The sequence below is a fragment of the Streptomyces sp. NPDC021212 genome (assembly GCF_044332925.1).
In the GTDB taxonomy this organism is placed as follows: domain Bacteria; phylum Actinomycetota; class Actinomycetes; order Streptomycetales; family Streptomycetaceae; genus Streptomyces.
Window position 1 is genome coordinate 151,701 of record NZ_JBIRPZ010000005.1, and the last position, 115,343, is coordinate 267,043.

Consider the following 115,343-nt stretch of genomic DNA (forward strand, 5'->3'; position numbering starts at 1 on the left):
CCGCTGGGGCTGGAGAAGGTGACGGTGGCGCCGCTGACCGGGACGCCGTTGCACAGCACGAGCGCCTGGAGGGTGGTGGGCTGACCCGCCGTGACCGCACCGGCCGGAGGCAGGAGCAGGACCGTGCACAGGCTCGTGGTGACCGGGACGAAGACGCACGCGGGGCAGGTCCCGGCAGCGGCTACGAAGGTGGCCGTCACCGACTGCCCCGACGTCAGCAGCACCCCGAGGTCGACCGGGGTCACGACGCCGTTGATCACGGGCGTCGATACCGTGCCCCCGCCGGGCAGGGTGTACTGGATCGTGCCGTTGATCGAGGCGGTGTCGCCGCCGCAGGTGAGGGTGGTGCTGGCCTGTGTGGTCGTGCCCACGGTGGTCAGGGTGGTCGAGATCGACCCGGCGGGTGCGGGGGTGATGGTGATCGGAACGACCTCGGTACCGGTGACCGTGACGCCGCTGGTGTACACCACGGTGACGGTCTGGGAGCCGGACCCCACGGCGGTGAAGGTGACCGGAGGGGTGGTTCCGTCAGCGGCGACGGTCGCGGACTGGGTCTGGCCGTCGTAGGTGAAGGTGGCGGTGTTTCCGGCGCTGACGCCCGCCGGGATGGAGGTGACCTGGGCCGTGAACGTGGTACACGCCACGGGCGTGGGGGGAGTGAAAGCAACGGGCATGGTGCAGCCCCTTCGAGTCGGTGTGGCGCGGGGCTGCCACTCGCTGCCGGGGTGCCCAAGGGAACGGACCGGAGAACGTGAAACGATCTCTGTCCTGACCCCGACAGGGAGATGGGCACCCCGCAGTCGGTAGGACCAGTACAGCCACGTCCGGGACGGTTCACCACACTGAGTGCGGAAACCCACCCCTTTGGCTCAGAGAATGTTTGAAACGGCGGCTCACGATGAATGCTCTTGAGTCACCCCTGGCCTACGGCCAGGAAACGCAAACGGTGCCGACCGAGACTCGGCCAGCACCGCTTGCGTGTGGAGTGATTGTGTCCGAGGGGGTATCTGGACCAATACCCCACGGTTCACGCCCCTCACGACGGTGTTGGCTCCGGCATAGCGGCCGATTCGACACGCAAGGCGGTCTCCAGAGCACGGCTTTCACTGCCCAGCCCCTAGTAGTGCTTGGTCAGGTTTACTCGCCGGTGGCGTCTGCGCGGGCTGCTGCTGGACGGGCGGCGCAAGTCGGTGGAACCGGTGGCCGCCCGCCTGGGCGAGGACGGTAACCGGCAGGCCCTGGCGAACCTCATCACCACCAGTACACGCGGCTCGGACCCGCGGGACTCAAGGTCAGCCGACTCGTCCTCGGCACGATGTTCACGCGGGTCCGGCACCTCGGCCAACCGTTCCGGCAGGCCCGGGACCTCCTCGGGACCGGCCTGCGGATTCTCGCGCAGTTGGTCAAGGGCAGACGGGATTCAGAGATGGTGCGTCGGCAGGCACGGTCTTCCACTTGGATCACGCGGGTAGAGAACTCCATGATCTTGGAAGCCATGCCTGTCACGTTCCCGGAGCACCACTGAGCCGGCAGTTCGCCACGAACCGGGCATCACGCGACTACCCCGAAGCCCTGAGCCCATGAGGCCGGGGCCTTCTGATGGCAGGAGGCCCCGGCCTCTGTTGTAAACCCGGGGGTCAGGGGCGGTCGGCTGGGTGAGCGAGATCGTAGGGGCGCGGGTAGGGGCGCGGGTAGGGGCCGGGCTGGTAGGCGATGTAGCGGGCCGGGGTCGTGGGGTCGGCGGCCGCGGCGCGGTTGTTGAGGGCGGTGGGGTCGGTGTCGGGCCAGTGGCCGGTGGTGATGCGGTCTTCCAGGGTGTTGAGGGCGCCGAGGCGTTCGGCCGGGCTGAAGGCGCAGTGGCCGGGGTTGTCGACGTAAGGCCTGGCGCAGCAGGGCACCGGAGCCGGCTGCGGTCACGGTGCGGTGGTAGGCGTTCTCGACCTGCACCGGCAGAGTCGGATCGCCGATGGTGTGGATGTCCATCTGGGGCTTGGTCAGCTTGCCGGTGAGGGCGCTGGTGGTGCTGGTCTCGGCCAGGGCAGCGGGGTTCTCACTGATCCGGGGGGGGCGTGATTGAGGGTGGTGAGGTCGCCGGTCAGGGACAGGCCGGAGGGCTTGTAGAGCTCGCCCACTTCCTTGGCCACGGAGGACTTCGCCAGCAGCGCGGCGAAGTGCACCCCGGTGGCCCAGGAGGGGTTTCCGCCCGCTCGGGCCTCGGCGTCCTGCCGACGTATGAAGGTGCGCTGCAGGAAGCCCAGGACCGCCGAGTACTGGTTGGCCTCCTGGGTGGCCCAGTCGGTGGGTGCGGGGCGGGACTGGTTCGCGGAGTTCCACACCGGGATGTTGTGCAGGGCTGCGGCGAGGGCGATCCGGGCCCGGCCTTCGGGGGTCGACTGCGCCTCGGTGACAGCGGCGCTCAAGGCGCTGGCGGCATCAGCGGCGGCCTGCGGGGAGGGCGGAGCAAGGGTGAGCGGGACAGGGGTGGGCTGCGACATCGGAGCCTCCGAGGGCCGGCGAGCTCGTCACCGAGCAGGACATGGTGCTCGCCCTGCCGCCCGGCAGCCTCCCGCCACCGGGCGGCGTCGTCCGCGTACCCGACCTGCTCGACCTCGAAATGGTCACCGGCGTCCGCGACATGGTGGTCGACATGCTGGCCGGGGCGGGCGTCGACAGCGCCACCGCGTTCACACCCGCCGTCGAGACCGAGTTGCGCGGATCCTCCCTCTACCTCGTCCTCGCCGGCGCCGCGGTCCTTCCCCTCACACTCGCCGAACTCGGGCGAGCCGGGGGAGTCGTCATCGTTCCCTTCGACCCACCCCAGAGCCGCCACTCGTACGTCCTGCGCCGCGCGGCAACCCTGTCCCCGGCAGCGCAGGCGCTGCACAGCCTGCTGCGCCGTGGGGACAACCGCAGCGCAGGGGCGGTGTGATCGCAAGAGCCGGAGCGACACCATGACAACCAGATCACCGCCGCGCACTGTCCGGGCTCCTCGGCCTGGTGACCGACATTCGACGGCCGGATCGCCCTGGAGGCCAGGCGGCTGCTCGCGCACACCGACGAGCCGGTGGCGACCATCGCGCGCCGCCTCGGCTTCCCCGAGCCCACCAACTTCGGCAAGTTCTTCACCGTCACACCGGTACGCCCCCGGCGCGTTCCGGCTCGCCCACCAGGGCCGGTAGCCGAGTCGGACCCGCCGTTCGGCCGGTGAGGCATGATCGGTCGGCGGATGGAAGCAGCTACGGGAAGGGGCGTCAGGACCGTGGACGAGCATGCGGAGATCTCGACGTCGAGCGACGCCGCGAACAACGCGCTGATCCTGGCCTTCGGGCGCTTGCAGGGGGCCGCGAACCGGCTGGAGTACATCCTGGGGCGGGCTCTGGAGGTGGAGTGCGGTATCAGCCATCTGATGTTCGAGGTGCTGCTCATCCTGGGCAGGGCGGGGGAGCCGGGGCTGTCGATGCGGGCCGTCGCCCAGGAGCAGGTCCTCACGACAGGTGGCGCCACGCGTCTGGTGGACCGTATGGAGGCGGTCGGCCTGGTCGAACGCGTCGAGGATCCTGGTGACCGGCGCGGGCGGCTGGTGCGCCTGACGCCGCTCGGCGAGGAGACCACGGTCTCCGCGTCCCGGGTCCATGTCGAGAACATCAGGCGCTACTTCCTGGCGCCCCTCCCGGTGGAGGACCGGCACCGGTTCGCCGAAGACCTTCGCATCCTGAGCCACACGGCACGGGACACACTGCCCCGGCTTCCCTGAGGGTCGTGGGCCGTCCCGTAGGAGCCCCTCCCCGCATGCGTCGCCGCACCGACCGGCGACGACCTCCAAGCCGCGCGGCACGTCATTGACCTGCGCCCTCGCGTCATGGGCCACGTCAACCTGGCTGTCGGCCCGCTCCCGGCGATCTCCCCCGCGCGGACAGCGACCCCAAGGCGAGATGCGTTCGGATGGTCACAAGCTTGGTCACTCCTTGACTCCAGGCTCCTGCTGGATTCATGAGCTGTGCCGACCCGTGGACGAGGATGAATCGCCTGACAGTCGGCTTAGGAATATCTGACTAGTCAGATACTGTTGTGCTCGGTGAACCGCTCGCACCAGGCGAGTACCCCCCGATGCCGAGGTTCTCGATGCAGCTCGTCTACGCCTTCGACGCCTACTGCGGCTGGTCGCACGGGTTCTCCCCCACCCTGCGCGAGGCCGTCTCCCGCCACCCGGACATACCGGTGGAAGTCATCTCCGGCGGCCTGTTCACCGGCTCGCGCCGGGTCCCGATCCGCGAGTTCGGCTACGTTCAGGGAGCCAACGCCCGGATCGCCGAGCTCACCGGCGCCGAGTTCGGCGAGGTATACGACCGACTGATCGCCGACGGCTCGTTCGTGATGGACTCCGAGGCCGCCGCGCGCGGCGTCGCCGCCCTGCGCCGGGTGGCCCCCGACCGGGCGGCCGAGCTGGCCGGCGCCCTCCAGCGGGCCTTCTACGTCGACGGCCTCAGCCTGTCCGAGTCCGCCACGTACCGGAAGATCGCCGAAGAGGCGGGCTTTGACGCCGACGCTGTCGTTTCCGCCTTCGAGTCCCCCGAGGCGTACGACGCGGCGGCGGACGACTTCCGCCGCTGCGCCGAGCTGGGCGTCACCGGCTTCCCCACCCTGCTCGCCGTCGACGGTGGCCGCGTCGCCGTCCTGGCCCGCGGCCACGCCACCGCCGACGAAGTCGACCGGCGACTCGCCGCCCTCTCCTGACTGTGCAATCCCCATCCCCGCAAGGAGCACCAACCATGAGCAGCACCCTCTCCTTCACGATCTTCGACCTGAACTTCCCGGCCGGATCCAGGAACAAGACGGCCACCCTCGTCACCGGCGAGAGCGAGGCCCTGCTGGTGGACGCGGCCTTCACCCGCGCCGACGGCCACCGCCTGGCCGCGGAGATCCTCGACTCCGGCAAGACGCTGACCACCGTCTTCGTCTCGCACGGCGACCCCGACTTCTACTTCGGCGCCGAGGTGATCGCCGACGCCTTCCCCGAGGCGAGGTTCGTCGCCACCCCGATCGTCATCGAGCACATCAAGCACTCCTACGAGGGCAAGCTCAAGGCGTGGGAGGCCCTCGGCCCGAACCTGCCCACGCGCCTGGTCGACCTGGAGCCGCTGACCGGCGACCTCACCCTGGAGGGCCACCGCTTCGAGCTCAGGGGCGGCCCGGCCGGCCTGCCCGACCGCCACTACCTGTGGCAGGCCGAGCACCGTGCCCTGCTCGGCGGTGTCCTTCTCTTCCAGCAGGAGCACGTCTGGGTCGCCGACACCCCCACCCCCGGCGACCGCGCCGCCTGGATCGACCTGCTCGACGAGATGGCCGCCCTCGACCCGGAACTGGTCGTCCCCGGTCACCGCCTCCCCGGCACCGCGGCCGACGGCTCCGCCATCACCGCCACCCGCGACTACCTGATCGCCTTCGAGGAGGAGCTGGGCAAGGCCGCCGACGGTGCCGCGCTGAACGACGCCCTGGTCAAGCGCTTCCCGGACAACGGCATGCTGATCGCCGCCCAGATCGGCTCGAAGGTCGCCAAGGGCGAGATGAAGTGGGGCTGACCATGAGCGAGTTCGCCTCGTCGACGGCTCCCGCCGACGTCGTCCGCCGCCAGTACCTGGCCTCGGCCGCCGGCGACCTGGACGCCCTGCGCGCCACCCTCGCCCCCGACGTGGAGTGGACGGAGATGGCCGGCTTCCCGCTGGCCGGGACCTATCGCACGCCCGAGGGCGTCACCTCGAACGTCATGGAGCAGCTCGGCAAGGAGTGGGACGGGTGGGCCGCCCACGACGACACCTACGTCGTCGACGGCGAGAACGTCATCGTCCTCGCCCGTTACACCGCGACCAACAAGGCCACGGGCAAGCCGATCGACGTCCGGGTCGCGCACCACTTCGTCGTACGGGGCGGACTCATCGTCCGCTTCGAACAGTTCGTCGACACGGCGCTCGTCCGCGACGCCATGAACGACTGACCCTCCCACTACTTGAGGACAGCTCAGATGAACCCCACTGTCGTTCTCGTGCACGGAGCGATGCACACCCCGTGGATCTTCGAACCCCTGCGTGAGCGGCTCAGCGCCCGCGGCATCGCCTCCCTAGCCGTCCAACTGCCCAGCAGCGGGCCCGACAGCGCGGCCACCCAGGGGCTGGTCGAGGACGTCAAGGTGGTGCGCGCCGCTGTCGCGGCTGTCGACGGACCTGTGGTGCTCGCCGCGCACTCCTACGGCGGAGTGCCGGCGACCTGGGCTGCCGCCGAATCGGGCCAGGTCGCGGAGCTCGTCTACATCGCCGCCTTCGCCCTGGAAGCGGGCACCTCGATGATGGAGTGGATGGGCGGCGACTTCCCGCCCACCTGGAACCACTCGCCCGACGGCCTGGCCGTCAAGGCGGGAGACGCCGAGGAGTCCATCTTCAGCGGTGTCGACCCCACCCTGACAGCCGAGGCCGTCGAACGCCTCAACTGGCAGGGCATGCGCGCCTTCACCGAGAAGCTGGGTGCTGCGCCGACCGACGTTCCCCTGACGTACGTCGTGGCCACCGAGGATCCGGCACTGCCGCCCGCGGTACAGGAACAGTGGGCCGCGCGTGCCGCACACAGTGTTCGTGTTCCCTCCGGACACTCCCCGCACCTGTCCCATACCGACGAGGTAGCCGACGCTCTCGCCAAGGCCGTCGCGCGGGCCTCGTCCAACAGGTCCTAGCTGTATTGATCACGAGCGTTGTTGACACGCGCAGGGCTTGATCATGGCGAAGACCTCCGGCGTGGTGGAGCTGTCTAGGACTGCACCGCACGGAGGTCTTCGTGTCCCACCGTAATGCCCGGCTGACCGTTCACGGCAGGCGGCTTCTCGTCGAACGTGTCGGCGCATGTCGCCCCGTTGCGCATGTCGCGGCGGAGATGGGCGTTTCGCGGGCCCACCTCTCACAAGTGAGTCCGCCGCTGGCGCACAGAGGGCGAGCCGGGCCTGCACGATCGCTCCAGCCAGCCGCGGACGACACCCCATCGCACGCCCGCGATGGTGGAGGCCCGCATGTGTCGGCTGCGTCAGGCCCGCAAGCTCGGCCCGGCCCGCATCGGTCCCCTTCTGGGCCTCCACACGTACAACCACGAGACAGAGCCCCTGCGGCGTGCCCTGGCCGAGTGCGACCGCAAGCTCGCCCGGCATCGCGCCGCCCTCGAAGCCGGAGCCAACCCCACACTCGTGGCCACGTGGAGCCGGGAAGTCCAAGCCGAGAGCGCCACGAGCGCCGCCAAACTGGCACAGGCCGAGAACCAGTCGGAGGCCCACCCATGGATGAGCCCAGAGGAGATCCGCGGCCTGGTCGACACCCTCGGCGGGCTCCTGTCCGTGCTGCGCCGGGCCGACCCCGCGGACAAGGCCGAGGTCAACCGGCAACTTGGGCTGCATCTGACCTACGACCATGAAACGCAAACGGTGCTGGCCGAGACTCGGCCAGCACCGGTGGGCGTACTGTATGTGTCCGAGGGGGGACTTGAACCCCCACGCCCGATAAAGGGCACTAGCACCTCAAGCTAGCGCGTCTGCCATTCCGCCACCCGGACCAGGTGTCTGCCGTCCGGCCCGCGGCCGTTCCGACGTGGAAAACCATAGCAAACATCAGAGCGTGCTCGATCACGCGGACGACGGCGCCCGGCGGCCCGCCGGGTGTCCGCCGCGGTGCCCGTCGCGGTGCCCGTTGCGGTGGCCGTCGCTGTGACGGGAGCATGACGGGGGTATTGCGGCCTTGGGCTGCGGCGTCGGGAGGGGCAGGATGGCTGGATAGCCCCGTGGCGGGCCGGTCCGGGTGGGCGCGGTCCGGGGGCAGGGAACGATGAGGAGGCAGCGTGAGTGAGTCGCAAGCGGGCGGGACGAAAGCCGGAACGGTCAGCGGCGAGGACGAGGTCGTCGATCTGTGCCGTGATCTGATCCGGATCGATACCAGCAATTACGGCCCCGACCACTCCGGCCCGGGCGAGCGGGCCGCTGCCGAGTACGTCGCCGAGAAGCTCGCCGAGGTGGGGCTCGAACCGCAGATCTTCGAATCGCGCAAGGGCCGGGCCTCGACGGTGGCCCGCATCGAGGGCGAGGACCCGTCCCGCCCCGCGCTGCTCATCCACGGCCACACCGACGTCGTACCGGCCAATGCCGAGGACTGGACCCATCACCCCTTCTCCGGCGAGATCGCCGACGGCTGCGTCTGGGGCCGGGGCGCGGTGGACATGAAGGACATGGACGCCATGACGCTCGCCGTCGTACGGGAGCGGCTGCGTACCGGCCGCAAGCCCCCGCGCGACATCGTGCTCGCCTTCCTCGCCGACGAGGAGGCCGGCGGGGTGTTCGGGGCGCGGCACCTGGTCAACGAGCACCCGGAGCTGTTCGAGGGCGTGACGGAGGCGATCGGCGAGGTCGGCGGCTTCTCCTTCAACGTCAACGAGGACCTGCGGCTGTACCTCATCGAGACCGCCCAGAAGGGCATGCACTGGATGCGGCTCACGGTGGACGGCACCGCGGGCCACGGCTCGATGACCAACAACGACAACGCCATCACCGAACTGTCGGAGGCGGTCGGGCGGCTCGGGCGGCACAAGTTCCCGATCCGGGTGACCAAGACCGTACGGTCCTTCCTGGACGAGCTGTCCGACGCGCTCGGCACCCCGCTCGACCCGGAGAACATGGACGAGACGCTGGCCAAGCTCGGCGGGATCGCGAAACTCATCGGGGCGACGCTGCAGAACACCGCCGCGCCGACCATGCTCGGCGCCGGCTACAAGGTCAACGTGATCCCGGGGCAGGCGACGGCCCATGTGGACGGCCGCTTCCTGCCGGGGCTGGAGGACGAGTTCCTGGCCGACCTCGACCGCATCCTCGGCCCGCGGGTCAAGCGCGAGGACGTGCACGCGGACAAGGCCCTGGAGACGAGCTTCGACGGGGCGCTGGTCGACGCCATGCAGACCGCGCTGAAGGCCGAGGACCCGATCGCGCGCGCCGTGCCGTACTGCCTCTCCGGCGGTACGGACGCCAAGTCCTTCGACGACCTCGGCATCCGCTGCTTCGGCTTCGCGCCGCTGCAGCTGCCCCCGGAGCTGGACTTCGCCGGGATGTTCCACGGCGTGGACGAGCGGGTTCCGGTGGACGGGCTGAAGTTCGGCGTGCGGGTCCTCGACCGGTTCCTCGACGCGTGCTGAGCCCTGCCCGGATGGCCTAATCGATCACACATACCGAATGCATCACAAAGGGTGAATGCTGTCGTAGCTTGATAGCTTGATTGCTCCCTCCTCGTTACATGGGGTGTGCGGCCCGTGACCGGGCCGCGATGCCGAAGAGGGGGCGGGACGAAGAACCCCGGCCTTCGGCGACTACCGCATCGATCACGTGACGTTGAGTCACGGTCCACCGGAACGTGATCCCGGCGGGCCCGGAGTGTGCGCCACGCCACTCCGGGGCCGACCGGGCATGGGGGTGCGGGCGACACCGCCCGCACGCGTTCCGGCCGGGCCACAGGCAGGGGAGCGAAGAGTTATGCGACAGGTTGCGAAAAAGGGCCTGATCACCGTAGCGGCGGCGAGCGGCGTTCTGGCCGTGACCGGGGGCTACGCACACGCCGATTCGGGGGCGAACGGCAGCGCCGGGTCCTCGCCCGGGGTCGTGTCGGGCAACAACATCCAGGTGCCGGTGCATGTGCCGGTGCACCTGTGCGGAAACACCGTGAACGTCCTCGGGTTCCTCAACGACGCCCGGTGCGGCAGCGGCGCGCAGCAGGGATCCGGCAGCTCGGGCAGCTCCGGTAACTCCGGCAGTTCGTCTTCCAGCGGCTCCCAGGCGGGGGACTCCTCCGCCCAGGGCAGCAGCCAGAACTCGCCGGGGATCGGCTCCGGCAACAACGTCCAGGTTCCGGTGCACGTCCCGGTCAATGTGTGCGGGAACGGCATCGGTGTGATCGCTGCCGGGAACAGCAGCGGGGGCGACTGCGGCATGGTCGAAGCCGTACCGGGCAAGCCCGGCAACCCGGGGAACCCCGGCAACCCTGGTAACCCGGGGAACCCTGGTAACCCCGGCAACCCGGGAAACCCCGGGAACCCCGGCACCCCGGGGAATCCCGGCACCCCCGGGAACCCTGGCACCCCGGGCAACCCCGGTAACCCGGGTCAGCCCGGTACCCCCGGCAACCAGGGCCAGCCGAACAAGCCGGGAGATGACACCCCCGGCGACAACGGTGGCAAGGGCAACCACGGGAACGGGCACGGCCAGGCCGGATCGCACGGCGCCGACCCGGCCGCGAACCTCGGCGGTTCCCACCTCACCGGCAGCGAGCAGCTCGCCCACACCGGTGCCGGATCGATGGAACTGGCCATTCCGGCTGCCGCGGGCATGCTGCTCGCGGGCACGGTGCTCTACCGCCGGGCGCGCGTCGCCCGGCGCTGACCCCGCATAGCCTGTCCACACCGTCTGACCTGGTCCGATCCGGTCGGACCGCAGCGGGCCCCGCCTCGTGCGGGGCCCGCTGCGCGTCACCAGGTGGCGCGGAGCTGGCGGATGATGCGACGCCGCAGCCGTACTCTTCGGCTGCCGTCGGGGTTGAGTCTCAGTCGATCCAACTCCCAGTGTCCGTATTCGGCATGGTCGGTGAGCAGGCGGGTAGTGGCGTTGCGGGACACCCCGCGTGGCACATACACATCGCAGAATTCGTATTCCGGCATCGCATCTATTGTGCGGGAACTGCCCTGGTACGGATAGCGTCTGCACTATGTCTGATGCTGCGCAGCCATCCGCTGCCGAGGTACGCGCCGCCGCCGAAGCGGTGAAAGTCGCACTGGACCGTCACCTCGACGCCGTCGAACGCCGGTCGGGGGAAGGCGACCCGGCCGTCTACGCCGCATTCAACGAACTGGCGGCGGCAGCCGAGGCCTACGACGAAATGCTCTACGACGCCTACGACGAAGTCACGCCCTTCGAGATCCCGGGCGACGACAGCCTGCCCGCCTATGCGGGGCCGGACGAACCCAGTGCGCTCAGCGTGCTGATCCGCCGGGACTACGCGGTGGTCGAACCGCAGCGGCTGCTGTCGCAGGCACAGCGCATCGTCGACCTGGATCCGGACCTCGATACCGGGGGTGGCCGCCTGGGCGGCGGGACGGCCGGCGCCGGTGAGAGCGTCCATGCCGCACTCGGAGTGGTGTTCGGCGAGTTCGAACCGGACGAGATCGCCTCCCGGCACAAGGAATTCGGCCTGGAGGAGGGCGACTCGACCCTCTGGGTCTCGGCCCTCGAAGAGTCCGCCGAACCGGGCGAGTGGCTGTCCGCGCCGTTCGACCAGGCCGATCCGGAACAGATCGTGTGCCGTTTCGACGTCAGCTCGGTCTTCGACGAGGAGCTGGACGACGAGGACGAGGACGAGGACGATCTCGAGGTGCTGGGCCCGGGGAGCTGAACCCGGCCGAACGCCGCACCCCGGGCCCTCCGGCCGCGCACCCCCGCGGCCCGAGGGCCCGTATCGCCCGTGCCGCCCGTCACCCCGTGGGCGGCGCCTGGGTCCGGAGCAGGGACCGCAGACGGGTGGTGCGGTCCTTGAACGGGATCTCCGCGACCGCCCGTGGCAGCGCGGCCTCCACGCCGTGCACCACGGAAAGATGCCGCTCACCCCGGCCGAAGGCGGTGTAGATCCAGGCCCGGGTCAGCCCGGCGCCCGCGTCCCCCGGCAGCACCACGACCGCCGCGGGCCAGCGCATTCCGGCCGCCTGATGTGCGGTGAGGGCCCAGCCGTGCCGCACCAGGTCGCCGACCTGCTCACGGGGCACCACCACCGGCGCACCCGCGCAGTCCAGCCGCAGCCCCTCGGCGTCCGCCGACACCACGGTGCCCGGGAGGGCACGGCCCGGCGCCGGGGTGTAGGCGACGCGGTCGCCGGGGTCGAAACCGGCGAACCGGCCGGGGCCGGGGTTCAGCCGCTCCTTCAGCGCGGCGTTGAGGGCACGCGTCCCGGCCGCGCCACCATGGCCCGGCGTGATCACCTGCGTCTGCTCCGACGCCACGCCGATCGCGCGCGGCACCGAATCCGCGACCAGCTGCACGGTGCGGTGCACGGCCTCGCCCGCGTCGCGCACGGGGACGATCACGACCTCCTTGCCCGGCGCCTCCACCTGGTTCAGCTCCCCGATGCCGATGCCCGAGACCAGCTCGCCGATCGGCCCCGGGTCGGGCGTACGGGAGACCACCTGCGGGCAACGGCGGGCCGCCAGCAGATCCGCGAACACCCGGCCTGGCCCGGCCGACCACAGCACGCCCGGGTCCCCGCTCAGCACCAGCCGGGCGCCGTCCGGCAGGGACTCGACGAGCACGGCCGCCGCCTCCACGTCCAGCTGGGGCGCGTCCAGCACGGCGATCAGGTCGAGCGCCAGCGCGCCGTCCTCGTCGCGCCCAGGGCCCTCGCCGCCGGAGAGCAGCCCGGCGACGGTGACGGCCGCGTCGGCGCCGACCTCCGCGGCCAGCCGCCGCCTGCCGTCCTCGCTGTGCGCGGCGGCGCACACCCGCAGACCCATGGACCGCGCGGCGGCGACCAGCGCCGCCGGTTCGGCGCGGGCCGCCTCGCCGCCGCTGTGCGTGACCAGGCCGTGCGCGGCGACGGTACGGATCAGCTCCGCGGCGGAGGGGGACGGGGCGGCGCTCGCGGCCGCCTCCCAGTCCGGCTCGTCCTTGTGCGCATCGGCGAACGTGGTGATCAGCCGGGCGAACCCGTCGGCCAGGCTCTCCTCCGCGAGCGCGTAACGGTCGAGCCCCAGCAGCACCCGCACCGGCTGCTCGGCGTCCTCGTCGTCGGACGGCGCGGGCCGGGCGCCCGCGGGCACCTCCAGGGCGTCCTGGAAGACCAGCACCCCGCCGCCCGCGATCGCCGCCCGCAGCGCCTCGTCCGGGTCGGGTACGGACACCTTGGCGAGCGCGGCGCGCAGCGCGGAGGACTCCAGCGCGGTGTGCCCTTCGAGCGCGGCGCGCTCCAGCAGCCAGCCGGTGAGCGCCTGCGAACGGCGCTTGTCGTCCGGCCCGCACTCCGGCCCCAGCAGGGCGCGGGCGAACCCGTCGGCCTGATCGGGGCGCACCCCGGGCACGGCGAGCAACTGCCAGGGGTCCTCGCGCAGCGCCTCGGCGGCGCGCTCGCCGAGCGTCTCGGCGACCGCCACGGCCAGCGCCTCGGGCGCCCCGCCCGCCGCCAGTACCTCCCGGACTCCGGCGACCCCGGCCGCCGCGGGACGCGCCGGTTGCGGAACGGGGGCCGGGGCGGCCGCGGCACGGGCCGCTTCGGGCGCGGGGGCGGGTCGTGGCCGGGCGGGCGCCGGACGGGGCTCGTTGAAGAACGAGGCCGCCGACCGCTCGCCACTCTCGACGGCCCGCACGGCGGCAGCCAACGCCTCGGCCGCGGCGGACCGCCCGCCCTTGCCGCCACCGCCCGCCGATGGCTGCCCGGGGGAGTCCCCCGCAGTCGAGCCCCCTGGCGCGGCGGCGCCGGTCCCCGTCGGCTCGGTGCGCGCGTCGGTCCCGGTGGCCTCGGGATCCGCCCCGGCGGCGGCACTCCCGGCGTCGGGCTGTGCGGCCTCTGCCGCGGTGCGCTCCGCAGGCGGCTGCCCGGAGGTGTCCGCCGCCGGGCCCTCCGCCCCGGCGGCGCCGGGGACCGTTGCCTCGGCGCGTGCGTCGGTCCCGCTGGCGTCGGCCGGAGCCGAACCCCACGGCGCGTCGGCGGAGTCTGACGCGCCGTCGGCGGCGTCGGACGCGTCGGCGGGTGTGGGTGCCGCCCCGCCGGGGGCGGGGGTGCCCGCACCCGCAGGCGTCGGGGCGTCGGTGGGCGCGGCGTGGTCCGCGCTCGCCCCGGTGGCCTCCTCGGGCGGGGGGTCGCCGGCGAGGTGGTCGGTCGTCACAGCGTGCTCCAGTCCTGATCGGGATAGCGGTGCACGGGCGTCGACACATCGTCGAGCGCCTGGCAGATCTCGTCCGGAAGATTAAGGGCTTCCACCGACAGCGCAGCGCGCAACTGCTGGGCGTTGCGCGCGCCCACGATGGGCGCGGTCACGCCCGGGCGGTCGCGCACCCAGGCGAGGGCGACATGCAGGGCGCTGGTGGCCAGGCCGTCGGCGGCTATGGCGACGGCGTCGACGATCCGGCTCGCCTCCTCGTCGAGGTACGGGGCGACGAAGGCGGCGAGTTCGGAGGCGCCGCGGGAGTCGGCGGGCGTCATGTGGCGGTACTTTCCGGTCAGTACGCCACGACCCAGCGGCGAGGAGGGCAGCAGCCCGATGCCGAGGTCGAGGGCGGCGGGCAGCACCTCGCGCTCGATGCCGCGCTGGAGCAGCGAGTACTCCATCTGGGTGCTGGCGAGCCGGGTGTGGGCACCGGACGAGGCCAGCTGCCAGGTGGCGGCCTTGGCGAGCTGCCAGCCGCAGAAGTTGGACACGCCGACATACCGCGCCCGCCCGCTGCTGACCGCTATGTCGAGCGCCTGCAGGGTCTCCTCGAGCGGGGTGACGGGGTCGAAGGCGTGCACCTGCCACAGGTCGACGTGGTCCGTGCCGAGCCGCTCCAGCGAGGCGTCCAGGGCCGCCAGGAGATGGCCGCGGGAGCCGTCGAAGCGGCGGTCCGGGTCCGGGACGCTGCCCGCCTTGGTGGCGATCTGCAGATCGCGCCGCGGCACCAGCCCCTCCAGCAGCCGCCCGAGCAGATATTCCGCCTCCCCGTCCGCGTACACGTCGGCGGTGTCGACCAGCGTCCCGCCCGCCTCCCAGAACGCCTTGAGCTGGTCCGCCGCTTCGTGTTCGCCGGTGTCCCGCCCCCAAGTGAGCGTGCCGAGGCCGAGCCGGGATACGCGCAGGCCGGTGCGGCCCAGGTGCCTTAGCTCCATGTACATCGCTCCATGAACATCGAGATTACTGGCCGGAAAGCTGACCGTGTCAGCCTGTGGATAACCCACCCCTGACGTACCGGGGGTCCGCGCGCTAGAGTCCCCGGAACAGCGACGTTACTGATCAGTAAGGGGTGCGGTATGGGTATGCGGCTCGGAATCAACCTCGGCTACTGGGGTGCCGGGATGGACGCGGACAACCTCGCGGTCGCACGCGAGGCCGACCGCCTCGGCTACTCGGTCTGCTGGGCCGCGGAGGCGTACGGATCGGATGCGGCCACCGTGCTCTCGTGGGTGGCCGCGCAGACCGAGCACATCGACGTCGGCTCCGCCATCTTCCAGATCCCGGCCCGGACGCCCGCGATGACGGCGATGACCGCCGCCACCCTCGACTCCCTCTCCGGCGGCCGGTTCCGCCTCGGCCTCGGCGTCTCGGGGCCGCAGGTCTCGGAGGGCTGGTACGGCGTGCGGTTCGACAAGCCGCTCGCCCGCACCCGTGAGTACGTGGAGATCATCCGCAAGGCGATGTCGCGCGAGCGGCTGACCCACGAGGGCGAGAACTGGACCCTCCCGCTGCCCGGCGGCCCCGGCAAGCCCCTCAAGCTCACCGTGCACCCGGTGCGCGAGTACATCCCGCTCTACATCGCGGCCATCGGCCCGAAGAACCTGGAGCAGACCGGCGAGATCGCCGACGGCGCGCTGGTCATCTTCTTCGCCCCCGAGCACGCCGAGGCGACCACCCTCGGCTCGCTGCGGGCGGGCCGCGAGAAGGCGGGCAAGACCCTCGACGGCTTCGACCTGGTGCCCACCGTCCCGCTCGCGGTGGGCGAGGACGTCCGCGCGCTCGCCGACCAGTTCCGTCCGTACACCGCGCTCTACGTGGGCGGCATGGGCAGCGCCAAGCAGAACTTCTACAACAAGCTCGCGCAGCGCATGGGGTACGAGAAGGAGGCCGCCGAGATCCAGGAGAAGTACCTGGCCGGGGACAAGGAGGGCGCTGCCGCGGCCATCCCCCACGAGCTGATCGACTCCACCACGCTGCTCGGCCCGGTCGAGCGCATCGCCGACCGTATGAAGGCGTACGCGGAGGCCGGTGTCACCACCCTGTCGCTCACCCCCGCGGGATTCACGCTGGAGGAGCGGGTGGCCGGGCTGCGGGCCGGTGTCGAGGCGATGGAGCGCGCGGGGCTCGCGTAACCGCCGGACAGCGGGCGCGCAGCGGACGTTTCCGCGGCCGTGGTGGGGGCTCGGGGGTCTTCCCCGCCACGGCCGTCACCGAGCACAACGCCTCCGGTGCCGCGGGGTTACGCGTCCGGCGGGACCCTCCGTATTCGCTCGTGATTCCCTCGTACGGACGAGCCTGGCGCCCCACCTGTTGCCACTTCCGATGCCCGGCATTTCACTTTTTTCACGGAGGTGGCCACAGTGCTCTCGGTGAAAAGCGTCTTCCAGGAGATCCTCGGGAACGACGAGTCGTTCCGGCTGTTCTGCTCCATCGCGGCCAGCGGCGAGGCGCAGGGGGGCTGGGAGAACGGCCGGATCGCCGCGCTCGTGCCCGAGAGCCAACGCGCCCTCGCACCCAAGATCACCCGCCACGGCGCGGACGAGGACAAGCACGGCCGGATCTTCAACGCCCTGCTCCGCAAGCGCGGCCTGGAGCCGGTGGAGGTGCCGCGCACGACGGACTACACGATGCTGCTGGAGGCCCGCGGCGTCGGCCTCGCCCACGAGAAGCTGCGCCGCGACGAGCCGCTCACCGAGCACGACATCGTCGTCTACCTCGCCCACAGCCGGGTCACCGAGCAGCGCGCCGCCGCGCAGATGGCCATGTTGCGCGGTTGCTTCGGCGACCATCCCGAGATCGGCCGGGCGGTCACGATGATCGCCAAGGACGAGGAGAACCATCTCGCCTATTGCCACGAGGAGTTGCTGCGGCTGGCCGCCGCCGGGTACGGCCGGACCATCCAGCGGGCGCTGCGGGAGTGCGCGCTCGTCGAAATGGAGGTCCACCGGTGCGTCAGCCTCGCCGTGATGACGCAGATGGGGCGCATTCTCGGCTGGCCGAAGTGGAAGTCCGCGGTGCTGACGGCGGGCATCAAGGCCGGGTACGGGTACGAGCGGCTGGGCGGCTGGCGCCGCATGGTGACGCTGCGGATGCCCGAGCGGCGGGACGCGCTGGGGGGTGCGGAAACGGCCACCCCCGAGGCGCCCGAGTTCGCCTGAGCCGCGTCCGTACGGATACAAAGTGCAGCTACGGGATAGGGCTGCGTACGGCCCGTTCAGAGCCAGCCGCGGCGCTTGAACATGCGGTACAGCAGCGCGATCACGCCCGCCATCAGCCCCACCGCGGCCGGATAGCCCCACGGCTGGCGCAGCTCCCACATGTGCCTGAAGTTCATGCCGTAGATACCGGCGATCAGCGTCGGCACCGCCGCCATCGCCGCCCACGCCGAGATCTTCCGCATGTCGTCGTTCTGCCGCACGCCCATCTGCGCGAGATGGGCCGAGAGGATGTCCGACAGCAGCCGGTCCAGGCCCTCCACATGCTCGTTCACCCGGGTCAGATGGTCGCTGACGTCGCGGAAGAACGGCCGCGACCCCTCGTGGACGAACGGCACCCCGGCACCCGCGAGCCGGGTCATCGGCTCCGCCAACGGGCCCGTGGCGCGGCGGAATTCGAGCACCTCGCGCTTGAAGGCGTAGATCCGGCCCGCCGTGTTCTGGCCCCCGCCGCCGTCCGGGGCGAAGACCTCGGTCTCCAGCTCGTCCAGGTCCTCGTGGAGGGCGTCCGCGACGTCCAGGTAGTGGTCCACGACCGCGTCGGCGACCGCGTACATGACCGCCGTCGGCCCGTGCTGGAGCACATCGGGGGTGTTCTCCAGCCGCTCGCGCACCGTGCTCAGCGGGTTGGCCTCGCCGTGCCGTACGGTCACCACGAAGGAGTCACCGACGAACACCATCAGCTCACCGGCGGTGACGGTGCCCGCCTTCTCCTCGTACCGCACCGGCTTGAGCACGAGGAACAGCGAGTCGTCATAGATCTCCAGCTTGGGCCGCTGGTGCGCGGTCAGCGCGTCCTCCACGGCCAGCGGGTGCAGTCCGAACTCGCTGGTGACCAGCTCGAACTCCTTCTCCGTCGGCTCGTGCAGCCCGATCCAGAGGAAGGAGTCCCCGGCCAGCCGCGCCTGGTCGAGGGCGTCGGAGAAGTCGGCGGGTCCCTCGGTGCGGCACCCGTCCTGGTAGATGGCACAATCCACGATCACGCGGGGCATTGTGCCTCGCCCGGGTAAGAAGCGCACAGGTGGGGGAAGCGCACGAGACGGGCCGTACCCTCCCTGAGCGGGCCCGGAGGGGTCGTAGGGTGGCAAGCATGCCCACGCTGATCCTCGTCCGGCACGGCCGGTCCACCGCGAACACGGCCGGCGTCCTCGCGGGCTGGACGTCCGGTGTCGCCCTCGACGAGCGCGGCGCCGCGCAGGCCGCGCAGCTGCCGGGGCGGCTCGCCCGGCTGCCGCTCGCCGCCGCCGTCACCAGCCCGCTCCAGCGCTGCCAGGAGACCCTGGCCCCGCTGCTCGCCGCCCGCCCCGAACTGCCGTCGCACACCGAGGAGCGGATCGGGGAGTGCCACTACGGCGACTGGTCGGGCCGCAAACTCGCCGAGCTGGCCGATGAACCGCTGATGAACATCGTCCAGCAGCACCCGTCCGCCGCCGCCTTCCCCGGGGGCGAGTCCATGCGCGCCATGCAGGCCCGCGCGGTCGACGCGGTGCGCGACTGGAACGCCCGGATCCAGGAGGAGCACGGCGCCGACGCGATCTATCTGATGTGCTCGCACGGCGACGTCATCAAGGCGATCGTCGCGGACGCGCTCGGCCTCCATCTCGACCTCTTCCAGCGCATCTCGGTCGAGCCCTGCTCGGTCACCGCGATCCGCTACACCCCTACCCGGCCCTTCGTCGTACGGGTGGGGGACACCGGTGACTTCGCGGGGCTCGCGCCCCGGGAGGACGCCCCCGCCGAGCGTGGCGGGGACGCGGCGGTGGGCGGTGACGCGGGGGCGCCATGATCTCCGAGCGCAGTAGGGTGGTCCCGCGGCGCGGTCGCGCCGCGGCAGCCGCGACCTCAGTAGTCAACCAGCCGACCAGTCGACGCAAATGGAGCAGGACGTTGTCCCGTCAGGTGTTCCTCTATGACCCGCCGGACCGATTCGTCGCCGGTACGGTCGGGCTGCCTGGCCGCCGTACCTTTTTCCTGCAGGCGTCCGCGGGTGGCCGGACCACCAGCGTGGCACTGGAGAAGACCCAGGTCGCGGCGCTTGCCGAGCGGATAGACGAGTTGCTCGACGAGGTGGTGCGGCGCACCGGTGGCAACGCCCCGGTACCGGCCGTCGCCCCCTCCGATCTCAGCGACACCGCGCCGCTCGACGCCCCTGTGGAAGAGGAGTTCCGCGTCGGCACCATGGCGCTCGCCTGGGACGGCGAGGAACAGCGCATGATCGTGGAGGCGCAGGCGCTCGTCGAGCTGGAGGCTGAGTCCGAGGAGGACCTCGCCGAGGCCGAGGAGCGGCTGCTCCAGGACGATGTGAACGGCCCGCCCATGCTGCGGGTGCGGCTCACCGGCACCCAGGCGCGCGCCTTCGCCAAGCGGGCTCTGGACGTCGTCAACGCCGGCCGGCCGCCCTGCCCGCTGTGCAGCCTGCCGCTCGACCCGGAAGGACACGTATGTCCGCGCCAGAACGGATACCGCCGCGAAGCCTGACGCCCCCGGAGCCGTCCGAACTGCTGGCCCTGGGCGAGCTGACGGTGCGCGGCCGGGTCCGGGAGGCGTCCAACGCGGTGCTGTACTGCACGGTCGAGTACGAGGGCCACAGCGCCCCGTGCGTCTACAAGCCGGTGGCCGGGGAGCGGCCGCTGTGGGACTTCCCGGACGGCACGCTCGCCCAGCGCGAGGTCGCGGCGTACGAGATCTCCGAGGCGACCGGCTGGGGCCTGGTCCCGCCCACCGTGCTGCGCGACGGGCCGTACGGGCAGGGCATGTGCCAGCTGTGGGTCGAGGTGGCCGACGGCGACGGCTCCGCCGACTCCGATGACGGAGACGGGACCGAGCTGCTCGCGCTCGTCGAGGGCGACGAGCCGGGCCCCGGCTGGAAGGCGGTCGGCTTCGCGGAGGTCGGCGAGGGCCGCACCGCGCTGCTGGTGCACGCCGACGACGTACGGCTGCGGCGGCTGGCCGTACTCGACGCGGTGATCAACAACGGCGACCGCAAGGGCGGTCATCTGCTGCCCGCCGCGGGCGGCCGGCTCTATGCGATTGATCACGGTGTGACCTTCAACGCCGAGGACAAGCTGCGCACCCTGCTGTGGGGATGGGCCGGGGAGCCGCTGCCGGACGACGCGCTGGAGGTGCTGCGCCGGCTGGCGGACCAGCTCGCCGACGACGGCCCGCTCCGCGCCCGGCTGGCGAAGCTGATCACGGGTGCCGAGATCGAGGCCCTGCGGGCCCGGGTGGCGGCGCTGCTCCGGACCGGGACGCACCCCGAGCCCAGCGGCCAGTGGCCCGCCATTCCGTGGCCGCCGGTCTGAGCCGACGGCTTACGGAGCGGCTACGGAGCAGCTCACGGCCGACTGCGCAAGACCGTCCATCCGGCCAACAAACGGTCAGCAGGCCCGGTCCGGTTCGTATCCGGAACTGGCATCCGGTTACGCTCATTGCATGTATGCCTGGCCCGCTTCCGAGGTTCCCGCCCTGCCTGGCAGTGGCCGCGACCTGAGGATCCACGACACCGCGACCGGGGGACCGATCACCCTCACCCCCGGCCCCGTCGCCCGCATCTACGTCTGCGGCATCACGCCGTACGACGCGACCCACATGGGTCATGCGGCGACCTACAACGCGTTCGACCTCGTTCAGCGCGTGTGGCTCGACACCAAGCGCCAGGTCCATTACGTCCAGAACGTCACCGACATCGACGATCCGCTGCTGGAGCGGGCCGTGGCGAACGGCGACGACTGGACGGTCCTCGCCGAGCGCGAGACCGCCCTCTTCCGCGAGGACATGACGGCCCTGCGGATGCTGCCCCCGCGCCACTACATCGGTGCCGTCGAGTCCATACCGGGGATCGTGCCGCTCGTGGAGCGGCTGCGGGACGCGGGCGCGGCGTACGAGGTCGAGGGCGACATCTACTTCTCCGTGGAGTCGGACCCCGCCTTCGGCTCGGTCAGCCGCCTCGACGCCGAGGCCATGCGGCTGCTGTCCGCCGAGCGCGGCGGCGACCCGGAGCGCCCGGGCAAGAAGAACCCGCTGGACCCGATGTTGTGGGTGGCCGCCCGTGAGGGCGAGCCGAGTTGGGACGGCGGCTCGCTCGGCCCCGGCCGGCCCGGCTGGCACATCGAGTGCGTGGCCATCGCCCTCGACCACCTCGGCATGGGTTTCGACGTCCAGGGCGGCGGCTCCGATCTCGCCTTCCCGCACCACGAGATGGGCGCCTCGCACGCCCAGGTCCTCACCGGCGAGCGGCCGTTCGCGCAGTCGTACGTGCACGCCGGGATGGTCGCGCTGGACGGCGAGAAGATGTCCAAGTCCAAGGGCAACCTGGTCTTCGTCTCCGCGCTGCGGCGCGACGGTGTCGACCCGGCCGCCATCCGGCTCGCCCTGCTGGCCCACCACTACCGCTCCGACTGGGAGTGGACCGACGGCGTCCTGCGGGACGCCGAGGCCCGCCTCGCCCGCTGGCGCGCCGCCGTCTCCCGGCCGGACGGCCCGTCGGCGGACGCGCTGGTGGAGGAGATGCGGGAGGCCCTGGCGAACGACCTCGACTCCCCGACGGCCCTCGCGGCCGTCGACCGCTGGGCCGCCGCGCAGTCGGAGTCCGGCGGCACGGACGAGGGAGCCCCGGGCCTGGTGTCCCGAGCGGTGGACGCCCTCCTGGGCGTAGCCCTGTAGTCCACTCCGTCCCGGGGATTCCGCCCCCGTACCAGGCCCGGGAGGCTCCCCTCCTGGGCCGGGTACGGGGGTTTCGGCTGTGGGCCCCGGACCCGGGTGGCGTCGCCCCGGGCTTGGGCTGCTGGGCCCCGCACCGGGACCCTGCCGGGGGTCGCCGCGGGCTGGGCCCCCGGTCCGCCGGGGCTCCGTGCCCGAGCCCCCGCTCCCGGGCTGCGCCCCTGGGCCGGGCTCCGGACCCGATCCCCGGGGTGCCGTCTCCGGGGGGCGCCCGGCCGCGCGAACTACCGGATCACCTCGGCGAGGGCCACAGCCCACTCGGCGGCCGACACGTTCCGGGCGGGGACGACCAGGGGGCTCAGCCCTGGTCGTCCGGGCGGTCCTCCGCGTCGCTGCTCTCGCCGGCTTCGGCGTCCTCGGCGGTGTCGTCGGCCTCGTCGCCGCCCTCGTCGTCCTTCGCGGACGGCTTCCGGGGGCGTGGGTGGCCGCTTCCCGGGTCCCGTAGGTACGGGGTGCCGGTCTCGCGGCCTTCGGCCATTCCGCCGGTGCCCGTCTCCGTCGCATGACCGCCCGGCGCGCCCGGTGAGCCGTCCCGGCGCCGCAGGTAGCGCTCGAATTCGCGCGCGATCGCCTCGCCCGACGCCTCCGGCAGCTCCGCCGTGTCCCGGGCCTCCTCCAGCGACTGGACGTACTCGGCGACCTCGCTGTCCTCCGAGGCGAGTTGGTCCACGCCCAGCTGCCAGGCGCGCGCGTCCTCGGTCAGCTCGCCGAGCGGGATGCGGACGCCGATCAGGTCCTCGAGGCGGTTCAGCAGGGCCAGGGTCGCCTTCGGGTTCGGCGGCTGGGAGACGTAGTGCGGGACGGCCGCCCACAGGCTCACCGCGGGGACACCGGCGTGGGTGCAGGCCTCCTGGAGGATGCCGACGATGCCCGTCGGCCCCTCGTAACGGGTCTCCTCGAGGTCGAGGCTGCGGGCCAGGTCCGGATCGGAGGTGACACCGCTGACCGGCACCGGCCGGGTGTGCGGGGTGTCGCCGAGCAGTGCCCCGAGGACGACGACCATCTCGACGCCCAACTCATGGGCGTAGCCGAGGATCTCGTTGCAGAACGACCGCCACCGCATGCTCGGCTCGATCCCGCGGACCAGCACCAGGTCGCGGGTCTTGTCGCCGCTCTCCGCGCGGACCACGGAGAGCCGGGTGGTCGGCCAGGTGATCTTGCGGACCCCGTTGTCCAGCGCGACGGTGGGCCGGTTCACCTGGAAGTCGTAGTAGTCCTCGGCGTCGAGAGAGGCGAAGACCTCGCCCTTCCACTCCCGGTCCAGGTGCCCGACCGCGGTGGAGGCGGCGTCTCCGGCGTCGTTCCAGCCCTCGAAGGCACAGATCATGACCGGGTCGATCAGCTCGGGAACCCCCTCAAGCTCGATCACCCAGCGCCTCCTTCCGACCGGGGCGGACGGGTTGGTACCGCCTCCGGTTGCAGTTCGTTTGCGTGCGCCCCAAGCCTACGGCTTCGAGGGGCCCCCGCCGCAGCCCCCGTACAGCAACCCCAGGTGATTCATCCGATCTGTGTCCCGAAAGTTTCGGCACACCTCTGGACGAGACCCCCAAGTCAGCGCTATACATCGGATCACCGCTAAAGGTCCGATGTCCTATCGCGCGTCGTTCAGGGAGCCCCCATTGAGTTTGCGCCCGACCGTCACTGAGCTCGAGGTCCATGACATCCGGTTTCCCACCTCGGAGCAGCTCGACGGCTCGGACGCGATGAATCCGGACCCCGACTACTCCGCTGCCTATGTAGTGCTCCATACGGACGCCGATGACACCACCGGGGCCGAAGGTCACGGCTTCGTCTTCACCATCGGCCGCGGCAACGACGTGACCGCCGCCGCCATCGACTCCCTGCGCCCCCAGGTCGTCGGCCGTCCCGCCCCGCTCACCGCTTCCGGCCTCGGTGATCTCTACCGCGACCTCACCCATGACTCCCAGCTGCGCTGGCTCGGCCCGGAGAAGGGCGTCATGCACATGGCGGCCGGCGCGGTGGTGAACGCCGCCTGGGACCTCGCCGCCCGGCAGGCCGGGAAGCCGCTGTGGCAGTTCCTGGCCGACATGCCGCCCGAGGAGCTGGCCGACCTCGTCGACTACCGCTACCTCAGCGACGCCCTCACCCGCGACGAGGCGCTGGAGATCCTTCGCGCCGCCGAGCCCGGCCGCGCCGAGCGCGCCGCGCTGCTGCGCGAGCGCGGCTACCCCGCCTACACCACCTCGGCGGGCTGGATCGGCTACTCCGACGAGAAAATGATCAAGCTGGCACAGGAGGCGGTCGCCGACGGCTTCGATCAGATCAAGCTCAAGGTCGGCAGCGACCTCGACGAGGACCTCAGACGGATGCGGCTCGCCCGCGAGGCGGTCGGCCCGGACATCCGGATAGCCGTCGACGCCAACCAGCGCTGGGACGTCCCGGAGGCGCTGCGCTGGATGCGCGCCCTGGCGCCGTACGACCCGCACTGGATCGAGGAGCCGACCAGCCCGGACGACGTCCTCGGCCACGCCGCCATCCGCGCCGGACAGCCGGTCAGGGTCGCCACCGGTGAGCACGTCGCCAACCGCGTCGTCTTCAAACAGCTGCTTCAGGCCGAAGCCGTCGACTTCGTGCAGATCGACGCGGCGCGCGTGGCCGGGGTCAACGAGAACCTGGCGATCCTGCTGCTCGCCGCCAAGCACGGGGTTCCGGTCTGCCCGCACGCGGGCGGGGTCGGGCTGTGCGAACTGGTCCAGCATCTGGCCATGTTCGACTTCGTGGCCGTCTCGGGCAGCTGGGACGACCGGGTCATCGAGTACGTCGACCACCTCCACGAACACTTCGCCGATCCGGCGGTCGTCGAGGCGGGCCGGTACCGCGCACCGGCCGCCCCTGGCTTCTCCGCCCGGATGCTCCCCGAGTCGATCGCCGCCTACCGCTACCCCGACGGGCCCGAATGGCAGGCCCGCAACGCCGCACCGCAGCACACCGCACCGCAGCACACCGCACCACGCACCGCCGTACCGCAGTCCGCACGACAGCAGGAGGAGACCTCGTGAGCCCCACCGGCGACTTCGAAGGACTGGCCGCGCTCGTCACCGGCGGCGCCTCGGGCATCGGCGCCGCCATCGCCGCCACGCTGCGCGACCGGGGTGCGCGGGTCGCCGTGCTGGACCGGGACCCCTCGGGCGCCCCGGACGGCACCCTGCCGGTCAAGACCGACGTCACCTCCGACGAGGGAGTACGGACCGCGGTGGAGGCGGTGGTGGCCGAATTCGGCGCCCTGCACACCGTCGTCGGCAACGCGGGCATCGGCGCGATCGGCACCGTCGAGGACAACTCCGACGAGGAGTGGCACCGGCTGCTGGACGTCAACGTGCTGGGCCTGGTCCGTACCGCGCGGGCCGCGCTGCCGCACCTGCGCGCCGCCGCGGCGAGGCGGCCCGGCGCCGTCTCCATCACCCACACCTGCTCGATCGCCGCCACCGCCGGGCTTCCGCAGCGCGCCGCGTACAGCGCCAGCAAGGGCGCGGTGCTGTCGCTCACCCTCGCCATGGCCGCCGACCACGTACGCGAGGGCATCCGCGTCAACTGCGTCAACCCCGGCACCGTCGACACCCCATGGGTGGGGCGGCTGCTCGGCCAGGCCGCCGATCCGGCGGCCGAGCGCGCCGCCCTGGAGGCCCGTCAGCCGACCGGGCGGCTGGTGTCCGCCGAGGAGGTCGCCGCGGCCGTCGCGTATCTGGCGAGCCCCGCCGCCGCGGCCGTCACCGGCACCACGCTGGCCGTCGACGGAGGGATGCAGGGGCTGCGCCTGCGCCCCGCCACCTGACCGGCACCACGCACGTCGCACCACTCGACCAAGGACGGGACTCGATGACGAGACTCCGCACGACCGGAGCCGCGGCCTGCGCCGTGCTGCTCGCCGTCGCCGGGCTGGCCGGCTGCAACCGTGAGAGCAACGGCGCCGGGGGCGGCAAGGTCGGTATCGACATGCCGCGCACCGACACCGACTTCTGGAACTCCTACCAGCAGTACTTAGAGAAGGGCATCGACAAGGGCACGGTCTCCGCGCTCCCCCTGTCCAACTCGCAGAACGACATCTCCAAGCTCGTCTCCAACGTCCAGGCGTTCACCGACCAGGGCGCCAAGGCGGTCGTCATGGCCCCCCAGGACACCGGGGCCATCGCCTCCACCCTGGAGCAGCTGGAGGAGAAGAAGATCCCCGTCATCAGCGTGGACACCCGCCCCGACTCCGGCAAGATCTACATGGTCGTGCGGGCCGACAACCGGGCGTACGGCACCAAGGCGTGCGAATACCTCGGCCGGCAGCTCGGCGGCAAGGGCCGGATCGCCGAACTCCAGGGCGACCTCAGCTCCATCAACGGCCGGGACCGGTCGCAGGCATTCGCCTCGTGCATGAAGAAGAAGTACCCCGGCATCAAGGTGCACGAGCTGCCCACCGACTGGAAGGGCGACGTCGCCTCCGCGAAGCTGCAGAGCCTGCTGGCCCAGCACCACAAGATCGACGGCATCTACATGCAGGCCGGCGGCGCCTTCCTCCAGTCCACCCTGGCGCTGCTGGAGCAGAAGAAGCTGCTCAAGCCCGCGGGCTCGGCGGGGCACATCACCATCATCTCCAACGACGGCATACCGGAGGAGCTGGACGCGATCCGCTCCGGGAAGATCGACGCGACCCTGTCCCAGCCCGCCGACCTCTACGCCCAGTGGGCCCTGAACTACGCCAAGGCGGCGCTGAACGGCGAGAAGTTCAAGCCCGGACCGACCAACCACGGCTCGCAGATCGTCAAGATCCAGAACGGCCTGGAGGACCAGCTCCCGGCGCCACTGGTCACCAAGAAGAACGTCGACGACCCGAAGCTGTGGGCCAACCAGCTCGAAAAGAAGTAGCGATGGCAGAGGCAGCACAGCCCACCGTGGTCCGGGCGCGGGGCATCGTCAAACGCTTCGGACCGACCGTAGCCCTGGACCACGCCCGGCTGGCCGTGCGCCCCGGGGAGGCGCACGCCCTCGTCGGACGCAACGGGGCGGGCAAGTCCACGCTGGTGTCCGTCCTCACCGGCATGGAGCGCCCGGACGAGGGCGAGGTGACCTTCTCCGGCGAACCCGCCCCCGGCTACGGCGACACCGCGGCCTGGCAGCGCCGGGTCGCCTGCGTCTACCAGAAGTCGATGGTGGTCCCGCACCTGACGGTCGCCGAGAACCTCTACCTGGGCCGCTTCCAGGGCACCGGGCGCATCCGGTGGCGTGCGCTGCACGACGACGCCCGGGCGCTGCTGGGGGAGTACGGGGTGGACGTGGACCCCCGGACCCGGGCGAAGGACCTCGGCGTCGAGCAGCGGCAGTTCGTGGAGATCGCCCGCGCCCTGTCCTTCGGCGCCCGGCTGATCATCCTCGACGAGCCCACCGCACAGCTCGACGCGGGCGGCATCGACCGGCTCTTCACCAAGCTGCTCGAACTGCGCGCGCGGGGCGTCGCCTTCCTGTTCATCTCGCACCACTTGCAGGAGGTCTACGACCTCTGCGACACCGTCACCGTCTTCCGCGACGCCCGGCACGTGCTGACCGCCCCGGTCGCCGGGCTTCCCAAGGAGGACCTGGTCGCGGCCATGACCGGCGACGGCGAACGCGCCCCCGAGGGCGACTCCCGGGCCGCCGTCCACGCCCCCGTCACCGTGCGGAAGGCCGACCCGGCCGGCGAGCCGGTGCTGCGCACCGAAGGGCTCACCCTGGAGGACGCGTTCGCGCCCCTGGACCTGGTGGTGCGGCCGGGCGAGGTGCTGGGCCTGGCCGGGGCGACCGCCAGCGGCAACACGGCGATCGGCGAGACCCTGGTGGGCCTGCGGCAACCGAGCGGTGGCCGGGTCTGCGTACGGGGCAGACCGGTGCGCCCCGGCAGCGTGCCGCACGCCATCGACGCGGGCATCGGCTACGTCCCGGAGGACCGCCACGACCAGGGTCTGGTGCTGGGCCGCAGCGTCGCCGAGAACGCCACGCTGACCGTCACCGACCAGCTCGGGCCGTACGGCACGGTGCTGCCGTCCCGGACCCGCGCGTTCGCCCAGCGCATGATCACCTCGCTCGACATCAAGACCTCGGGACCCTCACAGCCCGTCTCGGGCCTGTCCGGCGGCAATCAGCAGAAGGTCGTCATCGCCCGCGCGCTGGCGCGCGAGCCGAGCGTGCTGGTCGCGATCCGGCCGACCGCCGGGGTGGACGTGAAGTCCAAGGACGCCCTGCTCGGCGTCGTACGGGATGTCGCGGCGGCCGGAAGCGGCGCGCTGATCGTCTCCGACGAGCTGGACGACCTCCGGGTCTGCGACCGGGTCCTGGCCTTCTTCCACGGACGGGTCGTCGCGGAGTTCGGCAGCGACTGGAGCGACCGCCGGCTGGTAGCCGCGATGGAGGGCATCACGGAACCGGGCACGGAGCGCACAACAGAGAGCACGGCCGGGGGAACCGAAGACCGCACGGGAGGACCACAGACATGATCGGTACCGCACGGCAGCAGCCCGCCGAGGCGGTGGCGGACGGTCCGGCGGGGGCCCGAGGCCGTCCGCGGATCGACATCGCGCGCTGGCGCGATCTCTCCCTGGTCCCGGTGATCTTCGTCCTGGGCGTGATCGGCTTCATCGTCTCGCCCGCCTTCCTCACCGAGGACAACCTGATCGGCGTCGTCCAGCAGTCCACCGAGCTGGGGCTGCTGGTGCTGGGCGAGGCGCTGATCCTGATCAGCGGCCGGATGGACCTCTCCCTGGAGTCCACCATCGCCGTGGCGCCCGTGATCGCCCTCTGGCTGGTGCTGCCGTCCCACGGCGCGCGCTTCGTAGGGCTCGGGCTGCTGCCCGTATGGACCGCCATTCCGCTGTGCCTCGCGGTCGGCGCCCTGATCGGCGCGGCCAACGGCTTCCTGATGCTCAAGCTGCGCGTCAACGGCTTCATCGCCACGCTGGGCATGCTCACCATGCTGCGCGGGCTCCAGGTCGGCATCGCCGAGGGCCAGTCCATCGTCAACGTCCCCGAGTCGTTCCGCTACCTCGGCAAGGCCGACTGGCTGGGCGCGCCCGCCGCCGTGTGGCTCTGCCTGGGCCTGTACGCGATCGGCGGCCTCGCCCTGGGCTATCTGCGGCACGGCCGGTCCCTGTACGCGATCGGCGGCAACCCCGAGGCGGCGCGCGCCGCCGGCATCCGCGTCGACCGCATCACCTGGATCGTGCTCAGCGCCGGCGGCGTGCTCGCCGCCTTCGCCGGAATCCTCTACACCGGCCACTACGGCTCGGTCGCCGCGTCCCAGGGCAACGGCTGGATCTTCCAGGTGTTCGCCGCCGCGGTCATCGGCGGCATCAGCCTCAAGGGCGGCCGCGGCACGCTTTTCGGAGCCCTCACGGGTGTGCTTACGCTGCAATTAGTCGTCAATGTGATGACCCTCGGTGGCGTTCCGCCACTGTGGAACCAGTTCATCAACGGCTCCATCATCATCGTCGCGCTGATCATCTCCCGTTACGCGAGCGGCGAGAAGCAGGACTGACACCAGGACACAGGAACACAGGAACACAGGAACAGAGGCGAGGAACCATGGCGCAGGTACCGCGCGGGCCGCGTGAACTGGGGCGCTCGGGCGTCCACGTACCACCCCTCGGACTCGGCTGCGCCCCGCTGGCCAATCTGTACGCCGCGGTGCCCGAGGAACGCGCCCTGGCGACCGTCCACACCGCCCTGGAACTCGGCTGCACCTATCTGGACACCGCGCCGCACTACGGCGTCGGGCTGTCCGAGGAGCGGCTGGGGCGCGCGCTCGTCGGCCGCGACCGCGGCTCGTACACGCTCTCCACCAAGGTGGGGCGGCGGCTGCGGGACCGGGCGCCCGGCGAACCCGCCCAGCCGGACGGGTTCGCGGACACCCCCGACCGCGTCCGCGAGTGGGACTTCGGCCGGGACGGCATCCGCGCCTCCCTGGAGTCCTCCCTGGAACGCCTCGGGGTCGACGCCCTCGACATCGTCTACGTCCACGACCCGGAGAACCACATCCGCGAGGTGTACGAGACGGCCTTCCCGGCGCTCGCCGAACTCCGCGACCAGAAGCTCGTCCGGGCCATCGGCTTCGGCATGAACTACAGCGACATCCTCGCCCGCTTCGTCGCCGACCTCGACGTGGACGTCGTCCTGTGCGCCGGGCGCTGGACCCTGCTGGAGCGCACCGCCTACGACGACCTGCTGCCGGTGTGCGAGCGGCGCGGTACCTCCGTCGTGGTCGGCGGCGTCTACAACTCCGGGCTGCTCGCCGACCCCCGCCCCGGCGCGCGCTACAACTACGAGGCGGCGCCGCCCGAGATCGTCGAGCGGGCCCGGCGGCTCGCCGCCGCCTGCGCCGAGTTCGGGGTGCCGCTGCGGGCCGCCGCCCTCCGCTTCCCCTTCGGCCACCCGGCCGTGGCTGCCGCCGTCGTCGGCGCCGCCGGTCCGGACGAAGTGCGGGACAACGCCGAGATGTTCGGCCACGACATCCCCGACGAGCTGTGGCACGCGCTGGTCGAGCGCGGCCTGCTCGCCGACGACATCCCGCTGCCGATCTGACGGCCCGATCCCGAGGAACTTCCGTGCCGCTGAGCCGCATCGACGCCCACCACCACCTGTGGGACCTGTCCCGCAGGCCGCAGCCGTGGATGGACGGCCCCTGGGCCGACCCCATCGCCCGCACCGTCACCACCGCTGACCTGCTGCCGCATCTGGACGCCCACGGAATCGGCGCCACCGTCGTCGTCCAGTCCAGCTCCTCGTACGACGAGACGCGGGAACTCCTCACCCTGGCGGGCGCCTCGGACCGGATCGCGGGCGTCGTCGGCTGGGCCGACCTCACTGACCCCGAACTGCCCGCGGTGCTCGCCGCCCTGGCCGCGGGCCCGGGTGGGGACCGGCTGGTGGGACTGCGGCACCAGGTGCAGGACGAGCCGGACCCGGAGTGGCTGGGGCGCGCCGACGTACGCCGCGGCCTCGCCGCCGCTGCCGACGCGGACCTCGTCTACGACCTGCTGGTCACCCCGCGCGAACTGCCCGCCGCGATCGCCGCGGTGCGGGAGCTGCCGGGGGTGCGCTTCGTCCTCGACCACGCGGCGAAGCCGCCCGTCGCGAGCGGCGACCGCACCCCGTGGGCCGGCCTCCTGACGGAACTGGCCGCCCTGCCGAACGTCGACTGCAAGCTGTCCGGGCTGGTGACCGAGGCTGACTGGGTGGCCTGGAAGCCGGAGCAGGTGCTGCCGTACGCCCGGCACGTACTGGAGGCGTTCGGCCCGGAGCGGGTGCTGTTCGGGTCGGACTGGCCGGTGTGCGAACTCGCCGCGACGTACGCGGATGTCGTGGCCCTGGCGGACCGCGCGACGGCCGGACTGACCGACGCCGAGCGCGCGTCGGTCTTCGGCGAGACCGCCGCCCGCGCGTACGGCCTGGGAACGTAGCGCAAGTCCCCACCCACCACGCGGCTCCGCCCGCTATGCCTGTCACGTCCACCACGCGGCTCCGCCGCGAAGCGCCGACCCCGTGCCCCACCGGCCGCGCTGCGGAGCACGCCCACCTCGCCGCCCTGCGGCGCATGGCGGACGACTGCGCGAGGGGAGCCGCCCACGCTGTCCCCCACCTGCCGACCGGACCGCCCGAGCGCGGCAGGCGCACCGGGAAACTGCGCCCAGCTGTGGCGTCCGCAGGGCCCTGGCGCCCGCGTCGCGCCCGGGGGCGGAGGCCCCGTTCGAGGCCCAGGGCAGAGCGGGGGTGTCGGGGTGGCACCCCCGGCGGGGTCTGGGGCGGAGATGCCCCACTACTCAGCCCCTCCGGCGTTTGAGGAGCGGGGCCAGGGGCGGAGCCCCGGCGGGGGTGCGGGGGCGGAGCCCCCGGAAGGGGGCCCGGGGTGGGACCCCGGTTCGGGAAGGGGCGGGGTGGGGAAAGGCCGCCCCCGGCCGTCACAGCGTGGACCGCAGCCACTGCTCCACGCTCGCGACATGCACCGTCGCCCACGACCGCGCCGCCTCCGCGTCCCGGTCCCGGAGCGCGCTCAGGATCGCCCGATGCTCATGCAGCGTGCGGCTGACCGCGTCCTCCTGGGTGAGGCCGCGCCACACGCGGGCGCGGGTCGTCGGACCGGAGAGCCCGTCCAGGAGGGAGCAGAGCACCGAATTGCCCGACGCGTGGACGATACCCCGGTGGAATTCGAGGTCGCAGGCGACCAGCTCCTCCACCGAGGGCGCCGGCCCCAGCGCGTCCAGCTGGGCGCTCAGCGCGTCCAGCTGGACGTCGCTGATCCGGCCGCACGCCTGCGCCGTGGCCGCCGGCTCCAGGATGCGGCGCACCGCCAGGAATTCCAGGACGGTGTCGTCCCGGTGGAAGTCCACGACGAAGCTCAGCGCCTCCAGCAGCAGCTGGGGATCGAGGCTGGTGACGTACGTACCATCGCCCTGCCGTACGTCGAGGATGCGGATCAGGGACAGCGCGCGGACGGCCTCGCGCAGCGAATTGCGGGACAGGCCCAGATCCGCGGCCAGCTCGCTCTCCTTGGGAAGCCGGTCACCCGGGCGCAGCGCACCCGAGACGATCATGCCCTTGATTTTTTCGATCGCCTCGTCGGTGACCGCCATGATGGACCTCCGGGTCAAACATCCGATGTATGGGTCCATTATGACGCGCGCGGACCGGCGGCGTCTTCAGGGGACGCCGCCGGTCCGTCAACGGCTTTCGCCGAGGGGTTCTCAGAAGGTGAAGGGGCCCGGGGACTGGGCCGAGGTGGCGGTGCAGTTCACCGTGATCAGGCCGAAGATCACCAGCTTCAGCGACGTGGCCTCCAGTTTGTCGCCCGCGGCCACGGTGCCCTTGAGCGGACCGGTGGTCACATCGGAGCCGGTCTTGATGGCCGGGTTGGAGCTGCCGGTGAACGTCGTGGTGCCGGAGCCGTTCTTCGACAGCGTCAGGGTCGAGTTGACCGCGCCCGCCGGGACGTCGATCGGCGCCTTGATCGCACCCGAGGACAGGGTGATGGTCGCGGCGGTGCCGTTCTGCGTGGCCACCAGCGTCGCGAGGCCCGAACCGAATGCTCCGCACTCGGCCGTGATGGTCGCCGTGGTCGGGGTGACCGCGACCGCGCTCGGCGCCAGCGCGAGCGCGCCGACGGCCAGTGCTGCTGTTCCCATTGCCGTGCCTATCCCGAGCTTGATGCGTCTCATGGGGACTGCCTTCCGGAGGGAAGTGAGCGGTGGGCTTGTGGGGGGTGCGCCCGCGCTTCCTGACTGCCCGTCATATGCGGACGGAAAGCCATTGATACCCCTGCAGCCGAAGAAGGCAAGAGTGATTCCGCAACTTTTTAACTGGCGAGTAAGGTCGCGCCCCGCACGGCACAGCCGGACGGCCGGGCGAGAAGAAAAGTCTCCTCACCCGGCCGTCCGCAGGTATCGGCGTGACAGGGGGTCTCAGCCGCGCTGGGCCAGCAGCTCCTCGACCCGGCCGCGGATGCCGTCGTCGTCCAGCCCGCGGATCGTCAGCGTGGTGCGGCGGCGCAGCACGTCGTCCGCCGTCTCCGCCCACTCGTGATCACGGGCGTAGACGACCTGGGCCCAGATCTCCGGGGCGTCCGGGTGGATCCGCTCGGCGAGCGCCGCGTCGCCGCTCGCCAGCCGCGCGATGTCGAAGGAGAGCGAACCGTAGTGGGTCGCCAGGTGGCGCGCGGTGTCCGCGGCCATGCGCGGGCCGGGCGTACCGCCGTCCACCAGCAGCCGGTGGGCGACCGCGTGCGGGTTGGCGAGGCCGGGCAGCGGCATGTGCTTGGGCAGCTGCCCGATCGGCTCCATGTCGTCCGCGAGCGGACGGCCCGGCAGCTGGGCGAGCTTGCTCATCACGGTGCGGCCGATGTGGCGGAAGGTGGTCCACTTGCCGCCGGCTATGGAGAGCATGCCCCCCTTGCCCTCGGTGACGACAGTCTCCCGCTTGGCCTTGGCGGTGTCGCCGGGACCGCCGGGCAGCACCCGCAGCCCCGCGAACGAGTAGGTGATCAGGTCGCGGGAGAGCTGCTGGTCGCGGATGGAGAAGGCGGCCTCGTCCAGGATCTGGGTGACGTCCGCGTCGTTGACCGCGACCTCGGCCGGGTCGCCCTCGTACGGCTCGTCGGTGGTGCCGAGCAGCAGCATGTCCTCCCAGGGGAGGGCGAAGGTGATGCGGTACTTGTCGATGGGCGTCGCCAGCGCCGCCCGCCAGGGGGAAGTGCGCTTGAGGACCAGGTGAGCGCCCTTGGAGAGCCGGATGGACGGCGCCGCGTTCGGGTCCTCCATCCGGCGCAGGTGGTCCACCCAGGGGCCGGTGGCGTTGAGCACCAGCCGGGCGTCGACGCCGAACTCGGTGCCGTCGGTACGGTCCCTCAGCTCCGCGCCGGTGACCCGGCCGTCGGTCTTGCGCAGCCCGGTGACCTCGGCGTGGTTGAGGACGGTGGCGCCCGCGTCGACCGCCGCGCGGACCGTCATCAGCGCCATGCGGCTGTCGTTCATCTGCCCGTCGCCGTACACGGCGACGGCCCGTAGCCCCTCGGTGCGCAGCTCCGGGACGTCCCGCGCGGCCTTCTCGGCGTTGATCACATGGCCGACGCCGTCGCGGAACGCGGAGAGCGCCGAGTACGCGAAGACGCCCGCGCCCAGCTTGGCCGCGCCGTGCGGGCCACCCTTGTAGACCGGCAGGTAGAAGGTGAGCGGGTTGGACAGGTGCGGGGCGACGCTGCGCGAGACGGCGCGCCGCTCGAAGTGGTTCTCGGCGACGAGCTTGACCGCGCCGGTCTGGAGGTAGCGCAGGCCCCCGTGGAGCAGCTTGGAGGAGGCGGAGGAGGTGGCGCCGGCGAAGTCGCCGGCGTCCACCATGGCCACCCGCAGTCCGGACTGCGCGGCGTGCCAGGCAGTGGTGATGCCCAGGATGCCGCCGCCGATCACCAGGAGGTCGTACGAAGCCTTGGACAGCTGTTCCCGGGTTTCGGCGCGGGTCGGGTGCGAACCGGCAGCCGGGTGCGTCCCGAGGGAAGGGACGCTCTGCAGGGGGGTCATTGAGATTACTCCTCGTCCTCGATCCAGCCCATGGTCCGCTGCACGGCCTTGAGCCAGTTCTTGTACTCGCGGTCCCGTATGTCCGCGTCCATACGGGGGGTCCACTCGGCGGCCCGGCGCCAGTTGGCGCGCAGCGCGTCGGTGTCCGGCCAGAAGCCGACGGCCAGGCCGGCGGCGTAGGCGGCGCCGAGGCAGGTCGTCTCGGCGACCATCGGGCGCACCACGGGTGCGTCGAGGGCGTCCGAGAGGGTCTGCATCAGCAGATTGTTGGAGGTCATCCCGCCGTCGACCTTGAGCGCGCTCAGCTCGACGCCGGAGTCCTTGGTCATCGCGTCGACGATCTCGCGGGTCTGCCAGGCGGTGGCCTCCAGCACGGCCCGTGCGATGTGCGCCTTGGTGACGTAACGCGTCAGGCCCGCGATCACGCCGCGCGCGTCGTCGCGCCAGTACGGGGCGAACAGACCGGAGAACGCGGGCACGAAGTACGCGCCGCCGTTGTCCTCCACCGAGCTGGCCAGGGTCTCGATCTCGGCGGCGCTGTTGATCAGCCCCATCTGGTCGCGCATCCACTGCACCAGCGAACCGGTGACCGCGATGGAGCCCTCCAGGGCGTACACCGGCTTCTGGTCGCCGATCCGGTAGCCGACGGTGGTCAGCAGGCCGTTGTAGGAGTTGACCGGCTTGTCGGCGGTGTTCATCAGCAGGAAGGTGCCGGTGCCGTACGTGGACTTGGCCTCGCCCTCGGAGAAGCAGGTCTGCCCGAACAGGGCCGCCTGCTGGTCGCCGAGTGCGGACGCGACGGGCACGCCCGCGAGGATGCCGTCGGCGGTGCGCCCGTAGACCTCGGCGGAGGAGCGGATCTTCGGCAGCACGGCGGCCGGGATGTCCATCGACGTCAGGATCTTCTGGTCCCAGTCGAGGGTGTGCAGGTTCATCAGCATGGTGCGGGAGGCGTTGGTGACGTCGGTGACGTGCACTCCGCCGTTGACCCCGCCGGTCAGGTTCCAGATGACCCAGGAGTCCATGGTGCCGAAGAGGAGGTCACCGGCCTCGGCGCGCTCGCGCAGCCCCTCGACGTTGTCGAGCAGCCAGCGGATCTTGGGCCCGGCGAAGTAGGACGCCAGGGGGAGGCCCGTCTCGCGGCGGAAGCGGTCCTGGCCGACGTTGCGGCCCAGCTCCCGGCAGAGCGCGTCGGTCCGGGTGTCCTGCCAGACCAGCGCGTTGTGCACCGGCTCACCGGTGTTCTTGTCCCACAGCAGGGTGGTCTCGCGCTGGTTGGTGATGCCGATCGCCTTGACGTCGGCGGAGGTGATCTCGGCCTTGGTGATCGCGCCGGTCACGACCTCCTGCACGTTCTGCCAGATCTCGGTCGCGTTGTGTTCGACCCAGCCCGGCTTGGGGAAAATCTGTTCGTGCTCCTTCTGGTCGACCGCGACGATGCGCCCGTCGCGGTCGAAGACGATGCAGCGGCTGGACGTGGTGCCCTGGTCGATGGCGGCGATGAACGGACCGTGTCCGTGGGAGGAGGCGCTCGTGGTGTGGGTGTCGGTCATGGTGGATTGCTCTCCTGCGAGTCCGAGGGGGTGGGGGCTAGGCGAAGGCGATCTCGTAGATGCCGCCGGCGAGCGCTCCGCCGAGGAGCGGGCCGACGACGGGGATCCAGGCGTAGCCCCAGTCCGACCCGCCCTTGTTGGGCAGCGGCAGGAGGGCGTGCACGATGCGCGGGCCCAGGTCACGTACCGGGTTGATGGCGTAGCCGGTCGGGCCGCCCAGCGAGAGGCCGATGCCGACCACGACCAGGGCGGTGATCAGGACGCCGATCACGCCCAGACCCTTGCCCTCGCCGTTCAGTCCCTGGGTGAGGATGGCGAGGACCAGGACGGCGGTGGCGATGATCTCGGTGACCAGGTTCTGCACCGTGTTGCGGATCTCCGGGCCGGTGGAGAAGATCCCCAGCACCGGGCCCGCGTCGCCCGCCTGAGCGGCGTCGGCCGCCTTCGTGTCCTGGGCACCCGGACCGCCGACGATCGAGCGGTCGGTGAGATGCGCGTGGAAGTGGCCCACGTACGCGAGCCACACCAGCACCGCGCCGATGATGGCGCCGGTGATCTGCCCGAGGAAGTAGATCGGTACGTCGCCCCACTCGGTGCCGCCCGAGATCGCGAGACCGAGCGTCACGGCCGGGTTGAGGTGCGCGCCGGAGAGCGGCGCCGAGATGTACGCGCCCGTGAGGACGGCGAAGCCCCACCCGAAGGTGATGGCCAGCCACCCGGCGCCGAACGACTTGGACTGCTTCAAGACGACGCCGGCGACGACGCCACAGCCGAGCAGGATGAGTACGGCGGTACCGATGGTCTCGCCGATGAAGATGTCGGAGCTGGACACCCGCGACTCCTTTGTCCTTCGTCCAGGGGAAGGCGAACCCCCGGTTGCGCCGAGGATCCGCGCCCTCGTGGGAGGGCGTTGGTCGGCCCGCGGCGAGTCCACCATAGCGAATATTGTCGTCAGGTGTTCGACAATGCCGACCGATGAACGGCAGTTTTCTTCACGGCGAAGACCCCGTCAAGGGTCGTGTGGAGGAAAAATCCGGAGGATGTGAAAACGTGATGAGGGACCTTGGACCTGGTCCAAGGTCCTGGTCAAAAGTCCTGGTCAGGCTCCCGGTCCAGGTCGGCGCCGGTCCCGCCGGGGACAGGGGGGCAGTGGGGACGGGCCGCGGCGGGGGCGGGGTCAGAAGCGGCCGGCGCCCAGATCGCGGGAGACCGCCCGCGCGCAGTCCCGCACGGCGGCGATCAGCTCGGAGCGAAGCTCCCCGTCCTCGCACACCCGCTCCACCGCGCCCGTGATCCCCACCGCCCCCACCGGCAGCCGCCGCCGGTCGTGCACGGGGGCCGCGACCGAGGCGACGCCCTCCCAGGTCTCCTCCACGTCCGAGCCCCAGCCCCGCGCCCGGGTGAGCGCCAGGACACCCTCGAACGCGTCCTCCTCGGTCACCGTGCGTTTGGTGAACGGCTTCCGGTCGCCCTCGGTCACCTCGCTGTGCGCCACCGGGTCGTACGCGGACAGCACCTTGCCCAGGGCGGTGGAGTGCAGCGGCTGCATGGCGCCGACCTCCAGCACCTGGCGGCTGTCGTCCGGCCGGAAGACGTGGTGGACGATGAGCACGCCCTGCTGGTGCAGCACGCCGAGGTAGACGCTCTCGCCGCTGGAGCGCGCCAGGTCGTCCGTCCACACCAGGGCGCGGGCGCGCAGCTCGTGGACGTCCAGATAGCTGTTGCCCAGCCGCAGCAGCTCGGCGCCCAGCTGGTAGCGGCCCGAGTTCTCGTCCTGCTCGACGAACCCCTCGTGCTGGAGGGTGCGCAGGATGCCGTGGGCGGTCCCCTTGGCCAGTCCGAGGGTGGAGGCGATGTCGGACAGTCCCAGCCGTCGCTCGCCCCCGGCGAGCAGGCGTAGCATCGCGGCAGCCCGCTCCAACGACTGGATGTTCCGTGCCATCGCCAACCTCCTGACTACGGTTCGACAATGCTGAACACTATCGGTCCATGTCGACTCCGCGGTACACATAGCCAAACGTAAACGATCACCAGTCCGTCGCGGCCGACCGGAGGATGTCGGTCCGGCTGATGGGACGGGCGCCTGCCCTCTTGCCCCCGGCAGCTAGGCTGGCCTGGTGCGCCCTTCCCAAGTGAGGGCGCAAAGCCGACAGCCGTCGCACTCCAGGGAGCACATCCATGGCCTCGCACACGTCATCGTCCGCATCCGCCGCCCGAATCGACGCCCTCCGCGAGGCACTCGCCTCCCGCGTCGTGGTCGCCGACGGCGCGATGGGCACGATGCTCCAGGCGCAGGACCCCAGTCTCGACGACTTCCAGCAGCTCGAAGGCTGCAACGAGATCCTCAACATCACCCGCCCCGACATCGTCCGCTCGGTTCACGAGGCGTACTTCGCGGTCGGCGTGGACTGTGTCGAGACGAACACCTTCGGCGCCAACCACGCGGCACTGGGCGAGTACGACATCCCCGAGCGGGTCTACGAGCTGTCCGAGGCGGGCGTCCGGATCGCCCGCGAGGTGGCCGACGAGTTCGCCGCCGACGGGCGCCACCGCTGGGTGCTCGGCTCGATGGGCCCCGGCACCAAGCTCCCCACCCTCGGGCACGCCCCGTACACCACGTTGCGCGACGCCTACCAGCAGAACGCCGAAGGCATGATCGCCGGCGGCGCCGACGCCCTCCTGGTCGAGACCACCCAGGACCTGCTCCAGACCAAGGCCGCCGTCCTCGGCGCCCGCCGCGCCCTGGACGCCACCGGCGCCAACCTCCCGGTCATCTGCTCGGTCACCGTCGAGACCACCGGCACCATGCTGCTGGGCTCCGAGATCGGCGCGGCGCTGACCGCCCTGGAGCCGCTCGGCATCGACATGATCGGCCTCAACTGCGCGACCGGCCCCGCCGAGATGAGCGAGCACCTGCGCTACCTCGCCCGCCACGCGCGCGTACCCCTGTCCTGCATGCCGAACGCGGGCCTGCCGGTGCTCGGCAAGGACGGCGCCCACTACCCGCTCACCCCGGGCGAGCTGGCCGACGCCCAGGAGACCTTCGTCCGCGAGTACGGCATGTCGCTGGTCGGCGGCTGCTGCGGCACCACGCCCGAGCATCTGCGCCAGGTCGTCGAGCGGGTCCGCGACCTGACCCCGACGGCGCGCGAGCCGCGCCCCGAGCCGGGCGCCGCGTCGCTGTACCAGACGGTGCCGTTCCGCCAGGACACCTCGTACCTGGCCATCGGCGAGCGGACGAACGCCAACGGCTCCAAGAAGTTCCGCGAGGCCATGCTGGACGGCCGCTGGGACGACTGCGTGGAGATGGCCCGCGACCAGATCCGCGAGGGCGCCCACCTGCTCGACCTGTGCGTCGACTACGTCGGCCGCGACGGTGTCGCCGACATGGAGGAGCTGGCCGGCCGCTTCGCCACCGCCTCCACCCTGCCGATCGTGCTGGACTCCACCGAGGTGGACGTCATCCAGGCGGGTCTGGAGAAGCTGGGCGGCCGGGCCGTCATCAACTCGGTCAACTACGAGGACGGCGACGGCCCCGAGTCCCGCTTCGCCAAGGTCACCCAGCTCGCCCGCGAGCACGGTGCCGCGCTGATCGCGCTGACCATCGACGAGGAGGGCCAGGCGCGCACGCCGGAGAAGAAGGTCGAGATCGCCGAGCGGATCATCGCCGACCTCACCGGCAACTGGGGCATCCACGAGTCCGACATCCTCATCGACACCCTGACCTTCACCATCTGCACCGGTCAGGAGGAGTCCCGCAAGGACGGCATCGCCACCATCGAGGCGATCCGCGAGCTGAAGCGCCGTCACCCGGACGTCCAGACCACGCTGGGCCTGTCGAACATCTCCTTCGGCCTCAACCCGGCCGCCCGCATCCTGCTCAACTCCGTCTTCCTGGACGAGTGCGTCAAGGCCGGTCTCGACTCGGCGATCGTGCACGCGAGCAAGATCCTGCCGATCGCGCGGTTCGACGAGGAGCAGGTCACCACGGCCCTCGACCTGATCTACGACCGCCGCGCGGAGGGCTACGACCCGCTGCAGAAGCTGATGGCGCTCTTCGAGGGCGCCACCGCCAAGTCACTCAAGGCGGGCAAGGCCGAGGAACTGGCCGCCCTGCCGCTGGACGAGCGCCTCCAGCGGCGCATCATCGACGGCGAGCGCAACGGCCTTGAGGCCGACCTCGACGAGGCCCTCACCGAGCGGCCCGCCCTGGACATCGTCAACGAGACGCTGCTGGAGGGCATGAAGGTCGTCGGCGAGCTCTTCGGCTCCGGCCAGATGCAGTTGCCGTTCGTCCTCCAGTCCGCCGAGGTGATGAAGACCGCGGTGGCCCACCTGGAGCCGCACATGGAGAAGACCGACGACGACGGCAAGGGCACCATCGTGCTCGCCACCGTCCGCGGCGACGTCCACGACATCGGCAAGAACCTCGTCGACATCATCCTCTCCAACAACGGCTACAACGTCGTCAACCTCGGCATCAAGCAGCCGGTCTCCGCGATCCTGGAGGCCGCCCAGGAGCACCGCGCCGACGTCATCGGCATGTCAGGGCTGCTGGTGAAGTCCACGGTGATCATGAAGGAGAACCTGGAGGAGCTGAACCAGCGCAGCCTGGCCTCCGACTACCCCGTCATCCTCGGCGGCGCCGCCCTCACCCGCGCCTACGTCGAACAGGACCTCCACGAGATCTACGAGGGCGAGGTCCGCTACGCCCGCGACGCCTTCGAGGGGCTGCGCCTCATGGACGCCCTCATCGCCGTCAAGCGCGGCGTCCCCGGCGCGGAGCTGCCCGCCCTCAAGCAGCGCCGGGTGCCCAAGCGCGACACCGCGCTGAGCGACCCGGAGCCGGAGGGCCCCTCGCGCTCCGACGTCGCCACCGACAACCCGGTGCCCACCCCGCCCTTCTGGGGGACCCGCGTCGTCAAGGGCATCCAGCAGGTCGACTACGCCTCCTGGCTGGACGAGGGCGCGCTGTTCAAGGGCCAGTGGGGCCTCAAGGAGGCCCGCACCGGCGACGGGCCGAGCTACGCGGAGCTGGTGGAGTCCGAGGGACGCCCGCGCCTGCGCGGCTGGCTGGACAAGCTGCGTACGGAGAACCTGCTGGAGGCCGCGGTGGTCTACGGCTACTTCCCGTGCGTCTCCAAGGGCGACGACCTCGTCCTGCTCAACGAGGACGGCAGCGAGCGGACCCGCTTCACCTTCCCGCGCCAGCGCCGGGGACGTCGCCTGTGCCTGGCGGACTTCTTCCGGCCCGAGGAGTCCGGCGAGACCGATGTGGTCGGCCTCCAGGTGGTCACCGTCGGCTCGAAGATCGGCGAGGCGACCGCCGAGCTGTTCGCGGACAACTCCTACCGCGACTACCTGGAGCTGCACGGGCTGTCCGTGCAGCTCGCCGAGGCGCTGGCCGAGTACTGGCACGCCCGGGTCCGGTCCGAGCTGGGCTTCGCCGGGGAGGACCCCGGCGACATCGAGGACATGTTCGCGCTGAAGTACCGCGGCGCGCGCTTCTCGCTCGGCTACGGCGCCTGCCCCGACCTGGAGGACCGGGCGAAGATCGCCGATCTGCTGGAGCCGGAGCGCATCGGCGTGAAGCTCTCCGAGGAGTTCCAGCTGCACCCCGAGCAGTCGACCGACGCGATCGTCATCCACCACCCGGAGGCCAAGTACTTCAACGCCCGGTAATCGGGGGGCGCCCGACAGGAGGCGCCGCGACGCGCCGCGTCGTAGACTGGTCGATCCGGTAGAGGCCGGTCGTCTTCCCGTCAGCGGAAGGGGGCCGGCCTTCGTGCCCCGCATCCGGAGGTGTTTGGATGACCAGCAGCATCCCCGCCGTCGACACCCGTACGGCCGAAGGCTCCGCCCTCCAGGCTGTCCTGCTCGACATGGACGGCACCCTGGTGGACACCGAGGACATCTGGTGGGACGCGGAAGTGTCCATCTTCGCCGAGCTGGGCCACGCCCTCGCCGAGGAGTACCGCGAGGTGGTGGTCGGGGGCCCGATGGCCCGCAGCGCCTCGTTCCTCATCGAGGCCACCGGCGCCGACATCGCGCTCGCGGAGCTGAGCGGCCTGCTGAACAGCCGTTTCACCGAGCTGCTCGACGGCACCGTGCCCATGCTGCCCGGCGCGCGCCGGCTGCTCACCGAACTGGGCGCGCACGGGGTGCCGACCGCCCTGGTCTCCGCCTCGCACCGGCGGGTGATGGACCGGCTGCTGCGGTCGATCGGACCTGAGAACTTCGCGCTCACGGTCGCGGGCGACGAGATCGGCCGTACCAAGCCGCATCCCGACCCGTATCTGTTCGCCGCCGCGGGGCTGGCCGCCGACCCGGCGCGGTGCGTGGTCATCGAGGACACGGCGACCGGGGTACGGGCCGCCGAGGCGGCCGGGTGCCAGGTGCTCGCGGTGCCCTCCCTCGTGCCGATCGAGCCCGCGGCGGGCCGCACGGTCGTGGGATCGCTGGAAGAAGTCGATCTTCCCTTTCTCCGCTCACTGGTCACAGGAATGCACTGATCGCATACTGAGCGTATGTCTGTAAATTACAGACTGAATAACGCGCTCCCCGTTTTTGTGTGCCGGGGGCGGCATTCCCGGCGTGATGTTTATCACTGCATATGCCGTCGACAGATCGGATGGGTATCTGCTGCGCGTCCCGTCTGGTGTGATTTGGGTCAGCCCTTGTGTCCGGATTGATGACATGCCGTACGAAACGCGACGGCGTCCGGATATCGGTCGCCCCATATCCGTTATCGGTGCGCGATATCGCCTCAACTTCGTTGTGTCTGAGCATGGCTGGCGCCTCGGACTAATCTCGTCGCGAGTGGTTGATCGATCGCAGGGAGACTCCCGACAATGAAGCGCAAGTCGCTCGCGCTGCCGGCCGTGGCGGGCCTACTGACGTCAGCGCTCACCGCATGCGGTGGGCCCGACGGCTCGGGCCCCGACGACGGTGCCATCGTCCTGGGGAGCACCGACCGGATCGAGGCATCGAAGGCGGCGCCCGCCCCGCTGGACCCCGCCCAGGCCTACGACTTCGCCTCGTGGAGCGTGCTGCACAACAGCTTCCAGACGCTGATGCGACTGCCCCGCTCGGGAACCGAGCCGATACCCGACGCCGCGCAGAAGTGCGGCTTCCAGGACCGGCAGAGCGAGCAGTACCGCTGCACCCTGCGCAGCGGACTGGAGTTCTCCAACGGCCACGCGCTCACCTCCGAGGACGTCAAGTTCTCCCTCGACCGGATGCTGCGGATCAAGGACAGCAACGGCCCGGTCTCCCTGCTCTCGAACGTGGACAAGGTGGAGACCCCGACCTCCCGCGAGGTCGTCATCCATCTCCGCGCCCCCGACGCGACCTTCCCGTCCAAGCTCACCACCCCGGCCGCGGCCATCCTGGACAGTGAGGTCTACCAGCCGAACGCGCTGCACAAGGGCTTCGACCTCGTCGGTTCGGGCCCGTACCAGGCGAAGACCGAGGTGCGGGACAACCGGCTGGTGAAGGTGCGCTTCACCCGGAACCCGAACTACCAGGGCGATGTGAAGCCGAAGAGCGACAAGGTCGAGCTGCGGTTCTTCGACTCCGCCGCGGCCATGGAGAAGGAGCTGGCCGACGGCCGCATCGACGCGGTGCACCGCGGCTTCTCGCCCGGCCAGATCGACAAGCTCAAGAAGCGCGAGGTCAAGGGCGTCCGGCTCTTCGAGTCCTCCGGTCAGGGCATCCGCTACCTCGTCTTCGACACCGACGACCCGTCGGTCAGGGCCAAGGGCGTACGGCAGGCCATCGCCCATCTGGTGGACCGGCAGGCACTGGTGCGCGACGTCTACAAGCGGACCGCCGAGCCCCTCTACTCGCTGATCCCGAACAACGTCATCTCGCACACCAACTCGTTCTACAACGAGTACGGCGACCCTGACCCCGACGCCGCCCGCAGCGCCCTGCGCGACGCGGGGGTCAGCACCCCGGTGAAGCTGACCCTGACGTACACCACCGACCACTACGGTCCGGAGACCGCGCAGGAGTTCAAGGAGCTGCGGAGCCAGCTCAACCGCAGCGGGCTTTTCAAGGTCAGGATCAAGGGTGTCCGCTGGGCCGAGTTCCGCCCCAACCTCCCCAAGCGTGCGTACGCCGCCTACGGCATGGGGTGGCTGCCGGACTTCCCGGACCCGGACAACTACGTCGCGCCCTTCCTGGCCAAGGACAACTTCCTCAACTCGCCCTACCGCGACAGCACCGTGCAGGACGAGCTGATCCCGCAGACCCGGCAGGAGAGCCGGCGCCCCCAGGCGGCCGCGGACTTCCAGACCATCCAGAACACCGTCGCCGACGATGTGCCCTATCTGCCGCTGTGGCAGGGGAACACCTATGTGGCGGCCCGAGAGAACATCACCGGGGCCGAATACGCATTCGACTCCTCGACCATGCTGCAGCTGTGGGAGCTGGGTCGAGGAGCCGACAGCTGACGCGACGCCAGACGGGGGCCGGACAACGAGACGACGAAACTGTGAGGAAACCACCCGTGAGGAAACGTGACCAGTGGCTGGCAGCTCCGCTTGGAGCGGGGCTCGCCGCCGCCCTGCTCACCGGCTGTGGGAGCGAGGACGGGGACGCCGCGGGAAGCGGTGAGCACGTCGTCATGGGCATGTCGGACGAGGTGCTGGCCACCGATCCGGCATCCGGCTACGACCCGGGCTCCTGGCTGTTGTTCAACAACGTGTTCCAGTCGCTGCTGAGCTTCCCCAAGGGCGGCGCCACCCCGCAGCCGGAGGCGGCGGAGAAGTGCGGCTTCAAGGACGGCTCCAGCGAGGTCTTCAGCTGCACCCTGCGGAACGACCTGAAGTTCTCCAACGGACATCCGCTCACCTCCGAGGACGTCAAGTTCTCGTTCGAGCGCACCATGCGGATCAACGACGAGAACGGCCCGGCGGTGATGCTCGCCGGCATCGGGAACATCAAGACCCCGGACGAGCGGACCGTCGTCTTCAACCTGAAGACCCCGGACGCCACCTTCCCGCAGAAGATCGCCTCCGGCGCCGGGTCCATCGTGGACCACAGCGCATACCCGGCCGACAAGCTGCGCACCGACAACAAGGCGGTCGGCTCCGGCGTCTACAAGCTGGACTCCTTCAGCAAGAAGGAGGCGGACTTCTCGGTCAACGGTGACTACCAGGGCCCCGCCACGGTGCAGAACAGCGGGATGACCCTCAAGTTCTTCCAGGGCCGGCAGCAGGAGCTGAAGGACGCCGTCCAGAACGGCGACGTGGACCTGGCCTACCGCGGGCTGGCCATGAAGGACCTGTCCGACCTCCAGGCCGAGTCCCTCAGCGGCGGCAAGAACCTGAACGTCGTCGAGGGCACCGGCGCCGAGGTCCAGCACCTGGTCTTCAACATGAAGGACCCGGTGGCCGGAAAGCTCGGCGTGCGCAAGGCCATGGCGTACCTCATCGACCGCTCCACCCTGGTCCGGGACGTCTACAAGCGCACCGCCGAGCCGCTGTACTCGGTCGTCCCGGCCGGCATCACCGGCCACAACACGGCCTTCTTCGACAAGTACGGCGACCGCCCGCAGCCCGAGAAGGCCAAGCAGGCGCTGCGGGAGGAGGGGATCACCGACAAGGTCAAGCTCACCCTGTGGGGCACCCCGATCCGCTACGGCCCCGGCACCGTGCCGGGCCTCCAGGAGATCGCCAAGCAGCTCAACGCCAGCGGGCTGTTCGACGTCGACGTGAAGAGCACCGACGTCGCCACCTACGAGAAGGGCGTGGCCGCGGGCGACTACCCCGTCTACGTCAAGGGCTGGGTGCCCGACTACCCGGACCCGGACAACTTCGTCGCCCCGTTCTTCGGCACCGGCAACGTCCTGTCCAACCACTTCACCTCGGCGCAGCTCACCGGGCAGCTCATCCCGGCCACCGCCGGCCAGCCCAGCCGCGCCGCCACGGTCGGCGACTTCAAGAAGATCCAGGACCTCGTCGCCGACGAGGTGCCGATGCTGCCGCTGTGGCAGGGCAAGCAGTACGCGGTGGCCCAGGACTCCATCTCCGGGCTGCAGTGGACCCTGGACGCCTCGACGGTCTTCCGCTTCTGGGAGATCAAGAAGTCGCCCACGGACTGACGCACCTCCCGCTCCGGCGCGCCTCCCGCGTGATGCGCGCCGGAGCGGACCCGTACCGCTATGGGTACCGCTACTGCGCGCCGGGGCGGACCAGCCCGCTCTCGTACGCGTAGACCGCGGCCTGCACCCGGTCCCGCAGCCCCAGCTTGGTCAGCACATGGCCCACATGCGTCTTGACCGTCGTCTCGCTCACGAACAGATCCGCGGCGATCTCCGCGTTCGACAACCCCCGGGCCACCAGCTTGAGCACCTCGACCTCGCGCTCGGTGAGCGTGTGCAGGGTGTCCGGAACCGGCTCCTCACCCGACGGCAGATGCCCGGCGTACTTGTCGAGCAGCCGGCGCGTGATGCTCGGCGCCAGCATCGCCTCACCCGCCGCCACCACCCGGATGGCCTGCACCAGCTCGGTGGCCGGCGCGTCCTTCAGCAGAAAGCCGCTGGCCCCGGCGCGCAGCGCCTCCACCACGTACTCGTCGAGGTCGAAGGTGGTCAGCACGAGCACCTTCGCCGGGCCGTCCCGCCCCGGGCCGGTGATCTGCCGGGTCGCCTCCACCCCGTCCATGCGCGGCATCCGGATGTCCATCAGCACCACGTCGGGCTGGAGCGCCCGCACCTGGTCGAGGGCCTGCAGACCGTCCCCCGCCTCGCCGACGACCGCCAGATCCTGCTCCGCCTCCAGGATCATCCGGAAGCCGGTGCGCAGCAGCGGTTGGTCATCGACCAGTAGGACGCGGATCGCCACGGGATCTCCTTCGCTAGACCGCGTCCATTCTGCCGGAGCCATCACCCCCAGAGGGAGCGGGGGACCGAGCCGGCGACTGGGCCGGGATCACGGGCAGCGGATACCGCGGGGGAGTGCCACCGAATTCCGGACAGTGCGCCTGATGGTCGCACCAGCCGCACAGCTTGGTCCGGCGCGGCAGGAAGTCCCCCGTCTCCGTCGCCAGCCGGATCGCCTCCCACAGGGCCAGCACCTTGCGCTCCACCCCGAGCAGATCCCGCTCCACCGGGTCGTACGTCAGCACATCGCCGCTGCCCAGATAGACCAGCTGCAGCCGGCGCGGCACCGTGCCGCGCAGCCGCCACAGCACCAGGGCGTAGAACTTCATCTGGAACAGCGCCTCGCCCGCGAACTGCGGAGAGGGCGCCTTCCCCGTCTTGTAGTCGACGATCCGCACGTCCCCGGTCGGCGCGACGTCCACCCGGTCGATGATCCCGCGCAGCGTCAGCCCCGACTCCAGCGCGGTCTCCACGAACAGCTCCCGCTCGGCGGGCTCCAGCCGGGTCGGGTCCTCCAGCGAGAACCACTCCTCCACCAGCTTCTCGGCCCCCATCAGCCACTCGGCCAGCCGCTCCGGGGACTCCGCGCCGTCCTCCTCCCGGAACAGCTCCGCCAGCTCCGGCTTGGCCGCCAGCAGCCGCTCCCACTCGCCCGGCACCATCGCCCGGGCACGCGGCGCGGTGCGCTCGGCGGCGGGCGCGTCGAACAGACGCTCCAGCACCGCGTGCACCACCGTGCCCCGCGTCGCGGCGGCGCTCGGCTTCTCCGGCAGTTTGTCGATCACCCGGAAGCGGTACAGCAAGGGGCACCGCATGAAGTCCGCCGCACGGGACGGTGAGAGCGACGCGGCGCGGCCGGACTGCGGTGCCCCGTCCGCCTGTTCGGGCTGCCCTGAGGTGATTCCCATGGCGAAGACCCTACGACCCGCCACCGACAGCCGGACGCATACCATCGACGTCCGAGCCCCTCGCACTGCATGATCGTGGGGACCGTATCAAAACAGGGTGCGACGGACGCACCCGACGAGGGGACACCGTGGACAACAGCGGGCAGCGGCAGTCCGGCGACGGGGGAGCGGACCGCACGACCGAGCCCGAGGCGGACAAGCCGCGCCGCCCACGCGAGGTGGGCGGCGGCATCCTGATGGGGCGCCCCTTCGGCGTACCCGTCTACGTCTCGCCCAGCTGGTTCCTCGTGGCCGCCCTCATCACCTGGGTCTTCGGCGGCCAGCTGGAGCGGGTGCTGCCGGAGCTGGGCGCCGCCCGCTACCTGGTGTCGCTCTTCTTCGCCGTCGCCTTCTACGCCTCCGTCCTGGTGCACGAGCTGGCACACACCGTGGCCGCCCTGCGCTTCAAGCTGCCGGTGCGCCGGATCCAGCTGCAGTTCTTCGGCGGCGTCTCGGAGATCGAGAAGGAGTCCGAGACCCCCGGCCGGGAATTCGTCCTCGCCTTCGTCGGCCCGCTGCTCTCCCTGGTCCTCTCCGGGGTCTTCTACCTCGGCATGCTGGTCGTGGACCCCGACTCGGTGCCCGGGGTGCTGCTCGCCGGGTTGATGATCTCCAACCTCATCGTGGCCGCCTTCAACCTGCTGCCCGGCCTCCCGCTGGACGGCGGGCGCATGCTGCGCGCCGTCGTCTGGAAGATCAGCGGCAGGCCCATGGCCGGCACCGTCGCCGCCGCCTGGACCGGCCGGGCGCTCGCCGTCGCCGTCCTGGTCGGGCTGCCGCTGCTCACCCAGGCGGGCGGCCTCGGCGGAGAGCCCAAGGACTTCGGCAGCGTCGACTCGCTCACCGACGCGCTGCTCGCCGCCATACTCGCCGCGATCATCTGGACCGGCGCCGGCAACAGCCTGCGCATGGCCCGGCTGCGGGAGCGCCTGCCGGACCTGCGCGCCCGCAACCTCACCCGGCGCGCCGTGCCCGTCGCGTCCGACACCCCGCTGTCCGAGGCGCTGCGGCGGGCCAACGAGGCGGGGGCACGCGCCCTCGTCGTGGTGGACGGCCACGGCGCCCCGACCGCCGTGGTGCGGGAGGCGGCCATCGTCGGCGTCCCGGAGCACCGGCGCCCCTGGGTGGCGGTCAGCGGCCTCGCCCAGGACCTCAAGGACGGCATGCGGGTCTCCGCCGAGCTGACCGGCGAGGAACTGCTGGACACCCTGCGCGCCACCCCCGCGACCGAGTACCTGGTGGTGGAGGAGACGGGCGAGATCTACGGCGTGCTCTCCACGGCAGACGTCGAGCGCGCCTTCGTCAACGCCATGGCGCGCACCCCCACTGCCTGATGTGAGGCTCGCTTGCCTCCGGGCGCTCGAGTCCCCTGCCGACGCTCCTCGACACTGCGCTCTGTCGCTCGTACCTCGCTCCGACGCTTGGTCTCTCCCCCAGCTACCGCTGGGAGGTGCCCCCCATTCGACAGGGGCGCGCCCTTTGGCGCTCGCCTGAAGCGGTACCCCCGAGGCCCGCCGTCCCGGGCAGGCTCCCGCTGCCGGTAGGCTGTTCACATGTCCGAACCGACCGGTGCCGCCCGCCGTCGCGGGCCCTTCCAGGTCGGGGACCAGGTCCAGCTCACCGACCCCAAGGGACGCCACTACACGTTCACGCTCGAAGCCGGGAAGAACTTCCACACCCACAAGGGATCCTTCCCCCATGACGAGCTGATCGGCGCCCCCGAGGGAACCGTCGTGCGCACCACGGGAAACGTCCCGTATCTCGCGCTGCGCCCCCTGCTCCCCGACTATGTCCTGTCCATGCCACGCGGTGCCGCCGTGGTCTACCCCAAGGACGCGGGGCAGATCCTGGCGATGGCCGACATCTTCCCCGGCGCCCGCGTCGTCGAGGCGGGCGTCGGCTCCGGCTCGCTCTCCACCTTCCTGCTGCGGGCCATCGGCGACCAGGGCATGCTGCACTCCTACGAGCGCCGGGCCGACTTCGCCGAGATCGCCTCCCAGAACGTCGAGCGCTACTTCGGCGCCCCCCACCCCGCCTGGCAGCTGACCGTCGGCGATCTCCAGGACAACCTCTCCGACACCGACGTCGACCGCGTCATCCTGGACATGCTCGCCCCCTGGGAGTGCCTGGAAGCGGTGTCCAAGGCGCTCGTGCCCGGCGGCATCCTGTGCGCCTACGTCGCCACCACCACCCAGCTGGCCCGCACCGTGGAGTCCATCCGCGAGCACGGCACCTTCAACGAGCCGTCGGCCTGGGAGACCATGGTCCGCACCTGGCACGTCGAGGGCCTCGCGGTGCGCCCCGACCACCGGATGATCGGCCACACCGGCTTCCTGCTCACCGCCCGCCGCCTCGCGGACGGCGTGGAGCCGCCGCTGCGCCGCCGCCGGCCCGCCAAGGGCGCGTACGGCGACGACTACCCCGGCTACGGCAGCGGGAAGGACACCGGCGCCTCCGGCTCGGCCGGCTAGTCGCCTCCGGCTCGACCGGCCGGTCAACGACTCGGCGCGGCCACCGACTTCCCCCGTGCGGGGCGGTGGCCGCGCCGGTGTGAGATGTGGCACGATGCGGAGCACCCCCTCCGCCGCAGCCATCTCATGGAGTCATCCCGCGTGCAGCCTCTGGGCCCGGATCTCGCGCACACCCGACCCCGTCCGGTGCACTGGATCGCGACCGCCGCCGCACTGGCCGCCGTCGTCGCCGGGGCATCGGCCTTCCAGCCCACCGAGGCCAAGGCCGGCCCCGCCCCCACCACCCTCTCCGCGCACCGTGCCGGCGGCCTGCCCGCCCTCCGGGCCCCCGACCCGCGCGCCGCGCACTACCCGATGGAATGCGGCCGGGCCGAGCCCGGCGTGGTGGACCGGGCCTCCTCCGACCTCGACGGCGACGGGCGGCCGGAAACCGTCGCCGTGGTGCGCTGCGAGACCGCGGCCGGCAACCCGCCCAGTGGCCTCTACGTGCTAGCGCAGCCGAAGCGACCGGGTGCGGCCCCCCGGATCGTGGCGACCTTCGTCGATCCGAAGGAGGGGATGAGTGTCCAAGATTTCGCGGTGCGCGGAACGAAGGTTTCGGCCACTTTGCTGGGCTACTCGTCCACCAAGATCCCGCGGTGCTGTCCGGATCTGCAGCGCAAGGTCAACTGGCAGTGGCAGGACGGCGAGTTCGTCGTGAAGGCACTGCCCGTGCCGGGGAGTGTCTGACCGGTCACGCGGCGTTCCGGCGGGCGCCCGCCCACGCGGCGCGCGGGCGCACCTACGCGTCCGGGCCGTACACCTCGACCTTGTCCGCGGTGCGCCGCACATGGATGCAGTCGCCCGGGCACTCCTTGGCGGAGTCCACGACCTCGGTGAGCAGCGGAAGCGGCACCAGGGTGGTCGCGCCCTTGTCCTGCAGAAGCTCGTCGTCGGCGCTCTTGACGTAGGCTAGACCGTCGATGTCGAGTTCGAAGACCTCGGGCGCGTACTGGGCACAGATCCCATCACCCGTGCACAGGTCCTGGTCAATCCAGACTTCAAGATCGCCGAGCTCCTCGTTCCGCACGGTGCGTCGCCTGCCGTTCCCTCGATACGCGATTCAACATTGACTAAATATCGCCAGCACTGGCGGGTGTTGACCGGGTCGACGATACAACCGCTCGCTTTCCGATGTTGTTGGGTGGGTATTCACCTGGCGTGAGGGAGTGCGCAAGGGTGAAGATCGGACACACGCCGACCGGGTTTGTGATCTAGGGGTTTCAACCCGCACCGGCCCAGGTAGGGTCAGGAAGCGTCCAGCTCCCCTTGGAGGAGGTGAGGACCGTGGCAGCCCACGACGACGACATCAACCGCGGCATCCGGCCGGGGCGGGGGTCTGACGACCCCGCCGGTCAGGTTGCCTATCTCGAGCAGGAAATCGCCGTCCTGCGCCGCAAGCTCGCCGACTCTCCGCGTCATACGAGGATTCTCGAAGAGCGGATCGTCGAGCTGCAGACCAATCTGGCGGGAGTCTCCGCACAGAACGAGCGGCTCGCGAACACCCTCCGTGAGGCCCGCGACCAGATCGTGGCCCTCAAGGAGGAGGTCGACCGGCTCGCGCAGCCTCCGGCCGGTTTCGGTGCCTTTCTGCAGGCGAACGAGGACGGCACAGCCGACATCTTCACCGGAGGCCGTAAACTCCGCGTGAACGTCAGCCCGAGCGTCGAGCTCGATGACCTCAGGCGGGGCCAGGAGGTCATGCTCAACGAGGCGCTCAACGTGGTCGAGGCCATGGAGTTCGAGCGCGCCGGGGACATCGTCACCCTCAAGGAGGTCCTTGAGGACGGCGAGCGGGCCCTGGTGATCGGGCACACCGACGAGGAGCGCGTGGTGCGGCTCGCCGAGCCGCTGCTGGAAACCACCATCCGCCCCGGTGACGCCCTGCTGCTGGAGCCCCGGTCCGGCTACGTCTACGAAGTCGTACCGAAGAGCGAGGTCGAGGAACTCGTCCTCGAAGAGGTCCCGGACATCGACTACACCAAGATCGGCGGCCTGGGAAACCAGATCGAGCTGATCCGGGACGCGGTCGAGCTCCCGTACCTCTACCCCGATCTGTTCAAGGAGCACGAACTGCGGCCGCCCAAGGGCGTGCTGCTGTACGGCCCGCCCGGCTGCGGCAAGACGCTGATCGCGAAGGCCGTCGCCAACTCCCTTGCCAAGAAGGTCGCCGAAGTCACCGGCAAGCCCGCGGGGAAGAGCTTCTTCCTCAACATCAAGGGCCCCGAGCTGCTCAACAAGTACGTCGGTGAGACGGAGCGGCACATCCGGCTGGTCTTCCAGCGGGCCCGGGAGAAGGCCAGCGAGGGCACGCCGGTCATCGTCTTCTTCGACGAGATGGACTCCCTGTTCCGCACCCGCGGCTCCGGAGTCAGCTCGGACGTGGAGAACACCATCGTCCCGCAGCTGCTCTCCGAGATCGACGGCGTCGAGGGCCTGGAGAACGTCATCGTCATCGGCGCCTCGAACCGCGAGGACATGATCGACCCGGCCATCCTGCGCCCCGGCCGCCTCGACGTGAAGATCAAGATCGAGCGTCCGGACGCGGAGGCCGCCAAGGACATCTTCTCGAAGTACCTGACAGCCAGCCTGCCGGTCCACACGGACGACCTCGCCGAGCACAGCGGCTCCGCGAAGGCGGCCGTCGCCGGCATGATCCAGTCGGTCGTCGAGCAGATGTACGCGGAATCCGAGGAAAACCGCTTCCTGGAGGTCACCTACGCCAATGGTGACAAGGAAGTCCTCTACTTCAAGGACTTCAACTCCGGCGCCATGATCCAGAACATTGTGGACCGGGCGAAGAAGATGGCCATCAAGGCATTCCTCGACCACAACCAGAAGGGCCTTCGGGTCTCCCATCTGCTCGCCGCCTGCGTGGACGAGTTCAAGGAGAACGAGGACCTGCCCAACACCACCAACCCGGACGACTGGGCCCGCATCTCCGGTAAGAAGGGTGAGCGGATCGTCTTCATCCGCACCCTGGTCACCGGAAAGCAGGGTGCGGACACGGGACGCTCCATCGACACGGTGGCCAACACCGGTCAGTACCTGTAACACCGCTGTCCGGCTGCGGATGTCCTGGACGGGGCATCCGCAGCCGGATGCGCTTTTCGGACGGCATTCATCGTATGAGTCCTACGAGCCCCACCGGAGCAATGACTGTCATGATCTCCGCCAGTTGCGGACCGGAAGCGCAGCGGTACTTGAGCGCAGGCCCCGGCCTGGGGCTGCGCCGGGCAAGGAGGGCCGCATGACCGTACGGCGCGTAATGGGAATCGAGACGGAGTACGGGATCTCCGTCCCGGGGCACCCCAACGCCAATGCCATGCTCACCTCATCCCAGGTCGTCAACGCCTACGCGGCGGCGATGCACCGGGCGCGCCGCGCCCGCTGGGACTTCGAGGAGGAGAACCCGCTGCGGGACGCCCGTGGCTTCGACCTCGCACGTGAGTCCGCGGACGCCAGCCAGCTCACCGACGAGGACATCGGTCTGGCCAACGTCATCCTCACCAACGGTGCGCGGCTCTACGTCGACCACGCGCACCCGGAGTACTCCGCGCCCGAGGTCACCAACCCGCGGGACGCGGTGCTGTGGGACAAGGCGGGCGAGCGCATCATGGCCGAGGCCGCGATGCGGGCCGCCGAGCTGCCCGGCGCACAGCCGATCCACCTGTACAAGAACAACACCGACAACAAGGGCGCGTCCTACGGCACGCACGAGAACTACCTGATGAAGCGGGAGACCCCGTTCTCGGACATCGTGCGCCACCTGACGCCCTTCTTCGTCTCCCGCCAGGTCGTCACGGGCGCCGGCCGCGTCGGCATCGGCCAGGACGGGCACGAGCACGGCTTCCAGCTCAGTCAGCGGGCCGACTACTTCGAGGTCGAGGTGGGGCTGGAGACCACCCTCAAGCGGCCCATCATCAACACCCGCGACGAGCCGCACGCCGACGCCGAGAAGTACCGCCGGCTGCATGTGATCATCGGCGACGCCAACCTCTCCGAGCTGTCGACATACCTCAAGCTCGGCACCACCTCGCTGGTGCTGTCGATGATCGAGGACGGCTTCATCGCCGTGGACCTGGCCGTCGACCAGCCGGTCCGCACGCTGCACCAGGTCTCGCACGACCCGACGCTCCAGCGCCTGATCACGCTGCGCAGCGGCCGTACGCTGACCGCCGTACAGCTCCAGATGGAGTACTTCGAGCTGGCCCGCAAGTACGTCGAGGACCGCTACGGTGCGGACGCCGACGAGCAGACCCGGGACGTGCTGACCCGCTGGGAGGACGTGCTCAACCGGCTGGAGCGCGATCCGATGTCCCTGTCCGGCGAGCTGGACTGGGTGGCCAAGCGCGAGCTGCTCGAGGGCTACCGCCGGCGCGACGGCCTGGACTGGGACGCCGCCCGGCTCCACCTGGTGGACCTGCAGTACGCCGACGTGCGGCCCGAGAAGGGCCTCTACAACCGGCTGGCGGTGCGCGGCAAGATGAAGCGGCTGCTGGACGACTCCGACGTGGCACGGGCCCAGAACAAGCCCCCGGAGGACACCCGTGCCTACTTCCGCGGCCGCTGCCTGGAGCAGTACGCGGACGACGTGGCCGCGGCCTCCTGGGACTCGGTGATCTTCGACCTCCCGGGTCGTGACTCACTGCAACGAGTCCCCACGCTGGAGCCCCTGCGCGGCACCCGCAACCACGTCAAGGAGCTGCTGGACCGCTGCCGCACGGCCGAGGACCTGGTACGGGTGCTGTCCGGAGGCTAAATGGTCTCCGACCGGGAATCATCGTGGTGGCCTCCGCGCGTTGTAGCGAGTGGGAGGCCGATGTCGGACCCTGCTTGTAGGGTCTGATCTTGAGACCGATCGAATCAGTCAGCGGGCGAACCGAGCGGGGTGAGGGACATGGCGACCAAGGACACCGGCGGCGGTCAGCAGAAGGCGTCGCGCACGACCGAGGAGGTCGAGGAGCAGGCGCAGGACGCACAGGCCGCGGAGGATCTCAAGGAGCGACAGGAAAAGCTCTCCGACGACGTCGACTCCGTGCTGGACGAAATCGATGATGTGCTCGAAGAGAACGCCGAGGATTTCGTGAGGAGCTTCGTTCAGAAGGGCGGCCAGTAGGTCGTTTAGCCTTCGAATCGAAGGTCAGCGGGGTGGGTGAATGGTATTTGGTCGGGACGCGAAACGCTGTGCGCGGTGCGGCGAGGTCAAGCCGCGCGCGGCGTTCGCGCTGAAGCGGAGCAACCTTGATGGTGTGCTGCGGTACCGCTGCCGTGCTGTGCCGCTGCGTCCGATGCCGTCCCCGCAGCACATGTGGATCACGACCACGGGACGGGTAGGGTCCGTGGCGTACCCTGCTTCAGCTGCGATGCGGCATTGGGGCAGTTCAAGGACCGAGCGGATGCCATACGGCGTGGCGCCGCATACCTGGAAGGAAACGTGTGGAAGCCAACACTCGTAGCACCGGGCGTCTACCAGCTGCCTTCCTGACGCCAGGGTCATCCTCCTTCATGGACTTCCTCGGTGCGCACCAGCCCGAGCTGCTTCCGGGGAGCCGCCCGCTTCCCCCGGTGCAGGGTGCCATCGAGGCACCGCACGGCACGACGATCGTGGCGGCGACGTTCGCCGGCGGGGTCGCGCTCGCCGGTGACCGCCGCGCGACCATGGGGAACGTCATCGCGCAGCGCGACATCGAGAAGGTCTTCCCGGTGGACGAGTACTCGGCCGTCGGCATCGCGGGCACGGCCGGTATCGCCGTGGAGATGGTCAAGCTGTTCCAGCTGGAGCTGGAGCACTTCGAGAAGGTCGAGGGCACCGTCCTCTCGCTGGAGGGCAAGGCGAACCGGCTGTCGACCATGATCCGCGGCAATCTCGGCATGGCGATGCAGGGGCTCGCCGTCCTTCCGCTCTTCGCGGGCTATGACGTCGACCGTCGGAAGGGCCGCATCTTCTCCTACGACGTGACCGGCGGGCGTTCGGAGGAGCGTGGCTTCGCGGCCATCGGCTCCGGCTCGCCGTTCGCGCGCGGTGCGCTCAAGAAGCTCTACCGCGAGGACCTGACGGAGGAGCAGGCCGCCACCGCCGTCATCCAGGCGCTGTACGACGCCGCGGACGACGACTCGGCGACCGGTGGCCCCGATCTGGCCCGGCGTATTTATCCCATCGTCATGGTCATCACCGACGACGGTTTCAAGAAGTTCTCCGAGGACGAGGTGGCCGACATCGTCCGCGCCATCCACGAGCGGCGGCTCGAGGAGCCGGACGGGCCGCGCGCCGCCCTGCTCTGAGGGGACGGTCGACCTGGAATGCATTCGCCAATGACAGAAAAGGACGGGTAGCCGGTGACGACGCCGTTCTATGTATCGCCCCAGCAGGCCATGGCCGACCGCGCGGAATACGCCCGCAAGGGCATCGCGCGTGGCCGCAGCGTGGTAGTGCTGCAATTTTCCGACGGCATCCTCTTCGTCGCCGAGAATCCGTCCCGCGCCCTGCACAAGGTCAGCGAGATCTACGACCGGATCGCCTTCGCGGCGGTCGGCAAGTACAACGAATTCGAGAATCTGCGCATCGGCGGCGTCCGCTACGCCGATCTGCGTGGCTATACCTATGACCGCGACGATGTCACCGCCCGCGGGCTCGCCAACGTCTACGCACAGACACTGGGCACGATTTTCTCCAGCGCCGCCGAGAAGCCGTACGAGGTCGAGCTGATCGTCGCCGAGGTCGGGGAAGGCCCCGCCGACGACCAGATCTACCGGCTGCCGCACGACGGCTCCATCGTGGACGAGCACGGCTCGGTCGCCGTCGGTGGCAACGCCGACCAGATCAGCACCTACCTCGACCAGCGCCACCAGGACGGCATGACGCTGGCCGAAGCCCTCAAGCTGGCCGTCGATTCGCTGGCCCGGGACAACAGCGGCGGCGAGCGCAGCCTCACCGCCGAGCAGCTGGAGGTCGCGGTCCTGGACCGCAAGCGGCCCCAGGACCGGAAGTTCAAGCGCGTCCTGGGCAGTCAGCTGGCCCGTCTCCTGGAGGGGGCCGAGGTCTCGGCGGACGCCGACGCGGAGTCCGGCGAAGCCACGGAGTCCGGAGAGTCCTCGGACAGCGAGGAGTAGGCACCGTCCCGTCGCAGTGAGCCCCGGCCGGCCACCGGCCGGGGCTCAGGCGGCTTAGGCGTCAGCGATTCGTCCGGTCCGGTGGGGGAGGGGCACTGGAGTCCCGTGCGACCAGCTCGACGGGCAGCGTCGTGTCCCCGGCCGGTTCCCCGTCCAGGACCGCCATCAGCGCCCGCATTCCCTCCGCCCCGACCGCCTGCGCGGGCAGCCGCACGGTGGTCAGCTCCGGCTCGACCGCCGTGGCCAGCGCCAGGTCGTCGACGCCGGTGACCGACACGTCCTCCGGCACCCGCAGCCCCAGCCGCCGGGCGGCCTTGCACGCGCCGGCGGCCAGGATGTCGTCGTCGCACATCAGCGCCGTGGGCCGGGGCCCCGCGCCGCCGAGCGCCCGCAGCGCCGCCCGCCGGCCCTCCTCGACGCTCAGCGCCGCGTGCTCGGTGCGCAGCACGGTGCCGGGCACCGCGTGCACCGCCCCGGCCAGGGCCCGGGCACGCACCCGGAACGTCCAGGAGTCCACCGCCGCCGCCACGTGGACGATCCGGCGGTGCCCCAGGCCCAGCAGATGCTCCGCCGCCTGCCGCATGCCGTCGCCGATGTCCAGGTTGACGGTGGAGGCGGCGGCCGGGTCGTCGGGATCGCTGTCGAGCATCACCAGCGGCAGCCCGCCCCCGCGCACGGCGTCCAGCGCGTCGGCGGCCATCGAGGAGGCGAGCACGCCGTCCAGCGAGGCCCGCGCCGAGTCGAAGGGGTCCCGGGCCGGGCCGACGCCCTCGGGGGACGGGTAGAGCACCACCCCGAAGCCGTGGTCGGCGGCGACCCGGGCGGCGCCGGTGTGGACGTGTGCGAAGAACTCGTTGGTCAGGGCCGGGACGACGAGCAGCACGGTCCGGGTGCGGCCCAGCCGCAGGCTGCGCGCCGCCAGGTTCGGCCGGTAGCCCAGCTCGCGCGCCGCCGCCCGTACGGCGTCCGCCGTGCGCTCCGACACCCGTCCGCGCGACTTGTCGCCGAGTACGAGGGAGACGGTCGCCTGGGAGACCCCTGCGCGCCGCGCCACGTCCCGGCTGGTGACCCGCGCCGCCGCGGACGGTCCGGTTCCGTGTGCCACTCCGCCTCCGCTCCGTCCGTCCCTGCGACTGCGTCCGCCCGCCCACGGGTGGACCCGGGGCAGGCCGCCATGATACGTATAACGACGCGTCGTTATACGTAAAACCTGATCCACTACCCACCAGGAGGAGCAGCCATGGCGGCCGGTTACGGAGAACTGCTGCGCACCCGCCACGCGGCGCGGCTGCTCACCGGCACGCTGATCGGGCGGCTCCCGAACGCCACCGCCGCGCTCGCCGTGGTGCTCTTCGCCCGCGCCGAGGGCGGGAGCTACACGCTCGCCGGGGCGCTCTCGGCCGTGTACGCGGTGGCCAACGCCGTCGGGCAGCCGCTGCTGGGCCGGGCGGTGGACCGCTGGGGTCAGCCGTGGGTGATGCTCCCGGCGGCCGTGGTGTCCGCGCTCGGGATGACGCTGTTCGCCGTCGTGGGCCTCGACCCGCTGCCGGTGGCGTACGCCGCGATGCTCGTCGCGGGCCTGTTCACGCCGCCGTTGGAGGGCGGGCTGCGGGCCCTGTGGCCGGATGTCCTGCGCCGCTCCGACCAGGTGCACGCGGCGTACGCGCTGGACGCGGTGGCCCAGGAGGTGATGTTCGCGGTCGGCCCGCTGCTGGTCACCCTCCTGGTCGCCGGGTGGTCCGAGGCGGCCGCGCTGCTGGTCGTCAACGCGGCCGGGGTCCTGGGCGCGCTGTCCGTCGTGGTGTCCCCGCCGTCCCGGCGGTGGCGCTCCGCGCCGCGCGAGGCGCACTGGCTGGGCGCGCTGCGCTCGTCAGGGATGCTGGTGCTGCTCGGCACGTTCTTCTTCGTCGGGCTGGCGCTCGGCGCGATCCAGGTGGACGCCGTCGCGTACGCCGACGAGCACGGCGGCGGCATGGTCTCCAGCTATCTGCTCTCCGCGCTCGGCGCGGGCGCGCTGGTCGGCGGCGTGGTCTACGGCGCCCGCCCGTGGGCCGGTCCGCCCGAGCGGCGGCTGCGGCTGCTGGTGGCGGCCCTGGCGTTCGGCTATGTGCCGCTCGTCCTGGTGCCGGGCGTGCCCGCGATGACGGTCCTGGCGGGCGTGTCGGGGGTGTTCCTGGCCCCGGCGCTCGCGTGCGCCTTCGTCGTCATCGACCGGCACGCCCCGGTCGGGACGGTCACCGAGGCGTTCTCCTGGCTCGTGACGACCGTCGTGGTGGGCAGTTCGGTCGGCGCGGCCGGGGCGGGCCCCGCCGTGGAGCTGGGCGGTGTGGGCCTCGGATTCGCGGTCCCGGGGGCCGCCGGAGTGGCCGCGCTGGCCGTGCTGCTGGCGGCCCGGAGGCACCTGGGGGAGGCGCCGCGGCGAAGGCCGGATGACCTCCGTCCGGAAAATGATCGCAGCCATGCCGCCGAACCCGGTTTCAGAGCAGGCCATCAGGCGTAATGTTCAGGCATGGACCGCCGCATTTTCGGGCTGGAGAACGAGTACGGCGTCACGTGCACATTCAGGGGACAGCGCCGGTTGTCTCCTGACGAAGTGGCGCGGTACCTCTTCCGCCGTGTCGTCTCGTGGGGCCGCAGCAGCAATGTCTTCCTGCGCAACGGCGCCCGCCTCTATCTCGACGTGGGTTCGCACCCGGAATACGCCACACCCGAGTGCGACAACGTGACCGAGCTGGTCACCCACGACAAGTCCGGCGAGCGCATTCTCGAAGGTCTGCTCGTCGACGCCGAGCGCCGCCTGCACGAGGAGGGAATCGCGGGCGACGTCTATCTCTTCAAGAACAACACGGACTCGGCGGGCAACTCCTACGGCTGCCACGAGAACTATCTGGTGGCCCGGCACGGGGAGTTCTCCCGGCTCGCCGACATTCTCATCCCGTTCCTGGTGACGCGGCAGCTGCTGTGCGGGGCGGGCAAGGTGCTGCAGACCCCGCGTGGCGCGGTCTACTGCGTCAGCCAGCGAGCCGAGCACATCTGGGAGGGCGTCAGCTCGGCGACGACCCGCTCCCGGCCGATCATCAACACCCGCGACGAGCCGCACGCCGACGCCGAGCGCTACCGGCGGCTGCACGTCATCGTGGGCGACTCCAACATGTCCGAGACCACGATGCTGCTCAAGGTCGGCGCCACCGACCTGGTGCTCCGCATGATCGAGGCGGGCACGGTGATGCGTGACCTGACCCTGGAGAACCCGATCCGGGCGATCCGCGAGGTCAGCCACGACATCACCGGGCAGCGCAAGGTGCGGCTGGCCAGCGGGCGCGAGGCGTCCGCCCTGGAGGTGCAGCAGGAGTACTACGAGAAGGCCGTCGACTTCTGTGAGCGCCGGGGCATCCGCACCGGCACCGTCGAGCGGGTGCTGGAGCTGTGGGGTCGCACCCTGGAGGCGATCCGTACCGAGGAGCTGGACCGGATCGGCACCGAGATCGACTGGGTGATGAAGTACCAGCTCATCGAGCGGTACCGGGCGAAGAACAACATCACCATGTCCCATCCGCGGATCGCCCAGATGGACCTCGCCTACCACGACATCCACCGCCGCCGGGGCCTGTACTACCTGCTGGAGAAGCGCGGCCAGGCGGCCCGGGTGTGCAACGACCTGAAGATCTTCGAGGGCAAGTCGGTGCCCCCGCAGACCACCCGCGCCCGTCTGCGCGGTGACTTCATCCGCCGCGCCCAGGAGCAGCGCCGCGACTTCACCGTGGACTGGGTGCACCTCAAGCTCAATGACCAGGCACAGCGCACCGTGCTGTGCAAGGACCCGTTCCGTTCGGTCGACGACCGGGTGGAGAAACTCATCGCCGGTATGTAGACCGACGCCTGAGTCGGCGTACGGCTTAGGTATGACGCGGGCCCCGTGCGTTTCTCGGACGGGGCCCGCGTCACGCCGTAAAGTGGCGCGCATTGGCCATCGCAAGATCTACGTAACGAGGATTCCGTGCGCCGACGCTCCGTACTCCTTGCCGTGCCCGCGGGCCTGCTCACGCTCGCGGGCTGCGGTGACGACCAGTCAGGTTCCGACAAGGCCAAGCCGTCCCAGGAGCCGACCGGGCAGACGCCTTCACCGGCGCCCAGCGGGAAGATCGTGAGCGGACCGGTCCCGGAGATCACCGGCGGCAAGGAGTTCGGCAAGAAGCCGAAGGTCGCCAAGGGCAGCGGGAAGCCGTCCTCCGACCTCGCGGTGAAGACGGTGATCAAGGGGGACGGGCCGAAGACGGCCAAGGGCGACTACGTCCAGGTGAACTACCTCGCCCAGATCTGGAACACCGGCAAGGTCGTGGACAACACCTACGACAAGAAGCAGACCGCCGCGTTCCCGATCGGCAAGGGTCAGGTGCTGCCGGGCTGGGACCAGGGGCTGGCGGGCCGCACCGTCGGCAGCCGGCTGGAGCTGGCCGTCCCCCCGGCGTACGCGTACGGCAAGCAGGGCCAGCCGCAGGCGGGCATCAAGGGCACGGACACCCTGGTGTTCGTCATCGACATCGAGGGCGCCTTCAACACCAAGAGCTCCGCCAAGGGCAAGAAGGTGGCGCAGAGCAACATCGACGTGCCCAAGGTGTCCGACAACACCGACGGCAAGGCCCCCACGATCACCATCCCCAAGAAGGACGCGCCGAAGAAGCTCGTCTCCGAGTACGTCATCGAGGGCGACGGCCCCGAGGCCACGGCGAAGGACGCCCTGCTGGTGCAGTACAAGGGCGTGCTGTGGGACGGCGGCAAGGAGTTCGACTCCACCTACAAGGGCGGTGAGCTGGCCCAGTTCTCCCTGCAGCAGGTCGTCAAGGGATGGTCGCAGGGGCTCACGGGCAAGAAGGCCGGCAGCCGGGTGCTGATCGTCGTGCCCCCGGACCTGGGCTACGGGAAGAAGGCCCAGAAAAGCATCCCGGCCAACTCCACCCTGGTCTTCACCGTCGACATCCTGGCCGTTCTGTAGGGTGTGCGGGTTGCCCACAACGTAACGAGGAGCAATTTCGTGAGCATCGACAAGCCCGAGGTCGACTTCCCGGGCGGCGAGCCGCCGGCGGACCTGGAGATCAAGGACATCTGGGAGGGCGACGGGCCCGCCGCGAAGGCCGGCGACAACATCGCCGTGCACTACGTCGGCGTGGCCTTCTCCACCGGCGAGGAGTTCGACGCGAGCTACAACCGCGGCACCCCGCTGCGGATTCAGCTCGGTGTCGGCCAGGTCATCTCCGGCTGGGACCAGGGCCTGCAGGGCATGAAGGTCGGCGGTCGCCGCCAGCTGATCATCCCGCCGCACCTGGCCTACGGCGACCGTGGCGCCGGCGGCGGCCGGATCAAGCCGGGCGAGTCGCTGATCTTCGTGTGTGACCTGGTCTCCGTCTGAAGACCCCACGCGCGGCACACGCCGGGGGTCCCTGCCTGTGGGCGGGGGCCCTCGGCTTTTGCGGTGCAGGCCCGGAGCGGTACGGTCACTTTCGTAAGGTCAAATAGAAAGGGCGTCGATGGCGATTGCCAAGGCCGAGCGGCTGATGAATCTGGCGCTGTGCCTGCTGGGAACCCGGCGTCCGCTGACCAAACGGGAGTTGCGGGGCTCCATAGAGGCATACCTCGAGGGGGCGAGCGGGTCCGGCTCGGCGGGTGACGAGGCGTTCAACCGCATGTTCGAGCGCGACAAGGACGATCTGCGCGAACTCGGTCTGGTCATCGAGACGGTGGAGGGCCTCGACGGCGAAGTCGGCTACCTCGCCCGCCGGGACAGCAACCGCCTCCCCCCGATCACCCTGGACGCCGAGGAGGCCGCCGCCCTGGGCCTCGCCGCCAAGGTCTGGCAGCAGGCCCGGCTCGCGGGCGCCGCGAGTGGCGCGCTGCAGAAGCTGCGCGCGGCCGGGATGCCGGTCGCCGAGGACCCGTACGACACCCAGCCGCAGAGCGCGCTCCAGCCGCACATCCCGGTCCACGAGGCCGCCTTCGAGCCGCTGATGCTCGCCTGCCGCGACCGGCGCCCGGTCGTCTTCGACTACCGCAAGTCCAACGCCGCCCGCCCCGAGCAGCGCCAGGTCGAGCCCTGGACGCTGGAGTGCTGGCGCGGCCACTGGTACCTCGCCGGGTGGGACCGGGGGCGGTCCGCCGAGCGCGTCTTCCGGCTCTCCCGGATCACCGGGAAGGTGCGGCTGCGCTCCGGCGCGTACACCGCCGAGGTGCCCGACCACTCCACCGTGCGGGAGACCGTGGAGAGCTGGGCGGGGGAGACCGCCACCGGCACCGCCCGGATCAGGGTGCGGAGCGGGCACGGCTATCCGCTGCGGGCGAAGGCGCTCACCACCGTCACCGGGGACGACGGCTGGGACGAGCTGGAGATCCCGTACGGGCACGGACTGGACGCCTGGCTCGTGGAGTTCGGCCCGGAGGTGGTCGTGCTGGCGCCCGACGAGCTGCGGGCGGACGTCGTCGACCGGCTGCGCGCCGTGGCCAAGGGCTGAGGGGACGGAACGACTTCATCATGGCCGGAAACGCCATTGACCAGACCCGCCGGATGCTGTCCCTGGTGACGTATCTGCGGGAGCGGCCCGGGGCCCGCGTCGCCGAGGTCGCCCGCGCCTTCGGCATCAGCGAGGACGAGCTGATCGCCGACCTCGACGTGCTGCCGCTGTGCGGCACCAGCTTCCGCGGCGGCGACCTGCTGGACATCGACACCGACGGCGAGCGCATCTGGTGGCACAACCCCGACGACGTCGCCGAGCCGCTGCGGCTGGCCGCCGACGAGGCCACCGCGCTGCTCGTCGCCGCCCGCGCCGTCGCCACCCTGCCCGGGCTTCGCGAGAGCGACCGGGAGGCACTGCTGCGGGCCACCGCCAAGCTGGAGGCCGCGGCGGGCGAGGTGGCGGGCGCCAGCTCCCGGCTCTCGGTGACCTTCGAGTCCGAGGGCGGCGTCTTCGCCGACGTCGACCGGGCCATCTCCGAGCGCCGCAGGCTGTGGCTGCGCTACTACTCGCCGGCGCGCGACGAGGTCACCGAGCGCGAGGTCGACCCGATCCGGCTGTTCGCCGTCGGCCACACCTATGTGGAGGCCTGGTGCCGGCTGTCGGAGGCCCGCCGCACCTTCCGGCTCGACCGGGTCGTGGAGATCAAGCTGCTGGACGAGGCGTCCGACCCGCCCCCCATCGAGCTGCGCGACCTCTCCGACCCGTCCACCGGGCTGGTGCAGACCGGCGCCGAGGACCCCGAGGTGGTCGTCGAGACCGGCCCGGGCGGGCGCTGGGTCGCCGAGTACTACCCGCACGACAGTGCGGAGGAGTTGCCCGACGGGGGCCTCAGGATCACGCTGCGCGCCCCCGACCCCGGTAGCTTGCGCCGGCTGGCGCTGCGGCTCGGCGGGGACGGCCGGATCGTCGCACCGCAGGGGCTCGCGGACAGCGCTCGGGACGCGGCGCGGCAAGCGCTTGCGCCCTACGGCGAGTGAAGGCCGACAGTGAGTGATGGCTTGCGGTGAGTGAAGGGACGCACACAGTGACCGCTGGGGGGAATCCCACCTCGGTGATCTTCAAGGCAGCCTGTCCGGAGTGCCGGGGCCGGTTCGAGCTGGCCGCCGGTGCGCTGCGGCTGGCCATCGGGGCCAGTGACCGCACCACCTTCTACTCCTTCACCTGCCCCGACTGCGGCAGCGCGGTGCGCAAGCCCGCGGGGGAGCGGATCGTGGAGCTGCTCACCGGCGGCGGGGTGCGCACACTGCGGCTGCACTCCACGGTCTGACCGCCGCGACGGCCCCGATAGGCTCGTCCCATGCTCTGGCCGATGCTCGCCCTCACCCTCGCCTTCTGCGGAATCGCCGTCCTCGCCGTGCTCTCCGTACGGGTCTACGCCGAGGTGCGCAGACTGGCCCGGCAGGTGTCGGACAGCTCCGCGCGGATCACCCGGGCCGCCGAGGACCTGGAGCGGGCCACCGGGCCGCTGAGTGCGCAGGTGGGAGCGGTGCGCCGGGACGAGGGCGCTGCCCGGAGCCACTGATCGACGGCGCACTGCTGCATCACAGGCAAGCGGGGTACGCTGGCTGGTCGTGGCCCTGGAATCGAGGCGGAGGGCCGCAACCAGGCGTCTGCATGGGGATTGCCCTGCATTTACCCCTGCGCGCTACGATCGCTGACAGCACGGCTGCCGGACTCCTGTCCGAACGGTCGGCAGCCCCACCCCCCAGCCGTCTCGGTGAGAAGGTAGACGAATATGTTCGGAAGGCTCGGCGCTACCGAGATCATCCTCATCCTGATCATTGTTCTGCTGCTGTTCGGTGCGAAGAAGCTCCCCGACATGGCGCGCTCGCTGGGTAAGTCGGCCCGCATCCTCAAGAGCGAGGCCAAGGCGATGAAGTCCGAGGGCAAGCAGGACCAGGACGCTCCGGCGGACCCGCCGAACCCCGGCCAGGACCAGGGCAACCACCGCACCATCCAGGCCGCTCCGGGCGATGTGACCAGCTCCCGTCCGGTGGCCGAACCGAGCGACACCACCAAGCGCTGACCCGGGGCCACTTGAAGGCGGCGCCGACGGCTGCCGTCCGACGCACGAGATGAGGACGTGGGTTGCTCAAGTCTGCCCGCAACAAGAAGGAGAAGGACCCTGAGGGGCGGATGCCCCTCGCGGACCACCTGCGCGAGCTGCGCAACCGGCTGGTGAGGTCGGTCCTGGCGATCTGCGTGGTCACGATCGTCGCGATGTTCTTCTACAAGGACATCGTCGACTTTCTGATGAAGCCGGTCCTGGACTCCGTCGGCTGCCCCGGCGGGGCGAGGCTGTCCCAGCTGACCAACAGCGGCGACACGAAGCAGTGCGCGTACTTCACCGTGAACGGTCTGCTGTCGCCGTTCACGATCATGCTGAAGGTCTCCTTCACCACCGGCCTGGTCCTGGCCACCCCGGTCTGGCTGTACCAGCTGTGGGCGTTCCTCGCGCCCGGGCTGCACCGCAACGAGAAGAAGTACGGGCTGTTCTTCGTCGGCCTCGGCGTGCCGCTGTTCGTCGGCGGCGCCTTCTTCGCGTACAAGATCCTTCCGACCAGCGCCAAGGTCCTGCTCGACTTCACGCCCGGCGGGGCCAACAACCTCCTGCCGCTGGACGACTTCCTCGATCTGCTCGCCCGCATGATCGTCGTTTTCGGTCTCGCGTTCGAGCTGCCGCTGCTGCTGATCCTGCTGAACTTCACCGGCATCCTCAGCGGCCGCCGGATGCTCGGCTGGTGGCGGGCCATGATCATGGGCATCACGGTCTTCGGCGCGGTGGCCACCCCCAGCACCGACCCGATCGGCATGTTCGCCCTGGCCGGGCCGGTCACCGTGCTCTACTTCGGCGCGACCGCCGTCGCCCTGCTCAACGACCGCCGCAGGGCGCGGCGCCGGGCCGCCGACCCCGACTTCGGCCTGGACGACGACGAGGCGTCGAGCCTGGATCTGACGCCGGAGGCCATCGAGGGGCCCGAGCGCGTCGGTGCGGGCGAGCTGCCCTCGGCGGACGACCCCGCGCGGCGCAACGGGTACGACGACGTCACGTAGGGGGTGTCTTGCCGGTCATGCCGGGCTCCCGACGCCGCTGTGACATCAGCCGCTGCCGCGGCGGGCGGCAGCTCGCGGCCCCGCGCTCGTCGCACGCAGCGCCTCCCCCAGCTACCGCTGGGAGGTGCCCCCTGACGCCGCTCGCTGATCCGGCCTGACCGACAAGACACCCCCTAGGCGGGCCGCCGACGGATGACCGGGGCCCGCCGGGGCCCCGGATCCCCATCCCGCCGTAAAGATCGCGTGCGTTGTCGGAGGTGGCCGGTAGTCTCGTACATACGATGACCGACGAGCTATCTCCCGCCGAGCGCTATGCGGCGGCCCGCATCCGGGCCGCCGAGCAGGCCACCGCGCTGGCCCCCTTCCGCGAGATGTACGCCTTCGCACTGGACCCGTTCCAGATCGAGGCATGTCAGGCTCTCGAGGCCGGCAAGGGTGTGCTGGTCGCCGCCCCCACCGGCTCGGGCAAGACCATCGTGGGCGAGTTCGCCGTCCACCTGGCGCTCACCCAGGGCCGCAAGTGCTTCTACACCACGCCCATCAAGGCGCTGTCGAACCAGAAGTACGCCGACCTCGTCAAGCGCTACGGCGCCGACAAGGTCGGCCTGCTCACCGGGGACAACAGCGTCAATTCCGAGGCCCCGGTGGTCGTCATGACCACCGAGGTGCTGCGCAACATGCTCTACGCGGGCTCGCAGTCGCTGCTCGGCCTCGGCTATGTGGTGATGGACGAGGTGCACTACCTCTCCGACCGCTTCCGCGGCGCCGTCTGGGAAGAGGTCATCATCCACCTCCCCGAGTCGGTGACGCTCGTCTCGCTGTCCGCCACGGTCTCCAACGCCGAGGAGTTCGGCGACTGGCTGGACACCGTGCGCGGCGACACCGAGGTGATCGTCTCCGAGCACCGCCCGGTGCCGCTGTGGCAGCACGTGCTGGCGGGGCGCCGGATGTACGACCTCTTCGAGGAGAAGAGCGGGCGGGACGGTGACCGGTCCGGCCGCCGGGAGGTCAATCCCGACCTCCTCCGGCTGGCCCGGATGGAGAACAGCCGCCCCGCCTTCGGCCGCGACAAGCGCCGGGGGCGGAACAACATGCGGGAGGCGGACCGGGAGCGCGAGCGCCGCCAGCGCAGCCGGATCTGGACCCCGGGCAGAGCCGAGGTCATCGACCGCCTCGACTCCGAGGGGCTGTTGCCCGCCATCACCTTCATCTTCAGCCGGGCCGGCTGCGAATCGGCCGTCCAGCAGTGCCTGTACGCGGGACTGCGGCTCAACGACGACGCGGCGCGCGCCCAGGTGCGGGCGATAGTCGAGGAGCGCACCGCGGGCATCCTCGACGAAGACCTGCATGTGCTGGGGTATTTCGAGTGGCTTGAGGGGCTGGAGCGGGGCATCGCGGCCCACCACGCCGGGATGCTGCCCACCTTCAAGGAGGTCGTCGAGGAGCTGTTCGTGCGCGGCCTGGTCAAGGCGGTCTTCGCCACCGAGACCCTCGCGCTGGGCATCAACATGCCCGCCCGCTCGGTGGTGTTGGAGAAGCTCGTCAAGTGGAACGGGGAGCAGCACGCCGACATCACCCCCGGTGAGTACACCCAGTTGACCGGGCGGGCCGGGCGGCGCGGCATCGATGTCGAGGGCCACGCCGTGGTGCTGTGGCAGCGGGCCATGGACCCGGCCGCCCTCGCGGGCCTGGCCGGCACGCGCACGTATCCGCTGCGCTCGTCCTTCAAGCCCTCGTACAACATGGCGGTCAATCTGGTCTCCCAGTTCGGCCGGCACCGCTCGCGTGAGCTGCTGGAGACCTCGTTCGCCCAGTTCCAGGCCGACAAGGCGGTCGTCGGGATCTCCCGCCAGGTGCAGCGCAACGAGGAGGGTCTCGAGGGCTACCGCGCCTCCATGACCTGCCACCTCGGTGACTTCGACGAGTACGCACGGCTGCGCCGCGAGCTGAAGGACCGCGAGACCGAGCTGGCCCGGGAGGGCGCAGCGCAGCGCCGCGCGGCCGCCGCGGTGGCGCTGGAGAAGCTCCGTCCGGGCGATGTCATCCATGTGCCCACCGGCAAGTTCGCCGGGCTCGCCCTGGTGCTGGACCCGGGGCTGGCCGCTGGGCGTTCCAACGGCCACCGTGGCTTCGATCACCACGACGGGCCGCGCCCGCTGGTGCTCACCGCCGAGCGCCAGGTCAAGCGGCTGGCCTCGATCGACTTCCCGGTGCCGGTCGAGCCGCTGGACCGGATGCGGATCCCCAAGTCGTTCAACCCGCGCAGCCCGCAGTCCCGCCGGGACCTGGCCTCCGCGCTGCGCACCAAGGCCGGCCACCACGATGCGCGGCGGCACCGCAAGGAGCGCTCACGCGCGGCCGACGACACCGAGATCGCCCGGCTGCGCGCCGCCATCCGCGCCCACCCCTGCCACGGCTGCTCCGACCGCGAGGACCACGCCCGCTGGGGCGAGCGCTACCACCGTCTGCTGCGCGACACCCGCCAGCTGGAGCGGCGCATAGAGGGGCGGACGAACACCATCGCCCGCACCTTCGACCGGATCTGCGCCCTGCTGTCCGAGCTGGACTATCTGCGCGGTGACGAAGTCACGGACGTCGGCAAGCGGCTGGCCCGGCTCTACGGCGAGCTGGACCTGCTGGCCAGCGAATGCCTCCGGGAAGGCGTGTGGGAGGGGCTGAAGCCCGCCGAGCTGGCGGCGTGCGCCTCGGCGCTGGTGTACGAGTCCCGGGCGGCGGACGACGCGCTGCCGCCCAAGCTCCCCACCGGCGCCGCCAAGGAGGCGCTGGGCGAGATGGTCCGCATCTGGGGCCGGCTGGACGCCCTGGAGGAGGATCACAGGATCAACCAGGCCGAGGGGGTCGGCCAGCGCGAACCGGACCTGGGCTTCGCCTGGGCCGCCTACCGCTGGGCGTCCGGCCACGGGCTGGATGAGGTGCTGCGGGAAGTCGACATGCCCGCAGGTGACTTCGTGCGCTGGTGCAAGCAGCTGATCGACGTGCTGGGCCAGATCGCGGCGGCCGCCCCGGAGGGCACGGTGGCGCGCAACGCCCGTAAGGCGGTCGACGGGCTGTTGCGCGGCGTCGTGGCGTACTCCTCCGTCGGCTGAGGGCTCGATCAGGACGGATCGTAGGTGAACGGCAGGGCGTTGCTGTTTCCGGCCGGGGTGTGGGCCATGACGCTCACCACCCCGGGCGGTCCGCCCGGGGTGGTGGCGACGACCTGGGTGTCGGAGATCGCGGCGAACGAGGCCGGGACGCCGCCGAAGGTCACCGAGTCGGTGTAGGTGAGGTTGCTGCCGACGAGCACGACCGATTCACCCCCGGTGTCCAGGCCGTTCGGCGAGTTGAGGCCGGTGAGGACCGGTGCGCCGAGATAGGTGTAGTGCGGGTTCCCGGTCCCCGTCGAGCTGGTGCCGCCGGGCGTGGTGACGGTGACCTGGACCGTGCCGGACCCTGCCGGGGCGGTGACGGTCAGTTGGCTGTCGGAGATCACGTTGATGGCGGTGGCCGGGTTTCCGCCGAAGGCGACGGCGCTGGTGAGGGTGAGACCGCTGCCGAAGACGGTGACGGTGTTGCCGCCGGTGGCCGGGCCGAGATGGGCGGACAGATCGGTGACGGCCGGCGCGGTGATGTAGAAGTACGGCAGTGGATTGCTGGTGCCGCCCGGTGTGGTGACGGTGACGTTGACCGCGGACGGCGGCCCGGCGGGCGCGGTGACGGTGATCTGGGTGGCGGTGTTGGTGAGGATGGCCGCCGCGTTGATCCCGAACATGACCGAGGTCGCCCCAGAGAGGTTGGTGCCGCTCAGGGTGACCGTGTTGCCGCCCGTGGTCGGTCCGGAGGCCGGGCTGAGGCTGGTGAGGGACGGTGCGGGGGCGGCGGCGTAGGTGTAGCCGAGCGCGTTGCTGGTGCCGCCGGGGGTGATGACGGTGACGGCCACGCTGCCGGTGCCCGCGGGGGCGGTGACGGTGATCTGGGTGGGCGTGTTCGTGAGGATGGTGGCGGGGTTGGGGCCGAAGAGCACCTGGGCGGCGCCGGAGAGGTTGGTGCCGTTGATCGTGACCGTATTGCCGCCGGAGGAGGGCCCGGAGGCCGGACTGAGCGTGGTGAGAACGGGAGCCGCGACGCTGGTGTAGGTGAAGAACACGTTCTGGGTGCTGGTCCCCGCCGGCCCGGTGACCGTGACCTTGACCGTGCCGGTCCCCGCGGGCGTCCTGGCCGTGATCTGCGTGCTGTTCACGACGGCCACGTTCGTGGCCAGGCCGGTGCCGAACCTGACCGCGGTGGCGCCGGTGAAGCCGGAGCCGGTGAGGGTGACGGGGGTGCCTCCCGCCGGGGTGCCCTGGGCGGGGCTGACGCTGGTCACGATGGGGGCCATGGCGCGGTTCTCCTTCTCGTACCTCGGCGGCAGCGCCCTGGCCGGCGGCTGTCGGCCAGGGCGGGGGGCGAACGTTGCGGTGACGCTGTCGGCGTTCGGTGGTCCCTGGCCGTCAGGTGATGGTGAAGGCCTGGGCGTTGGAGGTCCCGCCGCAGGTGTGGACCGTGATGGTCCCGGCGCCGGTGGCGAGCCCGCCGGGCACGGTGGCGACGAGCTGGGTGCCGCTGATGGGTGTGAAGACCGCGGTGGCGGTGGCGGCGGCACTGTCGGTGAAGGTGACGGTGTCGACGCCGACGAAGGAGGTTCCGGTGATGGTGACGGTGTCCCCGGCCGTGCCCGTGGCGGGAGCCACCGTGGTGATGGCGGGCGTGAGGTAGTAGTCGACCAGGGTGGTGCCCGACGCGCTGGTGCCGCCCGCCGTGGTGATGGTCACCGCCTGGGTCGACACGGCGCCGACCTGCCCCGGGTTGGCCGGGGCGGTGAAGGTGACCTGGTTGGTCTGCGTCGGGGTGACCGCGACGTTGCCGACGGTGCCCACCCCGACCTGTGTGCCGGTCAGGAAGTTGGTGCCGAAGAGTGTCGCCGTGCCACCGGTGGCGGCCGGCAGGCAGCTGACGCTCAGGGCCGTGGTCGTCGGCGCGGCGATGACGAAGAACGGCAGTGCGTTGCTGGTGGCGCCAGTATTGCTGGACACGCTGACGGCGACCTGGCCGGAGCACGGTGCCGTGCTGGGCACGACGAAGGTGACCTGGGTGGCGGTGACGCCGGTCGGGGTGACCGTTGCCGCACCGAAGTTCACCCTGGTGGTGGTGGCCATCGCGGTGCCATTGATCTGGACGGTGTCTCCGGGCTTGCCCTGGTTGGTGGTGGTGGTCGTGTCCACCACGGAGGTGATGGTTGCCATGATCCTTCTCCTTCGATGCTGCCGCTTCGCCGGGGGCGCGGGGAGCTGGCCGACGGCCGACGCGCTCCGTGGCCGTGGAGGGGCGTCCCGGCGAGCGGGAAGGGCGGGTGAAAGACCCGTGGCCTCGGGGCCGGCGCCTGGGGGCGGGTCTTCGTGAGGAAGCGACTCGGCGCCGCCATCGAGGAGCGCCGTCAATCTCGCTGCTTCCGATTTAACCCATCGGGTGAAGGGGCCGGAAGGTGGAATGGGGGCAACCAGGAATTCATGTGTAAATAGGGTTAAAAACGGTTAACGGGTTTTCTCTGCCGTCGTACGCCCCCCTCGAAGACTCTCGAAGACTTCTCGAAAAAGAAGCGGGGCGGGTGGGCGGCCCCAGCCGTCCACCCGCCCGCCGTATGCGTGGCGCGTACGTGCCCTACGCCGCGGCCTCCTCGGCGCCCCGGCCCTCCTGCTCGGCCTCCACCTCCTGGTTCCATTCCCGCTTCGACGCCTGCCAGCCGTCCTCGTTGTGGCCGCGCCGCCAGTAGCCGGAGATGGACAGCCACTCGCGCGGCACCTCGCGCTCCAGCCGCAGATGGCGGCGGATCTCCTTCACGAAGCCCGCCTCGCCGTGCACGAAGGCGTGCACCTGGCCGGCCGGGAACTCCAGCCCGCGGACGGCCGCCACCAGCGCCTCGCCGACCGGCGCGGTGCCCCGGTGCAGCCACACCACCTCGGCGCCGTCCGGCACCGCCAGTTTGTGCTCCTCCTCCGGCCCCGCGACCTCGATGAAGGCGTGCACCGGGGCCCGGTCCGCGCCCTGGGCCCGGTGGGTCAGCCGCTCCAGCGCGGCGGCGATCGCGGGCAGCGCGCTCTCGTCGCCGGCGAGCAGATGCCAGCCGGCGTCCTCGCGCGGGGCGTACGCGCCGCCCGGCCCCTGGAACCAGATCTCCTCGCCGGGCCGCACCCGCGCCGCCCACGGCCCGGCCAGGCCCTCGTCGCCGTGGACCACGAAGTCGAGCGTCAGCTCGCGGGCCGCCGGGTCCCAGGCGCGCACCGTGTACGTACGGGTGACCGGCCACTGCTCGCGCGGGAACTCCTCGCGGATCCGCGCCGGATCGAACGGCTCGGGGTACGCCACGCCCTCGGCGGGGAACAGCAGCTTGACGTAGTGATCCGTCCATTCACCGGCGCTGAAATCGGCGAGGCCGCCGCCACCGAGCACCACCCGCACCATGTGCGGGGTCAGCCGGTCGGTGCGCACCACCTGCGCCCGGTGGGGCGCCGGACGTTTACGGGCCGGACGTTCCGCCATGGCCGCCTCCTTGATCGACAGTCAGTTAGGTTAAGCTAACCTAACACTTTATTTCTCAAGAGTGGAGAGCAGTCGGCGTAGGGATCCACCCAGTCCCCAGCGCTCCGCGAGGGCGTCCACCGCGCGCGGGTCGCGGGGCGCCCGCGGCACGGCGGCGTCGAACGGGGGCAGCGGGACGTCCGAGGCTACCCGGACGACCTTCGGGGCGACCGCGAGATACGGCCGCGCCTCGTCCAGCCGCTTGCGCTGCGTGGGGGTCAGCTTCGAGCCGGGGTCGTCGACCGCGGCCATGATCCCGGCCAGGTCGCCATGGGCGGCCAGCAGCTTGGCGGCGGTCTTCTCGCCGATCCCGGGAACCCCGGGCAGACCATCGCTCGGGTCGCCGCGCAGCAGCGCCAGATCCGCGTACCCCGCGCCGTCCACCCCGTACTTCTCGCGCAGCAGGGCCTCGTCCACCAGTTGCAGCGTGCCGACGCCCTTGACCGGGTAGAGCACCCGCGCCCGGCGCTCGTCGCTGACCAGCTGGTAGAGGTCGCGGTCGCCGGTGACGATGTCGACCGGGCCGGCAGCGCGACCGGCGAGCGTGCCGATCACGTCGTCCGCCTCGTAGCCCGCCGAGCCCACCCGGGCGATGCCGATCGCGTCCAGCACCGCGTCGATCACCGGGACCTGCGGGGAGAGGGTGTCCGGCACCTCCTCCTGGTCGACCGCGGCAGCCTCCGGTGCCTCCTCGGCGACCCGGTGCGCCTTGTACGTGGGGATCAGCTCGACCCGCCACGCGGGCCGCCAGTCGAAGTCCATGCAGGCGACCAGGTCGTCCGGCCGGTGGTCCTGGACCAGCCGGGCGATGAAGTCGAGCAATCCACGTACGGCATTCACCGGAGTGCCATCGGGAGCCCTGACCGAATCAGGCACCCCGAAATAGGCACGAAAGTACAACGAAGCGGTATCGAGAAGCATCAGTCGTCGGGTCACGCCTCGATGATGCCGTACGTCAGTGACACCGCCGGACTGGGAATGTGAGCTGGGTCACCGTATGGTTTACGCCATAAGGAGCGGGGCAGGTGCGCGCCCGGAGCGAAGCCGATGCGTGATCCAACTATTGCGTAAGGCATACGGTCCGGTGTCGTCTGTTCCACGACCTGCCGGCGGGGGTGGCGGGTCGTTTTTTTGGTGAGACCTGAGAGGTATATGTGTCCAAACTGCGAGCCGAAGGCCTGTACAAGGTGTTCGGCAGAAGACCCGATGAGGCGGTAGCCGATCTCGAGGGCGGTGCGGACCGCGAGAAACTGCGGGCGGAGGGTACGACGGCTGCGGTCATCGACGCCTCCTTCGCGGTCGAGGCGGGCCAGACATTCGTTGTCATGGGTCTGTCCGGATCCGGTAAGTCCACGCTGCTGCGCATGCTGAACGGGCTGCTGGAGCCGACCGCCGGACGCGTCCTCTTCGACGACGACGACCTCACCGCGCTCAGCTCGCGCGATCTGCGCCAGGTGCGCTCCCACAAGATCAGCATGGTCTTCCAGCACTTCGCGCTCTTCCCGCACCGCACGGTGCTGGAGAACGCCGGGTACGGCCTGGAGGTCCAGGGCATACCGGCCGAGGAGCGCGTGAAGCGCGCCACCGAGGCCCTGGAGATGGTCGGCCTGGCCGGCTGGGAGAAGTCCTGGCCCGACGAGCTGTCCGGCGGTATGCAGCAGCGCGTGGGCCTCGCCCGCGCCCTGGCCACCGACGCCGACGTGCTGCTGATGGACGAGTCCTTCAGCGCGCTCGACCCGCTGATCCGCCGCGATATGCAGGACCAGCTGGTGCAGCTCCAGAAGCGGCTCAAGAAGACCATCGTCTTCATCACCCACGACCTCAACGAGGCCATGCGCCTCGGCGACCGCATCGCCGTCATGCGCGACGGCCGGATCGTCCAGATCGGCACCGCCGAGGACATCCTGGTCACCCCGGCCAACGACTACGTCGCCTCCTTCACCCAGGACGTCGACCGGTCCCGGGTGCTCACCGCCGGGGCGATCATGTCGGACCCGGCCGAGGTGCTGGGCACCACCGCCGACGACGGCACGCCGCTGCGCACCGAGCAGGACGTGCTGGACGCGGCCCCCGCCACCGTCGGCACCGACACCCCGATCGTCGAGCTGTTCACCCCCTGCTCGCGCAGCGGCACCGCGGTCGCGGTGACCAACGGTGACGGCACCCTCGTCGGCGTCATCGCCCGCGCCCGGCTGCTCGCCGTCCTCGGCGACGGGGACACCGGTGGTGATGGCGCGACGCCGCCGTCACCCGGCGGCGGGGACGCGCCCGAGTCCGCGAAGAAGGTGATCACCGGTGCCTAGGCTCGAACTCGGCGACTGGATCAATTCCGGCGTCAACTGGCTCCGTGACAACCTGAGCTGGCTCTTCGACTTCATCTCCTCCGTCGTGCAGGGCATGTACGACGGGGTGAACGCGGTGCTCACCGCCCCCCAGCCGCTGCTGCTCGCGGGCATCCTCGCCGTGCTCGCCTGGTGGCTGCGCGGGCTGCTGCCCGCCGTCCTCGCCTTCGCCGGCTTCGCGCTCATCGATTCGATCGAGCTGTGGACCGAGGCGATGAACACCCTCGCGCTGGTGCTGGTCGCCGGCGCGATCACCATCGTGTTCGCGGTGCCGCTGGGTATCTGGGCGTCCCGCAACCGCGCCGTGAGTGCGTCGATCCGCCCGGTGCTGGACTTCATGCAGACGATGCCCGCCTTCGTCTACCTGATCCCCGGCATCTTCTTCTTCGGCCTCGGGGTCGTCCCCGGTGTCGTCGCGACCGTCATCTTCTCGATGCCCCCGGGCGTCCGCATGACGGAGCTGGGCATCCGCCAGGTCGACGCCGAGCTGGTCGAGGCGGCCGACGCCTTCGGCACCCATCCGCGCCGCACCCTGCTGCGGGTCCAGCTGCCGCTGGCCCTGCCCACCATCATGGCGGGCATCAACCAGGTGATCATGCTGGCGCTGTCCATGGTCGTGATCGCGGGCATGGTCGGCGCCGAGGGCCTGGGGTCGACCGTCTTCCAGGCGATCAGCTCCGTGGACGTGGCCATGGGCTTCGAGGGCGGCATCGCGGTCGTCATCCTGGCCATGTACCTGGACCGGATGACCAGCGCGCTCAATCAGCGCGTCTCCCCGCTGGCCCGCCGCGCGCTGGCCAAGGAGCGGGCCAAGGCGCTCAGTGGCACGAAGGTGCTCCACTGGCGGCCCGCGACCTCGGTCGCCATGGTCGGCGTGGTCGTCCTGGCGCTGGTCGCCGGCGGTATGAAGATGTTCGGCGGCAACGAGAGCGGACCCACCGTCTCCGCCAACGTCGGCAAGGGCCAGTCGGTCAACCTCGGCTACATCAACTGGGACGAGGGCGTCGCCTCCACCTTCCTGTGGAAGGAGCTGCTGGAGGAGCGCGGCTTCAAGCCCAAGGTGCAGTCGTACGACGTCGGCGCCCTGTGGACCGGCATGGCCGCGGGCAACATCGACATGCAGACCGACGCCTGGCTCCCGGCCACCCACGCCACGTACTGGGCGAAGTACAAGGACAAGCTGGAGAACCTCGGCTCCTGGTACGACAAGACCTCCCTGGAGGTCGCGGTCCCCTCGTACGTCAAGGGCGTGAAGTCCCTCGACGACCTCAAGTCCAAGTCCGGCACCTTCCAGAAGAAGATCATCGGCATCGAGCCCGGCGCCGGTGAGATGAAGCTGATGCAGGACAAGGTCATGCCGGGGTACGGCCTGAACAAGGACTACCAGCTGGTCAAGGGCTCCACCGCGGCGATGCTCTCCCAACTGGAGCGCTCCTACGCCAAGAAGGAGCCGATCGCGGTCACCCTGTGGTCCCCGCACTGGGCGTACGACAAGTACAAGCTCACCAAGCTGAAGGACCCCAAGGGCGCCTTCGGCAAGGGCGACCACATCGACACGATCGCGCGCAAGGGCTTCTCGAAGAAGAACCCGCAGATCGCCAAGTGGATGAAGAACTTCAAGCTGGGCGAGAAGCAGCTCACCAGCCTGGAGTCGGCCATCCAGGACGCCGGTAAGGGCAAGGAGCAGCAGGGCGTGCGCGCCTGGCTGAAGGACAACCCGGGGATCGCGAACAAGCTCGCCCCGGTGCCCGGCGGCGCCGACCAGAAGGGCAAGGACGCGGGCGCCGCGCCGCAGATCGGCTACTTCCCGTGGGACGAGGACATCGCGACCACGTACCTGTGGAAGAACGTCCTGGAGAAGCGGGGCTACAAGCCGTCGATCAAGCAGTACGACGTCGGCTCGATGTTCACCGGGATGAGCACCGGCCAGGTCGACGTCGAGTTCGACGGCTGGTTGCCGGTCGCGCAGAAGCAGTACTGGGACAGATACAAGAAGAATCTGGTCGATGTCGGTTCCTGGTACGACAAGACCTCTCTTGAGATCGCCGTGCCCTCGTACGTTAAGGACGTGAAGTCCCTGGCCGACCTCAAGGGGAAGGCCGACCTCTTCAAGGGCAAGATCGTCGGCATCGAGCCGGGCACCGGCGAGATGAAGATCCTCAAGAGCAAGGTCCTGAAGACATACGGCCTGGACAAGGAGTACACGGTCTCCGACGGTTCCTCCCCGGCGATGCTGGCGCAGCTGGAGCGCAGCTACGCCAAGAAGGAGCCGGTGGCCGTCGTCCTGTGGACCCCGCACTGGGCGTACAGCAAGTACAAGCTCACCAAGCTCGCGGACCCGGAGAAGGCCTTCGGGGCGAACAACCAGCTCCACACTCTCGCCAACAAGTCCTTCCCGAAGAAGTTCCCCGAGTTCAACGGGTGGCTGAAGAAGTGGCACATGACGGAGAAGGAGCTCGCGACGCTGGAGCAGGCCGTGCAGGACGCGGGCAAGGGCAACGAGGAGAAGGGCGTCCAGAAGTGGATCGACGCCCACCCCGGCATCGTCGACAAGATGGCGCCGGTCACCCCCTGACCGCCGCCCCCGCGCGGTGACACCCGCCGCCGCGGTCCGGAGCCCCGATCGCTCCGGACCGCGGCGGCGGCCGTTTGTGCGGGGCCCGGTCGCGTGTGGCCGTACGGTGGTGCGATGAGTCCTCGTGTCCCGCGTGACCGCGTACGCAGCGTGGTGTCCCTGGTGCCCTCGCTCACCGAGTCCGTCGCCGCCACCGCGCCCGGCCTGCTGACCGGGGTGACCGACTGGTGCAGCCATCCGCCCGGTCTGCGCGCGGAGCGCGTCGGCGGTACCAAGAACCCCGACACCGCCCGGATCGCGGCCCTCGCCCCGGACCTCGTCCTCGCCAACGAGGAGGAGAACCGCGCCCCCGACCTGGCCGCGCTGCGCGCCGCCGGGCTGGAGGTGATGGTGACCGAGGTACGGACGCTGGAGCAGGCGTTCGCCGAGCTGGAACGCGTCCTGGTGCACGGCTGCGGGCTGCCGCGGCCCGGCTGGCTGGACGAGGCCGAGGCCGCCTGGGCGGACGTCCTCACCACTGGTGTGGAGCGCCGGGCCGTGGTTCCCGTATGGCGGCGGCCGTGGATGGTGCTGGGCCGGGACACCTTCGCCGGCGATCTGCTGGCCCGGCTGGGCGTACGGCAGCTGTACGCGGAGCACCCCGAGCGCTACCCCCGGATCCCCCTCGACGAGTTGACCGGGTGCGGCGCCGAGCTGGTGGTGCTGCCGGACGAGCCGTACCGCTTCACGGCCGACGACGGGCCCGAGGCGTTCCCCGGGCTGCCCGCCGCGCTTGTCAGCGGCCGCCATCTGACCTGGTACGGCCCCTCGCTGGCGGAGGCACCCGCCGTCCTCGGCGCGGCGCTCGCGGCGGCCCGCTGAAGCTCAGGGCGCGAGCAGCGTGCCGCGCGCCAGACCGAGCGCCGTGCGCGCCGCGACCAGCCCCCACGCCGCGACCAGCGCGCCGTAGAGCCCCACCGCCAGCCAGCCGAACGCGTGCGAACCCGTGTGCCGGGACAGCGCCGCCGCCCCCGTCACGCAGGTGCCCACCGGAAAGGTGAACCCCCACCAGGTCATCGCGAACGGCATCCCGCGCCGCGCCGTCCGCACCACCAGCGCCCCGGCCGACGCCAGCCACAGCAGCGCGAACCCCATCACCGGCACCCCGTACACCACCGAGGCGAACCGGGCGGCGGCAAGCCCGCCCGCGCCCGCCGTATAGGCCGCGGCGTCGGCCATGCCGCCCGCGGCCGTCGTGGACTGCCCGAGCGGGCCCAGCACGAGGAAGAGCGCGGGCGTCAGCACCGCCGGGAGAGGGCCGTGGCGGACCAGCCGGTCGAAGATCAGCGGCAGCATCAGGAACGTCCCCAGCAGGCTCGCCCCGGCCAGCGCCACGCATCCCAGCAGCAGGGCCTCCCGCCCCTGCCCGGGCGGCAGATGCGGCACCAGCGCCGGACCGGTCGCCGCCGACACCATCGGCGCCACGACCGGCAGCAGCCACACCGGGGACGCCTCCCCGGGGCCGATCCGGTGCCTTGCGACCATCAGGCCCGGGATCCCGGCCGCCGTCAGCAGGGCGGCGAGCGTTCCGGCCGCCCACAGGGCCGCGTCCACGGCCACCGCCGCCCGTACGCCGATCACCTCCGCCCCCACCGACAGCGTCGCCGCGCCGACCGCCGTCAGCGCCATGGGGAGGCAGCCGTGGAAGGGCGCGACCGCCGGGTCGAGGAGGTCGGCGCGGGCCCGGTCGCGATGGCGCGCCCAGTGCGCCGCGCGGGCGGCCAGCACGGCGCCGAGCAGCAGCACCGACAGCCCCCACACCACCCGGCAGACGCCGCCAAGACCTGGGACGCGCACCGGCAGCCCGGCGCCCGCGGTGGCCACGATCGCGGTGCCCATCACCGTGGCGTACCAGTTCGGGCCGAGGCCGCGTACGGACGGCCGGGGGCGGCCCCGGACGGTGGCGGCGGGGAGGGGCGGGGCGGGTGCGACAGTGACCATGAACGCACCCTCACCCGCCGCCAGGCCGCCCACCAGGCCCCTTCCCCCTATGGGGGCATAAGCTGACGTGATGAGCGAGCAGGGCCGGAAGAGCCCCACACCCGGCGGCGACGGCCTGACGGCCACCCCTCTCGCCCACCGCGTCCCCGATCTCGGCGCACTGGAGCTGCTGCTCGCCGTCGCCCGACTCGGCAGCCTCGGCCGCGCCGCCCGCGAGCTGGGCATCACCCAGCCCGCCGCGAGCAGCCGGATCCGGGCGATGGAACGGCGGCTGGGCGTCGCGCTCGTGGACCGCTCGCCGCGCGGCTCCCGGCTCACCGCACCCGGGGCGCTCGTCACGGACTGGGCGCGGCGCGTGGTGGAGGCGGCCGAGGCGTTCGACGCGGGCGTCCACGCGCTGCGCGACCGCCGTGACTCCCGGCTGCGGGTCGCCGCCAGCATGACGATCGCCGAGTATCTGCTGCCCGGCTGGCTGATCGCCCTGCGCGCGCTGCGCCCCGGCACCGCCGTCTCGCTCCTCGCCGGGAACACGGCGGCCGTCGCCGCGCGGCTGCTGGACGGCGAGGCGGACATCGGCTTCGTCGAGGGCCTGGACACCCCGAGCGGGCTGGACGCCATCGTCATCGGCCACGACCGCCTCACCGTGGTCACCGCCCCCGGACACCCCTGGGCCCGCCGCCGCACCCCGCCGGCCGCCGCAGAACTGGCCGCCACGCCGCTCATCCTCCGCGAGCGCGGCTCCGGCACCCGGCAGGTGCTGGATGCCGCCCTCGCGGCCCACGGCGGGCTCGCCGCGCCCCTGCTGGAGCTGGCCTCCACGACCGCCGTCAAGGCGGCGGCGGTGAGCGGGGCGGGCCCCGCGGTGCTCAGCCGCCTGGCCGTCGGCGAGGAACTGGCCGCCCGCCGCCTCGTGGAGATCGCGGTCCCGGACATCCCCCTCCGCCGCGACCTGCGCGCCGTCTGGCGGTCCGGCCCCCACCCCACCGGCCCGGCCCGTGACCTGCTCGGCCTGACGCGGCCGGGCCCGGCTCCCACCGTCTGAGCCGGGCCGCGACCGCTCAGGCACGCGTCATATGTGCAGGTCGCAGCACCCGTCGCGCCGCAACTGCCGCCCCACCTCCAGCCAGTGGTCCGCCGACTGCCCGTGCGCCGCGGCTCCGGCGGTCGCCGGGAACGCCTCGACGAGTTGCCGCTGCTCGTACGGCACCCCGCCGCGCAGCACCGAGACCGTCCGTACCATCGAGTCGAAGTCGGTGAAGGGATCGCCGTCCACGACCGTCAGGTCCGCCAGCTTGCCGACCTCCAGGGTGCCCAGATCCCGCTCCGCGCCGAACGCCCGCGCCGGGAGGACGGTCACCGTGCGCAGCGCCTCCGCGGGCGACATCCCGAACCGGTGCAACGCCCGCAGCCCCATGTGCAGATGGAGCCCCACCGGCGCCAGCGGCTGGTCCGTCCCCAGGGCGACCACACCACCCCCGGCGAGGATCCGCCGGTATATGTCGATCTCGGTGCGCAGGGTCGCCAGCTGGGCGTCGGTCGGCGGCGTTCCGGCGAGCTGCCGCACCAGGGCGGTGTCCCACGGCGGCATCAGCCGGGTGACCCGCTCGTCCTCGGCCAGCGAGGGATCCGCGCCGACCAGCGGCTGGGCGGCGAACGGCGTGGCGATCAGCCGGAAGTCGGAGGCCGTGTAGATCTCCTCCACGTCCTGCCGGGCCCGCCCGGTCGCCGACGTCACATGCCCGAACTCCAGCCGCTGGGTGGCCTGGAGATGGGTCGTCAGGTCCTGCCCGAGCTGTATGCCGGGCGTGCACAGATGGCTGCCGGAGCGCACCCCGAGCCGGTCGTGCGCGAAGCGGGCGGCCTCCTCCATGATCCAGCCGGGCGCGCGGACGTACGTCTTCACGAAGTCCCAGTCGAGCGCCGCGGCGCGGTCCAGCGAGCGCCGCAGCCCGTCCCGGGTGCGGTGCGCCCGGCCCATGCTGTACGCCACCCGCGGCCCGTCCAGCAGCTCCCCGGTGGCCAGCAGCCGCGGCCCGGCCAGCGCACCCGCCGCGACGGCCTCCCGCAGCCGCGCCTGCTCGTAGGCGAAGCCGCCGAACGAGACGGCGGTGGTGATGCCGTACGCGAGCTGCAGAGAGGTCTGGCGGCCGCCGTACGTGTACTGCCACGGGTGGGTGTGGGCGTCCCACAGCCCGGGGACGATCGTATGGGCCGAGGCGTCGATACGGCGCTTCGCCGGCCGCCCGCCGCGGTGCGCCTCGACGGTGGCGATCCGCCCGCCGCGCACCACGATGTCGACGTCCTCGCGGACCGTCCCCCCACCGCCCGTGCCGTCCCAGACCCTCCCGGCGTGCACCACGGTGTCGGCCGGGCGCGGCCGCCGGTGGTCGAGCGGGACGCGCACCGTACGGACGTCCATGCTCGCGACGTCCAGCAGCCGCAGTTTGCCCGCCGACAGATACAGGATGCTGCCCGAGTCCGCGGACCAGGAGGGATGGTCGGCCGCCTCGTCGGTCAGCCGGCGCGGGTCGCCGTCCGGTCTCCCGTCGGGCCGGACGGGCAGCAGCCACAGGGCGGACTCGGCGACGACGGCCATGTGGCGGCCGTCCGGGGACCAGACGGGGCCGGAATCATAGCGGTCGGTGAGGGAGGTGTGCGGCGCGACGGCGTGCAGCTTCGCGGTGCCGCTGCCGGTGTCGACGACCCGGATGAGGTTGTAGCCCTCGCGGAATCGCCGGTTCAGCCGGTTGCGGTCGCACAGGGCGACATACCGGCCGTCCGGCGACCAGGTCGGCCGCCCGGGCAGCCCGCCCGCCCCGAGCGGCGCGGCCAGGACCCGCTCCGTACCGGCGCCGAGATCCCGTAGAACGAGGTTTCCCGACATGTCGATACTGGCGAGCCGTTTCCCGTCGGGGGAGAGCGCGGGGTGCACCCGGCCGCCGGAGGCGAGCACCGTCTCCTTGCCGGAGGCGAGATCCCGGCGGCGCACGGCGAGCAGCCCGTCGCGGTCGTCGGCGTACACCAGGGCGCGCCCGTCGCGCGTCCAGGAGGGCGCGAGCAGATACCGGGTGGCGTCCGCCCGTACGACCCGGCGCGGGGCGCGGCCTCCCGAAACGTCCCCGATCCACAGGGAGTTGAGCGCGGCGAAGGCCACCTTGCGGCCGTCGGGCGACAGCGCGGGCAGATGCAGCCCGCGCACCGGACGCGCCCCGCCGCCCTCGAAGTCGTACCGCTTGACCGTGTACCGGGGGCGGTCGACCGGCAGGGTGGCGGCGAACGGAATCTCCTCGCCCTTGGCCGGCGCGTCGGGGCGCACCAGCCGGAACCGCCCGTCCACCGTCAGCAGCAGTTCCCCGCGCGAGACCCATCGCGGCGGCACCGGCTGCACATCGCCCTCGACCTTGACCGCCGCGCCGTCCACGACCAGCGTGCAGGACGCGTCGGGCGCGACGGTGGTGCGCAGATAGGCGAGCTTGCCGTCCGCCGACACGGACGGCGTCATCACCTGGGCGCCCGTGGTCGCGTCGGTGCGCAGGGCGGTCACCGGTCCGGTGCCGTCCGCCCGTACGGAGGCCACCGTACGGGCGTCCAGGGCGGTCTCGGCGGGCACGCCGCGCACGAACAGCACGCGCTCGCCGTCCGGGGACCAGGTGGGGTCGAAGTCCTCCCAGGCGCCGTCCTGGAGCGGCCCGTCCTGGCCGGGCAGCCCGGTCAGCCGGGTCAGCTCGCCGCTCGCCACGTCCAGCACCCACACCCGGTACGGGCTGCCCGCCACCGGATCGCCGCCGCGCTCGGAGGCGAAGGCGATCCGGGTGCCGTCGGGCGACCAGGCCGGACCGCGGTCGTCCCACGGCCCGTCCGTGCGCTGCCGCACATCGGAACCGTCGGGCCGCAGCGTCCAGATGTGGAAGCCGCCGCCCCGGTATGCGCACACGGCCAGCAGCTTCCCGTCGGGGGAGTGGACCGGACGGGTGGGCTCCAGATCGGGCGGGGTGAGCGCGACGGCGTCACCACCCTTACGGGGGACGGACCACAGCACGTTCTGGACCTCGGCGATCAGCCGGTCGCCGGAGGGGGAGAGGGACGCGGCGCCGTTGGTGGCCGCCGTGAAGGAGAGCGAGACCCGCCGCGCCTCCGCCCGGGCCGCGGCCTGGGCCACCGCTTCGGCCGGGATCGCGGTGCCGGCGGCGACGGCGGCCCCCGCGGCGGCCGCCTGCAGCAGCCGCCGCCGGGAGAGGGGGCTTTCTGATGTGGCATCAGGTGCTTCGGGTGTAACCAACGATCCTCCTGGTACAGGGAGTTGCACGGTCAGGAGTTGCAAGTGGTACGGAAAGCGCTTGATCGTTACACACCGCCCGTGCCCCCGGTCAACACCCCGTCAACACCCGTCCAAGGCCTTGGCTCGGCGGCCCGGCGAGGGGAGAGTGGGATTCCGCCCTCATCCCATCGGCTCAGGAGACGAAGACGCATGCCAGCTGGCGGCATCACCCATCGCACGGACCACCTGACCGCCCCGGACGGCGTGCGCGTCGCGACGTACACCTGGCAGCCGGAGGCGGGCACCGCGCGCGCGATCGTCCAGATCGCCCACGGCGCCGCCGAACACGCCCGCCGCTACGACCGGTTCGCCCGCTTCCTGGCCGGACACGGCTACGTGGTCGTCGCCTCCGACCACCGCGGCCACGGGGCGACCGCCGAGTCCACCGGCGGCCTCGGGGTCGTCGGTGAGGTGGGTGACGTGGGTGACTTCGGCGACGAGGGTGACGGCTGGCGGGCGATCGTCGCGGACCTGCGCGCCATCGGCGACCGGGCCCGCGCCGACCACCCCGGACTGCCGCTGGTCCTGCTCGGCCACAGCATGGGCTCCATGCTGGCCCGCGACTGCGCCCAGGAGTACGGCGCGGAACTGGCCGGGCTGATCCTCTCCGGCACCTTCCGCTCGCTGCCGGGCGCGGAGATCGAGGGCGCGATGGCGGACATCGAACGGGAGATCGCGGAACGCGGCCGTACCGCCCTGTCCACCTTCACCCCCACGCTCTTCGCCTCGTTCAACGACCCGTACGAGTTCGGAACGGGCTTCGAATGGCTCTCCCGGGACCGGGCCGAGGTCGCCGCCTACGCGGCCGACGACCACTGCGGCTTCCCCTTCAGTACCGGACTCTCGCTGGACTGGCTGCGCGCCGTCCGCAAGGTCAACGACCCGCGCAACCAGGCCCGCGTCCCGGCCGGACTCCCGGTCCACCTGGCGGTGGGCACCGAGGACCCCTGCAACCAGCGGATGACCCTGGTCTACGAACTCCTGGAGGACTTCCGCTACGGCGGCACCCGCGACCTGAGCTGGAAGGGCTACCACGGCGCCCGGCACGAGATCCTCAACGAGACCAACCGCGACGAGGTGCAGCAGGACCTCCTGGACTGGCTCGACAAGCACGTCTGAGCCGCCGTCGTCACGTACGCCGCAGAAACCCGCCGATCCGCGTCCGCAGCGACACCGCGTCCAGCCCCTGCCCCGCCAGATGCTCCTCGATCGTCCCGTAGCGCCGCAGCTCGCGCCGGGCGATGCCGAGCCCGAGCACCCGGTGCGGTACGTCGGCGAGGGCGTCGTTCGCGGCCGCCGTCGACGTACCCGCGAGATACGGCTCCACGAGCACGACGTCCGCCCCGGCGGTGTTCGTGGCGGCCCGCAGCACGCGCCCGTCGAAGGGGCGCACGGTCGTGGCGTACAGCACGGTCACGTCCAGCCCCTCGACGGCCGCGAGCACGCCGTCGAGCATCGGCCCGACCGCGACCACCACCCCGCCACGCCCCTCCCGCACGGTCAGGAACCGCCCCGGGGTGATGGCCCGCGGCGCCGCGTTGGCGTGCGCCGACAGCCGTACGTACACCGAGTCGTCCCCGGCGGCGGCCGCGTCCCGCAGCAGCGCCTCGGCCTCGTCGGGGTGGCCGGGGACGTGCACCGTCCAGCCGTCGAGGGTGTCCAGCAGGGCGACGTCACCGGGCGCCATATGGGTGAAGCCGCCCGCGGGCCAGTCGTACGAGCCCGCCGCGCTCACCAGCACCCCGCCCACCCCCTGATGCCCGAAGTCCAGCTTCACCTGCTCGAACGGCCGCTCGACCAGAAAGCTGGCGAAGGTGTGCAGGATCGGTCGCATCCCGGTCAGCGCCAGCCCGCCGCCGACACCGACGAGCAGCTGCTCGCGGATGCCGACGTTGATCACCCGGTCGGGATGGGCGCGCTGGGCGCCCGCGAAGCCGTCCTTGCCGATCTCCGCCAGGACGACGGCCAGCCGGGGGTCGTCGTCGAGGAGACGGGAGACGGTGGAGGCGAAGCGTTCACGCATGGTGTCCACGAGAGAATCCCCTGAAAACGTCGTGATCGGTGGCCTGATGGCCTCATGAGTCCTTGGCGGCGACCCGGGCGACGACGACGCGCGGCCGCCCCGGATGCGGTGCGGTGAAGGCGTCGTACAGCGCGTCGTGGTCCCGCCCGTCGACCGTCGCCGCGGACCAGCCCGCGGCCTCGAACCGGGCGGCGATGCCGCCGGGCCGGCCGTAGGTGGCGGAGGCGTTGTCGATGACGACCGTGTGCAGCCGCCCCAGCCCGGCGGCGCCCGCGTACGCGATCGCCTCGTGGTTGCTCCCCTCGTCCAGCTCGGCGTCGCCGATCAGCACCCACACGGCCGGTCCGCCGCCCCCGTCGAGCCCCTGCGCCCGCAGTCCCAGCGCCGTCCCCACCCCCAGCGGCAGCCCATGCCCGAGCGAACCGCTGCTGATCTCGGCCCCCGGCACCAGCACCCGATCCGGATGGTGGCCCAGCGGCGAGTCGTACGAGCCGAACCCCGGCAGCAGCGAGTCGGCGAAGAATCCCTTGGCCGCGAGCACGGCGTAGTACGCCATCGGCCCGTGCCCCTTGGACAGCAGAAACCGGTCCCGCCCGGGATCGTCCACCGTCTCGGGCGAGACGCGCAGCACGCGGTCGTACAGCACCCAGAGCGCATCGAGCGTGGAGGTGGCCGCGGGCCCGTGCTTCTCGTCGCCGGTCATCAGGCTCATCAGTCGCGGAAGGTCGGTGTAGGTCGAGGTCATACCGAGAGCCTGCAACTTAAAGTCAACTTGAAGTCAAGCGCGAGCATCGCCGCCCTCACCCCGACGAGCCCGCCGCCCCCGCCCCGCCCTCGGCGACACCCCGCCACCCCCCGCGAACAGCCCGTAACCCCGGGTCGCTCCCGGACCCCAGCAGGGGTGGAAGCGAGCACCCCCTGAAGTGCGGTATTGTTCTTCATGCGCGCCCGGCAAGGGGGAAACCCCGGGCCGGACAAGCACCGGGACGTGGCGCAGTTTGGTAGCGCACTTGACTGGGGGTCAAGGGGTCGCAGGTTCAAATCCTGTCGTCCCGACGGTGCGACAAGGCCCGCTGACAGGGAGAAATCCCAGGTCAGCGGGCCTTTCGTCAATCCGGAAGGCAGCCTCCGCTTAAGTGTCCGTCAGAGGTCCGGGGACCAGCTGGGGACCACGGCAGGGAAGAAACCCCAGATCGGAGCCTTATCGCTGGGGACCAAGATCATCTCGGTCCAGGTGACGATTGTCGGGTTCCTACAGTGCCCGCAAAGACGCGGCCAGTTGCTCCGAGGGTGCCCGAGCCCCGGACAGATGGGCGCTGAGGGACCGGCCCGCCTCCGCGATCGCCCGCAGATCGGGGTGGAGATACCGCTGAGTGGTCATCAGCGACCCGTGACCCGCGATGACGCGCAGCACATGCAAGGGGACTCCGGCGTCGGCCATCCAGGTCAGCCCCGTATGCCGCAGGTCGTGGCGGCGCAGATGCTCCAGACCGAGGGAGGTGACCACCTCGTCCCAGTGGGTGGCGTCCCGCAGCACCGCGGTGGAGATGCGTCCCCCGCGGGGCCCGGTAAACAGCCGCGCCTCGGGATCGCGCCCGGTGACCAGCAGGCGCTGGGAGACCAGGGGACGCACTTCCTCGATCAGCGGGACCCGGCGGGCCATCTTGCCCTTGGTGCCCTTGTCGACCAGCCCCCCAGGCGAGGGAGTGGTCTGACGGCGCACGGTCCAGACCCAGTTGACCGGGTCGATGTCCTTGACCCGTATCCCGGAGACCTCACCGATGCGGGCCGCGGTGCAGGCAGCGAAGGTGACGACGCTGCCCCAGCCCGCGTACTGGCCATACGAGCGCTGCACCAGGGCATCGGCGAGCGTGGTCAGGGCGTCCCAGTCGGGCAGCGCCAGAGTACGAGGGTCGTCGAGTTCGTCCTCGGCCCGCTGGTATTCGGACTGCCAGCCGGATATCCGCGTGGGGTTGATTTGTATGAGACCGTCCCGCACCGCCTGCTGCATCACCCTCGCCAGCACGGCCAGACTGTTCTTCACGGTCGAGCGCCCGACGCCGTCAGCGATCCAGCCGTACACACTGCGGTCCACGGCACCGTTGCTGACCTGCGTCACCGGGATATGGCCCAAGGTGGGCACCACCCGCAGCCGCCAGCCGGCCAGGTACGGATCGCTGGTCTTGGCCTCCAGCCCGCGCATCGCCAGCCTCATGTTGGCGTTGCCGTAGGTGGCCAACGACTGGGTGGAGGTGGCCGGGTCGATACCGCGCAACGCTGCCGCAGTCAGGGCATCGATCCAATCCTGCGCCTCATCAATGGTGGCGTGGGCCTCCGAGATCGACGGGCGCTTCTTGGTGACCGGATCGGTCCACCGCACCCGGGCCCGATACGGCAGCGGGCGTCCGGGACGGTGCTCGATATCGGGGGAGAGCGAGACGGCGATCGGCAGCCGCTCGACGTGCGGCATCAGGCAGCCTGCCCGGGAACGGTGCGCCGCTCGGCGAGCCACTGCCGCACATCAACGGCGCTGTAGAGGACCACGCGCCCGGACAACCGGACGAACGGCGGGCCTTGGGCAGGGCGCGCGGTGCGCCAGCGGCGCAAGGTCGAGGCATCGACCTTCAGAAGCCGGGCGAGTTCCTCGGTGGTGTACCACGGATCGGCTGCCGCGGCGGGCGGTGCATTGTCGGTGGTGGGGTGGAGCGGGGTGGCGCGGTGAGGCATCTACGTCCTGAGGGAAGGGGAGGAAAATGGGCAGGGGCGAGCCGGCCGGGAAATACTCGGCCGATGCGCTGATCAGATTTGGACCACACACCGTGCGGTAAGACCGGCGTGAAGTCCACCCCAAACAGGGAAGTTCTCCGCCGGAGAACGGCTCCTCGGGAAAGCGCAGTAAACAGCGGACAGTGACCAGCCATCACACGTATCTCCTTCGATGCTGCTGGGGCAGGTACTGGTGGGCGATGCGTGACGCCCTGTTGGAAGGCAATGTGCGCCGCGACGCAGAACCCAGTGTGGTCGGAAACGCCGGTTTGGCTAACCGGCGATCCGCGTGTATAAAGCCGCGGCCTCTTCAGAAATCCGGCGGTGAGGCAAAGCGAGAGCGCGCGGACTTGGCGATATTCCGCATGGACGTTGGATGGCGCGACTATCGGGATTGCACTGGATGGGCTTCACACCGCGTCGACCGTGCCAGGTTTTGACCGGGAGGCGCCGCCGCTGACGTGGAGTCCATCCCGCGCGGGATCAGTTGTCGCGGAAGAGACCAGCGAGCGCGGTGACCTGCTGCGATGTGCGGCAGTGGTGCTCTGGCCAGCATGGATGATCTTTCGGGTGTTTCACGCTCGTGCCGGTTGATGGGGCTGGAAGTCCCAGAAAAGTCCCAGAGGACTCCCACGGTGGACTGACACCCCTTCGGCTTTACTCAGCGTGCGGCAGCGCGGCGTGGGCTGGAGCCTGTGCACTGATGGTCCGCCTTGCCCGAACGGCACCACGGGTTCCTAGAGCAGCGTGTTGTCGACAAGGGTGCTTGAACCTGGATGTCAAGTGGCTGGCGTTCGGCCGATGCCTTGCGGGATCGTTGGCTCCTGATGATCGACGACGACTCTGCGGTCGCCGACGGCGGTAAGCTGGCGGAGCCTGCCAAGCCTCGGTCGCCCTATAGCGAGCGGCCCGTCGCGCGTGCCCGGCGGGCGAAGGCGCAGGAGCTGATCGAGCAGCTCGTCGCCGAGGGGTGCGTCCAGATCACTGATCCCGATGACGACGAGGTCGCGGAATGGCGGCGCGTCGTCAATTACGCGAAGCGCCACAACCTGGAGCCAGCGGGCAAACGTATCGAGAAGGTCCCTTATGGCGGGCCGGGGCTGGAGCTGTTCCTTGCGGAGGGACCGCATCCCAACGCGCGGAGTCAGCGGCCGAAGGCGGACGGGGGTCGGTCCTTGTCCCCGCACGACTGGGGCACCTGCATCCGGTGGTGGCTGCGCTCAAAGGCGACAAGAGTCGGCTGGTGATGCCGTCTGCGCTGCGCCGTAGGTCGCTTCTGCTGTTGCAGGGTCTGTCGGCTGAGGCGGTACGGCGAGGGTATGAGGTGCGGAAGGCACGGTCGTCCTTCTTCCCGCGCGAGAGCGGAGTGGACGTCGTTGTCGACGGCTTCGCGTACACCGTCTCCGTCAGGCAGGAGTTCCCGGAGTCCACGGATCCGGAGCGCTCCGCTCGTCTCGTCGTGGAGCTTGCCCATGGTCTGACCGGTCGGCCCGGTCGCTGGCGGGATCGTAAGAGCCGGACGCTTGAAGAAGCCTTGGGTGTGATCCTTGGAGAGGTCGAGGCGCGAGCTGTCGAGGACGCTCGGCGTCGGCAGGATGAACAGCAGGCCAGGGCAGAACGTGAAGTTCGTTGGCAAGCGGCCATGGACGTGGCGAAGGAACAAGCTGTTCGCGAGCAGCTTGCCCAGGTGCTGCGTGAAGAGGCCGGGGGGTGGCAAGAAGCGGCTGCCCTCAGCGCGTACTGCATGGCGCTGGAACGTCGTATCGGTGAGTTGGACGGCGCCGTGGATGAGTCGGCTCTGGACTCGGCCCGACGCTGGTTGGAGTGGGCAAGGGGATATGTGAAGTCGATAGACCCCTTGAGCGGGCTTCCAGAGATGCCGCACTCACGTGAACCCACGTCGGAGGAGCTTAAGCCGCACCTCAGGGGATGGAGCCCCTACGGACCGGAACGGCGTGGCTGAGGGCGATGTGAGCGGGTGGGGTGGCGCGGCGGTCTACCCGGGGCAATTCTCTCGCGCTGCCCCGGCCGCCTCGCCGTGGTCTCCCCAGCCCCTGAGGCCCGGACACTGTCGGGCACATCCTCGCTAGCGTGATCTGTGGCAGCACGCATGCCACACCTGTGTTGAGAAGTAGGTACTCGTGTTGTCGATGACCCACCACTTGGAGTGCGTCGCGATCCTTGAACCGACCCTGAGGGCTCCTGACCCGCGGTTTATCGATGCGCATTATGTGCGGTGTCAGGCACGCCGTTTGGCAGGTCAGGCCCTGTCAGGGTGGCGTATATCAATGAGGTGTCCGAGGGTGGGTGACGCCCTGCGCGGAGCTGCTGGGCCCAGGTGGCCAGTTGTCCCGGAAAGGGACCAGCGAGGGGGCATGGTGACCTCTGAGTAGTGCGAATGGACTTTCGGTTGTTTCACGCTCGTGTGTCTTCGTCTACTTGATCGCTGGGTGCTGGGGGCCTGTCCCCGAGTGCGCGGGTGGAGGGTCTGCTGAGCTGGTGAGAGTTCACCGTCTGGTGGTTGGCCGATCGGGGTGGTGACCCAGGGCCCTGCGCCGATGTGGGAACGGTCGGCGACGATCACCCGGGGGCGAGCGTGATGGTCAAGGTGACCGCGTTGTGCACGTGGAGTTGATCGGCTCCGTTCTGCCGTGCGATCGATCGGGCGTCAGTGGCGAGCCGCGCGTAGACGCGGGGTGCTGGGTTCTCATCGAGAGCGAGGGCGAGCGGGCGCGTGATCTCCCGGGCGATCCATCCGAGGAAGACGCCATGGTGCTGGACCTGGATGGCGTTCGGGTCGGCCTCGTTGCTGGGCGCGCGGACGAGGTCGAGGGGGGTGCCGGCCGGCAGCTGCGAGAGGTGGGCGTCGTTGCCGCTGTGGCGGACGCCGCGCAGGGGGCAGGTGAAGGTCCCGGTGCCGCTGAGGATCGCTGCCTGGGTGGCTCGGGGGCTGCGGCGTTCGGTGCTGCGGATGAGGAGTCGGGCGGTCTCGGGGTCGGTGAGCGTGGTGATCTCGTCGGTGGGGAGCTGGCTGAGCCAGTCGAGGAACTGGCGGAAGGTCGGCTCCGGGTAGGGGCATTTGGCGGCGAGGGTGGTCGCGGTGGCGCGGTCGTGGATGCCGATGCTGGAGGCGTAGCAGGCGGCGGGGCTGCCGACCCCGTATTTGATCATGGCGGGGAGTGCGACCAAGTGGCCCTCGGCGGGGACGCCGCGCCGGAGTTCGAGGATCTGGAGCAGCGCGGAGACGACCCAGGCGAGGTCCTGGACGATGATCTTGTCTATCGCGCTGGTCGTCGCGGTGATGTCGGGGGTGAGCAGGTTGCCTTGGTGTCTCTGGTGAAGGTCGGCTGCCGGGAGGCCGGCGATCCAGTCGGTGGCCAGGGGTACGAGTGCGGGGGCGGCGACCTTCTTCTGGCGGATGCCGCGCTGGACTTCGTGCACGTCCGCGGCGAGGGTCAGGATGAGGCGCTGCAGGCTGGACCAGTGCTCGGCGGTGAGCAGTTCGGGTCGTACGTCGAGAACGGTCTGGATCTGCTCGGCAGCGGCGAGCGCGTCGGTGCCGCCACGGACGCTGAGGCCGGAGCGGACGATCGCGGCGCGTGCGGGCCGGTCGGGCAGGCGCTGGGCGATGGCGGCGACGCGGCGGGCGGAGAAGCGGGCCAGCGGGGCCAAAGACCAACCCTCGGCCCCGAGTTGGTGTCCGGCGAGGGTGTCGCCGAGGAGTGCCTGGGCAGCCTGTTCGAGGAGGTGCTGGTCGGGAGTGTCGACGACCTCCTCGGCGAGCAGGGCCAGGAGCTGGATGTCCAGTCCCTCGGCCCACTCGGCCAGTTTCCCGCCGTCGGGGTCGGCCAGGTCCAGCGCCGTCAGATCCTCGCCGGCGCCGGGCCGGTGGCCCAGACGGGCGATGACCAGCTCGTAGTAGAGCCAGCCGAGTGTGGAGACGACTGGTTCGATCCTGTCCCGGTCCAGATAGTGGCGGCGCAGTTCCTGAGCGGCGTTGGAGTCCTTGGCGATCAGCACGACGTGGCCTTCGGTCTCCTGGCCGGCGCGGCCGGCCCGCCCGGCAGTGTTCCAGAAGTCGCGGACGCTGACCCGCTCGCCCTGGCCGCGCCAGGTGTCGGGCACGAGGACGGTCTTGGTGGGTAGGTTCATGCCCTGGGACAGGGTGCTGGTCGCGCACAAGACCCGGAGTGCCCCATTGCGGTAGGCGCGCTCGAGGGAGTTGCGGACGGCTTGGGGGACCTCGGCGTGGTGGTAGGCGTAGCCCCCGAGGACCATGAGGGCCAACTCGTGGCTGGTGCCGATGTGCCGGCCGATCTCGGCGGAGGCTTCCAGGCGCCGGCGGGCGACCTCGGGGCTGAAGGAGCCGTCCGCGGTTCCGAGTTTGGGCGCGCCCTCCTTCTTCAGGGCTTCGCCCAGGGCCTTGGCGGCGGCGCGGGCCTTGACCTTGGTGGGCTGGGCGATGAGGACGGGGCCGAGCCGGTCGAAGTGCAGGGCCAGGGCTGCGGCGACGTCCTTGGGCGCGCTGGGGAAGAGGTTGACGCGCTTCTTGTGCCGGGTCAGGACGCGGGGGAGGAAGAACTCGCCGTTGCCGGCGTTGCCGTAGTCGATGGCGCCCTGTTGGCCGTCGGCGTCGCGGCCGCGCCAGGAGAAGACCCCCATTCGCAGGCGCGAGGGTGACCAGTTGATGCTGGCGAGGTTGGTGGCGTCGGCGTCGGGGTCGAGCCAGCGGGCGAGGTCCTCGCCGTTGGGCAGAACGGCGGAGAGCAGTAGGAGGCGGGCGGCCGGGGCGGTGCGGCGGATACGGGTCAGCAGCATCTCCAGGCGCAGTCCGCGCTCGGAGCGGTCGATGGAGTGGCCCTCGTCAACGAGGACTAGGGCGAGGCGTGCCGCCAGTTCGGGCATGTTGCGCAGCAGCAGGTCGAGTTTTTCGCTGGTGACGACGAGGACGTCGGTGAAGTCCAGGAGTTGCATCTCGTAGCGGACGTGCTCGGCACCGCCGAAGAGGGAGGAGACCCTCAGGCCGAGCAGTTCGAGGCTCTCGGCCATGTGCCGCTCGACCTGGGCGGCGAGGGCGCGGGTGGGGACGACGTAGACGGCGAGCCGGGAGACGAGCCGCCAGCGGTTCTCGTCGCCGGGACGGGGGGCGAGGGCATGGAGGATGGCCCACTCGGCGATGTGGGTCTTGCCCGCCGAGGTGGGCATGGTCACCGTCATGTTCCGCGCTGAGGCGTCGACCAGGCCGGCGTCCAGGGCGGCGCGTTGGGAGGGCCACACCTGGATGACGGGCCGCTCGGCGACGATCAGAGCCTTGAGGTAGTGCTCCCACAGGCGGCCCCAGGTGGACGCGCGGCGCAGCAGCAGCCAGGGCGAGGTGGCGACGATGTCCTCGGCGACGTGGGCGAGGGAGTCGATCAGGGTCCAGGTGTCGGCCACCGAGGCGTCCAGCAGGATGGAGGCGGCCTTGCGCAGGTCGGCGACGGCCGCGCGGCCGGCGGCCCGGTTGCCGGTACGCCAGAGGGCGGCGAGGTTGCGGGCGGCCCGTCCGGCGAGGCCGTAGGCGGCGAGCACGGCGGCGTCCGCCACATCGGCTCGTCCCTCGGCGGTTTCCCCCAGGAGCCGCTGCCCCAGGACGCGAAGGTCGTCGGCAGCCTGTTGGGCCAGGCGCGAGACCTCGTCGAGGTCGCGGCGCAGGACTGCACCGGTCAGTTCGGCGATCCGGTACGGAGCGGCCGTGGTCGGCGTTTCGAAGACCTCGAGCTCACCGAGGGCGAACAAGGACCGCGCCTCGCGGGTGAAAGCGGCGGCGAGAGTAGCGGCGTTGGCCTGGTAGCCGGCCAGACTCCACATTGCCGCGGCGATCGCCAGCAGTTCCACACGCCGGTGGTGCGCTGCCTCGTACCTGTCGGCGAGATCGGCGTACGCCTCGGCGATCTCCGTCAGCGGGCCGGGATCAGCGCGCCGTTCGCGCGGGGTGCGGGTGAGCTGACCAAGCCGGGCGAGGGTCAGGCCGTGACGCATGCCGTCGAGGTCGTACGTGTAGGCGACGGGGGCGCCTTCAAGGCTGATCTGGTCGCCCAGGACATGCGAGCGCAGCTGGGCGCGCAGGCCCGGGGCGGCTTCGCCGTCGGTGAGGACTTCCTCGCCGAGCCGGTGGATGGTGCCGTTGTAGTCCTTCACGCAGCGTTGTCCTTGCTGGTCTCGGTACGGCGGGGGCCCGCGCTGGTTTCGGCGGCCTGGTAGACGCGGGTCACGAAGTCCTTAAGCCCGCTGATCTTGACGACCGTCAGCTCGGTGCGCTGGGTCACAACGCCTGCTAGGAGGTCGACGACGTCGTCCTTCCAGACGAGGGCGTCGTGGACGAAGACCATGTGCCGTTCCACCACCCGCTCTTTGGGGCGGCGCAGCAGAGCGGCGAGGTGCCGCACGAGGAACTGGTGGTCGCGCTCAGCGCAGCGGGCCAGGGCGAAGTGGAGGCTCTCGTCGAGGCGGTCGAGGACCTTCTCCAGACTGTCGTTCGCCTCCTTCCCTAGATCGCGTTTGCGGGTGGCTCGGGTCTTGACCTCGGGCACGGCGATCACCGGCGGCGTCTGGCGGAAGCGGAAGGCCAGCACGTCTGTGCCCTGTACGGCTTGGCCCGGGGTCTGCTTGTAGCGCAGCTTCAGGATCGGCACGCACCAGCGGCGCACCCTCCGGTACAGGCCGGCGGTGACGACCTCACCGAAGTCCCCGTGGCGGACGATGATATCGGCTGGGAACTTGTTGACGCGCAGGTAATCCGCGACCTCCGGAGACCCCAGGTCATCGAACACGAGCGCGAGCTCGCTCGGGTTGAGGTAGTTGCGGGCTACATCATGGCCGAGCTGGCCCATCAGCTCCTTCTCATCGAGCTCGCCGGACTCGACGAGAGCCTCATAGCGCAGCTCGCCCTCCGGCTGCTCTACCGGCTCCTGCTCCAGCCACTTGCCGAACATGCGCACCCCCGAACTCGCTAGCCCTCCCGTATCCTCATTGTCGCGTATGCCAGAGCTGTACAAGTACAGGATTGGGAGTCTCTGACCCCAGTGGTGCCCAGGTGCACTGGTCTTCGGCTGGCGGGGCGCGAAGCGGACCTTTTGCCCGAGATGGGCGTTGCCTGTTGAATGGCCTCGGGCCTGTCGGTGGGACCCTCTACATTTTCGGGTGCGGACCAGAGCCGTCACTGGGCAGCCTCTCAGCAGGGGCTCCGCTGCATCTGTGTCAGGAAGGACAACTCAAGTGGTCGACCTAGAGAAGGACGTCTGGGCCGTTGCCGACACCCTGCGTGGTGTCTATGCCCGCAACAAGGCGGGTGACGTCATCCTGCCTATGACGATCCTCCGTCGCCTGGAGTGCGTCATGGCCCCCCACCGAGATCAGGTTGCCGCGATCGTCGCTCAGGAGCGGAGCGAGGTGTTGCGAGTCAAGGCAATCAGGTCGGTCACCGGCGGCGTGAAGTTCTATAACACGACGAAGCACACCTTGGCCTCCGTGTATGACTCCAGTGACGACATGGCCGACAACCTGCTGGAGTACGTCCAAGGGTTCAGCAGCGACATCGACGTCTTCGCGAACTTCCACTTCCCTCAGCATATCGAGCGCATGAGGAAGGGGGGCATCCTCACTACTATTGTCCGCCAGTTCCGTGACCTCGATCTGTCACCTGAGGCCGTGCCGAACTCCAAGATGGGCGAGCTGTTCGAGCACCTCATCTACAAGGACTTCGAGTCGTCGAATGCCGAGTCCGGCGACCACTACACCCCCCGCGACGCGATCAACCTGCTGGTGGACCTGCTGTTCGCCGAGGACGACAACGCGCTGTCCCGCGACGCCATCCGCAGCATCTATGATCCCACCGTCGGCACCGGCGGCATGCTCAGCGTGGCCGAAGAGCACCTGCACCGCATGAACCCGGACGCCGAGCTCCTCCTGTACGGACAAGAACTGCGATCCGAGTCGTACGCAATGTGCCGCTCCGACATGCTCGCTAAGGGGCAGAACCCGCAGAACATCGCGCTGGGCAACACCTTGACCAGGGACATGTTCCCGGACGACAGGTTCAACTACATTCTCTCCAACCCGCCCTACGGCGTGGATTGGAAGAACATCGCCGAGAACGTGGAGAACGAGCACAAGAAGGGCTCCGTCGGCCGCTTCGCGGCGGGGCTGCCACCGACCTCAGACGGTGCCCTACTTTTCGTCCAGCATGCCATCGCAAAAATGAACCCGGCGGACAGTCAAGACGGTGGCGCACGAGCCGGCATTGTTCTGAACGGCTCCCCGCTGTTCTCCGGTGGCGCGGGCAGTGGCCCCAGCAACATCCGGGGATGGCTGCTGGAGAATGACTTGATCGAAGCTATTGTCGCGCTGCCGAACGACATGTTCTACAACACCGGCATCCCTACCTATCTGTGGATTTTCGACAACGATAAGCGCTCAGAGCGTGAAGGAAAGGTGCAGCTTATCGATGCCACGGCACTCGGCGTCAAGATGCGAAAGTCTCTGGGCTCCAAGCGCGTTGAGATCGACGAGGGAGCCCGTGAGCGCGTACTGCAGCAATACGCTGACATGGAGTCTTCGGACACTTCCAAGGTATTCGGCAACCTCGACTTCGCCTTCTGGCAGATCACTGTGGAGCGGCCTTGGCGTCTGAACTTCGAGACCACGCCCGAGAGGGTCGCCCGAATTGCCGAGCACAAAGCACTCAGTAATATCGCCGGCCTGGTAGAGGCCCTGAAGTCCTTCAATGGGGGGCACTATCTCAACCGGGAAAATTTCCTCGGCGACCTAGGGAAGCATCTCGCTTCCCGCGCTATCAGCCTTACCGCTGCGCAACGCAAGGCTCTATGGCAAACCCTGGGCGAACGCGACAAGAACGCTGATATCTGCCGCATCCAGTCAGGAAAGAACAAGGGTGACGCGGAGGCTGATCCCTACCTGCGTGAGACCGAGAACGTCCCCTTCGGGTGGGAGGGGCATGCCAAGATCCATGATGCGAAGGACGCCACCATCGAGGCGTACTTTGACGCGAAGGTCCGCCCACACCGCGAGGACGCCTGGATCGACCACACCAAGACCCGGGTGGGTTACGAGATCCCCTTCACCCGCCACTTCTACAAGTACGTACCCCCGCGCTCGCTAGCTGAGATCGACGCCGACCTCGAGGAGTCCTTGCAGGAGATCCTCGGGCTGCTGCACAAGGTGGAGGCGAAGAAGTGAGCACCCCGCGCCCCTGGGGAGATGCCCAGCTGCCGTGGATGATGGGTCAGGTCAAACACCTGGGGCGTGTCACTCTCGGCAAGATGCTTCAGACGAAAGACACTGGAGACGACGTACTCGCTCCGTACATGCGAGCGGCCAATGTCCAGCCGGACGGCGTCCTGGCGCTCGATGACGTCAAGGAAATGTGGTTCTCTTCCCGCGAGTTGGATGATCTCACCCTCCAGCAGGGCGACGTCGTCGTTGTCGAGGGCGGGCAGGGCGGCTTCGGACGTGCCGCATACATTAGCGGCAACCTCGCCGGGTGGGGGTTCCAGAACTCGATCAATCGGGTGCGGCCAGAAGCCGGCCACGATGGGCGATTCCTGACCTACTACCTGATCGCCCTGCGAGCCACTGGATTTGTCCGTAGGTACTGCAACGTCGTCTCTATGCCACATCTGACTGCTGAGAAGCTGGCGACTGTTCCTCTCCCGCTTGCCTCCGGCCCTGAGCAAACAGCCATCGCGGACCGACTAGACCGTGAGACGGCCCACATCGATGAGCTAATTGCCGCGCAGGAGCGGTTTGTTGGTCGTCTACAGGAGCGCAAGCAAGCGGTCGTGGAGCATGCCCTTGCCACGGCTGAGCCAGCGGTGCCTGATACGCGGCTGAAGCACGTGGTGTGCTCGGTCCGGCAGGGATGGAGCCCCCAGTGCCTTCCATGGCCGGGCGACGGAGTCCAGACCTGGGCGGTTCTGAAAGCTGGAGCAGCCAACCACGGGGTCTTCCGCCCGGAAGAAAATAAGGAACTCCCGGCGGAATTGGAGCCACGTCCGTCCACCGTAGTGCGGCCGGGTGAACTCGTAGTCTCCCGAGCCAACACTCGTGATCTCGTCGGCAGCGCAGCCGTCGTGACCGGGAACTACCCGCGGCTTATGCTGAGCGACAAGCTCTACGCTCTCAACCTCGACGCGTCCAAGGCGGTGCCGCGATACGTCGCCCACCTCCTGGCCAGCCGCCGAGTGAGAGATCTGATCGAGATGGCCGCCAGCGGCGCGAGTGCCTCGATGCTGAACATCAGCAGGGACGAAATCCTGAACCTTCCGCTGAACGTACCCCTCCTCGAAGAGCAGAGTCGCAACCTGAAGCACTTGGACCAGGTAACAGCGGAGATCGACAGCCTGATCGCGAAGACACAACGGCACGTCGAACTCGCCAAGGAACGCCGCATCGCGCTGATTACTGCGGCCGTGACCGGCCAAATCGACATCATGAAGGGGGCCTGAGCCGTGGGGGACCTGACGTATGAGGAACAGTTCGAGCGGCAGATATGCGAGTATCTCGCGGCGCGCGGCTGGGAGTACTCGCCGAACGACGAGGGGTATGACGCGAAACGTGCCCTGTTCCCGCAGGACGTCTTCAGATGGTTCCAAGACATGGCTCCGCAGAAGTGGGCGCGAGGCATCGGATCGGGCCCTCGGGCAGTCGCGGCGAAGGACGCCTTGCTGGACCTGATCGTTCAGCTCCGCGCCACGCCTCTCGACAACAAAGGCGGCGGCCCGGGAGGGACTCTACAGTTACTGCGCTCGAGCGTGCCCGTTGGACTGCGTGATGAACTGAAGATGGTCCAGTGGCGCTCTGCTGACCCGACCAATGTCACCCGCGTCGCGGCCTACGACAAAGTGCGCCTGCGGATCATGAGGCAGGTGCACTATTCGCAGCAGAAGCCCCACGACAGCATCGACTTGGTCGCATTCATTAACGGCATCCCGGTGGCCACATTCGAGCTGAAGACCAAGTTCAAGCAGTCCATTGAGGCGGCCGTCAAGCAGTACGCGCAGGACCGCAACCCCAAGGGGGAGCCACTGCTGGCGTTCGGTACCGGAGCCCTGGTGCACTTCGTGGTCACCGAGTCCGAAGTCCGGATGACCACCCGACTGGACGGCGAGAACACCTACTTCCTCCCCTTCAACCAGGGCAAGGATGGTGGCGCAGGCAATCCGGTCAACGAAGACGGGCCGGCTACCGCGTACCTATGGGAGCAGGTCATGGCCCGCGACACTTGGCTCGACATCTTCGGGTCCATGCTGTTCGTGGACGTGAAGACCAGCACGAACCTGATCACGCGTGAGCGCAAAACGTCGACCAACGTCATCTTCCCACGGTTCCACCAGTGGCAGGCCGTCTCGCGCATGGTTGAGCAGGTCCAGGCTGAGAACGCAGGCGGGCGGTTCCTGATCCAGCACTCCGCGGGCTCGGGCAAGACGAATACGATCGGCTGGACCGCGCACCACCTATCGAATCTGCACGATCAAGCAGGCCGCAAGATCTTCGACACCGTGGTGGTGATCACCGACCGTACGGTACTGGACGATCAGATGCAGCGAGCGGTCCTCCAGATCGAGGGCAAGCGGGATTACGTCTATAACGTCGACAGGCGGGCTCGCACCGATGCAGGTTCCAAGTCGCGTGCCCTGCTTAAGGCCCTGCAGGACCGGCGCCGCATCGTTGTGGTGACCATCCAGACCTTCCCGGCCGTGCTGAAGCTTCTGTCAGAAGACGACTCGCTGGCCGGACACCGCTTTGCGGTCATCGCGGATGAGGCACACTCATCGCAGGCCGGAGCCACGGCGAAGAAGGTGCGGCAAGTGCTGCGCGCCGGCGGCCAGGAGGTCGACGAGGGCGCGGAAGTCGACGCCGAGGATACGATCAACGCCTTCGCAGACGTTCCGACGCCGAACGTGTCGTTCTTCGCGTTCACCGCCACCCCGAAGTCAAAGACGGTCGAGCTGTTCGGGCGCCGAAAGACGCCCGATGCCAAGCCCTCCGCGTTCGACGTGTACTCGATGAAGCAGGCCATCCAAGAGGGCTTCATCCTGGACGTTCTGCCTCGCTTCCAGTACTACGGCACCGTTTACCAGATCGCCGAGGTGATCAAGAAGAAGGGTGTCAACACCTCCGTAGACGACGAGGACCATCTGGTCGAGAAGACGGCTGCGGCCAAGGCCCTCAAGCGGTTCGTGCGTCTGCACCCGACGAACATCTCCCAGAAGGTGGAGATCATCGTCGAGCATTTCCGTGCCAACGTGGCAGGCATGCTTGGTGGCCATGCGAAGGCCATGATTGTCACCTCGGAGCGCAAGCACGCGCTGCGGTACAAGGTGCTGATCGACAAGTACATCAAGTCCAAGGGGTACGACTTGGGCACCTTGGTGGCCTTCTCCGGCACCTTGGACGATCCGGACTTCGGCATCCATGACAAGGTCTCCGAGGCCAAGATGAATCCTGGTGTCGGCCCCGACCTGGCCGCGGCGTTCGCCGAGCCGAATTACCGCGTAATGATAGCGGCAGACAAATTCCAGACTGGATTCGATCAGCCGTTGCTCTGTGCGATGTACGTCGATAAGCGACTAGAGGACATCCAGGCAGTACAGACCCTTTCGCGTCTCAATCGCACCTTCCGCATGGACAACCTGGTCAAGGATCGGGTGTTTATTTTGGACTTTGTGAACGAGCCCAAGGACATCCAGGCGGCCTTTGCGAAATGGTACGAAGAGGCCGAACTTGAGACCGAGACCGACCCTAACCAACTGCACGTATTGGCGATGGGGCTGCGGACCTTTGGCATCTTTGATGCGCAAGACGTTGCCCAGTTTACCCAAGGCGTTCAGTGCCGCGATCGCAACATGATTACCGCGGCGATGAGTCGACCTCAGGACGAGTTCGCCCGTAAATGGCAGCAGGCTATTGGCGACGAGAACACTCAGGACGTCGAACGTCTCGAGCAGTTTCGGAAGAACGTCTCCTCGTTCGTGCGGCTATACGACTTCCTGTCGCAAGTCTACGAATATTCGGGTTCCCCGCTGGAAGATCTATCCTCCTTCTGCCGCGAACTTGCACAGTGGATCAAAGCCGAGCGCACGCGCGACGAGATCGATATCTCAAGCGCCCGATTGGTCGCCATCGAGCAGAAGGATAAGGGCGTCACTAATGCCTCGGTCACGCAGAAGGGGGACAAGCTGACCGGGCCGACCGCGGTGGGGACGGCCACGGTGAAGGATCCCAAGATGGTCCCGCTACTGGAGGTCATCGACACCCTTAACACTCTGTTCGACGACCTCTCGGAGTCGGCCATTGCGGGTTTGATGGCGCTTGTCATCCAGGCGGCGAAGTCAGATGAGATGCTGAAGTCGAGGGCACTGGAGAACAGCCTGGAAAACTTCCTGAAGTCAGAGAAGGTCCGCGATCGGATCCTGGACACTTTGCTCGCCGCCCCCGGAGAGCTGGGCAAGGCAGTAGCGGAGGTCGTCGGTGACGGCAGGGGTCTGAACAGCATCATCGCTGGGGCGTTCCATGGCGTCCGCCTGGACGCCGAGCAGGAGGATTCCGGAGGGGGTGACACGCCACGACCCTGACAGGCACAAGTGCTGCTCCGGGTACCTGTCAGCCACCGAGTGCGATGAAAGGGCCCAAGGCCGGACCGGGAGCGTTAGCGACTGCAGTAGCCGCTCTGAACGGTGCAAGGTGCTGATGTACGCCCCGACGCCCGCCGTACGATTGGTGGGCTTCGGGTCGTACGGCACGTCAGGAAAGGGCCGGAGCGCCGACGGCGTTTCGCGTTTCCGCCGTCATGGTGGTCGATCCAACTGACTGCGTTCTCCTGGTTCGTGGTCGCGGCGAAATTACTCCGCCTGCCCGGGGGACCCGCTCTTTCTGGTGGCCTTCGATCAGGGCTTCCCATGGGCGCGGCTCGAATCTTGGTGCGGGTAGAACAGGTGCGAGGGCAGCGACTTCCCGGCCGCGAGGTGGACGCGTGGTCGGCTATGAAGACGAACAGAGCAGGTGCTTAGAAGGCTGCTCTATCCACTGAGCTACGGGGGCTGACCTGCGCAGACGCAGTCTTCCGGGCGCTCGTCCCGCGAGCCGGGGGGACGTATGTGGGATTTGGTGATCCGCGGGACCGTGGGGCGTGGGTGCCTCTCGGTGGCCCGGATGCAGCGGCTCACATCATCTTCACACCCTCGAAGCCCCTCGCGGAAATAATCCTGACCCGGCTCGGCGTTGGGGATCTTGGAGCCGAGGAGGGGAAGGTGTCGGGCCTGAAGCTGTTCCGCACGGATACGACGAATAGCGGCGTGACCGAAGTCACGCCGCGTCTTGCTGAGATCGAGGCAGATGTGCAGGGCCTCGTCGAGGCGAATATGGAGACGCTGCTGGGCGTCCGGTTCCTGGCGAGCGAGTACGGCACCGGGCTGGTGCACGCGGGCCGGATCGATTCGCTCGGGCTGGACGAGAACGGATCGCCGGTCATCGTCGAGTACAAGCGCGGCGTCGACGCCGGTGTCATCAACCAGGGCCTGTTCTACCTGGCGTGGCTGGTGGATCATCGTGCCGAGTTCGAGCACCTGGTCCGCGACCGGCTCGGGGTGACGGCCGCGTCTCAGGTCCTGTGGAGCGGCCCGCGCCTGATCTGTATCGCCGGCGACTTCACGCGCTACGACGTGCATGCCGTGCGTGAGCACCGGCGGTCGATCGACCTGGTCCGCTACCGATTCTTCGGCAGCGAACTGCTCGGGCTTGAGACTGTGGCGTCCGTGAGCGGCGGCATGCAGGCGGCTCGCCGGGGGCGGCGCCAGGCGGTCGCTCGGGCGGTGGCCGATGGCCAGGGCGCCTCGATGGTGGAGCTGGCGAGCGCGGTCGACGAGGCACTGCTCGGGCTCGGGGACGGCGTGAACCGCGTCGAGCGCAAGCAGTACCGGGCGTATCAGCGGCTTCGGAACTTCGCCTGTCTCTGCCCGCCGCAGCGCAGCAAGCTGCTGGTCTACCTGAAGGTCGACCCGACGGATGTCGACCTCGTTCCGGGTTTCACCCGGGATGTGTCTGGTCTCGGTCACCACGGGACGGGTGATCTGGAGGTGCAGCTGCGTACGCCGCGAGATGTGGAGCGGGCGCAGGATCTGTTCCGGGCCAGCTACGCGGCTGCGTGATCGCCTGCTGCCCTCTGGTTGCTCTGTGGTCGCAGGGTGATGCCTTTCGACGTGCGTTGATGGGGGGATTCTTGAAAACGGTTCTGGCCGCGATTCCGTGAATGATCTTGTCCCTGGCGTCACAGACTCAGCAGCAGGTCACGGACTGCGGCAGGCTGGGACAGGAACGGGTGGTGGCCGGCGTCGAGTTCGACGACCCTGCTGGCCCGGCGGGCGAACTCACGCTGGAGGGGCGGCGGGGTGCCCCGGTCCTGGGCACAGACCAGGTACGTCGAGGGCACCTGCTGCCATGCGGCCGCCCCGACCGGCTGCCCGGTCACCTGCGCGCTTTGCCGGGCGAGGTGGTCCGCGGCCTGCGCCTGGACTTCGGGGTCGCAGTCCTGCAGGAAGGTGTCCACCAGCAGCTCGGGGCGGACCCCGAAGGTGCCGGCGTCGAGGTCGACGTCGAGGAATGGGGCGGGGCTGCCGTCCCCGAACTGCGACAGGCTCTGCCCGACCTCGGGCAGGTAGCTGGAGATCATCACCAGATGGCGTACCGACCCGACGCCCGCCGCGGCTTCCGCGGTGACGATGCCGCCGTAGCTGTGGGCGACCACAACGGTCGGCTCGTCGCTGTCCAGCAGCGCCCGCCGCACCGCCGTAACGTCCTCGGACAGCCCCGGACCGTCCGCACCGCCGGGCACGCCCGCCTCCCCGCAGCTCGGCAACGCCGGGGCCACGCTCGACACCCCTCGCTCCTGCAGCAGCTCGGCGGTGCGGTGCCACCACCACGACCCGTCCCGCACACACGCCCCATGGACGAACACGACCCTCAACGCTGCCTCCACGTCTGCCGCGGCTGCCCTTCGAGCAACTGTAGACGTAGCCGCCGCGCCAGACAGGGGGCGAAGATCATTCACGGAATCGCGGCCAGAACCCTTGAAAACGGGCAGGGCTGCTCGTCGCCCCACTCGGTCCGAAGTTCAACGGAGTGGGGAGTTGTAACGAGCGGGGCACGTGCTGTCGGAAGTCCAGGGCGAAGCGTGGATCAGTGGCTGCGGGGGGCATACATGATCACGGCCATGCCGGTGAGGCAGACCAGGGCGCCGATGACGTCCCACCGGTCGGCGCGGTAACCGTCGGCGACCATGCCCCAGGCGATCGATCCGGCCACGAAGATCCCGCCGTACGCGGCCAGGATGCGGCCGAAGTTGTCGTCGGACTGGAAGGTGGCCACCACCCCGTACAGGCCCAGCGCGATGACGCCGGCGCCGATCCAGATCCAGCCTTTGTGCTCGCGGATGCCCTGCCAGACCAGCCAGGCGCCGCCGATCTCGAAGAGAGCGGCGACGACGAACAGGGCAACGGAACGAGCGACAGTCATACCGTCGGACCCTACCGGCGGCCCGCGCCCGTGATCTTCAGTGGGTCCCCGGGCCCCTGGCAGCCGCACCCGTTCTCACCAGGGGCCTTCGGTGCGCAGGAGCAGGAGCAGGCGCGGCGGCGCTGGCTGAGCCACCAGGTTCCGGCGGCGAGCACCGCCAGGGCGACGGCGACGGCAGGCAGCCAGCCCACCACCGCCCCGGCGCCGGCCCCGACGACGCCCGCCGTGATCAGGACGGGCAGCGCGCAGCACGCCACACACGCCAGGGCGGCCAGACCTCCGAGCGCCTTCGGGGTGCGATGGGGGCGGGGGTCAACAGCAGGGGTCGGCATGGCGGTTCTCCTCGGCGAGGTCGGTGAAGGGGATGGGGCAGCACGCATTTCCGGCGCAGACGGTCAGGTCGTCGCACCCGGCTTCGACGGCCGTGGCCGGGGCGGTGCGGATGGTGGTCAGGTCGGCGATCTTCGCGTCGACCTCGGCGAGCTTGGCCGCGGCCCGCTCCTGGAGCCCGGCGACGGGACGGCCGTGCCGGTGGCGGCCGACCTCCAGCAGCTCGGCGACTTCCTCCAGCGTGAACCCGAGCCTGGGCGGCCTTGATCACCCGCAGCGTGGTCACTGCGTCCTCGCCGTAGAGGCGGCCGACTTCGACCACGACTTCCCAACTCTGATCGCCCGTACCCTGTCCGACCTCACCCCCGACGAGCGGTACGTCCTGCGCTCGGTCTCACTCCTGGACGCCTTCGACTTGGCCCTGGCTACCCAGACTGCGGGCATGACCCATGAGGCACCATCGGTGCGCCTGATCGAGCGCCCTTTCGTCCGCGAGAACGTCTTCGGCGTATGGCGCTACTCCCTCCCGGGCTGATTCGCTCCACCATCCGCAACGCTGACGACCAGGCCGACGACCGCTGGTCCCCCGGTGACTGGTCCAAGGCGGCCCGGCGGGCCTTCGCCGCGGTGGGCAGGCAATGGAGCGTCAGCCCCGACAACCGGATGCTGCTGGTCGCCTGCCTGCGCCAGGGGCTGATGCTGGCCCGGGACCACCGTCTCGATCTCGGCTGGCTCGCCGACGCGGCCTGGGCCTACATCAGCGACTCGGTCTGGGAACCGCTCGCCCCGCCTGCCCCACACGAGGCGGCTGCTGGGCTGGAGACAGCGGCCGACGCCCTGGTCGAGACGCTCAGCACCCTGGCCCGGCGGCAGCACGAGCACCGCGAGCGCACCGTCGACCGGCTCATCGCCGTCGTCGACACCGGCCTGCTGCCCACCGACCTGCACGAGATGGCCGTCTACTACCGGGCCAAGGCCCAACGCGATCTCGGCCGCTCCGACGACTCCCGGCGCGGCATGCAGCTGGTCGCCGACGGCGGAGGCCGCCTCGCCCCCGCCGCCCGCCGCGGCCTGGCCCGCCTCGCTGGCGACTTCCCCACTGCCATGGAAACCGCCCAGGCCCTCGGCTGGGCAGGCCGCCACCACCGCGTGATGGGCGACGTGTGGTGGGTCCAGGGCGACATGGAGCGCGCGGCCGCCGCGTACGCCGCCGCCCGCGGCGAGGCCGAGCAGCACGGTGTCGCCGGTGAGCGGGCCACCTGCGAGGCCCAGCGCGCCTTCGTCCTGGCCTTCCCGGCGCGCCGAGGGCTCAGCGCGCCGGGAGGTTCCTTAGGGCACAGGTGTCGAGCGGGCCCTCCAGAGCCGAGCGCCCGGCGGTGTCGATGGCCAGTCCCCGAGACCCGGGCACGGCTGTGGGTGCAGCGGTAGTCGGCGAGCGGCGGCTGCCAGCGGCGGGATCTTTGTCAGCCTTCAACGGTTGGAGCGGGCGGAGACCGCGACGAGCTGGGAGTACACGAGGTCGTTGGCGAATGCCATCGTTTTCGTCATGCCCACCCAGCGCGGCCAGGGCAACACCCTGCGTGTCACCGCCGTGCCAGCAGTCCACCGCCGACTCCTCGGTCTCTGCCAGCACGGCACCCCGGGACCTCGGCGGTCCCGGCACAGCGCAACGCCCGCCGCCCGTCTACGAGGCAGCAACAGCCTGTTTAGATGACGTTGATGGTCGTGGATGGTGAGTTCCGGTCGCCGATGGTGAACTCCAGGCTGGTGGGTCCGGGAGGGGTGTCGTCGGCGGCACTGACGCAGACCCACATGACCGACGTCGATCCGGCATTGGGGATTGCCAGGTCGACGTCGGTGAAGGTCAGGGTCTGTCCGTCGTCGGAGATGGTGCCCATGTAGACGGTGGTGTTGCCGCCTGCGTCCCAGACGGTCAGTTGGTGGTCGGGGTTGTCCTGCGTGCCCCACAGCATGTCGGCGCCGGCGGGGAGTTTCGCGGTGACCGTTTGCCGCGGGATGGCCTGGGATCCGTTGTTGCGCACCTCCACGCCCGGATACACCGGCCATCCTCCCTGCTCCGCGGTCACCGGGGCACCGCCGGGGGACACGCTGTAGCCGGGGGTGACGATGACCGTGGTGGAGGGGGAGGTCTTTCCTCCGATGGTGAAGGTCAGGGCGGTGGCTCCGAGCGGGGCGTCGTGGCCGGCGCTCACGGCGACCCACATCACGGATGTCCCGGGCAGCTCCAGGTCCACGCCGGTGAAGACCAGCGACGTTCCGTCCGCTGACAGGGTGCCCATGTAGGGGGCCGTCTGCCCGTCGGCGCTTTGGACGGTCAGCTGGTAGTCGGCGAGCGTCTGCGTACCGAACAGCAGACCGCGGCCGCCAGGCAGGGTCACCGTCACCGATACCGGGTCGAACGCCGCGTCGGCTTCGACCCGCACTCCCGGGTACCCGACCGGTCCGCCCTGCCTCAGCTCCACGTCCGGGGGCCCGCCAGGGGTCAGCGTGAACTCGGTCCACTGCAGCACGACCTGGCCGTGGTTGTCCGCGTCACCGACGGGCGACTGGTAGAGGGGATCGTCCTTGCCGCCTGCCTGGAAACCGTTGCCGGCCCGGGTCTGCCCTGCGGTGACGCCAGGACCGCTCACGAAGCTGCTGCCACCGGCACCGCCGCTGTAAAAGGCGCCTGCCGTACCGCCGATGCCCAGCCCTCCGCCGCCGCCCGCGTAGCCCGCGCCGCCACCGGTGTTGCCGCCGTAGCCTGCGCCGCCGCCGCCCCCCATGCCCGGGATCGGCACCTGGCCCCCGGAGGTTCCGTGCACGTTGGCGCCACCGTTCTGGCCGGTGTTGCCGCCACGCCCCCCGTAACTGGTGTTGGTGGAAATGGCCCCGCCGGCGCCGCCGGTTGAACCCGACGCTCCACGCGCCGGCGGCCCTGTCCACCCACCCCGCGCGTAGGGCACTCCATCGGAACCGCTGGTGCCGCCGCCCGCACCACCACGCGCATCAACGACATTCCATGCCGCTCCGCCTCCGCCGGCGATCAGGAGCGTCTGTCCCAGCCGCTGGCTGAATAGGCCGCTCATTCCGCCCCCGCCACTCGGGCCTCCTCCCAGGTCGACAACGACCCGCAGGGTCTCCCCGGGCGTGACGGCGATGTCGCCGGTGGCGAAGCCGCCGCCGCCCCCGGTGCCGGCTCCACTGCCGCCGCCGCCCCAGCAGCGGGCGTTGATGGTGGTGACGCCAGGGGGAACGGTGAAGTCCTGGACGCTGCCGGAGTAGTCAAAGCGCCGGATGTGGGTGTAGGGAGCGAGGGGTGTGCTGGTGGTCGGCGCAATGGCCGCACGGGGCTCGATGACGATGGCGGGTTCGGGGGTGGACACGAGGGTGGCCTCGGTCATGGCCGTCCTTTCATTACAGATCGACAGACGCTCAGATGTCCCAGCGGTGTTTCACCGCGGTCCGACGAGTTCTTTCCTGCTCCGGAAGAGCGTGCGGCGTGCTCAGATGACGTTGATGGTCGTGGATGGTGAGTTCCGGTCGCCGACTGTGAACTCCACGCTGGTGGGTCCCGCTGGGGTGTCGTCGGCGGCACTGACGCAGACCCACATGACCGACGTCGATCCGGCATTGGGGATTGCCAGGTCGACGTCGGTGAAGGTCAGGGTCTGTCCGTCGTCGGAGATGGTGCCCATGTAGACGGTGGTGTTGCCGCCTGCGTCCCAGACGGTCAGTTGGTGGTCGGGGTTGTCCTGCGTGCCCCACAGCATGTCGGCGCCGGCGGGGAGTTTCGCGGTGACCGTTTGCCGCGGGATGGCCTGGGATCCGTTGTTGCGCACCTCCACGCCCGGATACACCGGCCATCCTCCCTGCTCCGCCGTCACCGGGGCGCCGCCGGGGGACACGCTGAAGCCGGGGGTGACGACGACCGTGGTGGAGGGCGAGGTCTTTCCGCCGATGGTGAAGGTCAGGGCGGTGGCTCCGAGCGGGGCGTCGTGCCCGGCGCTCACGGCGACCCACATCACCGTCGTGCCGGGCAGCTCCAGGTCCACGTTCGTGAAGACGAGCGAGGTTCCGTCCGCTGACAGGGTCCCCATGTAGGAGGTGGTCTGCCCGTCGGCGCTCTGGAGGGTCAGCTGGTAGTCAGCGAGCGTCTGCGTGCCGAACAGCAGACCGCGGCCGCCAGGCAGGGCCACCATCACCGACACCGGGTCGATCGCCACACCAGCCTCGACCCGCACGCCCGGGTACCCGACCGGTCCGCCCTGCCTCAGCTCCACATCCGGCGGCCCCCCGGGCACCACGGTGAACTCGGCCCACTGCAGTACCACCTGGCCGCGGTTACCCGCGTCACCGGCAGGAGACTGATACAGAGGATCGTCTTTACCGCCCGCACTGGTGCCGTTACCGGCCACGGTACGTCCGCCGGTGACGCCAGGACCGCTCACGAAACTGCTGCCACCGCCCCCGCCGCTGGAAATGGAGCCGGCCGAGCTGCCGAAGCCCATCCCTCCACCGCCACCCGCATAGCCGGCGCCCCCACCTGCAGGGTTGCCCCAGTCTGCGCCCCCGCCGGCCCCCATGCCCGGGATCGGCACCTGGCCCCCGGCCTCTCCCCTCACGTTGGTGCCACCGTTCTGGCCGGTGTTGCCTCCGCGCCCCGCGTAGTAGTTGCTGGTCGACGCACCAGCACCGCCCGTGGAACCCGATGCACCACGCGCCGGCGGCCCTGTCCACACGCCGGTCGAATACATTTGTCCGTCGGAACCGCTGATGCCGCCGCCCGCACCACCACGCGCGCTACCGGCATTCATGAGGCCCGCTCCGCCTCCTCCGGCGATCAGAAGCGTCTGCCCCAGCCGCTGGCTGAACAGGCCGCTCATTCCACCCCCACCGTGAGGGCCTCCTCCCAGGTCGACGACAACCCGCAGGGTCTCCCCGGGCACGACGGCGATGTCCCCGGTGGCGAAACCGCCCCCGCCCCCAGTCCCGCCCGCAATGCCGCTTCCACTGCCCCCGCCGCCCCAGCAGCGGGCGTTGATCGCCGTGACGCCGGGGGGAACGGTGAAGTCCTGGACACTGCCGGAGTAGTCGAAGCGCCGGATGTGGGTGTAGGGAGCGAGGGGTGCGCTGATGGTCGGCGCAATCGCCGCACGGGGCTCGATGACGATGACAGGTTCAGGACTGGACAGAAGCGTTGCCTCGGTCATGGCGTATCGTCCGTTCGTTACAGATCGACAGAATTGGCCACGGTTCGCCCGTGTGCCGCGGCGCCGTGGCGGACGTGCGGTTCGGCCTTCTGGGCCGCGGCGTCGCTTCCAGGGCTGCGGCCCATCTCGCCGGCGTCGACGAGCGTGCCGAGTGCGCGCCCGCGGTAGCCGTTCGGCCTGCGTGTCTTGGCCAGCGCTTCAACGGCGTCGCACCACAGGTCGAGGTCGGGGGCCGCACTCAGTTCGATGGAGCGCGCTTTGGCCCGGCGGGAGGCCCGGGCCCAGGTGTCCGGGTCTTTCAGGGACGTCAGGGCGTGGATCCACGCGTTGAGGTCGTCGCGGTAGGCGAAGATGCCGGCTTCGCCCAGGGACTCCACCAGCCCGGGGGTGGGGTGGGCGATCACCGGGATGCCGGAGGCGAACGCCTCCACCGCCACCCGCCCCCACGACTCGTACAGGCTCGGCATGAGCATCACGCGGGAACGGCTGTAGACGTGCTCACGCATCCGCTGTCCGGGCACCGAGTCGAGAACTTCGCAGTTGGGCAGCCGTGGCGGCGGCATGATCTGCTGCCCGTAGGCGCCGCGGACACCGAGGAATTTCCAGTCCGGGGTCCAGGCGGCGATCTGCCAGAACAGCTCGCCGCCCTTGTCGGAGTTGAGGTTGACCAGGGTCGCGCAGTCGCCGGGCTGTGTGCGGTACTCCTCGGCGATCACCGGCGGCCGGACGACGATGCTGTGCCTGGGCAGGAACTCCCGGGGGTAGCGGGCGTAGAAGATCTCGCCGTCCCGTCTGATCCACTCGCTGTTGTAGACCACCAGGTCAGCGCCCGCCGCGTTGTGGAAACTCACGGCGAAGTTGTCGTGGCAGATCACGGCCAGGGGGATGAGCCGGTCCCGCGCGAGCCCTGCCACCACCGGCACGTTCTCGAAGTGGGACAACAGCACATCCGCCTTCTGGGCACGGGCGGCGAAGTCCATGCCTTCCTGGAAGGGGACGACCCGCACTCCGTCGATCTCGTACGACTTCTCCGTCTTTCCGGGATGCGACAGCCACACCTCCACCTGGTGGCCGCGCTCGGCCAGAGGACGGAGCATCGAGTGCAGCATCCACTCGGAACCGGCGTTGTGATCCGGCGGATACCCATACACCCGGGCCACGAGGGACAAACGCCGCCCTGGGGATATCGCGGCCAGCCGGTACGGGTGTAACGCCACCGTCTCCACCTGTAAGAACTCCCTTTCGAGTGGGGTGATGCATCGAGAGGTCCTGCCGTGGTTGGGGCGGGGCAGCCGGTCGTCCGGCGCGGCCCTGCCCTTCTGCGAACCGGCTGGTGGCCCGTCAGGGAGCGGGGGTGTAGGTCAGCGGGGCGTTGGGGCAGCCGTCGGCGAGTTCGGTGAGGGTGCGCTTCTCGGCGGGGTCGGCGCTCAGGGCGTAGCGCAGCTTGGCGGTGGCCCAGTCGGCGGTGTAGCGGCAGTGCACCGCCTCATCCGGCATCCACTCGGCCGGGTCCCGGTCGCTCTTCTGCCGGTTCGACCGCTTGGTGACCGCCACCAGATGGCGCGGGTCGGCCAGGTCGTTCGCGTAGGCCACACGGCGCTCCCGGGGCCAGGCCGAGGCACCCGAATCCCACGCCTCGGCCAGCGGCACCATGTGGTCGACATCAAGATCACGGGGGCTGGTGACGTACTGGTCGTCATACCAGGAGTACCAGCGGCCGGTGCCGGGGGTCAGGGTGCACCGGCCGGTCATCTCCGGCGCCTGCAGCGCTTCGTCCAGCAAGACCTCCGCGCGGGTATTGCAGCCGTCGCGGTCCGCGTCGGTCCAGGTGCCGAAGCTCTCCTCACGGTCGTAACCGGTACGGTCCTCATCGGCCACGGGCAGCGAGGCGACGGCCTCGCGTAGCGGCAGCGTCACCGCCGCGTCCTTCGTGGGGGCCGCTGCGCTCGCACCAGCGGAGGGCAGGACACCGACAGCAGCCGCAGCAGCCACAGCGACCAGAACACGGCAAGTGCGCACGAAATGACCTCCAGCAACGACTACGGGGTGGCGCGCCGAATCATGCCGCTGACCTGCGCAGCCCGCCTCGAAGCCCAGTTGAGGACCGGTGGATTAGACGGCGCCCTCGCCCGACCAGCGACCTGGTACACCGCCCTGGCATCCGCCGGCGCGCGTACCTGACGTAGGACCAGCGGTTGCTGGGCGCCCCGATCTCGGAGCAGATGAGCGAGAGTGCAGCCATGACAGGTCACGCATCCGTACCCGGGAACCCACGCGAGGGAGAAGAACACGCTCTCCTGTTCGTCCGTGTCTGGGCCGAGGCCGTCCTGCGACAGGCCGCTCGTGTCCAAGACGCCCGCGACAGAGCTGCGGTCAACGACCGCAATTACGAGCGCATGGAAGATTGGAGTCCTACTGAGGAGGAGCTCGCCCGGGACTTCCGCGAGGAATGGGCTGAGCAGCACACCTTGGTCTGGGCGGCGTTCCAGCTCGAGCAATGGCGTTCTCGGCTCCATAAGGAACGAGGAATAGCCCCGCCCGAGGAAGATCCGCTCCTGCGTACCGTGCGGAACGCCCTGGAACACCTTACTGATGCCGCATTTATCGGCGAACGCGCAGTGTCTCCGGGAGAGACCGGGCAGATGGGCAGCGCGTTGCGCAGGCTCCCCGGCAGCGGGCTGGAGACAGCGCTCTGGGGCGAGAAGGTATTCGGCCATATCGACCCGGTGGAGGTGCGGAACGCGGCTCTGGACCTGGTACGGACCATCGAGAACGACCTAGAGGAGGAAGCAGTCGAACGATATCTGGCGCTGGTCGAGGGGCTGGCTCCGGACGAGGACGAGTAGCGAGAGCCGGATCAGGCTGAGGTGGCCGGTCCCGGCGGTCAGCCGTCCACCTCGACGCCTCCGGCATCACCAGCCTGCTGGCATCGGCTCGGCAGCACGCATGGCGGACATGCATACACGTCTGGCGCAGCGCACTCGTCGGCGGGTCGCCAGCAGGGGTTCAAGGGGTCAGTACAGCTGAATGCGGGTGAGGACGATGTACGGCGGGTCGGCGTCGGCAACGATGACATACTCGGCGACGCCGAGTACCCCGTTC

Annotated in this window: 96 protein-coding genes, 2 tRNA genes and 5 pseudogenes; 64 read left to right on the top strand and 39 right to left on the bottom strand. The window is 70.3% G+C overall.

The features are described 5' to 3' along the window. Positions 1-644: pseudogene (locus ACH4SI_RS15335) on the bottom strand (hypothetical protein); the annotation flags it as partial. Between the two features lie 510 nt (positions 645-1,154). Between ACH4SI_RS15335 and ACH4SI_RS15340 the strand changes: the two are divergent. Beyond that, positions 1,155-1,262, top strand: a pseudogene (locus tag ACH4SI_RS15340) (transposase); the annotation flags it as partial. Positions 1,263-1,637: 375 nt separating this feature from the next. Here the strand turns inward: ACH4SI_RS15340 and ACH4SI_RS15345 are convergent. Together ACH4SI_RS15345 and ACH4SI_RS15350 are read right to left on the bottom strand one after the other, a co-directional pair. Further along, entirely contained in the window at positions 1,638-1,898 is a 261-nt protein-coding gene (locus ACH4SI_RS15345; RefSeq protein ID WP_398296187.1) for a hypothetical protein, read from the bottom strand. 96 nt (positions 1,899-1,994) lie between these two features. Continuing rightward, positions 1,995-2,495: a hypothetical protein gene (locus ACH4SI_RS15350; RefSeq protein ID WP_398296188.1), complete on the bottom strand. Its 501-nt coding sequence runs from the start codon at positions 2,493-2,495 to the stop codon at positions 1,995-1,997. Positions 2,496-2,527: 32 nt separating this feature from the next. Between ACH4SI_RS15350 and ACH4SI_RS15355 the strand changes: the two are divergent. From ACH4SI_RS15355 to ACH4SI_RS15390, 8 genes and pseudogenes are all read left to right on the top strand, one after another. Then, positions 2,528-2,929 (top strand): annotated as a pseudogene (locus ACH4SI_RS15355) (LysR substrate-binding domain-containing protein); the annotation flags it as partial. 81 nt (positions 2,930-3,010) lie between these two features. After that, positions 3,011-3,179 (top strand): annotated as a pseudogene (locus ACH4SI_RS15360) (helix-turn-helix domain-containing protein); the annotation flags it as partial. Between the two features lie 80 nt (positions 3,180-3,259). Next, positions 3,260-3,754 (top strand): MarR family winged helix-turn-helix transcriptional regulator, encoded by a 495-nt coding sequence (locus ACH4SI_RS15365; protein ID WP_398296189.1) that lies wholly within the window; start codon positions 3,260-3,262, stop codon positions 3,752-3,754. Between the two features lie 368 nt (positions 3,755-4,122). Beyond that, positions 4,123-4,734, top strand: a complete 612-nt coding sequence (locus ACH4SI_RS15370) for a DsbA family protein (RefSeq protein WP_398296190.1) — start codon at positions 4,123-4,125, stop codon at positions 4,732-4,734. A gap of 35 nt (positions 4,735-4,769) precedes the next feature. After that, positions 4,770-5,579 carry an MBL fold metallo-hydrolase gene (locus ACH4SI_RS15375; protein WP_398296191.1) on the top strand — a complete coding sequence of 270 codons (810 nt, stop codon included), beginning with the start codon at positions 4,770-4,772 and terminating at the stop codon, positions 5,577-5,579. Between the two features lie 2 nt (positions 5,580-5,581). Next, positions 5,582-5,992 carry a nuclear transport factor 2 family protein gene (locus tag ACH4SI_RS15380; RefSeq protein WP_398296192.1) on the top strand — a complete coding sequence of 137 codons (411 nt, stop codon included), beginning with the start codon at positions 5,582-5,584 and terminating at the stop codon, positions 5,990-5,992. 27 nt (positions 5,993-6,019) lie between these two features. Beyond that, entirely contained in the window at positions 6,020-6,721 is a 702-nt protein-coding gene (locus ACH4SI_RS15385) for an alpha/beta fold hydrolase (protein ID WP_398296193.1), read from the top strand. A gap of 101 nt (positions 6,722-6,822) precedes the next feature. Next, positions 6,823-7,114 (top strand): annotated as a pseudogene (locus ACH4SI_RS15390) (leucine zipper domain-containing protein); the annotation flags it as partial. Positions 7,115-7,499: 385 nt separating this feature from the next. Here ACH4SI_RS15390 and ACH4SI_RS15395 read toward each other — a convergent pair. Further along, a tRNA-Leu gene (locus tag ACH4SI_RS15395) sits at positions 7,500-7,584 on the bottom strand. Positions 7,585-7,866: 282 nt separating this feature from the next. Here ACH4SI_RS15395 and ACH4SI_RS15400 point away from each other — a divergent pair. Both ACH4SI_RS15400 and ACH4SI_RS15405 read left to right on the top strand, forming a co-directional pair. After that, on the top strand, positions 7,867-9,207 hold the full coding sequence (locus ACH4SI_RS15400; protein WP_398296194.1) for a M20/M25/M40 family metallo-hydrolase: 1,341 nt from the start codon (positions 7,867-7,869) through the stop codon (positions 9,205-9,207). A 334-nt stretch (positions 9,208-9,541) separates the two neighbouring features. Next, the gene (locus ACH4SI_RS15405; RefSeq protein WP_398296195.1) at positions 9,542-10,444 is read left to right on the top strand and encodes a chaplin; all 903 of its coding nucleotides are present in this window, start codon (positions 9,542-9,544) and stop codon (positions 10,442-10,444) included. An 86-nt stretch (positions 10,445-10,530) separates the two neighbouring features. Here the strand turns inward: ACH4SI_RS15405 and ACH4SI_RS15410 are convergent, their stop codons facing one another. Next, positions 10,531-10,719 carry a DUF5703 family protein gene (locus tag ACH4SI_RS15410; RefSeq protein ID WP_079152252.1) on the bottom strand — a complete coding sequence of 63 codons (189 nt, stop codon included), beginning with the start codon at positions 10,717-10,719 and terminating at the stop codon, positions 10,531-10,533. A gap of 47 nt (positions 10,720-10,766) precedes the next feature. On the opposite strand from ACH4SI_RS15410, the gene ACH4SI_RS15415 reads away from it, so the two are divergent. Then, entirely contained in the window at positions 10,767-11,450 is a 684-nt protein-coding gene (locus ACH4SI_RS15415; protein WP_398296196.1) for a hypothetical protein, read from the top strand. 79 nt (positions 11,451-11,529) lie between these two features. Here ACH4SI_RS15415 and ACH4SI_RS15420 read toward each other — a convergent pair whose 3' ends face one another. Then, positions 11,530-13,926, bottom strand: coding sequence for a helix-hairpin-helix domain-containing protein (locus ACH4SI_RS15420; protein WP_398296197.1), 2,397 nt, complete (start codon positions 13,924-13,926; stop codon positions 11,530-11,532). Further along, positions 13,923-14,903, bottom strand: coding sequence for an aldo/keto reductase (locus ACH4SI_RS15425; protein WP_398296198.1), 981 nt, complete (start codon positions 14,901-14,903; stop codon positions 13,923-13,925). The genes ACH4SI_RS15420 and ACH4SI_RS15425 overlap by 4 nt, the downstream gene beginning before the upstream one ends. A gap of 147 nt (positions 14,904-15,050) precedes the next feature. On the opposite strand from ACH4SI_RS15425, the gene ACH4SI_RS15430 reads away from it, so the two are divergent. Further along, the gene (locus ACH4SI_RS15430) at positions 15,051-16,100 is read left to right on the top strand and encodes an LLM class F420-dependent oxidoreductase (protein ID WP_398296551.1); all 1,050 of its coding nucleotides are present in this window, start codon (positions 15,051-15,053) and stop codon (positions 16,098-16,100) included. A gap of 228 nt (positions 16,101-16,328) precedes the next feature. After that, positions 16,329-17,126 carry a ferritin-like domain-containing protein gene (locus tag ACH4SI_RS15435; protein WP_398296199.1) on the top strand — a complete coding sequence of 266 codons (798 nt, stop codon included), beginning with the start codon at positions 16,329-16,331 and terminating at the stop codon, positions 17,124-17,126. A gap of 56 nt (positions 17,127-17,182) precedes the next feature. On the opposite strand, the gene corA is transcribed toward ACH4SI_RS15435, so the two are convergent. Next, positions 17,183-18,175, bottom strand: coding sequence for a magnesium/cobalt transporter CorA (gene corA / locus ACH4SI_RS15440; RefSeq protein WP_398296200.1), 993 nt, complete (start codon positions 18,173-18,175; stop codon positions 17,183-17,185). A gap of 98 nt (positions 18,176-18,273) precedes the next feature. Here corA and ACH4SI_RS15445 point away from each other — a divergent pair, with 98 nt between their 5' ends. From ACH4SI_RS15445 to mshC, 4 genes are all read left to right on the top strand, one after another. Further along, the gene (locus tag ACH4SI_RS15445) at positions 18,274-18,969 is read left to right on the top strand and encodes a histidine phosphatase family protein (protein WP_398296201.1); all 696 of its coding nucleotides are present in this window, start codon (positions 18,274-18,276) and stop codon (positions 18,967-18,969) included. Positions 18,970-19,070: 101 nt separating this feature from the next. Next, positions 19,071-19,661: a DUF3090 domain-containing protein gene (locus tag ACH4SI_RS15450; protein WP_009719158.1), complete on the top strand. Its 591-nt coding sequence runs from the start codon at positions 19,071-19,073 to the stop codon at positions 19,659-19,661. Further along, positions 19,625-20,485: an SCO1664 family protein gene (locus ACH4SI_RS15455; RefSeq protein ID WP_398296202.1), complete on the top strand. Its 861-nt coding sequence runs from the start codon at positions 19,625-19,627 to the stop codon at positions 20,483-20,485. The genes ACH4SI_RS15450 and ACH4SI_RS15455 overlap by 37 nt, the downstream gene beginning before the upstream one ends. A gap of 130 nt (positions 20,486-20,615) precedes the next feature. Then, on the top strand, positions 20,616-21,845 hold the full coding sequence (mshC, locus tag ACH4SI_RS15460; protein WP_398296203.1) for a cysteine--1-D-myo-inosityl 2-amino-2-deoxy-alpha-D-glucopyranoside ligase: 1,230 nt from the start codon (positions 20,616-20,618) through the stop codon (positions 21,843-21,845). A 355-nt stretch (positions 21,846-22,200) separates the two neighbouring features. Here the strand turns inward: mshC and ACH4SI_RS15465 are convergent, their stop codons facing one another. Further along, on the bottom strand, positions 22,201-23,271 hold the full coding sequence (locus ACH4SI_RS15465; RefSeq protein WP_398296204.1) for a PAC2 family protein: 1,071 nt from the start codon (positions 23,269-23,271) through the stop codon (positions 22,201-22,203). Between the two features lie 256 nt (positions 23,272-23,527). Here ACH4SI_RS15465 and ACH4SI_RS15470 point away from each other — a divergent pair, with 256 nt between their 5' ends. From ACH4SI_RS15470 to ACH4SI_RS15500, 7 genes are read left to right on the top strand one after another with little or no spacing between them, the layout of a single operon-like run. Then, positions 23,528-24,922: an enolase C-terminal domain-like protein gene (locus ACH4SI_RS15470; RefSeq protein WP_398296552.1), complete on the top strand. Its 1,395-nt coding sequence runs from the start codon at positions 23,528-23,530 to the stop codon at positions 24,920-24,922. Next, on the top strand, positions 24,919-25,695 hold the full coding sequence (locus ACH4SI_RS15475) for an SDR family NAD(P)-dependent oxidoreductase (RefSeq protein ID WP_398296205.1): 777 nt from the start codon (positions 24,919-24,921) through the stop codon (positions 25,693-25,695). The genes ACH4SI_RS15470 and ACH4SI_RS15475 overlap by 4 nt, the downstream gene beginning before the upstream one ends. A 44-nt stretch (positions 25,696-25,739) precedes the next feature. Next, entirely contained in the window at positions 25,740-26,774 is a 1,035-nt protein-coding gene (locus ACH4SI_RS15480) for a sugar ABC transporter substrate-binding protein (RefSeq protein ID WP_398296207.1), read from the top strand. 2 nt (positions 26,775-26,776) lie between these two features. After that, complete coding sequence (locus tag ACH4SI_RS15485; RefSeq protein WP_398296208.1) at positions 26,777-28,375, top strand: sugar ABC transporter ATP-binding protein; 1,599 nt, start codon at positions 26,777-26,779, stop codon at positions 28,373-28,375. After that, entirely contained in the window at positions 28,372-29,412 is a 1,041-nt protein-coding gene (locus ACH4SI_RS15490; protein ID WP_398296209.1) for an ABC transporter permease, read from the top strand. The genes ACH4SI_RS15485 and ACH4SI_RS15490 overlap by 4 nt, the downstream gene beginning before the upstream one ends. A gap of 47 nt (positions 29,413-29,459) precedes the next feature. After that, positions 29,460-30,455: an aldo/keto reductase gene (locus tag ACH4SI_RS15495; RefSeq protein WP_398296210.1), complete on the top strand. Its 996-nt coding sequence runs from the start codon at positions 29,460-29,462 to the stop codon at positions 30,453-30,455. 29 nt (positions 30,456-30,484) lie between these two features. Beyond that, positions 30,485-31,333, top strand: a complete 849-nt coding sequence (locus ACH4SI_RS15500) for an amidohydrolase family protein (protein WP_398296553.1) — start codon at positions 30,485-30,487, stop codon at positions 31,331-31,333. A 498-nt stretch (positions 31,334-31,831) separates the two neighbouring features. On the opposite strand, the gene ACH4SI_RS15505 is transcribed toward ACH4SI_RS15500, so the two are convergent. The 6 genes from ACH4SI_RS15505 to ACH4SI_RS15530 all read right to left on the bottom strand — a co-directional run bounded on the left by ACH4SI_RS15505 (position 31,832) and on the right by ACH4SI_RS15530 (position 38,434). Continuing rightward, the gene (locus tag ACH4SI_RS15505) at positions 31,832-32,503 is read right to left on the bottom strand and encodes a FadR/GntR family transcriptional regulator (RefSeq protein ID WP_398296211.1); all 672 of its coding nucleotides are present in this window, start codon (positions 32,501-32,503) and stop codon (positions 31,832-31,834) included. A 111-nt stretch (positions 32,504-32,614) separates the two neighbouring features. Beyond that, positions 32,615-33,085: a hypothetical protein gene (locus tag ACH4SI_RS15510; protein ID WP_398296212.1), complete on the bottom strand. Its 471-nt coding sequence runs from the start codon at positions 33,083-33,085 to the stop codon at positions 32,615-32,617. A 243-nt stretch (positions 33,086-33,328) separates the two neighbouring features. After that, positions 33,329-34,939, bottom strand: a complete 1,611-nt coding sequence (locus tag ACH4SI_RS15515; RefSeq protein ID WP_398296213.1) for an FAD-dependent oxidoreductase — start codon at positions 34,937-34,939, stop codon at positions 33,329-33,331. A 5-nt stretch (positions 34,940-34,944) separates the two neighbouring features. After that, the gene (glpK, locus tag ACH4SI_RS15520; RefSeq protein WP_398296215.1) at positions 34,945-36,492 is read right to left on the bottom strand and encodes a glycerol kinase GlpK; all 1,548 of its coding nucleotides are present in this window, start codon (positions 36,490-36,492) and stop codon (positions 34,945-34,947) included. A 37-nt stretch (positions 36,493-36,529) separates the two neighbouring features. After that, positions 36,530-37,324, bottom strand: coding sequence for an MIP/aquaporin family protein (locus ACH4SI_RS15525; RefSeq protein ID WP_398296216.1), 795 nt, complete (start codon positions 37,322-37,324; stop codon positions 36,530-36,532). 345 nt (positions 37,325-37,669) lie between these two features. Beyond that, entirely contained in the window at positions 37,670-38,434 is a 765-nt protein-coding gene (locus ACH4SI_RS15530) for an IclR family transcriptional regulator (protein WP_398296217.1), read from the bottom strand. A 236-nt stretch (positions 38,435-38,670) separates the two neighbouring features. On the opposite strand from ACH4SI_RS15530, the gene metH reads away from it, so the two are divergent. The 4 genes from metH (at position 38,671) to ACH4SI_RS15550 (ending at position 46,600) form a co-directional block, all read left to right on the top strand. Continuing rightward, entirely contained in the window at positions 38,671-42,174 is a 3,504-nt protein-coding gene (metH, locus tag ACH4SI_RS15535; protein WP_398296218.1) for a methionine synthase, read from the top strand. Positions 42,175-42,302: 128 nt separating this feature from the next. Continuing rightward, on the top strand, positions 42,303-43,004 hold the full coding sequence (locus ACH4SI_RS15540) for an HAD family hydrolase (RefSeq protein WP_398296219.1): 702 nt from the start codon (positions 42,303-42,305) through the stop codon (positions 43,002-43,004). Between the two features lie 339 nt (positions 43,005-43,343). After that, a complete protein-coding gene (locus tag ACH4SI_RS15545) occupies positions 43,344-44,948 on the top strand; it encodes an ABC transporter substrate-binding protein (protein WP_398296220.1) in 1,605 nt (534 codons plus the stop codon). Between the two features lie 56 nt (positions 44,949-45,004). After that, complete coding sequence (locus ACH4SI_RS15550) at positions 45,005-46,600, top strand: ABC transporter substrate-binding protein (RefSeq protein WP_398296221.1); 1,596 nt, start codon at positions 45,005-45,007, stop codon at positions 46,598-46,600. Between the two features lie 70 nt (positions 46,601-46,670). Here the strand turns inward: ACH4SI_RS15550 and ACH4SI_RS15555 are convergent, their stop codons facing one another. Together ACH4SI_RS15555 and ACH4SI_RS15560 are read right to left on the bottom strand one after the other, a co-directional pair. Next, positions 46,671-47,342, bottom strand: a complete 672-nt coding sequence (locus ACH4SI_RS15555; protein ID WP_009719179.1) for a response regulator transcription factor — start codon at positions 47,340-47,342, stop codon at positions 46,671-46,673. 13 nt (positions 47,343-47,355) lie between these two features. After that, positions 47,356-48,288, bottom strand: a complete 933-nt coding sequence (locus tag ACH4SI_RS15560; protein ID WP_398296222.1) for a RecB family exonuclease — start codon at positions 48,286-48,288, stop codon at positions 47,356-47,358. Positions 48,289-48,416: 128 nt separating this feature from the next. Here ACH4SI_RS15560 and ACH4SI_RS15565 point away from each other — a divergent pair, with 128 nt between their 5' ends. The 3 genes from ACH4SI_RS15565 (at position 48,417) to ACH4SI_RS15575 (ending at position 51,527) form a co-directional block, all read left to right on the top strand. Further along, complete coding sequence (locus ACH4SI_RS15565) at positions 48,417-49,661, top strand: site-2 protease family protein (protein WP_398296223.1); 1,245 nt, start codon at positions 48,417-48,419, stop codon at positions 49,659-49,661. 219 nt (positions 49,662-49,880) lie between these two features. Next, positions 49,881-50,798 carry a tRNA (adenine-N1)-methyltransferase gene (locus tag ACH4SI_RS15570; protein ID WP_398296225.1) on the top strand — a complete coding sequence of 306 codons (918 nt, stop codon included), beginning with the start codon at positions 49,881-49,883 and terminating at the stop codon, positions 50,796-50,798. 141 nt (positions 50,799-50,939) lie between these two features. Then, positions 50,940-51,527, top strand: a complete 588-nt coding sequence (locus tag ACH4SI_RS15575) for a hypothetical protein (protein ID WP_398296227.1) — start codon at positions 50,940-50,942, stop codon at positions 51,525-51,527. A 52-nt stretch (positions 51,528-51,579) separates the two neighbouring features. On the opposite strand, the gene ACH4SI_RS15580 is transcribed toward ACH4SI_RS15575, so the two are convergent. Next, on the bottom strand, positions 51,580-51,867 hold the full coding sequence (locus ACH4SI_RS15580; protein WP_398296228.1) for a ferredoxin: 288 nt from the start codon (positions 51,865-51,867) through the stop codon (positions 51,580-51,582). 257 nt (positions 51,868-52,124) lie between these two features. Here ACH4SI_RS15580 and arc point away from each other — a divergent pair, with 257 nt between their 5' ends. The 6 genes from arc (at position 52,125) to prcA (ending at position 57,950) form a co-directional block, all read left to right on the top strand. Continuing rightward, positions 52,125-53,891, top strand: coding sequence for a proteasome ATPase (gene arc, locus ACH4SI_RS15585; protein ID WP_398296229.1), 1,767 nt, complete (start codon positions 52,125-52,127; stop codon positions 53,889-53,891). A 196-nt stretch (positions 53,892-54,087) separates the two neighbouring features. Further along, positions 54,088-55,599 (top strand): depupylase/deamidase Dop, encoded by a 1,512-nt coding sequence (gene dop, locus ACH4SI_RS15590; protein ID WP_398296230.1) that lies wholly within the window; start codon positions 54,088-54,090, stop codon positions 55,597-55,599. A gap of 138 nt (positions 55,600-55,737) precedes the next feature. Further along, entirely contained in the window at positions 55,738-55,956 is a 219-nt protein-coding gene (locus tag ACH4SI_RS15595) for a ubiquitin-like protein Pup (protein ID WP_398296231.1), read from the top strand. 192 nt (positions 55,957-56,148) lie between these two features. Further along, positions 56,149-56,325 carry an endonuclease domain-containing protein gene (locus tag ACH4SI_RS15600; RefSeq protein WP_398296232.1) on the top strand — a complete coding sequence of 59 codons (177 nt, stop codon included), beginning with the start codon at positions 56,149-56,151 and terminating at the stop codon, positions 56,323-56,325. Beyond that, positions 56,277-57,122, top strand: a complete 846-nt coding sequence (gene prcB / locus ACH4SI_RS15605) for a proteasome subunit beta (RefSeq protein ID WP_398296233.1) — start codon at positions 56,277-56,279, stop codon at positions 57,120-57,122. The genes ACH4SI_RS15600 and prcB overlap by 49 nt, the downstream gene beginning before the upstream one ends. Before the next feature lie 54 nt (positions 57,123-57,176). Continuing rightward, complete coding sequence (gene prcA / locus ACH4SI_RS15610; RefSeq protein ID WP_398296234.1) at positions 57,177-57,950, top strand: proteasome subunit alpha; 774 nt, start codon at positions 57,177-57,179, stop codon at positions 57,948-57,950. 61 nt (positions 57,951-58,011) lie between these two features. On the opposite strand, the gene ACH4SI_RS15615 is transcribed toward prcA, so the two are convergent. Beyond that, positions 58,012-59,055 (bottom strand): LacI family DNA-binding transcriptional regulator, encoded by a 1,044-nt coding sequence (locus ACH4SI_RS15615; protein WP_398296235.1) that lies wholly within the window; start codon positions 59,053-59,055, stop codon positions 58,012-58,014. Positions 59,056-59,190: 135 nt separating this feature from the next. Between ACH4SI_RS15615 and ACH4SI_RS15620 the strand changes: the two genes are divergently transcribed. The 11 genes from ACH4SI_RS15620 to ACH4SI_RS15670 all read left to right on the top strand — a co-directional run bounded on the left by ACH4SI_RS15620 (position 59,191) and on the right by ACH4SI_RS15670 (position 70,617). After that, positions 59,191-60,450 (top strand): MFS transporter, encoded by a 1,260-nt coding sequence (locus ACH4SI_RS15620; protein ID WP_398296236.1) that lies wholly within the window; start codon positions 59,191-59,193, stop codon positions 60,448-60,450. 9 nt (positions 60,451-60,459) lie between these two features. Then, complete coding sequence (pafA, locus tag ACH4SI_RS15625; protein WP_398296237.1) at positions 60,460-61,821, top strand: Pup--protein ligase; 1,362 nt, start codon at positions 60,460-60,462, stop codon at positions 61,819-61,821. A 126-nt stretch (positions 61,822-61,947) separates the two neighbouring features. Then, the gene (locus ACH4SI_RS15630; protein ID WP_398296238.1) at positions 61,948-62,943 is read left to right on the top strand and encodes an FKBP-type peptidyl-prolyl cis-trans isomerase; all 996 of its coding nucleotides are present in this window, start codon (positions 61,948-61,950) and stop codon (positions 62,941-62,943) included. A gap of 39 nt (positions 62,944-62,982) precedes the next feature. Then, entirely contained in the window at positions 62,983-63,357 is a 375-nt protein-coding gene (locus tag ACH4SI_RS15635) for an FKBP-type peptidyl-prolyl cis-trans isomerase (protein ID WP_055553411.1), read from the top strand. A gap of 118 nt (positions 63,358-63,475) precedes the next feature. After that, positions 63,476-64,453 (top strand): helix-turn-helix transcriptional regulator, encoded by a 978-nt coding sequence (locus tag ACH4SI_RS15640; protein ID WP_398296240.1) that lies wholly within the window; start codon positions 63,476-63,478, stop codon positions 64,451-64,453. Positions 64,454-64,473: 20 nt separating this feature from the next. Continuing rightward, complete coding sequence (locus tag ACH4SI_RS15645) at positions 64,474-65,433, top strand: helix-turn-helix transcriptional regulator (protein ID WP_398296242.1); 960 nt, start codon at positions 64,474-64,476, stop codon at positions 65,431-65,433. Positions 65,434-65,459: 26 nt separating this feature from the next. Further along, positions 65,460-65,723 (top strand): hypothetical protein, encoded by a 264-nt coding sequence (locus ACH4SI_RS15650; protein WP_055553417.1) that lies wholly within the window; start codon positions 65,460-65,462, stop codon positions 65,721-65,723. Between the two features lie 30 nt (positions 65,724-65,753). Next, positions 65,754-65,978: a hypothetical protein gene (locus ACH4SI_RS15655; RefSeq protein ID WP_398296243.1), complete on the top strand. Its 225-nt coding sequence runs from the start codon at positions 65,754-65,756 to the stop codon at positions 65,976-65,978. A 213-nt stretch (positions 65,979-66,191) separates the two neighbouring features. After that, positions 66,192-66,482 (top strand): Sec-independent protein translocase subunit TatA, encoded by a 291-nt coding sequence (gene tatA / locus ACH4SI_RS15660; RefSeq protein WP_398296244.1) that lies wholly within the window; start codon positions 66,192-66,194, stop codon positions 66,480-66,482. A gap of 62 nt (positions 66,483-66,544) precedes the next feature. Next, positions 66,545-67,510: a twin-arginine translocase subunit TatC gene (tatC, locus tag ACH4SI_RS15665; protein WP_398296245.1), complete on the top strand. Its 966-nt coding sequence runs from the start codon at positions 66,545-66,547 to the stop codon at positions 67,508-67,510. 281 nt (positions 67,511-67,791) lie between these two features. Then, positions 67,792-70,617 (top strand): DEAD/DEAH box helicase, encoded by a 2,826-nt coding sequence (locus ACH4SI_RS15670; protein ID WP_398296246.1) that lies wholly within the window; start codon positions 67,792-67,794, stop codon positions 70,615-70,617. Positions 70,618-70,625: 8 nt separating this feature from the next. On the opposite strand, the gene ACH4SI_RS15675 is transcribed toward ACH4SI_RS15670, so the two are convergent. The 4 genes from ACH4SI_RS15675 to ACH4SI_RS15690 all read right to left on the bottom strand — a co-directional run bounded on the left by ACH4SI_RS15675 (position 70,626) and on the right by ACH4SI_RS15690 (position 75,046). Then, the gene (locus tag ACH4SI_RS15675) at positions 70,626-71,888 is read right to left on the bottom strand and encodes an IPT/TIG domain-containing protein (protein ID WP_398296247.1); all 1,263 of its coding nucleotides are present in this window, start codon (positions 71,886-71,888) and stop codon (positions 70,626-70,628) included. 112 nt (positions 71,889-72,000) lie between these two features. Beyond that, positions 72,001-72,792 carry an IPT/TIG domain-containing protein gene (locus tag ACH4SI_RS15680; RefSeq protein WP_398296248.1) on the bottom strand — a complete coding sequence of 264 codons (792 nt, stop codon included), beginning with the start codon at positions 72,790-72,792 and terminating at the stop codon, positions 72,001-72,003. A 415-nt stretch (positions 72,793-73,207) separates the two neighbouring features. Next, positions 73,208-74,086 (bottom strand): siderophore-interacting protein, encoded by an 879-nt coding sequence (locus ACH4SI_RS15685; protein ID WP_398296249.1) that lies wholly within the window; start codon positions 74,084-74,086, stop codon positions 73,208-73,210. A gap of 48 nt (positions 74,087-74,134) precedes the next feature. Beyond that, complete coding sequence (locus ACH4SI_RS15690; protein WP_398296554.1) at positions 74,135-75,046, bottom strand: 5'-3' exonuclease H3TH domain-containing protein; 912 nt, start codon at positions 75,044-75,046, stop codon at positions 74,135-74,137. A gap of 233 nt (positions 75,047-75,279) precedes the next feature. Here ACH4SI_RS15690 and ACH4SI_RS15695 point away from each other — a divergent pair, with 233 nt between their 5' ends. The 3 genes from ACH4SI_RS15695 to ACH4SI_RS15705 all read left to right on the top strand — a co-directional run bounded on the left by ACH4SI_RS15695 (position 75,280) and on the right by ACH4SI_RS15705 (position 79,903). After that, positions 75,280-76,428 (top strand): glycine betaine/L-proline ABC transporter ATP-binding protein, encoded by a 1,149-nt coding sequence (locus ACH4SI_RS15695; protein WP_398296250.1) that lies wholly within the window; start codon positions 75,280-75,282, stop codon positions 76,426-76,428. Continuing rightward, a complete protein-coding gene (locus ACH4SI_RS15700) occupies positions 76,421-79,042 on the top strand; it encodes an ABC transporter permease/substrate binding protein (RefSeq protein ID WP_398296251.1) in 2,622 nt (873 codons plus the stop codon). The genes ACH4SI_RS15695 and ACH4SI_RS15700 overlap by 8 nt, the downstream gene beginning before the upstream one ends. Before the next feature lie 114 nt (positions 79,043-79,156). Further along, positions 79,157-79,903 (top strand): helical backbone metal receptor, encoded by a 747-nt coding sequence (locus ACH4SI_RS15705; RefSeq protein WP_398296252.1) that lies wholly within the window; start codon positions 79,157-79,159, stop codon positions 79,901-79,903. Positions 79,904-79,906: 3 nt separating this feature from the next. On the opposite strand, the gene ACH4SI_RS15710 is transcribed toward ACH4SI_RS15705, so the two are convergent. Further along, entirely contained in the window at positions 79,907-81,022 is a 1,116-nt protein-coding gene (locus tag ACH4SI_RS15710; protein ID WP_398296253.1) for a TDT family transporter, read from the bottom strand. 70 nt (positions 81,023-81,092) lie between these two features. On the opposite strand from ACH4SI_RS15710, the gene ACH4SI_RS15715 reads away from it, so the two are divergent. Further along, a complete protein-coding gene (locus tag ACH4SI_RS15715) occupies positions 81,093-82,064 on the top strand; it encodes a LysR family transcriptional regulator (protein ID WP_398296254.1) in 972 nt (323 codons plus the stop codon). Between the two features lie 27 nt (positions 82,065-82,091). On the opposite strand, the gene ACH4SI_RS15720 is transcribed toward ACH4SI_RS15715, so the two are convergent. Next, positions 82,092-85,301: an amidohydrolase family protein gene (locus ACH4SI_RS15720; protein WP_398296255.1), complete on the bottom strand. Its 3,210-nt coding sequence runs from the start codon at positions 85,299-85,301 to the stop codon at positions 82,092-82,094. A gap of 189 nt (positions 85,302-85,490) precedes the next feature. On the opposite strand from ACH4SI_RS15720, the gene ACH4SI_RS15725 reads away from it, so the two are divergent. After that, a complete protein-coding gene (locus ACH4SI_RS15725) occupies positions 85,491-86,459 on the top strand; it encodes an alpha/beta fold hydrolase (protein WP_398296256.1) in 969 nt (322 codons plus the stop codon). 10 nt (positions 86,460-86,469) lie between these two features. Here ACH4SI_RS15725 and ACH4SI_RS15730 read toward each other — a convergent pair whose 3' ends face one another. Together ACH4SI_RS15730 and ACH4SI_RS15735 are read right to left on the bottom strand one after the other, a co-directional pair. Then, on the bottom strand, positions 86,470-87,372 hold the full coding sequence (locus ACH4SI_RS15730; RefSeq protein ID WP_398296257.1) for a transketolase family protein: 903 nt from the start codon (positions 87,370-87,372) through the stop codon (positions 86,470-86,472). Between the two features lie 43 nt (positions 87,373-87,415). Further along, on the bottom strand, positions 87,416-88,108 hold the full coding sequence (locus ACH4SI_RS15735) for a transketolase (RefSeq protein ID WP_398296259.1): 693 nt from the start codon (positions 88,106-88,108) through the stop codon (positions 87,416-87,418). A gap of 237 nt (positions 88,109-88,345) precedes the next feature. Between ACH4SI_RS15735 and ACH4SI_RS15740 the strand changes: the two genes are divergently transcribed. Continuing rightward, positions 88,346-88,419 (top strand) — tRNA-Pro (locus ACH4SI_RS15740). A 196-nt stretch (positions 88,420-88,615) separates the two neighbouring features. Here ACH4SI_RS15740 and ACH4SI_RS15745 read toward each other — a convergent pair. Both ACH4SI_RS15745 and ACH4SI_RS15750 read right to left on the bottom strand, forming a co-directional pair. Beyond that, the gene (locus ACH4SI_RS15745; RefSeq protein ID WP_398296260.1) at positions 88,616-89,833 is read right to left on the bottom strand and encodes a tyrosine-type recombinase/integrase; all 1,218 of its coding nucleotides are present in this window, start codon (positions 89,831-89,833) and stop codon (positions 88,616-88,618) included. Next, positions 89,833-90,090: a helix-turn-helix transcriptional regulator gene (locus ACH4SI_RS15750; RefSeq protein WP_398296261.1), complete on the bottom strand. Its 258-nt coding sequence runs from the start codon at positions 90,088-90,090 to the stop codon at positions 89,833-89,835. Before ACH4SI_RS15750 ends, ACH4SI_RS15745 begins: the two co-directional genes overlap by 1 nt. Positions 90,091-90,956: 866 nt before the next feature. Between ACH4SI_RS15750 and ACH4SI_RS15755 the strand changes: the two genes are divergently transcribed. Together ACH4SI_RS15755 and ACH4SI_RS15760 are read left to right on the top strand one after the other, a co-directional pair. After that, positions 90,957-91,376: a hypothetical protein gene (locus ACH4SI_RS15755; RefSeq protein WP_398296262.1), complete on the top strand. Its 420-nt coding sequence runs from the start codon at positions 90,957-90,959 to the stop codon at positions 91,374-91,376. After that, complete coding sequence (locus ACH4SI_RS15760) at positions 91,340-92,092, top strand: hypothetical protein (protein ID WP_398296263.1); 753 nt, start codon at positions 91,340-91,342, stop codon at positions 92,090-92,092. Before ACH4SI_RS15755 ends, ACH4SI_RS15760 begins: the two co-directional genes overlap by 37 nt. A gap of 617 nt (positions 92,093-92,709) precedes the next feature. Here the strand turns inward: ACH4SI_RS15760 and ACH4SI_RS15765 are convergent. Both ACH4SI_RS15765 and ACH4SI_RS15770 read right to left on the bottom strand, forming a co-directional pair. Next, positions 92,710-96,309 (bottom strand): DEAD/DEAH box helicase, encoded by a 3,600-nt coding sequence (locus ACH4SI_RS15765; RefSeq protein ID WP_398296265.1) that lies wholly within the window; start codon positions 96,307-96,309, stop codon positions 92,710-92,712. Then, complete coding sequence (locus ACH4SI_RS15770; RefSeq protein ID WP_398296266.1) at positions 96,306-97,103, bottom strand: hypothetical protein; 798 nt, start codon at positions 97,101-97,103, stop codon at positions 96,306-96,308. The genes ACH4SI_RS15765 and ACH4SI_RS15770 overlap by 4 nt, the downstream gene beginning before the upstream one ends. A gap of 283 nt (positions 97,104-97,386) precedes the next feature. Here ACH4SI_RS15770 and ACH4SI_RS15775 point away from each other — a divergent pair, with 283 nt between their 5' ends. From ACH4SI_RS15775 to ACH4SI_RS15790, 4 genes are all read left to right on the top strand, one after another. Beyond that, positions 97,387-99,366, top strand: coding sequence for an N-6 DNA methylase (locus tag ACH4SI_RS15775; RefSeq protein ID WP_398296267.1), 1,980 nt, complete (start codon positions 97,387-97,389; stop codon positions 99,364-99,366). After that, a complete protein-coding gene (locus ACH4SI_RS15780; protein WP_398296268.1) occupies positions 99,363-100,634 on the top strand; it encodes a restriction endonuclease subunit S in 1,272 nt (423 codons plus the stop codon). Before ACH4SI_RS15775 ends, ACH4SI_RS15780 begins: the two co-directional genes overlap by 4 nt. Positions 100,635-100,637: 3 nt before the next feature. Further along, positions 100,638-103,763 (top strand): type I restriction endonuclease subunit R, encoded by a 3,126-nt coding sequence (locus ACH4SI_RS15785; protein WP_398296269.1) that lies wholly within the window; start codon positions 100,638-100,640, stop codon positions 103,761-103,763. Between the two features lie 675 nt (positions 103,764-104,438). Beyond that, complete coding sequence (locus tag ACH4SI_RS15790; RefSeq protein ID WP_398296270.1) at positions 104,439-105,335, top strand: DUF5655 domain-containing protein; 897 nt, start codon at positions 104,439-104,441, stop codon at positions 105,333-105,335. A 119-nt stretch (positions 105,336-105,454) separates the two neighbouring features. Here ACH4SI_RS15790 and ACH4SI_RS15795 read toward each other — a convergent pair whose 3' ends face one another. The 4 genes from ACH4SI_RS15795 to ACH4SI_RS15810 all read right to left on the bottom strand — a co-directional run bounded on the left by ACH4SI_RS15795 (position 105,455) and on the right by ACH4SI_RS15810 (position 107,268). Then, entirely contained in the window at positions 105,455-106,150 is a 696-nt protein-coding gene (locus tag ACH4SI_RS15795) for an alpha/beta fold hydrolase (RefSeq protein ID WP_398296271.1), read from the bottom strand. 212 nt (positions 106,151-106,362) lie between these two features. Then, positions 106,363-106,698, bottom strand: coding sequence for a YnfA family protein (locus ACH4SI_RS15800; RefSeq protein ID WP_398296272.1), 336 nt, complete (start codon positions 106,696-106,698; stop codon positions 106,363-106,365). An 11-nt stretch (positions 106,699-106,709) separates the two neighbouring features. Continuing rightward, positions 106,710-107,030, bottom strand: a complete 321-nt coding sequence (locus ACH4SI_RS15805; RefSeq protein WP_398296273.1) for a hypothetical protein — start codon at positions 107,028-107,030, stop codon at positions 106,710-106,712. Beyond that, complete coding sequence (locus tag ACH4SI_RS15810) at positions 107,011-107,268, bottom strand: MerR family DNA-binding protein (protein WP_398296555.1); 258 nt, start codon at positions 107,266-107,268, stop codon at positions 107,011-107,013. The genes ACH4SI_RS15805 and ACH4SI_RS15810 overlap by 20 nt, the downstream gene beginning before the upstream one ends. Position 107,269: 1 nt before the next feature. Between ACH4SI_RS15810 and ACH4SI_RS15815 the strand changes: the two genes are divergently transcribed. Next, positions 107,270-107,563, top strand: a complete 294-nt coding sequence (locus ACH4SI_RS15815; RefSeq protein ID WP_398296274.1) for a hypothetical protein — start codon at positions 107,270-107,272, stop codon at positions 107,561-107,563. Further along, positions 107,539-108,456, top strand: coding sequence for a hypothetical protein (locus ACH4SI_RS15820; protein ID WP_398296275.1), 918 nt, complete (start codon positions 107,539-107,541; stop codon positions 108,454-108,456). Before ACH4SI_RS15815 ends, ACH4SI_RS15820 begins: the two co-directional genes overlap by 25 nt. Before the next feature lie 278 nt (positions 108,457-108,734). Here the strand turns inward: ACH4SI_RS15820 and ACH4SI_RS15825 are convergent, their stop codons facing one another. The 4 genes from ACH4SI_RS15825 to ACH4SI_RS15840 form a co-directional block, all read right to left on the bottom strand. Further along, positions 108,735-110,432, bottom strand: coding sequence for a hypothetical protein (locus ACH4SI_RS15825; protein WP_398296276.1), 1,698 nt, complete (start codon positions 110,430-110,432; stop codon positions 108,735-108,737). 102 nt (positions 110,433-110,534) lie between these two features. Next, on the bottom strand, positions 110,535-112,241 hold the full coding sequence (locus ACH4SI_RS15830) for a hypothetical protein (RefSeq protein WP_398296277.1): 1,707 nt from the start codon (positions 112,239-112,241) through the stop codon (positions 110,535-110,537). Between the two features lie 17 nt (positions 112,242-112,258). Then, positions 112,259-113,338: a glycosyltransferase family 4 protein gene (locus tag ACH4SI_RS15835; protein WP_398296279.1), complete on the bottom strand. Its 1,080-nt coding sequence runs from the start codon at positions 113,336-113,338 to the stop codon at positions 112,259-112,261. 244 nt (positions 113,339-113,582) lie between these two features. Next, complete coding sequence (locus tag ACH4SI_RS15840; RefSeq protein ID WP_398296556.1) at positions 113,583-114,152, bottom strand: HNH endonuclease family protein; 570 nt, start codon at positions 114,150-114,152, stop codon at positions 113,583-113,585. Positions 114,153-114,883: 731 nt separating this feature from the next. On the opposite strand from ACH4SI_RS15840, the gene ACH4SI_RS15845 reads away from it, so the two are divergent. Next, entirely contained in the window at positions 114,884-115,087 is a 204-nt protein-coding gene (locus ACH4SI_RS15845) for a hypothetical protein (protein ID WP_398296280.1), read from the top strand. Positions 115,088-115,343: the final 256 nt, after the last annotated feature.

What these genes read in the sequence shown, in the direction of transcription:
- ACH4SI_RS15820 (WP_398296275.1), top strand. Translation starts at nt 107,539, where the DNA reads ATGGCGCTACTCCCTCCCGGGCTGATTCGCTCCACCATCCGCAACGCT.
- metH (WP_398296218.1), top strand. Translation starts at nt 38,671, where the DNA reads ATGGCCTCGCACACGTCATCGTCCGCATCCGCCGCCCGAATCGACGCC.
- ACH4SI_RS15405 (WP_398296195.1), top strand. Translation starts at nt 9,542, where the DNA reads ATGCGACAGGTTGCGAAAAAGGGCCTGATCACCGTAGCGGCGGCGAGC.
- ACH4SI_RS15380 (WP_398296192.1), top strand. Translation starts at nt 5,582, where the DNA reads ATGAGCGAGTTCGCCTCGTCGACGGCTCCCGCCGACGTCGTCCGCCGC.
- ACH4SI_RS15375 (WP_398296191.1), top strand. Translation starts at nt 4,770, where the DNA reads ATGAGCAGCACCCTCTCCTTCACGATCTTCGACCTGAACTTCCCGGCC.
- ACH4SI_RS15410 (WP_079152252.1), bottom strand. Translation starts at nt 10,719, where the DNA reads ATGCCGGAATACGAATTCTGCGATGTGTATGTGCCACGCGGGGTGTCC.
- ACH4SI_RS15540 (WP_398296219.1), top strand. Translation starts at nt 42,303, where the DNA reads ATGACCAGCAGCATCCCCGCCGTCGACACCCGTACGGCCGAAGGCTCC.
- ACH4SI_RS15805 (WP_398296273.1), bottom strand. Translation starts at nt 107,030, where the DNA reads ATGCCGACCCCTGCTGTTGACCCCCGCCCCCATCGCACCCCGAAGGCG.
- glpK (WP_398296215.1), bottom strand. Translation starts at nt 36,492, where the DNA reads ATGACCGACACCCACACCACGAGCGCCTCCTCCCACGGACACGGTCCG.
- ACH4SI_RS15495 (WP_398296210.1), top strand. Translation starts at nt 29,460, where the DNA reads ATGGCGCAGGTACCGCGCGGGCCGCGTGAACTGGGGCGCTCGGGCGTC.
- ACH4SI_RS15710 (WP_398296253.1), bottom strand. Translation starts at nt 81,022, where the DNA reads ATGGTCACTGTCGCACCCGCCCCGCCCCTCCCCGCCGCCACCGTCCGG.
- ACH4SI_RS15745 (WP_398296260.1), bottom strand. Translation starts at nt 89,833, where the DNA reads ATGCCGCACGTCGAGCGGCTGCCGATCGCCGTCTCGCTCTCCCCCGAT.
- ACH4SI_RS15675 (WP_398296247.1), bottom strand. Translation starts at nt 71,888, where the DNA reads ATGGCCCCCATCGTGACCAGCGTCAGCCCCGCCCAGGGCACCCCGGCG.
- ACH4SI_RS15545 (WP_398296220.1), top strand. Translation starts at nt 43,344, where the DNA reads ATGAAGCGCAAGTCGCTCGCGCTGCCGGCCGTGGCGGGCCTACTGACG.
- ACH4SI_RS15685 (WP_398296249.1), bottom strand. Translation starts at nt 74,086, where the DNA reads ATGGCGGAACGTCCGGCCCGTAAACGTCCGGCGCCCCACCGGGCGCAG.
- tatA (WP_398296244.1), top strand. Translation starts at nt 66,192, where the DNA reads ATGTTCGGAAGGCTCGGCGCTACCGAGATCATCCTCATCCTGATCATT.
- ACH4SI_RS15570 (WP_398296225.1), top strand. Translation starts at nt 49,881, where the DNA reads ATGTCCGAACCGACCGGTGCCGCCCGCCGTCGCGGGCCCTTCCAGGTC.
- ACH4SI_RS15845 (WP_398296280.1), top strand. Translation starts at nt 114,884, where the DNA reads ATGGGCAGCGCGTTGCGCAGGCTCCCCGGCAGCGGGCTGGAGACAGCG.
- ACH4SI_RS15505 (WP_398296211.1), bottom strand. Translation starts at nt 32,503, where the DNA reads ATGGCGGTCACCGACGAGGCGATCGAAAAAATCAAGGGCATGATCGTC.
- ACH4SI_RS15655 (WP_398296243.1), top strand. Translation starts at nt 65,754, where the DNA reads ATGCTCTGGCCGATGCTCGCCCTCACCCTCGCCTTCTGCGGAATCGCC.
- ACH4SI_RS15645 (WP_398296242.1), top strand. Translation starts at nt 64,474, where the DNA reads ATGGCCGGAAACGCCATTGACCAGACCCGCCGGATGCTGTCCCTGGTG.
- ACH4SI_RS15595 (WP_398296231.1), top strand. Translation starts at nt 55,738, where the DNA reads ATGGCGACCAAGGACACCGGCGGCGGTCAGCAGAAGGCGTCGCGCACG.
- ACH4SI_RS15415 (WP_398296196.1), top strand. Translation starts at nt 10,767, where the DNA reads ATGTCTGATGCTGCGCAGCCATCCGCTGCCGAGGTACGCGCCGCCGCC.
- pafA (WP_398296237.1), top strand. Translation starts at nt 60,460, where the DNA reads ATGGACCGCCGCATTTTCGGGCTGGAGAACGAGTACGGCGTCACGTGC.
- ACH4SI_RS15445 (WP_398296201.1), top strand. Translation starts at nt 18,274, where the DNA reads ATGCCCACGCTGATCCTCGTCCGGCACGGCCGGTCCACCGCGAACACG.
- mshC (WP_398296203.1), top strand. Translation starts at nt 20,616, where the DNA reads ATGTATGCCTGGCCCGCTTCCGAGGTTCCCGCCCTGCCTGGCAGTGGC.
- ACH4SI_RS15530 (WP_398296217.1), bottom strand. Translation starts at nt 38,434, where the DNA reads ATGGCACGGAACATCCAGTCGTTGGAGCGGGCTGCCGCGATGCTACGC.
- ACH4SI_RS15715 (WP_398296254.1), top strand. Translation starts at nt 81,093, where the DNA reads ATGAGCGAGCAGGGCCGGAAGAGCCCCACACCCGGCGGCGACGGCCTG.
- ACH4SI_RS15670 (WP_398296246.1), top strand. Translation starts at nt 67,792, where the DNA reads ATGACCGACGAGCTATCTCCCGCCGAGCGCTATGCGGCGGCCCGCATC.
- ACH4SI_RS15515 (WP_398296213.1), bottom strand. Translation starts at nt 34,939, where the DNA reads ATGACCCCCCTGCAGAGCGTCCCTTCCCTCGGGACGCACCCGGCTGCC.
- ACH4SI_RS15800 (WP_398296272.1), bottom strand. Translation starts at nt 106,698, where the DNA reads ATGACTGTCGCTCGTTCCGTTGCCCTGTTCGTCGTCGCCGCTCTCTTC.
- ACH4SI_RS15705 (WP_398296252.1), top strand. Translation starts at nt 79,157, where the DNA reads ATGAGTCCTCGTGTCCCGCGTGACCGCGTACGCAGCGTGGTGTCCCTG.
- ACH4SI_RS15770 (WP_398296266.1), bottom strand. Translation starts at nt 97,103, where the DNA reads ATGTTCGGCAAGTGGCTGGAGCAGGAGCCGGTAGAGCAGCCGGAGGGC.
- ACH4SI_RS15485 (WP_398296208.1), top strand. Translation starts at nt 26,777, where the DNA reads ATGGCAGAGGCAGCACAGCCCACCGTGGTCCGGGCGCGGGGCATCGTC.
- dop (WP_398296230.1), top strand. Translation starts at nt 54,088, where the DNA reads ATGACCGTACGGCGCGTAATGGGAATCGAGACGGAGTACGGGATCTCC.
- ACH4SI_RS15350 (WP_398296188.1), bottom strand. Translation starts at nt 2,495, where the DNA reads ATGTCGCAGCCCACCCCTGTCCCGCTCACCCTTGCTCCGCCCTCCCCG.
- ACH4SI_RS15490 (WP_398296209.1), top strand. Translation starts at nt 28,372, where the DNA reads ATGATCGGTACCGCACGGCAGCAGCCCGCCGAGGCGGTGGCGGACGGT.
- ACH4SI_RS15455 (WP_398296202.1), top strand. Translation starts at nt 19,625, where the DNA reads ATGTCCGCGCCAGAACGGATACCGCCGCGAAGCCTGACGCCCCCGGAG.
- ACH4SI_RS15680 (WP_398296248.1), bottom strand. Translation starts at nt 72,792, where the DNA reads ATGGCAACCATCACCTCCGTGGTGGACACGACCACCACCACCAACCAG.
- ACH4SI_RS15690 (WP_398296554.1), bottom strand. Translation starts at nt 75,046, where the DNA reads ATGCTTCTCGATACCGCTTCGTTGTACTTTCGTGCCTATTTCGGGGTG.
- ACH4SI_RS15480 (WP_398296207.1), top strand. Translation starts at nt 25,740, where the DNA reads ATGACGAGACTCCGCACGACCGGAGCCGCGGCCTGCGCCGTGCTGCTC.
- ACH4SI_RS15835 (WP_398296279.1), bottom strand. Translation starts at nt 113,338, where the DNA reads ATGCTCCGTCCTCTGGCCGAGCGCGGCCACCAGGTGGAGGTGTGGCTG.
- ACH4SI_RS15560 (WP_398296222.1), bottom strand. Translation starts at nt 48,288, where the DNA reads ATGGGAATCACCTCAGGGCAGCCCGAACAGGCGGACGGGGCACCGCAG.
- ACH4SI_RS15755 (WP_398296262.1), top strand. Translation starts at nt 90,957, where the DNA reads ATGATCGACGACGACTCTGCGGTCGCCGACGGCGGTAAGCTGGCGGAG.
- ACH4SI_RS15430 (WP_398296551.1), top strand. Translation starts at nt 15,051, where the DNA reads ATGCGGCTCGGAATCAACCTCGGCTACTGGGGTGCCGGGATGGACGCG.
- corA (WP_398296200.1), bottom strand. Translation starts at nt 18,175, where the DNA reads ATGCCCCGCGTGATCGTGGATTGTGCCATCTACCAGGACGGGTGCCGC.
- ACH4SI_RS15640 (WP_398296240.1), top strand. Translation starts at nt 63,476, where the DNA reads ATGGCGATTGCCAAGGCCGAGCGGCTGATGAATCTGGCGCTGTGCCTG.
- ACH4SI_RS15510 (WP_398296212.1), bottom strand. Translation starts at nt 33,085, where the DNA reads ATGAGACGCATCAAGCTCGGGATAGGCACGGCAATGGGAACAGCAGCA.
- ACH4SI_RS15425 (WP_398296198.1), bottom strand. Translation starts at nt 14,903, where the DNA reads ATGGAGCTAAGGCACCTGGGCCGCACCGGCCTGCGCGTATCCCGGCTC.
- ACH4SI_RS15825 (WP_398296276.1), bottom strand. Translation starts at nt 110,432, where the DNA reads ATGACCGAGGCCACCCTCGTGTCCACCCCCGAACCCGCCATCGTCATC.
- ACH4SI_RS15620 (WP_398296236.1), top strand. Translation starts at nt 59,191, where the DNA reads ATGGCGGCCGGTTACGGAGAACTGCTGCGCACCCGCCACGCGGCGCGG.
- ACH4SI_RS15735 (WP_398296259.1), bottom strand. Translation starts at nt 88,108, where the DNA reads ATGACCTCGACCTACACCGACCTTCCGCGACTGATGAGCCTGATGACC.
- ACH4SI_RS15725 (WP_398296256.1), top strand. Translation starts at nt 85,491, where the DNA reads ATGCCAGCTGGCGGCATCACCCATCGCACGGACCACCTGACCGCCCCG.
- ACH4SI_RS15750 (WP_398296261.1), bottom strand. Translation starts at nt 90,090, where the DNA reads ATGCCTCACCGCGCCACCCCGCTCCACCCCACCACCGACAATGCACCG.
- ACH4SI_RS15830 (WP_398296277.1), bottom strand. Translation starts at nt 112,241, where the DNA reads ATGACCGAGGCAACGCTTCTGTCCAGTCCTGAACCTGTCATCGTCATC.
- ACH4SI_RS15385 (WP_398296193.1), top strand. Translation starts at nt 6,020, where the DNA reads ATGAACCCCACTGTCGTTCTCGTGCACGGAGCGATGCACACCCCGTGG.
- ACH4SI_RS15370 (WP_398296190.1), top strand. Translation starts at nt 4,123, where the DNA reads ATGCAGCTCGTCTACGCCTTCGACGCCTACTGCGGCTGGTCGCACGGG.